The sequence below is a fragment of the Psychrobacter sp. Cmf 22.2 genome (genome assembly GCF_001921745.1).
In the GTDB taxonomy this organism is placed as follows: Bacteria; Pseudomonadota; Gammaproteobacteria; order Pseudomonadales; family Moraxellaceae; genus Psychrobacter.
Map to the genome: position 1 here is coordinate 519,042 of NZ_MRYA01000002.1, position 115,343 is coordinate 634,384.

A 115,343-nucleotide genomic window follows, 5' to 3' on the forward strand; every position below is an offset into this window, starting at 1 on the left:
ATTATAATGCTGCTATTGATGCTAAGTATGAGCAGTGTGTTTTTTGGCGCCAGTGAATTGACGTACGGACAAGTTTGGCAGCATTTACAGCAAGGCTTTAGTGGCGACAAAGATTTTATTGTCTGGCAGCATCGTCTGCCGCGCACGCTACTAGCAATACTGGTGGGCGCAAGCCTTGGCCTATCAGGCTCATTGGTGCAAGGGGTCATCCGTAACCCGCTGGCATCCCCTGACTTGATGGGCATCAGCGCAGGCGCGGGGTTTTGCGCGACGCTTTTACTGGTGATGATTCCTACGGCCCCTACTTGGTGGCTGTCTGTCGCAGCGCTACTCGGCGGATTATTAGCCTTTTGCATTATCATGCTATTGGCACAGATATCACAGCCTACGCCTGCGCGCTTGGCACTGATAGGTGTCGCCATTAGTGCGTTTTTAGCCAGTGGGATTAACTTTTTATTGGTGATTTATCCTGTTGAGATTAATACTGCAATGATTTGGTTAACCGGTAGCTTGTGGGGTCGCAGCTGGCAACATATTCCGATGCTAACGATGATATTTGCCGTATTGATGGTCATCAGTATGTATCTGGCATGGCGTTTGGATGTGTTGGGACTTGGTGAGGAGACAGCCTATCATTTGGGTGTGTCCGTCAAACCACTAGAATTTACCACATTGCTCATCGCGGTAGTGATTGCAAGCCTAGCGGTCTCGGTGGCAGGGACGGTCAGTTTTATCGGATTGCTTGCGCCGCATATCGCACGATTGCTCTTTGGGCATCAGCACCGTATCTTATTGCCAGCGTCCGCGCTGATAGGCGCCATTATATTGGTTTTAGCCGATGTATTGGCACGCAGTTTATTTGCGCCAATTGAGCTACCAGCTGGCGTCTTGACCTCAGTGATCGGTGCGCCTTATTTTATCTTTTTGCTATCGCGCTATAAGGGGTGGTGATGCTATCGGTGAATGAACTCCAGCTTGGCTACCATGATGGTCAACGTATTATTAAAGACTTGTCACTTGAGCTGCCAGAAAATAAAGTCATTGGGCTGATTGGTCCAAATGGCTGCGGAAAATCGACGCTATTAAAAGGCTTGTGCCGCTTGATTCAACCGCAGTCGGGCAGTATTTGTCTTAGACAACAAAACATGGCGCAATTAAACAATCGGCAGATTGCCCGCCAGATATCGGTATTGCCGCAAGTGCAGACCAATCCTGAAGGCCTGAGTGTCAGACAGTTGGTGGAATACGGCAGGACGCCATACGTCTCACATTGGGGCAAGCTGAGTGCGGCGGATAGTCAGATAGTAGATAGTGCCATGCATGAGATGGCGATTGATTCTTTGGCTGATACGCCGCTTGACGCCTTATCAGGCGGTCAACAGCAGCGCGCATGGATTGCGATGATTTTGGCGCAGGATACTGACATTATCATGCTTGATGAGCCTACTACTTATCTAGATATCTCCTATCAAATAGAGCTGATGCGGCTCATTCGAGCACTAAAAGAAAAGGGAAAAAGCATCATCGTTGTGCTGCATGACCTTAACCAAGCAGCGAGATATTGTGATCTATTAGTGGTGTTAAAATCGGGGGAGTTGCAAATGATGGGCACGCCTTGCGAGGTGATGACAGAGGCGATGCTGGCTGAGATATTTGACGTACAAGCCAAAGTGATTACCGATCCTGTTGCAGGCTCGCCGATGTGTGTGTATGTGTAGATATCTACGATAAACAATGCGAATCAGTTAGTAATATAAAGCTTTATTACTAACTTTTAGTTTTCAAGTCTAATTATCAAACTTAAAAAAATACTGCTCAATATCGGAATCAGTTAAAGCTTCCAATTTGCTAGGAACCCACTTCGGAGAACCATCTTTATCAACTAAAACGGCACGAACACCCTCATAAAAGTCATCTGTATCCATGAAATGAATGGCCATGTCTTTTTCCATCTCTAGGCATTCATTGAGCGATTTGTTTTTTCCATTGATGAGCTGCTGTAACGTCACTTTTAATGAGGTAGGCGACTTTGAAAGAATGTTATTTAATTCTTGTGTGGCCCAATCATCACCATTAATTGACTTACTGCGTAAAGACGCTACTATTTCTTCTATCGTATCGTGTTGGAAATGATGGTTTATGTCTTCTTTATGTACCTTTAGTTCTGAAACATCTAATGAACTTGTACCGGTTGCGGTAAGTAATTCACTTAGATCTTTAAGAATTGATGCAGCTGACCAATCCTTAGTTAGTAATTTTTTTTGTATAGTTTCCCACTCACTGCTTTTTATATAGTAATCGGCTGTACCAATATAAATAGCATCATTTGCTTTTATAACCTTTGCGGTCAATGCAAGGTAACGACCTACATATCCCGGTAGTTGATTGAGAAAAAAGCTTGCGCCAACATCTGGGAAAAACCCAATGTTCATTTCAGGCATCGCCCATTTTGTTTTTTCTGTTACGATTCGGTGAGATGCTCCGACGGAAAGTCCGACTCCACCTCCCATAACAATACCATTCATATAGGCTAAAATAGGTTTTGAATAGTTATGTATAAGTGCATCTAGACGGTATTCTGTTGAAAAGAAGTCTTCTGCATAAGCGACGACATCTTCCGATTCCAAATCATAGAATTTGCGCATGTCGCCTCCTGCACAAAATCCTTTTTGTCCTTCACCATACAAGCAAACAAACACTACGTTAGAGTCTTTTTCCCATTTTTCTAAAGCGTTGGTTAAGAGTTCAACTACTTCAGTATTAATAGCGTTCAAGACTTCAGGTCGATTTATTTTTAGCCAGCCAATACCGTTTTTTATTTCTGACGTGACCACCATTTGTATCACCTTACCAGTTGTTTTATTGAAGCTATATAAGAATTAATATTTTCTCGTGTCATTATTAAAAAAGCATGATTACAGTTATATATTAAAATCCGTATAACGATAACCATACTTTAGATTGAATTTACCGACTACTTTAAAAATATTTAATCTTTAAAGTCGGGTTTACGCTTTTCCATAAAGGCGTTGACGCCTTCAACCATATTCTCTGTCTCAAATAGCTGTGCCCATTGCTCCGCTTCTATCTCCAAACCTTTTTCTAAAGTAGTTGCCATGCCTTCATTGACGGCTATAAGCGTGGCTTTGACAGATTCTGCGCTCTTATTGATAGCAATGGATTCAGCCAGTTTTTTGGTCTCATTCATTAATTCAGCAAGAGGTACTGATTTATTAACCAAACCAATTTTTTCAGCCTCTTGACCACCGATAAATTGACCTGTAAGAATCAGCTCTAATGCTTTGGCTTTATTGGTGATACGAGCTAGTCTTTGAGTCCCACCAAATCCAGGTATCAATCCTAGATTTAGCTCTGGCTGACCTAACTTTGCTTCATCAGCTGCAATTCGTAAATGACAGCTCATAGCAAGCTCTAATCCGCCACCCAGACAAGCACCGTTGATGGCCGCGATAACAGGTTTGGTACATGACTCGATGGTGTTCATAACGGCTTGAGCATCTTGTGACAGTTTTTTGCCTTTTTGAGTATCGTTAAATGCTTCGGTAAACTCTTTAATATCTGCACCAGCGACGAACATTTTCCCTTTACCGGTTATCACGATTACTTCAATGCCTTGATTTGCTTGCGCCTGTTTGAAACACTCAGACAGTCCATTTATTGTGGTCGTACTTAATGTATTGGCAGGTGGATTATTGATAGAGATATAGCCCACTTGGTTTTCTATACTGAAATCGATACTTTCAAAAGTTTGATTTTGCATTGTTTCTTTTACTCCGTTTAAGTTATTTACCAGCGTATGAGATATCCTCGCAGGTCTTTTCAATGGTTGCGTACCCAGTTGACTCAGGTAGAAGCAACAATTTCCAGCCTGTAAAAACAGACTAAAAAAATGATTAGTGTTTAGAAACCCTAAGCAGGTGTTCTATGATTAGTTTAGCGTTGCACTTAGTATGTTCATCTAATTTATGTTTCGTCGACCCAATTTATATTACTTACTTTAGCAGTGTTGGTATCATAGAGAATGGCTTTAACCAGAGACACTCCCATTAATACCATTACAAAACTAAAGGGTAAGGCACCAATCACCATAGCTGTCTTGATTGCCCCCAATCCTCCGCTCGTCAGTAGCACACCAACCACCAAGGCCAATATCACACCCCAAAAGATGATGTGCGGACGACCTTTCGGACCTTCGTTACCACCCGAATTAATCGTATTGATAACGAGAATGGCCGAGTCTAAAGTGGTGACTAGATAGGTCAGTAGTAAGACCAAAACCAAGATGGCCATTGTCCATGCGAAACCTGAGGACAACATCACATCCAACATTGCCAATAGTTGAGCTTCTTGACCCACTCCTGAAATAGCATCACCAGCGATACCATTAAGCGTTAAATCAATCGCGGTACCACCTACCACTGAGAACCAGATAAAACACATCAGCGCAGGTAGGACTACGGTACCAAATAGATAAGATCGAATACTACGACCCCGTGAGATACGCGCAAAGAACACCCCAACAAAGGGACCAAAAGCAATCCACCATGCCCAATAAAACACCGACCAATCTTTTTGCCATGTAGCAAGCGTATCACCGACTGGTGTGCCATCTGGCTGCCACACAGTCACTAATAGCTCAGGAAGTGCGGTGACATAATCAAACAAGCCGACGAAAAAAGACTGCAAGCCAAAGAATGTTGAACCAAATATTAAGAAAAATGCGAAAAGTATAAGGCTCAAACCCATGTTTATATTGGATAGCCATTTAATACCTTTGCCAACCCCAGAGAGTGCAGACATTGTGGCTACCCCAACGATCACGACCAGTGCCACAACAATCGCGGCAGTCGACGACTGGCCATTGGCATTCAATAACCAATCGCCCATGCCAACACGGTGCATACTAGACACAAACTGCTCAACCCCGAATCCTAACGTCTGTGCGACGCCTAAAATAGTGGCAATAACGGCGATAATATCGATCATGTTGCCAAGCTTGCCGGATAACCTTTGGCCAAACAATGGTGCCAGTCCCGATCGAATGGTCAGAGGTAACTTACGCCTGAACGAAAAATACGCCATCGACAATCCAACTAAGGAATAGCAAATCCATGCGCTAAACCCCCAGTGTAGAAAGGCCCATTTATAAGCATATCTTACATTGTCGGCGGCATAGCCAGTGGCCATACCTTGAATGACTTCAGGGCTATTGGCAAAGTGATACATGGGCTCTGCAGTCGCAAAGGTCAGCATACCAACACCAATACCGGCTCCAAAGATCATAGAGAACCATGAAAAATTGGAGAACTCAGGCTTGTCTGTTTTGTCCCCTAAAATCAACGAGCCATAGCGGGGAATAACGGCCAAAACCAACGCCAAAATTAAGAAGAAAGCAACGGATAAGATATACCACGTCGAGAAGTGATTGAGTAAGAAGCCATTGATCGAACCCAATATCGCCATAGAGCTTTCAGGAAATATGACGGCCCACACAATGAGCAGCCCCAATAAAATTTTTGCGGTAATGGTGACGTCTTTATTAAACCCTTCATAAAAGCCTTTGGTGGCGACTTTGATGGGCAATCTGGTTAAAGGTTGCTTGCTTTTATGTTCCATATCTAATCCTTTAGATAGTCTTTCACTCGTTTAGATATACATCAAGTGTCACAATCCTTTATTGACCTGCTGCATATCATTTGGGTTAACTCGGTAAAAACTCACTGCTCCAGCTATCACTCAGATCCCCATGAGCAATACTGGCCTCAATCTCTATCTCGCTATAACCAAGCTCCAGCATAATTTGACGCGTAGATTGCCCAAACTTTTCAGGACGAGGTAGTGCATATACAATGCTATGCGAGGGACGAATAGCATAAGGGTCAAGCTGTGTCACTTTATGACCACTTGGATGGTTCTCATAAATCGAAAAAGAATAACTACCACGATCAGTGCCTGGTGTATTATCTGCTAGGCGACTATATTCAGCACGTAAAGCATTGATATCTGCACAGATGACCGCAGCAATATCAGCCGTTTGTAAGCGTTCAACCCAATCGTGAGCAGGTGCTTTTTGAAAAGCATTAGATAAGAATGTCGCACGCTCATGTCTTTCTAACTCGCTAAAACCTTCTAAGCCCTCAACGTTTTCAAAGTTCTTTACATCCATCTCATAAGCGTTTAGCAACAAGTAGTTCCCTGAGGAGGTATAGTAAAAGCGTGTCAACTCATCATGACCATTGGTTTCGCGGCCTGACGGCTCATTGAACAGACCTCGTTTTTCGAAGTCATAACAATATGGAATTTGTAGTAAGGCACTATTCGCGACTAATGAAGTACAACCGCGTCCGATACGACCTGTACGATATTTTTGATATAGCGCGACGCCAATACTCATAGCGCCGCCAAAGCCACACATCACATCAATAGTACCAACATGTGCATGCTCCTCTGGCGTATCCATCGCTCCGCCGCAGCGCAACATAATGCCAGTAGATGCCTGGACCACATCGTCGTAGCCTATAAAGTCACTACACGGACCCTTACGGACGCCACTAAAGCAATCAAGCTTGCAAAATATGGCCTCAGGGTTTAAGGCTTTTAAGCTTTCAGCATCTAAGCCCATTTTTTTGATTTGGGTGTCCGTCGCATTCCAAACGATGACGTCAACGGATTGAACTAACTTCTCAAATACTTCTCGTCCTTTTCCGTGACGAATATCAGCGAGTATGGAGCGTTTACCTGTCATTTGAGACATACCGTAAATAACAGTGTTCCAACTGTCATAAAATGGAGAGGCAGGATCAAGCTTAATGATTTCTGCTCCAAAACGCGCCAAATAAGCTGCCGAATGGGGACCGGCAATCACGTTACAAAGATCAAGTACCTTAACGCCATCTAGCCAACCAATTTTTTCATTAAGATTATTGACTGAGGGCAACTTGGTTTTGATAGCCTTCAGTTCTTTTAACGCGGTATCAAAGTCAGTAGGCTCTGGGGGTTTGGGTTGTAGCATCAGCTCACCACATTCTTCTAGCCAAACAATGGGACCTGGCTGAATCATTTTGCCGTAAGTTGGATCTTCAACTTCAATCATGAGTCCTGCGGTTTCAGCATGATCATCACGGATCCATTCTTGTAGCCAACGCTGCGGCGCTCCAGGTATACCGCGTTTTCCAAATATCTTTTGCCACTCTTTTGAGGTACGCTGTAAAAAAGCCGCTTTCATTTTTTCAGCAATACGATCGGCCCAATGCTTTGGCATAGGATAAACCCCAAGCGATGTATCAGAGCTCCACTGACTAGACGGCAAATAGGTATCTTCTTCTTCGGTCAATCCTTCCTCAACCAATTCATCGTATAACCCTAAGACTTGCAAACAACGCTTAGCATGATCCTTATGACTAGGGCATACCACATAGAACATACGCCCATCTTTACACATATAACTGCGGTAAAAAGGGTCTAGCAATTCTTGCAGTGCTTCGTAGTCCATATTCATTGGAATACCTTCAACGCGGCGGCGTTGAATCTCAACCTCGCGCTGGGTCAAGTACCGTTCAGGTAAATCTTCAATCTCGATGGAGTTGTAGCAAAGCCCTTCCATGACAGCGGCCGCAAGCGGCACTTCAATCGCATCACCAATGCCCGTGTTTTCACGTGCTTGTAGCGCAAAGACGACCGAAGAACCTGCCAGCATTGCGCCATACGCAGAAGGAAGCGGCAAGGGAGAGAACGACGGGTTGATGCCCATAAGTACACGGTTTAAACCCATGTCCGTAAACACGCCTGAGCTCGCTGATACGATGCTTTCATAGGCGCGCAGCTCACGGCGTTGTTCATCGTTGGAGGCAAACCCAGGGATAGACAGCGTAATCAGCTGCGGACGCTCTGCTCGCAGCGCTACCAGATCCAGACCCATCTCTGCCATCTTTCCTGGGCGAAAGCCTTCGATGACGATGTCACTTTCCAAAATCAGTTCTCTGGCTTGTGTCAGTCCTTCCTCAGTCTTTAGATCAAGATTTAGCATCAATTTATTGCGATTTAGGACAGCGTTGGCAGGACTTTGCCATCGTGGACCTGACGGTGGGTCTATATGGACCACGGTTGCGCCTAAATCGCCAAGCATCATACCAACAGCAGGACCTGCAATATATTGACCAAAATCAATGACTTTGACACCTATGAGTGGTAATTCAAATGTTTCTCGCATAGCTATCTATCCTTAGAATTATGTTGTACGACTATGAAAAATCAGAATTTAATGAGAGGAATGACAAGCCAAATCCACTTGCTTAAAGGTAAATTTCTATTTAGAGAGCATCGATGGTTCAATGCTCTTAATAAGAAGTGCTCTTAATAAACAGTGCTTTTAAAAGGTAATGCGATTAAGTCGGCATAGAAAACTGCTTCTCTTCTCGTAGTGCTGCGCTAGGCCAGCGTTGCGTAATCGTTTTACGTCGAGTGAAGAATCTTACGCCGTCTGGTCCGTACATGGCCAAGTCACCAAATAATGAGCGCTTCCAACCACCAAAGCTTTGTGATGCTACGGGTACTGGTAGTGGGATATTGACACCAACCATGCCGACTTCAATATTATCGATAAAGTGACGAGCTGCTTCACCATCTCTGGTATAGATACAAGTACCATTACCATATTCATGATCATTGATGAGCTGTACTGCCTCGGCCATAGTTTGCACACGCATTACTTGTAAAACTGGGCCAAAAATCTCGGCTTTGTAGCTGTCCATTTCTTTAGTGACATGGTCAATCAGGGTTGGACCAACAAAGAATCCGTTTTCATAGCCTTCTGGTTGAACTTCAGAGCCGTCTGCGACTAGGGTTGCGCCTTGATCGGCAGCACTGTTGATATGCTCTACGACTTTAGATTTGTGCGCCTTGGTAATAACAGGACCAAAATCATTATTTTTTTCGGAATGAACGCCAAATTTTAGCGCTTTGATGGCAGGCTTTAGTGCTGCAATCATCTTATCGGCCGTTTCATCACCGACTGCTACTGCAACAGACAACGCCATACAACGCTCACCTGATGAGCCAAAAGCTGCACCTAGCAATGAGGTTACTACATTGTCCAAGTCGGCATCTGGCATGACAATCGCATGATTTTTCGCACCGCCTAGCGCTTGGCAGCGTTTGCCTTGTGCCGCTGCGGTCGTATAGATATATTCAGCGATAGGGGTGGAGCCGACAAAGCTTACGGCCTTGACGTCTGGATGATGCAAAATCGCATCGACGGCTTCTTTGCCACCATTTACCACGTTGATAACGCCTTCTGGAAGCCCTGCTTGTTGCAGTAGCTGTGCAATAAATAATGTCGAGCTTGGATCGCGCTCAGATGGTTTTAGGATAAAGGTGTTACCACAAACGATGGCCATGGGGAACATCCACAGTGGCACCATCGCAGGGAAGTTAAATGGTGTGATACCAGCAACGACGCCTAGCGGATGAAACTCACTCCAAGAGTCTATATCGGTACTCACATTGCGACTATGTTCACCCTTTAATAACTCAGGTGCAGCGCATGCATATTCGACATTTTCAATACCACGTTGCAGCTCGCCCGCCGCATCGTGAACAATTTTGCCGTGCTCTTCACCGATTAAGCGGCAAATCTTATCGGCATTTTGCTCGAGCAATTCTTTGAATTTAAACATGACACGCGCGCGTTTCAATGGTGACGTTTTGCTCCACGCTGGGAAAGCAGCTTTAGCAGCAGCAACTGCTTCACCGATTGTTTTTTCGCCGCCCAAAGCAACCTTCTTACTCACTTCACCAGTTGAGGGGTTGTAAACATCTTGAGTCTGGCTGTCGTTATTGACTAAGCTGCCGTTAATAAAGTGTCCGATCGTTTGCATGGTTTATTTCCTTTAAATATATGTATTACTGATAGATTGAGACTAAATGGAAATGATTGGTGTTCTATGAGTGATCCGTACTACTGTCATCCCACAGCATGGTATAAAGCTGAGTCATCTCTTCAAGACTGGGTATTCGAGGGTTATTGTTGGGCGAACCTGATGCGAATGCTTGCTCGCACATGGTATTGACGAGCTTATCGAAATCCGCTCTTTGTACACCAAATTCAGCTAATGTAGGCACCAGCAATTCTTTATTTAAGTTTTTTAAGTAATTGACCAAACTGACGTTGGCCTGATCATCTGTTTCGCTGTGATCAGCTATTCCCAAGGCGCGTGCGCAGTCAGCGTAACGGACCGGTGCACTAGAGATACCAAACTCGGTAATCGTTGGTAGTAGCATGGCGTTTGATAAACCATGCGGCACATGAAAAAAAGCACCAATTGGGCGACTCATACCATGCACTAGCGCTACTGAAGAGTTACAGAATGCAATACCTGCCAAAGTAGAGCCAAGCATCATCGCTTCACGAGCTGTTTCATCTTTACCGTTGTGATAAGCAGTTTGGATATTGGGTCCAATCAAGCGTAGAGCCGCGAGTGCCTGTTGGTCGCTATAGGCATTACGTTTTGGGCTGATGTACGCTTCGATAGCATGGGTCATCGCATCGATACCTGTATCCGCGGTAGTACGCGGCGGTACGCTGAGCGTGAGGCTATAATCGATAATGGCCGCGATGGGCATAAATCCCATGCCGACACACAATAATTTTTCGTTGTTATCGTCGTCAGTGATGATAGTAAAGCGTGTGACTTCTGATCCTGTACCTGCCGTCGTCGGTATAGCGACAATGGGTAAGCCTGTTTCGTTAACTTGGCGAGGAAACTTATAATCACGCATGACCCCGCCAAACCTGCCCAAGATTGAGATCGCTTTTGCACTATCAATAGGGCTACCTCCGCCTAAGGCAATAAGCCCATCGTAGTTTTGAGCTTTTACTAATGACACACCTGCCCCGATAGAGCTCTCAGTAGGTTCAGGTACTGTATCTGAAAACACATCAGCATTGATTTGTGCCTCTCTCAACACGGCCTGTATATCATCGACATAGCCAAGCTTGACCATCATGTCGTCAGTAATAATCAGCGGTTTTTTTATACCCAAACTTTCTAATATTAGCGGTAGCTTTTGGCAAGCATCGCGTCCAATCTCCATCGTCCTTGGTAGAAGGATACTGTGCGACATAATTACTCATCCTTGTGTTAGTGACTGCAGTTATAAGCTTAATAAATAGCTTATCTATAGTGCGAGCTACTCATATTATCGAATAATGTCAAAATGTTATTTTCACATAACGATAAAATTCTTATCGTTATGTGAAAATTAACAGAATATTTTTATAATAGCAAGACGCAATAGCGTAAATTTTAACGTTATAATAAATAAATTTATTCGCTGAGAGTCAGCTAGAGGTTTAAATTAAATAATGAGTAATACTAAAAAGAAGGGCTCAAGCGTTGAGCGTGTTTTACAGATAGTAGAAGTGCTTGCCCGCTCGCAAAGACCAATGAGTGTCAGCGACCTAGCAGAAACACTAGAAGTGCCGGTGCCGAGTATGTATCGATTATTGGATCAATTACAGGATCTTGAATTCGTTCAGTTAGATTTACCAGGGAAGGTAACTTGCGGAAAACGCACGTATAAGCTTGCCATGAACTTACTACAAAACAGTGATTTCAAAAACGAAAGATTAGCCATACTAAATGAGCTGTCAGCGAAAATAGGAGAGACGGTAGGTATTTCGATTTTACAAGACTTAGACGTGGTTTATATCGATCGCGTTATGTCGGATTGGCCGCTACAAATATTTTTACCGTCGGGCACTCATATTCCTGTTTGGGCCAGTGCCAGTGGTAAACTATTGTTATCACAGCTATCGGATGAAAAATGCGAACGTATCGTTGAGAAAATGTCGTTACATGCACTAACGACCAAAACTCAGACCGATAAAAAGCAATTAATGCAAACGATCACGGCAACGCGTGAGACGGGAGTGGGCGTAGATAATGAGGAATTTATTCCAGGTATGGTAGCGTGTGCAGTCATGATTCCCAATGGGGATCAACAATCATTTGCCACAGTGTTTACACATGGCCCGACAGTGAGAAAAAGTCTAGAAGAGTTGCTCAGCTATGTACCTCTTATGAGGGAAGCTGCTAATGAGCTGTCAGCTATTTTCAATCAAAACTATGAATAAAGTTATTGACGATAGAATAGGGTAATACGTTAAGAAAAATTCTAATCTATTCTTCATTAGCTAAAATAAGTACACTTTATATGGCTTTAGTCAACTGGTCGTCTTATCTTTTTATCATGACTTGGCCTTAAAGGTATGAAAAGGTTTCAACAGTAAAACCTAAAAATTTAACAACCATGCAGTGCTGCTATATAACAAAACCCCCTCGCAGCGCTTGGCATACAAGGGGGTTTTATTATGTATCGTTATATATGATGGTGCGCCCACCAAGACTCGAACTCGGATCGATCGCTTAGGAGGCAACTGCTCTATCCTGTTGAGCTATAGGCGCATTATGGAACGCTATTGTAAAAAAAAGCCTGCATAAAAGCAATCAGCAACGACAAATAAAAATAATGCATCTCTATGCGCCATTACTAAGGGCATCAGCCACCTGTACCGAGCTTTCATCTGCTTGAGGTTTGGCTCGCGATGTTGGATTAAATAAGTCATTCACATCGTTTCTGTAGCCTTCAATATTTTCATAGTCATGCTGTTTTAGGATGTCTTGGCCCACACTTGAGAGTAAGAAGTTACGGAAGCTCGTAGCCGCAGGGTTTTCTGTTAAAATAACGCCGTCTATTGTTTTAGAATCTTTTAGCGCATAGCTAAAAGATGATAGATTTCGCGTTTCTTTATTATCAGTTGACGTTTCAGTATTTTCACGCTTATCGTCATTCTCTAAGTTGGTATCAGCGGTATCAACAGTCTTATTACGCTCAGCCTGCAACGCTTTAAGAGACGTTTGCAAAGGTGCTAAGCGGCCTTTAGTTATCTTATCATTGGCCATAATGATATCAGTATTGACAATAAATCTTGAATTTTCGTCAATCGCGTTATTGTCAGAAGTAGTAGCACTCTTCAAAGCTTTAAGGTCTGGTAAGTCTAGTAATTCATCAGTCTCTACGTAGCGTGCTAACACTTGCAGCTTAGGATAGCGTGATTCAAAGCGGACAATGACATCATCTAACGGAACTTGTAATCTGTCTTCTGCTTGCACATACAAGATTCTAGTAGTAGCTGAGTCGTCCTCATCAGTAGAGGTATCTTCGTTTGTGCTTGCCGTTATCGGAAGAGGGTCTATATTTTTACGATTACTATTCCATAGCCAAGCAAAAATACCAATAAAAATAGCAAGCAGTAATAAAACCAGTCCTGCCAATAGTAGCTTATAGTCTCTCATAGGTTACTGCTCATCTTATATTTTAATATATGGTTCAAATTATTTTAGTGGTTTTTTTCTAATGGGATTAAGAATTCTGTTTAGGGTCGATGATGCAATACCTCATTGGTTAGTTCCGCCAGCATATTGTCAAAAGCATTCTCTTCAGTAGCTGATTTGGCAGACTCAAGTGTCTCCGTTTTTTCGATAGGGTTTACTACATCTATTTTTGTATTGTCTAAAGACTGATTTTTCAAAACAGGTGTTTTTGCACTGGATTGATGAGCGGCTAGCGGCGATTCGCCATTACTAAGTAGCTTCTTTAACCATTCAAAACCATGAACTTCCCACCACGCTTCAAAGCGAGGTAATGTGCTTCCACGTATGGCGGTCGGTAAGTTTAATGTGCGTAGAGTTTGGGATAATATCGGATCGGTAACGATTTGATTGCGACTAAGATAAAGCGACTTTGTGTTACCATCATAAGTCTGCCGGCGTTGCCAAGCCGCATGATCGACTTTCATACGAGGTAATTGCCACAGCTCACCGCGAAAATAAACGACATAAAGTCGCTTTTCAGGATGAACAAAAATAGCATCAATGGGACGCAATGGCATGATAGGCAGTCATCTCGTATTTGAAGTTAAAAGGGTTTAGATATTAGTCAAGCTCACTGTAAATATATACCTTACGCAAGCTGAACGACACTGACTGTCGTAAGCGACTATGTGACTGAGCAATACGCTAGTAAATCTCTAGCATCAGTGGCACACTATGCTACAGCGTATGTATTTTTTATTTATGTTATTAGACGCAAGTATCTACAATCATCAAATGAGGTCATCTTAGCAGAAATATATAATTGGCACGACCGCCAATCTTGAGCTGATAAGTGTTGTCATTGGTGACTTTTATTTTAAGAGCCATCATATCAAGAAAACATCTGTTTAGATATAATGGTTCTATATTATCATGAATGATCTCTATGGATGTTCTATCAAGTCGTCTACAATCGAGAGAATCTCTTTATACCGCCCCATTGCATCACTATTATCGTAGCGTGCACTAGGTATTGTTTATCTTATTTTAATTAGATTATTGTTTATGTTTACAATTATTCAGTCCCATCGTACCGAGCTTTTGGTTGAACAGTTACTAACAGCGTATAAATCCAAAAACCAGCCAATTTTTGAAGAGTTTATTGTCATTGTTCCCTCAATGGTACTTGGTGATTGGCTGGATAAATCTATTGCGAGCCAAGCAGGTATCAGCACGTTAGTCACGACCACGTTTTGGGGTCAGTATCAATGGACATTGATGCAAAAGATCTTGGCTGAGCATAATACTTGGTTAGAGAATAATCAGCGCACGCAAGAGATTATTACCGTACCAGAGGTGGCAGTACTGACTGGCTCGGTGATGCAGTGGCGTCTGTTCGGTTACTTTACCTATTATCAAGCACAGATTATGGCAGATGATAAGCATCCGCTATATCCATTACTGTCAGCGCTAATAGATGATGAAGCGGATCGCAGTCAGCAAGATGTGCGGCTATGGTCATTGGCGACTGATTTTTCGCGAGTATTTGGTCGTTATTTGAATCACCGTGAGGAGTGGCTAACGCTATGGTCTCAGGATAAAGCGGTAGACGTAGAGACGTTGGTTGCTGAAAAGGACAAGCTGACGTTAGAGTTTGATCAGTACGCTGGCATGACACCTGAATGGTTGGTTGCGCATTATGTAGAGCTAGAGGCGGCGCAGCGGCATTTATGGCGGTTATTATTTGCCTCTGTATATGAACATCGCTCTTCCATTGAGCGCCGATTTTGGGAGGTTATGACAAAGAATAGCAGTGAGACAGGCGTCGATATTAAGTCGATCTTGCCGACTCAATTGCATATTTTTACGATTCAGCAGTTGCCGCAAAATGAGCTGGACTTTTTACAGCGTTTGTCAAAGCATCTTGATATTACCTTGTTGCATTACAATCCATCGCAGCTGTTTTGGGCAGATATCGTCGATAAGCAGTGGCTACAGCGCCAACAGGTGATTAATCCTGAAAGTGTGTTTTTGCGTGATTACGGGCATACCTTGTTATCACGTCTTGGCAAACAATCGCGTGAGACCTTTGCAATGCTGGCAGGGCTGTCTGGTAATGAGGATAAAGATGGTTTTATATTGGACTGGCAAGATAAGTTTGATATAGAAGATGAGTATCAGGATTCACAACAAGCTATATCAAATTTTGAGGATGCTGAGCGCCCCATGAGTCTGTTGGCACACCTGCAACAAGATGTGCTGATGCTTGATGAAAGCTCAACCCAGCAAGTAACAGCAGGTCGTTTAAGCGCTGCGCTTGGGGCGCAAATGGCGCTTAACTTAGAAGAGCCAGAAGATTGTTCCACGATTGATAGCCCGAAAGTTAATAGTAGCGTAAATAGCCTAAGCAAAGAATCTAGTAATTCAGATCAACAAAAAAAGCAATGGTACAGCGATGATACGCTAAAAAATAAATATCATGAGCAACCACGCCAATGGAACATTTCTCAATATGACCATAGCCTAAGTATTCACTCTTGTCATAACCTCCAACGTCAACTTGAAGTCCTACGCGGAATGATTGGTCGTTGGCTCAACGAAGCCAATGACGATGGTAGTACACGTCACTTGTCTGATATTGTCGTGCTATTACCAGATGTTGAGCGTCATCATGATTTGATTACCTCGGTATTTGTACAAGGCAGGAGGCAAGATGGCCTGACGCTACCAGCCAAGGTCACGGGGGTGGTTGATAAATCAATTCGCCAACTGTGGGAGGCGATTAGCGGCTTTTATAGTTTGCTTGGTAGTGACACAGCACGTTTTGAAGCGGCGGTGGTCATGGATTGGTTAATGCTGCCGCCATTATATGAGAGTCTTGGCTTAACCCATGAGCAGATGAGCCGTGGCTGTGATTTATTAGAGCAGGCGGGCTTTGTACGCGGTTTTGATGAGGCGCATTTGCAGCGGACGTTAGATACCGCAGACTATGACTACCGTTTTAGCTTTGCTTACGCTTTGGATCAAATCGCTTTAGGTTTAGTGATGCCAGAGGCGGGTATTAGTGATTGTCTGTATCCGGACAATTGGCAAGACGATACCTTGGCGGAAAAGACCGTTCCTATTTCTGCTATTAGTTTAAATGATGCGCCTATCGTAGAAGCCTTGTGTCGTGTCCATGCCGGGCTTAATAAGTGCCGACATGACTATCAAGCAAGCTATAAAGCCGAGGACTGGCTAGACCGAATAGAAAACCATATCATCCATCCATACTTTGGCGCGCTCGATCAAACCCGCCCTATGCGTGCTATTTTCAATGCCATGAACGGTTTTAAAAGTAGCTTACGGGCCAATCGCCATTATCAACGCTATCATGCTCAAATAGATGATCAATTAGATATTGAGACAACTGCTGGTAATGTTTCTGCTGGCACTGACAAGCTAAATGCCGCTCAAGTGGAAGCACAGCTATCGAGAGTGAGCACCTTGCCATTAAAGCTTAGCTTTATGTTAGGTAGTATCGAGGACGAGCTAGAAAGCCAGCAAGTCAGTGCCGAGCCGACAGGGGTTATTACTTTTGGACGTTTCGGTGCACTGCGTAATGTACCGTTCGGACTGGTAGTGATGCTCAATATGGATTTGTCTGAGTTTCCTAATCGCGACCGTGATAATCGTTATGATTTGATGAAAGCGGGATTGGCCAAGCGCGGCGATAGATTTAGTGAAGATGATGACAATGGGGCATTTTTAGATGCCGTGCTATGCGCGCGCAATGCGTGCTGGATCTTTTATAATGGTCAGCGTTTAACCGATACCCATGAGCATCTGCCTGCCAATCCGGTCAGTGAGCTATTGCAGTTTTTGCGTGGTGAGGTGCAATGGCAATGGGATCCTCTTAAAAATGCTCAAAAAGATGCGCAGGCTGATTTAACGGCTCAAGTGCAACGTTATCTACCTGAACTTATCGAGAAGTGGCTTGTCACGCGTCATCCAGCGCTACCCTTTGCAGATGAAGTATTTGTACAGCCCGACTCTTTATCTACCAATTCTAGCTATGAAAATAATGTTGAAAGAAACAATGAGCAGGATGACGGTCAAGAGCTCATACAGTCATTAGCGCGCGCGATGCAAAGCGAAAAGCTCTATCAAAAAAGCACTCATGCGCCTGCAAAAGTCTGGCAAGAGGTATTTGAGCGTCTGCAAGCGCAAATTGATACGGACACACCGCATCATGCTATCAAAGTCGTGCTACCTAATAAGGCTGAATACGCTGCTATTGCTGCTACCATCACTCAGCCTATTGAGCTAACCGCTGAGCACAGTGAGTTGCTCTTTGATGTTCAGCAGGTCGATATGCAGTACTTGTACTATCATGTACGTCATCCGGCAAAGCACTTCTTAAAAGAGCAACAAGTCCATGTTGTGTTGCCAACAGAAGATACCATACATCAGGAGCCGTTGGCGTTATCAGGCCTGGGTGCTTATGCAGTGAATGCGCAGCTATTAACTGACTTGTACGCAAGCTCCTATACTAATAGTGATAATGCAGAAGAACGTCAGCAGACAACGAAGCGTTTAAATGGTTTGCTATATGACCGAGTCATGCCCGCTGGCGTCGCCCGTCAATCGACCTTACAGTATCAACAGCTAAAGATTACCCAACAATGCCAGGACTTTGCCGAGCAGCTAACAGCGTTAGGTATTAATGTTAATACTGGTATGAACAGTGATGTAAATACGGAGCAGTGCCTAAGCTTATTGACCCCATGCGTGGAAAAAATGGTCAGTGTGCAAGCACCTGCTATGAATGTACAAGGTCAATTGCAAATCAAGGGAGTTGTCCCGCTAGAGATTAATACGGCAGATGCAACAACTTCACCTAAGCTTTGGCTAAATATCTTACCTAATAGCGCTCGTACCCAGCATTTATTACGTTTCTGGCTTTCGCATGTCTATTGGCAAGTGTCGCGACGTACTAATGAGGCACAAGTCGCTGACGGTGATGGCAAAAGTATCTGGCGCTTTAGTAAAGGTAGCGACGAATATAAAAAGTTTAAAGGTAAAGCGACCTTTGCGCTTGCGCCGATAGATTATGACACGGCTTTAGTAGAGCTGCTTAAATGGGTTAAGTTTGCACAAATTGCCAGCACTACACCGATGACCGTGCTGCCTGTACACGCGACGACTTATTTGGATAAGGTGAGAGAGGCGGAAAAGAGTGATACAAGCTATCAGCCGAAGCGTAGTGACTTTGACAGCTGGTTATGGGCAGGCTTTAACAGCGATATCATTTATGATACTTGCGCCCAGCATGAGCTTTGGCAATATATATTACAAAACCAAGATGCGTTTAGTGCGCTTACCGATGCTTTGTCGTCTTTAGCTCAGCCATTGTTTGAAATGATGGATAACGCGTTAGAGCCGTTATAGAGCCTGTTTTATTGGTTTTATAAACTTCTTAACAATCTTCTCAAATGTAGACCTCTTACAGTACTAATTTGTGTTTTTGTAGCATTATTTTAAAGCATTGAACAAGTGATTTCTTATGGATCAGTATGATAACGATAGCAGCAGTCTTAATAGCGACTTTAATAGTATGAGTCATGAAACGGATACTTTTGCTAGCACTGCAACCGATAGCGTTAATGATGTTGATAAGGTGGCCGAAAAGTCTGAGCAACCGCCTGCAGTTCGAGTGCCGTTAACTGGTAAGTACTTGATAGAAGCTTCAGCGGGTACAGGTAAGACATGGACGCTGACGGGCATTGTCCTACGCTTACTGATTGAAGCCAAACGCGCTCCTGAACATATCATCGCCACTACCTTTACTCGGGCAGCGGCTGCTGAGATGCGTGAACGTATCCATGCGCGCTTGGTTGATTTTTATCAAGTACTGCAATGGCTCAATAAACTGCAAGCTGATACCAATACTCATTCAATTTTATACCCGCAATTTAATGGTATTAAGACTAACAATACGAATAAAAGCACCAAGAAAGCCGAGTCAAAATCCACTGATAACGCCAAAAAAGCCAAAGAGACGAGTAAAGTAAGTCTTGAGCAGAAGCAAGCACGCTTACAATGGTTAGAGCAGCAAGCCAAGCTGGCAGCAACCGCTGATCTCGTGACAGACCCTATCAACAGCCATCTGATCGAATACCTTTTGGATCATACGGAAGACTATCCACTAGCTGATGCTATCAGGCGCTGTGCATTGGTACTGACGACGTTAGATAAGCTGTTTGTTGGCACACTAGACAGTCTGTCGCAAAAATGGCTGTCTGAGTATAGCGCGGAGACGGGACATCAGCAGGGTATGCAAATTAGCGATGATGAGCAGACGGTGATAGAGAGTATCATTCATGATGCCGTACGTGCGCATCATAGTTATATGTACTATCAGCAGCCTGACATATATCAATTATTACAGCATACCAATCGTCTGACCACGCCTGCCGATCACCTAAACGTGGCGCAGAAGTCCTTGCAGTTTATCTCCACACCTATTGAGCCTGTTGATTTGGGCGAGCCAATAGACTTTAATGCTTACCAGCAAGCATTAGATGATTTTAAAAATTGTGATCTAACAGACGTAAAGCCGTACTTTGATAAAGACTATCGCAAAGCGCAAGGCTTTACTGGTAACGCTGTACTTGGTACAAAGGTTGATAAAATAGTTAATATTCAAACTGCTATACAACAAAATGGCGCTGCGTTCTTTACTCATTTGGATGAGGAAACCCAAAAGTTTTATGATGCACTGCCTTATGCATTTCTTAGTAAAGACGATGGCGGTAAAGGTTTCAATAAGGGCAAAGAGCTTGCGCGCCAAACCTTTATCAATCTTGATAGCATTCAGGCTCTAAAAGCGCTACATGATTACACCCAGCAGATTGAGTTGTATCTAGATGGCCTTATAGAAAACCTAAATCGTGATATCGCGTTAAAGGTAAGACAAAAGCTACCATCGGTCTTAGAAGAGCGACGCGAGACGACTTTTGCTCTACAAATGGTACGGTTAAATCAAGCGCTAACCGGTAAACAAGGGCAGCGGCTGGCACGTTATATTCGTCATCATTATCCCATTGCCCTGATTGATGAGTCGCAAGATATCAATGGTGAGCAGGCGCGTATGATTGAGCGCATCTATCTCTCTAGGAAGACTGATAATAAAGACCCTCGTGTTCAAGACAGAAGTCGCGGTTTCTTGTTATTGGTAGGTGACCCTAAACAGGCGATTTATGGTTTCCGTGGTGGTGATGTGGCCAACTACAACGCCATGAAAGCACGGTTTGATGATAAGCATATTATGAGCTTGAACGTGAATCGACGTTCCAATGAGCGCTTAATCACGGCACTGAATCACTGGTTTGGACGCACAAAACCTGCTACCAATGTGAATGAGTCTACAAGTTCAGGCGCTGTCGATGAGTTAGCCCAGTTAGGTAAGGGTATTTACTACCAGCATATCACGGCGATTAAGACCGAGTCGCGATTATCTTGGCAACAGTCAACTGCTGAACAAACTGTGAGCCTATCTTCTGAAACTGCTTCTATTGCATCAAATAGCCCAGTTAGTGTCATCCATCTGCCTTATGACAAAGACGCCAAGCACAATGCTTGTGAGCTGACGGCCTTACATATTGCCGCACTTCTCGGTAGTCAGCAGACCATGGAGGGACGACCATTAAAACCAAGTGATATCGGTGTATTGGGCCGTACCAAAAAGGATCTAAAGCAAGTCGAAGATATGCTCGCTAAGCTTGGCGTGCCGACACTCGAGACGGCGGAGAACAACGTCTTTGACACGCCTATAGCCGCTGATCTAGCAGCGTTACTAGAAGCCATGCTACGCCCGCATCGCCGTGACATTATCAATCGAGTGTTGACAAGCCATTTTTACCAATTAAGTCTCAACGATGTGCAAGCACTCATGCAAAGTGTGGATAACGACAGCATAGAACAGCTAAGCGCTGAGCAAGCTATTGGAACGTCAGATGCAGACCTTGAACAAGCCGCACTCAAGCAGCGTTATCAAGACTTCCAAAATTATATAAAGATAGCCGCTAGCCAATGGCAGCATAATGGCATCTTATCCGCACTGCATTATTTGTTTGGTCATAACCCAATGGCCTACAGAACAGAGAGTCGTACAGTGCGTCCAACAGAGCATCAAAGCATTTGGGTAGGTCTTGCAGAATTAGAAAATGGGGCACGCTATCTTATGGATTTGCGCCATCTAATGGATATCTTAGCTCAGTACGGGATGCATATTGGTGAGCATGAGATGCTGGCATGGTATAAGAAAAACATGAATAGTAAACGTACACCTGAATGGGCGAAGCAGCAGCCATTGCCGACTGAGTCAGGTGTCCAATTGATGACTATTCATAAGTCTAAAGGGTTAGAGTTTCCAGTGGTATATGTCATTGGTATGGATGGGACTAGCAAAAAAGCCGGTGATAGCAGTAAACATAATTTATTTTTATTCGATCACGAGAGTGCTGATAGCAGTATTAATAACGATAATAATAATGACGTCAACAACATCAATAATAACAAAACCGAGCGTCGTCTATCTGCTTGTAAAGGCAAACCGCATAGTAAATCAGCAAAAGGAGAGACGCCAACAGATTACTATGCTCAGTTTGAAACGACTGAGAATTACGAAGAGCTTAGACGCTTAGCCTATGTGGCTTTTACCCGCGCCAGTGAACAGCTGTATATGGTATTAGCAGACAGCTACAATAAAACGGGTGCTGAACGTAAGCCAAGCCTTAAATGGTTAAGTTGCGAAGATCACAAGTTCACACTGCCAGAGCGCCTATACGATCATATCGGCTGGCTAGAATACAGTACGGTTGCAACCAATGCTGAGACTATAGTTAAAGCTAATGGGAAAGCTGCAAAGATTGATAATAATGAAATTAAAAACGATGCTGATACGTTGCTGCGTATTGATTATCAAGATGCCTACGCACAGATTCGAGTAAATTACTTTAGGGGTTGGGCAAAAACCAGCTTCACCGCACTATCTCGGCAGCTGAGTGAGCAAGGTAAAGCTTTAGCTGTGTTTGATGATGGTATAGAGGATGACTTAGACTTAACGGATAGTGTGGATTTAACAGATGGTATAGATTTAACAGATGGTACGAATTTGTCGGCTGCCTCTACATCTGGAAATATAACTAACGCAGAAGGTAACGAGAGTAATGAGAATAACTCTGCTTTAATGACGGCAGATAATATTCGCTTCCGTTTTGTAAGAGGCGCCAATGCGGGTACATTCTTGCACGAAGTTTTTGAAAAGATAGATTTTAATAATGACAGTAAATGGTCGGCGATTATTGATCAAGGTATTCGCCAATACCAGCTACCAGTTAGCTATACAAGTGCAACCAACCAACAGCGTCTGCTACAAGATATACCCTCAAGCGCAAGTGATAATGAAAGTACCAGTGTAGTACCTATAGAAGAGGACAGTCAATTAGCCGTTGCTCATGATGAGCTAATGACATGGGTATCAGACGTACTAGCAGCGCCACTGTTAGCTTCAGGGCAGCCATTACAAGCCATCTCGCCCAAACAACGTATTGCTGAGCTGAGCTTCAACATGGGACTGGCTGATGACTTTACCCCTGAACGTATTAACGAGGTCTTTAAGCAGCACCTACCTGACGATCCTGATAAGCATATAGAGCTAACAGCGCAGTACTCTGATCATATCTATCGCTATTTGCGCGGTGAGATTGATCTGGTTTATGAGCACGCGGGCAAGTTTTATGTGGTGGACTATAAAAGTAATTATCTAGGAAATAGCCTAAGTAATTATAATTATAAAAGCTTAAGCGCCGCTATGAATAAAGCTGGTTATTGGCTACAAGCAGTCATCTATCAAGTCGCGTTACATCGTTTTTTACGGTTACGCTTACATGATTATGAAGGCAATGAAGAGCAGTATCTGGGTGCGGTAGAATACCTATTCCTACGCGGTATCGATACACAAGATAGTCAGAACGATAATGTTGAACATATCGACAGCAACGTTAATAGCTATGGCCGTATTCAATGGCAAATACCTTTTGCGCTAGTACAAGCGCTTGATGAGATGTTTGGTACTCCTAAAGCGTATAGTTAACACCCTTTAAAATAGGTACAGTGCTGCTGGTATTAATTTCTCTTGCGTGCTGTGCCTACACAGACAGAGGCTGCGCGAAATTAATACCAGCAGCACGTGGGATAGAGTGCGTCAATTTTTTTTAGCATAAACTATAGTACGATTATAAAATAATGATAAAAATGGATGAATAATGAGTAAATCAACAACTGAGTCAACAGATAAATCTACAAACATTACACAGCAAGTAGCGAGCAGTGGCCAAAATCAAGGCGCTATCGTTATTGGCAGTAGTTGGGCGACTACCATTAGCCAGTATTTATTGCAACGAAGAGGGCAGACGCAGGCAGCCTATCAAGCTCAATTGCGACTTGATGAAAGTGATATAAACCCTGCCACACAGGATTGGTTGTTTGAGGCTATCTTTGAGGTGCTTATACAGCGCTTAGAAGAGGGTCATACCGTCGTCATTCTCACAGACGATGACAGCCAAGCAGACTTGAAGTTAGGCTCTGAGAGCTATACTGAGCTTTTAAGTTGGCAACAGCAGCTAATACAACCGCTATTACAACCACTATTGAGTCAAGCTGCAAGCATCTTGGGTCAGGTAGTTGATATTGATTCGCTTATGAGCAATAAGCACGCTTTATGGAATGCAGCGCTACTACAGTCGACACTAACGCAATACGAGCAGCAAATTTTACAGCAACGCTATAGGGCAGCGACTGAACTTTATCAGTATTTGAGAACAATCGCAGCTGCTGACATAGAGGTGTCATCAATAAATAGCCTAAGCAAATTCATACGAACTTTGAAAGAGCATCCATTAATTCAAGATAGTCTGAATGACTTCAGTAAACACAGCAATAATCACAACAATAGCCCGATCGTTTTTCAAGTAAAAGAAAACACGCAGTTTGATAAACAAAAACTAGTACTAACTCTATGGCTACATCGTACATGGCAGGCAGAGTATGCACTCGCACGCCACATCATTCGTATTAAGAATCAGACCGTTGATACCTTACCGATTGCATCAAATCCACTTTTGAACACCGAGCAACAAGATGCCATTCATATGGCCAATCGCTCAGCGTTTAGTATAATTACTGGTGGGCCAGGTACCGGAAAGACGTTTACCGTCGCTCAGCTAGTAATGGCGCTCCATCAAGCACAGTCAGAGGGCGAAATAGAAGACAAAGTAGGGGAGGTATCCACCAATAGCGTAAACCTTGCCCTAGCTGCCCCAACGGGTAAAGCAGCTCAGCGTATGCAGGAATCCTTACAGGACGCATTACAACATGCAGGTGTAGCCATGCAGCTGCCAGAGGCTAAGACCATTCATAGATTGTTAGGTATTGGGCAGGGTGGACAGCCTCGCTATCATAAAGACAATCAATTAAGCGAAGACATTGTCATCGTAGATGAAGCTTCTATGCTTGGAGTGGAGTTAGCCAACTATTTGGTCAGTGCAGTCAAGCCAAAAGCTCGGTTAATTTTATTAGGAGATGCTAATCAGCTAGCGGCAGTAGACGCTGGGGCAGTACTGGCGGACTTATGCCGCATACCAGCGTTACAAGATGTACATCAGCGTTTAGAGGTTAGTCGCCGCTTCACGAAGGAGTCCGGTATCGGTAAGCTTGCAAAGCTAATCAATCAAGATGCCAGCGAGGTAGAGAGTAGTATGACAACCGTTTGGCAGCTAATGCGTGAGGATGAGACTTTAGACTTCTATCATCTGACTCATACACCCTCAACGCAAATAGAAAATGATATAAATAATAAAGATAATACTATAAAAAATAGCCTAAGTAATTGTAATCTTTATTCAAAAATACTCGAACATTATAAATTATATATAAATCAGACCAATAAAACTTTGACAAGGATAAAAATAGCCAAATCTATGCCAACGGCAGAATATATCGCAATTTTCGATGAACTAATTTCACTACTTAATCAATTTAGAGTACTCACTGCTGGACATCATGGACGCTGCGGGGATCATTCTATTAATCGCTACCTAGGTGAGCAGCATCGCAATCAATTAAAACTACCCTTATCCAAATCTCTTTGGTACCACGGTCGACCTGTCATGATATTGCAGAACAATTATGAGCTTGGTTTGTTTAACGGTGATATTGGTATTTGCCTACAAACTGAAGGCGGGCGTTTACAGGTATTTTTTGAGAATAAGACACAAGGTATCTCAGTAAATATGCTCAGTGATGAGATGGTTGCGACGGCTTATGCAATGACGATTCATAAGTCACAAGGTTCTGAGTTTGAGCATGTCGCCATTAGCTTTGACGATCATAATGCCCGTCTGCTTAGCCAAGAGTTGATCTATACAGCGGTAACGAGAGCAAAAAAGCAGGTGTCGATATTCAGCACAGAGAGCGCATTTACACAAGCTTTGGCCACACCAACGGTGCGCCAGACAGGATTAAGCTTGCAGTTTGAAGGGTCGATAGAGTAGGTGATAGCAGCTAATAATATTTATCTATTTAACTTCAAAAAGTGTCGCCAATAAAAAAGCATCCAAATCGGATGCTTTTCTATACGGGATATTTAAAATTCGATATTATAGTTTGTCTTCTTTAATAGCGTAAATTCCTGGCAGATGACGCAAGTAACCATGAAAATCCATACCGCAGCCATAGACATAACGATCAGCGACATTAATACCGACAAAATCTACATCAAAATCGGCGACTTTTCGATCATGTTCTTTATTAAGTAGTACACAAGACTCGATAGAAAGTGGCTTTTCTTTACCTAGCTCTTCTACGATTGCTTTTAGAGTAATACCTTCGTCAAAAATATCATCAATTAGTAATACGTGTTCACCTTCAAGACTCACATCAGGCTTAAATTTCCAATCAAGATCGTTGGTACCTTCATTACTACGATAACGTGAGGCATGAATATAATGCATACGATGATAGAAGGTTAGATGAGTCAGCAACTGGCCAGCTGGAATCAGTCCACCATTCATAACTACCATAACGATCGGATTTAGGCCAGCATAATGAAGATTGAGCTGGGCAGCAAGGCGCTCATAAGCGGCGGCTACTTCGATACTACTAATAAGGCACTCTGAGTTGCGCAGGGTTTTTTCAATTTCTTGGTTACTGATTTGGGTCATGAGTGGCGCCTTCAATGAAAAGTGCTGCTTATTTTAGCAAGTTTTCGCTATTTTTCCCAACGAGTTATCGTTTTAAAATACAATTTTTTATTTTTCCTGCTCGTTATTCGAGGAGACAATCATCTTTATAAGAAAAGGACGGTAAAAACGAGCCAAACGATTTAATCCAGCATCGGGTAGCTGCGGCAATAGTTTATTTAGGGCCATACCCATACCCTTATCAATACCTGCTTTGGCGACCGGTATAGAATTGCGTTTAATCATGCCAAGCTTAAGCGTTTCAGTAAATCTAGTGATAAAGTGAGTCAGCGCTTCTTCATTCATGGTTTCAAGGGCTGTTTTAAATCTGTCTTTATCGACATTGTCAGGCGTAATCGCATCAAACCCGTCTATGATAGTATCTGCAGAAGATTTCGGTAATTCAAAACCAATACGGCGAGCACCTTCATTATCTATAAACATCGTCTGATCTTTTAAAAAGTTAAAACTTGGTAGGACATCCTTGTTTTCGTCTTTACCAAGTAGGACGTTGAGTAGTGTCTCTGTCGCGCGTTCGATAGTATTTACAATTTTGCGCATCGCTACTTGGCGGTCTGGGTTTGGAATGACATCTATCAAGCTAACCAATAAGTTGTCGTTTAGTTCGCGAGCAATTTGCTGCGTGAGATCATTGCGATAGGGATAATAAGCTATTTTTTCGCCTGATATGATGATACGCTCAGCCTCATTAATCATGTTGTTTAATTTATCTGATGGTACAAATCCAAAGTAGTATGTCATTTTATTCCTCTTGAGTGTTTTATCATATCCAGCGTCAGTATAATCAAATATTTATATGAGAACATCTTAAACCAATAAAATAACGCCATAACGTTTGTATGCAACTGTAGCGAAAGTGAAGTATGGCCTGCATTTTAACAACTATCACTGCCTAAACTGTATTAAGACTACGTTTATACTACTGTGTAACAAATATACTAATCGTTACACTTTAGGTCGGACAGGCTTAATTAGGATTAAGAACCATAAGATCAAAAAAGGTAGGGGGATATGCAATTTGCATCCTCCTACCTTATCTAGGGAGAGATAAAATGAATAGTGCTATTGTATTGATATTTGGAATCGCTGCAATGCTTTGCGGCTATGTGTTTTATTCGAAATTTATCGCGACCAAGATCTTGGCGTTAGATAATAGTCGTCCCACGCCAGCCCATACGATGAAAGATGGGATAGATTATGTACCTACCAATAAATATGTACTATGGGGACATCACTTCACCTCTGTCGCAGGTGCAGCACCTATCATCGGTCCTGCCATCGCAGTTATTTGGGGCTGGGTACCAGCTGTGCTTTGGGTCGTGTTTGGGACGATATTTATGGCTGGTGTTCATGATATGTCGGCCATTTGGGCAAGTATGCGTAATCGTGGTCAGTCTATCGGCTCTATCGCTGGTACGGTCATGGGTACACGCGTACGCAGTCTGATGATGGTTGTGATATTTTTACTGTTGCTAATGGTTAATGCCGTATTTGGTGTGGCTATTGCCAATATGCTCATAAAAACACCGTCAGCTGTCTTGCCAGTGTGGGGAGCACTAGTTGTCGCATTTATTATTGGGCAATGTATCTATCGCTATCAGATGAGCTTGGGCTGGGTTTCGGTAATTGGGGTTGTTGCACTATACACCCTTATCTATCTCGGTCCTATGTTCCCAATCGTATTACCTGAGACTGTGTTTGGACTGCCAGACAATGCCGTTTGGATTATCATTTTATTTAGCTATGCTGCCATTGCTTCGTTATTACCCGTATGGATGCTATTACAGCCCCGTGATTATATTAATGGATTGCAATTATTTGTGGGTTTGATTCTATTGTATGCGGCTATCTTTATTTCAACACCTAATATTGTCGCGCCAGCAGTCAATACCGATCTACCGATGGGTACCCCGTCAATCATGCCATTACTCTTTGTGACTATCGCTTGCGGTGCTATTTCAGGATTTCATGGCTTGGTCGCGACAGGTACAACCTCTAAACAAATTGATAAAGAAGAAGACGCACGTTTTGTGGGTTATTTTGGTGCACTTGGCGAAGGTATGCTGGCATTAGGGGCTATTCTTGCTGCTACTGCAGGTTTTGCGACACTTGGTGATTGGCAGGCAGTCTATCAAAAGTTTGGTGATGGCTCGGTTGGCGCATTTATTGATGGCGGTGCTGCGATTCTCAACGCAGGCGTCGGTATTGACTTGGTCTTATCACAAACGATGCTTACAGTGATGGCAGCTTTGTTTGCCGGTACGACAATGGATACAGGTGTCCGACTTCAGCGCTACATTTTCCAAGAATTTGGTGAGTTTTATAATTTGCCGATTTTGAACAAAAGTGTCGTTGCCACTTTATTAGCAGTCGGGTCATGTCTGTTATTGGCGTTTGGTGCAGGTGGTATCGGCGGTGAAGGTGGTATGATTATTTGGCCACTATTTGGTACTACTAACCAGTTGATGGCAGCATTAACCCTTATGATTGTAACCGTTATCTTGTTACGTAATGGCAAGACGGTTTGGTACACTCTTGCGCCACTGTCCTTCTTATTAGTAATGACGGTTTTTGCACTGTTAATCCAGCTCAAAACTTTCTACACAGATGGTAACTGGCTACTTATTGTTATGGACATCGTCATTATGATTGCAACGATCTTGGTTACTTTTGAGAGTTTATCGGTATTGCGCCGTGAATGGTCATCGCATAAAGGCAAAAATGAGACTTAAATAAATCTGAAATACTTGAGCGAAACAAAACGCTAGCAGCCATTGCTGGCGTTTTTTGTATCAAGTAAGCATGATATATTTAGAGTGGCTTTTAATAGCAGAGCATTATATAAAAAGGGCATTATATGAAAAATAAAGAGACTAAAATTCAGCCTTTATGGCAAAGATTCCTAACAGGACTCAATGAGTTCTACCATGCGCCATATCGGCAAACAATGGCGCGGGCTGCCCGTGATGAAGAAGATTTGTTTATGCTAATGATGTTCGCTGAGAGCCTTGGTATTGATAACCCAGCCAGCTTTTATACACTTGAGCTACAACCACTGTTTTTGGAGAACTTTCATGAATGGCATACACGAATGGGTATGGAGAAATGTCCTTTTGACCATGTCGGCTGTTGCTAACTGCTAGTTGAAGCCTAATTGAATTATAAAAATTATAAGAAAAAACACTAACAAAATGAGAAGACATCATGGCTCTACAACCATTAGATACGCTAGCCACACAGTTAGCGACCCAACCGATTATATTTGTTGGTGGTAAAGGCGGTGTGGGTAAGACAACGACAGCCGCCGCACTTGCCAGCCATTACGCGACTCAGCAAAAAAAGACGCTCATTATCTCGACTGATCCAGCGCATAGCTTGGGCGATGTATTAAATGTAGCGCTCAGTAATGAGAAGAAAGCAATTACCCCTTACCTTGATGCGCTTGAGCTCAATCCGGATATTATCATTGATGACCATTTTGCACAGGTCGAACGTACCATCAAAGGTTATGCCAATCCCGACATGATGCCCAAAATTCGTGAGCATCTACATCTGTCAAAGTCTGCACCAGGAGCACAAGAGGCGGCCATGCTCGAGTCAATGTGTCAGCATTTGGTGGCGGCAGCGGATGTTGACGCGGATAAAAGGTACGAGCATATCATTTTTGATACCGCTCCAACGGGCCATACCTTGCGTTTATTAGTATTGCCAGAGATGATGGGAGCGTGGACGGATGGATTATTGGCCCAGCAGCGGCGGCAAGCTAAGTTACGTACGGCCGCGACGAGTTTAGATTTAGATAACAATAATTATAAAGACGATGATAAAAATAACGTCTCAAATCCCTTTGCCAAGCAAAAACCAGATCGCTGGGAGCAGGCAGTAGGCGTACTAGAAAAACGCAAGCAGCTGTTTCGTGAAGCAGGGTTGCTACTACATGATCGTAAGCAAACAGCAATTGTATTGGTAATGACTGCTGATGTACTGCCATTGGCTGAAACGAAGCGTGCCATCCAGCAGTTAGAAGAAACCAAACTCACGCCAGCGGCAATCGTGGTCAATCAGCTAATAACGCCTACGCAAACCGATGAGTTTTGGCGAAAGCGTGCAGACAGGCAGCAAGGATTGATAAAAGAGATAGAAAGCAATTTTACAGACTATCCAATCTATCCCATTTATTTACAGCAGACAGACGTACGTGGTAGTGAAGCATTAAGTGCGCTATTGACCTAGTTCATTTGCAAGTTATCCGCACTGCGCGCTTGCAATTTACTTGAAAGTGACCATGCAGCATCCATACGCAAACTTTGTGCCTGCTCAGACTTGCCACTACTGAGTGATGACCATTGCGGCTTGCCACGGGCTTTTTTTAGCTCACTTGGCAGTTTATGGGTCGGCCAAGGGGTAATCGGATTGCTTTCATCATCGTTAAGTTCAATATTGCCATCATTATTTGTTGTTTGCTCTTTTTCATACAACAGCTGCGTCGCATCAGTAGCAGCATGGCCGCGATGGCGCACAGCGACTAGTAGATCCATAGCACGGGTAGCAAGAAGGGTTAGGGTAGCGGGATCAATATACAAACGCTTCACACCGGATAACTTATCAGCGATACTACCCGTATTGGACAACAGACCGCCTGCAATACCACCTATCGCGGCACCCAATCCTAAAGTCGTACCCAACGCTGCCGCATCAATACCCAATCCCAATAACGCGCCAGCCGCCGCACCAGAAGTCGCACGAATACCATAACTTTTGAGCAATTCAGGATCAAATGGATCTTGTTGATAGGCTTGCAACTCAAGCGGAGTCGCTGCTACAGCATTATCGTAAAATTTATAAAGATTTAATAATTTATTCTGCATGCTACGCTCGCTTTGGCGAACGGCTTCTTGCATCTGCTGCAACACAGGCATCGGGTCATCATCTTCATTAATTTCTTGGACGAAGGCGGCGACATTTAATAAAAAATCCGCAATGATGATATTCGCCTCATCGTACAGACGTGCCCAGTTTTCAGTCCGGCGCTGCATCAATTGCTCAAGCATTTCAGCATGAGTAAGCATAGTGGCCAAATTCTGCCAGAGTCGCATTTCATCGGCAAATTCAAAAGCCACAGAATCAAAACGGGTGGATATATGCAAATTACGGCGCGCCAGCATGGTTTGCCATTCATCAATATTAGCCTCTTGGCTATCAGTAAAGTTAAATACGGGCATAACCGGAATCGCTGTCCACGACAAAACGGTTAACTCATCTTTATATTTACCAAGCACAGGCTCACGCGCATCGACCACATAAATGGCCATATCACTTGCCAGCAGCTGGCGAATAACTTTAGCCTCTTGGCTATAATCCTCACTGCTACCTAACGCATCGTCACTTTGTGCAATGTCTGCTGCCAAAAATTGCTGTAAGCGCTCAATTCCATCGCGGCGACTGGCAGTATTGTCCTCGAGCCAATCCATCAGACCAGACGCATCTTCCAAACCCGGTGTATCGTACAAGGTGACCAGCACATCACCTGTTTGGCTATCCGTTAGTTGAGCGCGCTCTACACGGCGAGTAGTCGCCGCCTCATTTTTTACTTCACCGAAATAGACATCACGCAGTAAGGTACGCAGTATTGAGGTCTTACCTGTATTGGTATGACCAACGACGGCCAATTTTAATGGCTCGTCACTGGCGATTGTGGTTTTACTGGTTGTTTTGGTAGCGTCTTCAGTTGGCGATGTCGATAAAATCGATGAATTGGTTAGACTTTTATCCGCAGTCAGTTGTCCAGTATTACTCGCACTCTGTTCTTTACTGATATCAATAGGTTTGGTAGACGAATTGGACGCATCATAAGCCTTGTCCGCAAAAAGGCTCTTCGGCTGACTGTCAGAATTATTATTGTTATTATTCATGATAGGGTCTTATGTTGAATATTAAATATTATTGGTCGATTGCGGCTTTCAGTTGTCGGATAACAGCACTTAATAACATCTCATCAATCTCAGTTAGCTCATTTAATCCGTAATCATACGTTTTTAAGATCATCGCTTTCTGATCTCGAGTAAGATGCACGGATATATCACCATCTTTTATTATTCCTCGATAATCTTCTAGCGTTACTTTTTTATCATTTTTCATGTCCAACCTCCTCTTAACTGTCGATTTGGCAAATACTGTATAAAAAAACACTCTTTTTCATACAGGTATATCCTCATCTATAAGCCATTGTAACCAAACGCCCTTATATGGTCTATATACGCGATGTTATTGCTAATCAGTCAAATTTAAACGGCACTAGGTGGACGAAACAAGACTTTAAGCTTGTTCTTTAACCCTTTAGCCCGAAAGAAGCGTTGCCACATACGGTAAAAGACACCAAATATTAGGCTGATAATATTATCGTGACTGGTCACGCCTACTGCGCCATATTTCACTGGGTTATTACCCGTATCTTCTTCCACATATGTGCCAAACCAACGATCAAAAAGAATGATAACGCCACCATAGTTTTGGTCGATATAGTCGCTATTGGTACCATGATGCGCACGGTGATTGGAGGGAGTATCAAAAATATATTCAATCCATCTAGGGAATTTACCGACGGTTTCAGTATGAATAAAGAATTGATAAATCAGATCAAGCGCGTAGAAGAAGAAAACCCAAACTGGATGGACGCCAAGTAGCATCAGCGGGACAAAGAACAACCACCAACCTGTAACTGAGTACAATAAACTTTGGCGCATAGCCGTTGATAAGTTCATTTGATCGTCAGAATGATGTACCACATGCGCCGACCAAAACCAATTGACTCGATGTGAGCTACGGTGGAACCAGTAATAACAGAACTCGACCGCAATAAATATAGGGATTGCCGTCAACCATGTGACTTCAATGGTAAACAAGCGATATTGATACAACCACAAGCAAATAGGCAGCACGACAAGTGCTTGAATAATCAGCTCAAAGCCTAAATAAGAGCCGCCTAAGCTAAAGTTGGTCATGGCGCGACGCCAACCAAAGGCAGATCCACGCCCACGCTTAGATTGATAAAACCATTCCGCTAAAAACAGTAAGAAAAACGGTCCACCAGCCAGCGGCAATAGCCACTCTTGCCAGTGTGCAGGTAAGATACTCGCCAGCATGGGCTGCCAAGACTCAGGCGCGATGGCTAAGATACTCTGATTGAGTATCTCTTTATAAGCATCTAAACTCTGTCCGTACTTGCCTAAGCTTATTAGACTGTTGCTACTATTATCTGTCATTGCCATAACATCCTACCGCACATCTACCATTGTGGTCATCCTTGACTCTTTAATATAAGCCTGACGCCTTATAAAATCAGCATTGCTTATGAACGCATGCGTCATATGGCAGTAAATATTAAGTTTTGAACAACGACAAATTAAGGCTGTAAGAAAAAAACTAATGATTACTGACACTGCTATCTACTAAGCCAATATTACGTGCGGCTAATGCCGTCTGCCATTGTTGGTAACGGACATCCTGAGACGATTTTGGATCAGTAGCCGCTACAAGTTTTGATGTCTTATTATTGTTTAATAATTGAACGATAAGGCCGTGTTTTGCATGAGTAGCAATGCGATCAAGCTTACGCAGGGTGCCACGATCGGGCAATGCCTGACTATGAATACCTAGCAATACTTGTACTGAATTTTTATCTAAATAAGTCGTTAGGCGATCCATATCATCACGATCATCAACGATGCCGAAATTCTCAACCTCATTATCTGTGCTATTAAGACCTGCCTGCCACCAGTTATCCTGCTCTGATGGATACTCAAGTAGTGCAACGAGCTTCTTACCAGCACTCACGCTCGCCTTAGGTGCTACTGGTGCTGACGCTTCATTGAAGTCATCGGCATCTACCACCTGACGCTGCCAAAAGTCAATAATCTTTTGATAATAGGGGAGTTTGATATCCAAGCGCATTTTTTTGCGGCGAAACATCAGCGCACAAAATGCCCAAGCGATCGCACGCGGGACGATACCATACATAATGAGGCTACCAATTAACAAGCTTGCCCATTGCCGCGCGACAGATAATGGCATGGCATCTGTTACCAGTCGGCTTTGCACAATAGCAGCGTTATCTGGCACATCGAAACCAACCATACTTGGTAGCCAGCCAAGCACTTGGGTTAAGCTAATTAGCGCCTGATCTGATAACAACGTCGACTCCCAGCTAAAACTATACTGACGCACAATTAATAAAAAAATAATCGCAAACATCATTCCTGTCAACGTTGCCAGCCACAATTGATGACTGAAGCGACCTAGATACCAACGCATACCGCTGTGCTGCAATTGACGCTCGTACAATTCGACTGCCGCCTTAGTGACATCGTCCTTACCACGTATCAGATAGCTGGGACTGACAAAGTTTGCAAACCAACTTGGCGACTGACGACCTTGATTAATCAGTGTCATAACCAGCCAGCCACCCAGCATCAGTGTATGAAAACCCAGCAGGCAAACCAATACATAGAAAAAATTGACCACGTTGGTCTGTAATAAGGTAAATAAACCCAAAAATCCTGATACGCACCAGACAATGCTCATGACCATCATGATGCCTTTGATGCGGCCATCGATTTTCCCTAGCACCCGTGCAAGATTGCCATTGCTGTCGATACGCGAAGCTCGACGATGTAGCTTTTGAATAGGCTTACCGTCTTCTGCCTGTAGTTTTTCGGTCACCAATAAAGGATCAGTTGTGAAGACATGCTGCTCGGTCTCAAGCGTACGTACCAGCTCAGTTAATTGGTCTTGGGGTGATAGCATGATGGGGAGATATCCGTGTCAGTAAAACAAATATTAGGTCTTGCAGATAGAATAATGATTCAAGCGTATTGTAGCGCATTTGGCAAGATTATTATTTAGCATTAACCAGACTTAATCCATGCGTCTTTGATCAAAAATAGATAATATCTGTGCCTTGGAATATATCGAACTTGGCCTGTGCTTAGCTATTAATAAATTTTCTATAATTATCTGCCATGCATTGTGCTATTTTAAAGTCAGCAATAGCGTTCATACTTAATTGACGTTAAAGAAGAATATTGCAATTGCAAAGGAAGATGCTATATGGACAATAAAACCTATCTTATCATTGGCGGGACTGGCGGCATTGGTCAAGCGATGGTTGAGCAGCTGGTACAAGCGACTGCTAGTGAGCAAGGCAACAAAGACGACGATAGCACTCGCATTAAGGTCTTCGCCACTTACCATAAAAGCGTTCCTAACTTTGAAGCGGATAATCTGCACTGGCTACAAATGGATGTCAGCGATGAGAGCAGCATCAAACAAGCCGCTGACAATATTAAGCAGCAGAGCACGCATCTTGATTGGGTGATTAACTGTGTGGGGCTGCTACATACTGAAAAATCACAGCCTGAGAAAGCACTCCGGCAAGTTGAAACGGAATTTTTCTTACAAAATATGCAAATCAACGCGTTAGCAGGGTTACTTATAGCCAAGCATATCAGACCGCTACTTGCTAAATCCAAGCGTAGTACTGATAAACCTGCAATATTCGCGACCATATCAGCGCGTGTGGGCAGTATTAGTGATAATAGGCTTGGCGGTTGGTACAGCTATAGAATGAGTAAGGCTGCGCTAAATATGGGTATGAAAAACCTAAGCATAGAATGGGGACGCTCATTAAAAGACGTCTGTATAGTGGTCATGCAGCCGGGGACAGTTAACACGCAATTGTCGGCACCATTTCAAAGTAATGTCGCAGATGGGCGGTTATTCTCGCCAGCCTATAGTGCAGAATGTCTATTGGAGGTGCTGTCAAACATGACTGCTGCCCAATCTGGGAGTTTTGTCGACTGGGCAGGGGAGTCAATTCCTTGGTAAAGTAGGACTTGAAAAAGTCAATTAATCATCGTCTAATTAATGACAAATAAGTCCATAAACTCATTGACAGGCGTTTGCTCTAATTGAGCTTGGTCATCGCATAGCGCAACAATCTCGTCACACCGACTCTCGATAAAACGGGTAGCCAGACTGGCTCGAAACTTTGCTTCTAACACAGGGATGCCTTCTTCACGGCGGCGTTTGTGACCGATTGGATATTCAACAGCGACTTTATCGGTACTGGTGCCATCTTTAAAAAATATTTGAATAGCATTGGCAATAGAGCGTTTGCTTGGGTCATGATAGTCTGCTGAGTAGCGCGCGTCTTCTTCTACCACCATTTTGCTACGCAGCTCATCGATGGATAGATGTTGCTCATGATAGTCGTCTTCATAGTTTTCTGCCATGAGATCGCCGGTTAGTAAAGGAACGGCAACCATATATTGCAGGCAGTGATCACGATCGGCAGGATTGGCAAGTGCGCCTTCTTTTGAGATAATTCGAATTGCCGAGTCATGCGTGGTCAGGACGATTTTCTCAATATCATCAATTCTATCTTCGATGCGTGGATGCAGAATGACTGCTGCTTCACAGGCGGTTTGTGCATGGAATTCAGCAGGGAAGCTTATCTTAAATAAAATGTTTTCCATCACATAAGTGCCAAAGTCACGCTGGAATCTAAAGCGACGCTCATCTTCAGGCTTGAGCGCGAGATCTTTGTTGGTATGGCTAAATAGCACATCATAAAAACCCCATTGCGGCGCAGTTAACGCACCAGGGATACCCATCTCACCGCGACGCGTGATATCTACCAATCGCACAGCACGACTGGTTGCGTCACCTGCCGCCCATGATTTTCGGCTGCCAGCATTGGGTGCATGACGATAGGTACGTAGCGCTTGACCATCGACAAGGGCTTGGGAGATAGCCGCCATAATACGCTCGCGTGGTAGGTCATATAACTTGGCAACGACAGCGGTTGATGCGAGTTTGACTAAGAATACATGGTCAAGACCCACGCGGTTAAATGAGTTTTCAAGCGCCATGACGCCTTGAATTTCATGCGCCATAATCATGGCTTCAAGCACATCTTTCATGGTGAGCGCCGGGCGACCTTTACTGACGTTCTGCTGACTGATATAGTCGGCAACTGCCAAGATACCGCCTAAGTTGTCTGAGGGGTGGCCCCATTCAGCGGCAAGCCACGTATCATTATAGTCAAGCCAGCGCACCATACAGCCAATATCAAAAGCAGCTTTGATGGGGTCAAGCCTGTGGGAAGTGCCAGGGACGCGCGCGCCATTAGGCGTTATCTGATCGATGCATTCAGGCCCTAGATGCTTGGTACATTCAGGAAAACGTAGTGCGAGCAGGCCACAGCCTAGCGTATCCATTAGACAGTGGCGTGCAGTCGTCCAAGCATCGGCGCTATTTGGAGAGTCGTCGATAGAGTAGTTGAGAACATAATCGGCTATTTTTTGAATCTCGTCATCATATTCTGGACGGACATTGCTTTCTACATTAGACATAGTCGTTACCTCTTCCTTGAGTCAGATGATTTTTTGACTATTAACCGTTTATCAGTATCTTCAGTTTTACGATCATAGTCATGACTCAAAAGTAGCACAATCAATATAGAACAACAGTGAAGTCGTGTAAAAGAACTTTATCGTTTGAGGCTTTATACGTAAGATCTCATGATTGCGTCAATTTTATCACATCAAGTCAGCCGCTTAAGTCATCAAGTAGATTAAGCCTGCGATGAACAAAAGGCTCAATATCAAAAGCAAAAAACTCAACAATTTGGTGACAAACCCTGAACTTTCAGAGCCAGCTGGTTTCTGAGATTTTGCTTTACCCTTTTTTAAAATGGGTAAGACCATGGTGATATGGTCGATATTGTCTTCAAGATACACAGGGCCTTCAGGGACAAACCCCAATGATTCATAAAAGCTAAGCAAATAGGTCTGTGCTGAGATAATAATTGGTTTTTTGCCGTACTTTTTACGGCAATACTTAATGGCATGCGTCATGATTTGTCGTGCCAAGCCATAGCCTCGATGATCGCTTAATACCAATACCCTTCCGATGGCTGGCATTGAGTGTGCTGAGTTTTCTAAAGATTTTTTGGGATTAAATTTAGGTCCAATGATGCGACAATAACCGACCAGCGCTTCATCTTTATGAGCGATCAGATGCAAGCAATCAAAGTCTACCTCATCCATATCTTGGTAAGCACAGTGTTGCTCGACAACGAATACTTGCGAGCGGGCCTTTAAAATATGATAGAGGTCAACTGAGGTCAGCTCATCAAAGGTTTTTATAGAAAATTCACAGGTCATAATTCATGGTTCTTAACGATTTAGACGTTTTTGATTTACTTGTACGGTCTTTGCATAAGGACTAATGCCTTTATCCAAGATTTTAATAGCTTCCTCATCAATATCATTCTCAAAATTATTAAAAGCATTGTGATGTCCCAACATAAAGCTTTGGCAGTTGCTTAGCCACTTATTGAATAATAACGATTGTGAGGACAGAATTTGTAAATTTATATCACTCATAGAATCTACAAAGGCTTTTTGCTTTTCTTCAACCATAGAAAGTATTTCTGTCTGTTGCAGTTTGGGGTTCATAGGAGAGGTGGCAAGCATCCACATTCTAGAGGCCATGATTTGTGGCACAGCGACACACATCATCACGGTTTTTTGTTGAAGCTTTATTGCACTTACTGAATTCGTTAGCATTTTTTTCTCAATATACTTTAAAATAATCTAACATTATATAGACTTAACCCTGTAGTGTTTGACTAATTTTGTCCAAGTTTAAACTATCCGACATGGCACTAAATATCTCGTAATACTTACCACCTTTATCATACAGCGCTTCATGCGTCCCAGTCTCAACCACTTGGCCGTTTTCTATCACCACCAAATCATCGGCGTCAATAATCTGTGCGATATTGTGCGAGACCATAATCACCGTACGGTCTTTTTTGATAAGATCCAAGCTTTTTTTGACCTGTTGACTGGCGATCGCATCCAGGCTGGCGGTTGGTTCATCTAAGAACACAATCGGTGGATCTTTTAGAAACATACGTGCCAGCGCAATACGCTGCTGCTGACCACCCGATAGAGATTTGGCCGTACTCTCATAACCGTCTGCAAGTTTAATGACTTGCTCATGAATTGAGGCTTTTTTGGCTGCGACTATAATGTCATCCATAGTGGCATTCATATTGCCATAACGAATGTTTTCACTAATAGTGCCTGAGAATATATGGTTGCTTTGTAACACCAAACCAATACGCTGGCGCAGCTCATGCGTATCACAGTCTTTTAGGTCATGACCATCTAGCAATATCTTGCCTGAATCTGGCTCATAAAATTTTACCAATAAGCTGATGATAGTACTCTTACCTGCACCAGAGAGACCTACCAGCGCAGTAATGCGATTGGGGCGGATGTCGAAGCTGACATCCTTTAGCGCCTGTGTGCCGTTAGGATAAGTAAAGTCAACGTTTTTAAGCTTTATATGACCTTTTAAGTCTTTGGTGCTCATACCTGTGACATTTTCAACTTGTTTGTCATCCTCTAGTATCTCAAAAAATCCTTCTGCATAAGTGAGCGCGTTATTGATCTGATCATAAATGCGATGCAATTGACGGATAGGGGCAGCGACGTTCTGAAACAGCAGTACATGAAACAAGACCATGCCGATAGTCATCTGACCTTGCAATACAAAATAAGATGTCAGTAAAATAATGACCACTACGCCAATCTGCTCAATAAAAGTCTTAATCGCATCATAGATAAAGCCAATACTGCGAATACGCAGCTGATTATCGGTCATATCTTTTTGAATTTTTAGGTGTTTTTGGGCTTCAATAGGTTCACGGACAAAGGATTTGACCACGCTAATTGAATTGATAAGCGAGATAACCAACCCGCTTTTGGCCTCTCGAAAGCTGCGCATCTGTCTACGAAAACCTTGTAGACGTTTGGCTTGTTTTTGACTGATAAAGAAATAAATGGGGATAATAACCAGCCCAACCAAACCAATCCATACATTGGTCAAAAACATAATAATCAGCGAGACGATGGCACTAGCAAACAGCGGCAACATGTCGATAAAAAAGTTTTGCACCAAGCTTGTCAGGCTGCTCACGCCCCAATCAATACGAGTTTGTAGTTTACCGCTATCGTTTTCACTACTGGTATAAAACGCCATGCGATAAGTCAAAATGCGCTCGATAATCTTTTGTGATAAATCACGCGATAGATTGATGCGAATCTTCTCGCCAAAAAAACGCTGCCCGAATGAGATAAATATTGACAGTATCTCTTTGGTCAGTAGTACCGCACTGATAATGCCAAGCATACGCAGACCTGCCTGCCAAGGCTCAGCGAGGGTCGCAATCTCAGTCAAAGTGTCGACAGCATAACGCAGCACAAAGGCATTGACTTGTGCGGTGAACGAACCAAGTACGGTCAAGATCAGCGTGGCTGCGATAAGTAAGCGATAAGGCCTTGCGAATACCGCCAGTTTTTTGAGAATATCCCATAGTAACGCCCGCCGCTCCCTTTTTTTGATAGGAGGCTTATTATCTAAAGGAACACGGCGTGACTGGGGACGGATTGTCATAAAAACTTAGCTCATTGATTTGAATATTTCACTAAATTATATTTATATTAAATATTAAATATTAAAATTAAGTTTGGTATTATATGGAGATATTCTTTATTATCTTTTGGTGAACGCCGTTTGAAAATACTTCCTTATATCTTGATTAGCCTATTAGGAGGTGCCATTGTTCCGCTCCAGCTGGCTATTGTCAACGCTTTTCGAGAAAGTACGCAAGCCTCTCAAATCCAATCTACCTTTTATTTATACTTAGGAGGTGCATTGGCTTCTTTAGTGCTGTCCTATATGATGAGTGGTGGTATTAAACCGCCAATAATTGAAAATGCGACATGGTGGATGTGGTTACCAGGATTCTTGGGCAGCTTTTATATCTTGTTTATGTTTATTGCCGCGCCAAAGATAGGCGCAGGTAATACATTGCTCTGGGTTTTTCTAGGACAAATGTATTTTGCCTTGATTCTAAGCCAGACTGGGTTGTTTGGCTTAGAGGTCAAAACGATAGATATCTATAAAATTACTGGTTTAGCCTTAGTCACTCTAGGCGGGATGTTAATGATATACGGTGAGAGTAAAATTAGCGGTTAAAAACTATCCGCTGGCACAAATACCGCGCCTTCCATAATTCGGCGAGCAGAACGACTCATGGAGACTTTTTTGGCTTGCCAGCGTCCAGCGACTTGTTCAGTCTTGCCGCCGACCAGCAGTGTTCCTGATGGATGACCAAAACGAACCTCTGACAGCTCGCCACCGCCTGCCGCCTCATTGACTAGTGTGCCTTGCGTGGTCGCTGCTGCCGCAATGGCGACCGCTGCTGTACCCATCATCGCATGATGCAGTTGTCCCATACTCATCGCGCGAACCACAAGATTGATGTCATCTTTATTGACTGCTTTGCCGCTCGAGGCGCTATAGCTTTGTGCTGGTGCTACCCACGCAATCTTAGGAATATGTTGGCTGGTTTGTGCCTCGCTCTCGTCTTTAAAGAGTCCCATTGCCACACCGCCACGCGCACGGATAGCCTCTAACTTGGCTAAGGTCTCACTATCACTATTAATATCGCCTTGTAGCTCCGTACCGCTAAACCCTAAGTCTGTTGCCTGCATAAAGATTGTCGGGATACCTGCACTGATAAAGGTCGCTTTGACGCTATCGATATTTAGACCACAACCAGAGACATCAAAGTCATCGACGAGGTTGTTGGTCGGAAACATATCACTGGATGAATCGACTGGATCGATAAATTCGATTTTGACCTCAGCAGCGGGGAAGGTCACGCCATCGAGTTCAAAGTCGCCTGTTTCTTGCACTTGCACCTGGCCATTCTTATCTTTGTATACAGGTACATGAGCGATAATGGTTTTGCTGATATTCTCTTGCCAAATACGCACTTCGCAGATACCGCTGTCCGCGTCTTTATCAATGCTACTAGAAACCTTGTCCGCGTCAACCAAACCCATATTTATCGCACAAGCACCCACGGCGGCGGTTAAGTTACCGCAATTACCCGCCCAGTCAATCATGGGCTTTGCGATATTAACTTGTCCAAATAAATAATTGACGTCATGATCAGCTTGTTTTGCTTCAGACAATATCACCGTTTTTGACGTACTAGAGCTGCCATTGCCTAAGCCGTCGATTTGCTTGCCATACGGGTCAGGGCTACCGATGACACGCAATAAGAAATTATCCCGCGACTCGCCTGCCACTTGGCAACGCTCAGGTAGATCAGATAATTTAAAGAAGGTGCCCTTTGAGGTGCCGCCACGCATATAGGTGGCGGGAACAGAGAGTTGCGGTGCGAATTTTGGTTGGGTCATGGTTTTCATTCCTTTAAGTCTTATTATAGTGTGAATAGTTAATATTTCTTGTTTGTGGTAAAATACCACAAAGGTTAGTATTATTAAATAAGGAGGACGTTATGTCCACTGCGAGTATACGACTTAATAAGTCCCTGGTTGACAAAGCTCATGCTATTGCAAAAGCACAACACCGGACACCACCGAAGCAGATTGAGCACTGGGCAACTATCGGTCAAATTATGGAAGATAATCCTGATTTATCCTACGAATTTGTTCGTCAGTTATTAATTGCACAAGCCGAGGTTGATGCTGGTATGACTGAGCCTTATGAATTTGGATAGTTTAATCTGGAAAAAATATGACTCAATCTCTACGTGTTATTCAGTCTCATGGGTTCAAAAAAGCGGTTAAAAAGTTACATAAGAATCAAAAATCAGACCTTGATAAGGCTGTGCACGCAATCGTTGATGATCCTCATTTAGGAACACTCAAAGCAGGTGATCTTTCGTCTGTGCGCGTCCACAAATTTAAAATGGCAAAACAGTTAACGTTATTAGCTTATCAGATAGATGATGGTCAGCTCGTTCTTACGCTGCTTATGCTAGGGACACATGAGAACTTTTATCGTGATGTTAAGTTAATGCTTTAAAGCTAAGTTTTTAAGCTCGATACTGTTAAACGCCATCGGCATCATTTGCCAAATCCACATAGTTAGGCAGTACAAATAGTTAGGAAATATAAGCTTAAAAAAGCCGATGCCATATCTTTATATAACATCGGCTTATTTATTACTTATACGCTATGCCTTGACGCTTACGCAATATCTAGCGTGCCTTCAATAAACTCTTTGGCAAAACGCTGTAACATACCGCCAGAGTTGTACATCTTCACTTCATCAGCCGTATCTAGGCGGCAGATAACTGGGGCTTTATCGACTGTGCCGTCTTTGCGATGAATCACTAGCGTCATATCGCCGCCCGCCGATACTTCACCTTCGATATCAAAGATTTCTGTACCATCGATATTTAGCGTCTCACGGTTGGTGCCTTCTTTAAACTGTACGGGAAGTGCACCCATACCGACTAAGTTTTGACGGTGGATACGCTCAAAGTCTTCAGCCACGACGACTTCTACGCCAGCGAGGCGCACGCCCTTTGCAGCCCAGTCACGGCTTGAGCCTTGACCATAGCCGTCACCAGCGATGATGATAAGCGGCTGCTCACGATTCATGTAGGTTTCGATCGCTTCCCACATACGCATGACTTGACCTTCTGGCTCCACACGAGCGAGTGAGCCTTGAATGACGTTACCTTCCTCGTCACGTACCATCTCATTCAATAACTTTGGATTGGCAAAGGTGGCACGCTGCGCGGTTAAATGATCACCGCGGTGCGTGGCGTATGAGTTATAGTCCTCAGCAGGCAGTCCCATGGTATCGAGATACTCACCAGCTGCAGAGTCGCCCATGATCGCATTCGATGGTGACATGTGATCGGTTGTGATGTTATCGCCAAGTACGGCTAGTGGGCGCAGACCTTTTAATTTATTCATCGCGGCCATCTTACCTTCCCAATAAGGAGGGCGACGGATATAAGTACTCATCTCACGCCAGTCGTACTGAGGGTCGATAACCGACGCTTCATTACGACCTGCCTGTGCTTTGGCTTCATCAAACATCGGAATATAGACGGCATTATACTGCTCAGGTTTGACGGCTTTAGCCACGATAGCATCGACTTCACTGTCCTCAAACCAGATGTCTTTTAGATACACATCGTTGCCATCTTGGTCTTTGCCGAGTGAGTCTTTTTCAATATCAAAACGGATATTACCAGCGATAGCATAGGCGACCACCAAAGGCGGTGAAGCAAGGAAAGCTTGCTTAGCATACGGATGGATACGGCCATCAAAATTACGGTTGCCTGATAATACGGCGGTACTAAATAAATCCCGCTCGATGATCTCTTGCTCAATCTCTGGATCGAGCGCACCGCTCATGCCATTACAAGTGGTACAAGCAAAGGCGACGACATCAAAGCCCAGTTTTTGTAGCTCGGGCAATAAGTTGGCTTCTTCTAAATACAGCTTAACGGCTTTTGAGCCTGGCGCGAGTGACGACTTGACCCAAGGTTTGCGAATAAGGCCTTTTTCCACCGCATTACGAGCGACAATACCGGCAGCCACCATGTTGCGCGGGTTTGAGGTGTTGGTACAGCTGGTGATAGCAGCAATAATGACGGCACCATCCGGCATCAGACCATCTTTTGGTTCTGGTAGTTTTTCGTTTTCACCGTGGGCGATGCCTTCTTTGACAAGATCAGTCGTCGATACACGTGCATGGGGACGTGACGGGCCTGCGATGTTACGCACGACTTTCGATAAGTCAAAACGTAATACACGCTCATACTCGGCATCTTTTAGGCCATCTGCCCAAAGACCAACCTGTTTGGCATAGGCTTCAACTGTTTCGATTTGCTGCTCTGAGCGTCCGGTGAGACGTAAATAATCAATGGTTTGCTCATCGATGGAGAACATCGCAGCAGTTGCGCCGTACTCTGGTGTCATATTCGAGATAGAAGCACGGTCGCCAACAGTCAAATTGCGCGCGCCTTCGCCATAAAATTCTAGGTAGGCTGAGACCACGCCTTCTTCACGTAAAAACTCTGTCATCGCCAGTACTAAGTCTGTACCGGTAATGCCTTCTTGCAGCTTGCCTGTTAGCTCAACGCCAACGATGTTTGGCAAGCGCATGTATGAAGGGTTGCCCAACATCACGCTTTCGGCTTCTAGCCCGCCGACACCGATAGAGATAACGCCGAGCGCATCGACCATTGGTGTGTGGCTATCAGTACCGACCAAGGTATCAGGGAAGGTGATGGCATCGCCGTCTTGGTCAGCGACGACTTGTACCACTGGCGACATTTTTTCAAGATTTATTTGGTGCATGATGCCGTTACCAGGCGGTACGACGTTGACGTTATCAAAGGCGTATTGGCACCAGTTAATAAAGTGAAAACGATCTTCGTTACGGCGCTCTTCGATGGCACGGTTTTTTTCAAACGCATCTTCTTCAAAGCCTGCATGCTCGACCGCTAAGGAGTGATCGACGATCAATTGCGTCGGTACGATGGGGTTAACTTTGGATGGATCACCACCTTCTGCGGCGATGGCATCACGTAGACCTGCAAGATCAACAAACGCAGTCTGTCCTAAGATGTCGTGGCAAACGACGCGGGCAGGATACCAAGGAAAATCCACTTCTTGCTTACGGTAGATATGCTGTGACAGTGCCTCGGCCAAATCCTCGGGTGGGCAGCGGCGCACGAGGTTTTCGCATAATACTTTTGAGCTAAAAGGTAGCTTAGCATAAGCACCCGGCTCAATTTCATTGACGGCTTGCTCGACATCAAAGTAATGTAATTCGGTACCGGGCAGGGGCTTTTTATATTGCTCATTCATGGCTTGCGGATTAACTTGCGTTAAAGGCTGCTTGCTGTCGCTCATGGCGTGCTTTCCTTTATAGTGGGTTTTATTAGGTGTCAAAGTATTTATTTAGCAAAATATATTATGAATAATAGGTTTTGCTAAATAAATGTTACGGCAATTTTAGAGAGTTATAGGGTGCGCCATACGCACCCTATAATGAAACAACTAAGTAAATAATGATGATTAATTAACCACGCTCAGCGATAGTAGGTACGTCTCTTGGCTCTTCACCGATGTACTCTGCACTTGGGCGAATAATACGATTATTTGCGCGCTGCTCAAAAACGTGAGCCGCCCAGCCAGTCAGGCGCGAGCAGACAAATATTGGGGTAAATAGCTTGGTTGGGATACCCATAAAGTTATAGGTTGAGGCATGGAAAAAGTCAGCATTACAGAACAGTTTTTTCTCACGCCACATGACTTCTTCACAGCGCACAGATACTGGATATAAAACCGTATCACCAACGTCCTCAGCCAGTTTTTCCGCCCATTCTTTGATGATGACGTTACGCGGATCAGATTCGCTATAAATTGCATGACCAAAGCCCATGATCTTATCTTTACGCTCAAGCATAGCCATCATCTCTTTTTCGGCTTCATCTGGTGAGCTAAAGTCTTCAATCATATCCATCGCCGCCTCATTAGCGCCGCCATGCAAATGACCGCGTAATGAGCCAATCGCACCCGTGATACAAGAATGGATATCTGACAAGGTAGAAGCACAAACGCGCGCAGTAAAGGTAGAGGCATTAAACTCATGCTCTGCATACAAGATAAGTGAAACGTTCATCACGCGCTCGTGTAGCTCATTTGGCTTCTCGCCTTTGAGCAGATGTAAAAAGTGCCCACCGATAGTGTCATCATCGGTTTCAGTCTCGATACGTACATTGTCATGGCTAAAGCGATACCAGTAGTTGATGATTGAGGGGAACACCGCCAGCATACGATCTGTTTTATCATTTTGCTGTTCAAAGTCGGTTTCCATCTCAAGATTACCCAGCATCGAGCAACCAGTACGCAATACATCCATTGGATGAGCTTCCGCTGGAATACGCTCAAGCACATCTTTTAATGCTTGTGGCAGACCACGCATCTTTTTGAGTTTGGCTTGATAAGCATCAAGCTCACTTTGGGTGGGTAAGTTGCCATAAAGCAGTAGATAAGCCACTTCTTCAAAGATACATTGCTCAGCCAAGTCTTTGACATCATAACCACGGTAAGTAAGACCTGAGCCTGATTTGCCGACAGTTGATAATGAGGTCTTGCCAGCGACCTGACCACGTAGTCCTGCGCCTGATAGTTGTTTGCCTGCTGCCATGATTAAATTCCTTTTGTTGGTAGCTTGTTGTTAAGGTGATTGGGTTAAACAGCATTCACTGTTAAAAGTGCTTGAAAAAACAAGTTTATACCTTACTTAGTTTTTTCTTACTTATTATCAGCAAACAGCTTGTCTAGTGTTTGCTCAAACTCGTGATAATTTAAGAAGTCATAAAGCTCCATGCGCGTCTGCATGGTATCAACGACATTTTCTTGGGTGCCGTCATCTAAGATATGTTGATAAACATTTAATGCCGCTTTGTTCATCGCACGGAAGGCTGATAATGGATATAGCACCATATCGACACCTACGCCATGTAGCTGCTCAGTGGTGTACAGGTCAGTTTGACCAAACTCAGTCATGTTGGCCAGTACCGGAATATCTAGTACATCAGTAAATTTACGATACATCTCAATGTCAGTTAAAGCTTCTGCAAAGATCATATCAGCACCGGCTTCTTGAAAAGCAACCGCACGCTCAACCGCCGCATCAAGCCCTTCAACTGATAGTGCGTCAGTACGCGCCATGACCACAAAGTCAGGGTCAGTTTTGGCATCTAAGGCTGCTTTTAAACGGTCTACCATCTCTGAGATACTGACGATTTCTTTATTAGGACGATGACCACAACGCTTTTGGGCGATTTGGTCTTCGATATGTACGGCTGCCACGCCTGCTTTTTCCATTTTTCTTACGGTTTGGCTAATGTTAAATGCACCGCCCCATCCCGTATCGATGTCGACCAATAATGGTGTGTCGACGGCATCAGTGATACGGCGCGCATCTTCAAGCACGTTATCAAGGCTAGTCATACCAAGATCAGGTAGACCAAATGAGGCATTAGCGACACCGCCACCAGACAGATAGATCGCTTGATGTCCCACTTGCGTTGCCATCATTGCCGTGTAGGCATTAATAGTACCGACAATTTGTAGCGGCTGATTATTATCGTTCTTTTGTTTTATGGCGCTGCGAAAGCGAGCACCAGCTGATAATGAGGTCATTTAAGAATCCTTAGGTAGAGGGTTAATCTTATTGTCGCCAGATAAAACCTTGGTCAATATCTTGTCTGGTCAAATTTTTATTAACTTAGAGTATACGCATTTGGTCTTAATTTGGAAGGGATCATTGCTAATATAAATTTAGTAAATATTTATTAAAAATTAAGTTAATTTAACAGTATTCATTTATTGAATAATACTATCTATATAATGAGGTTATCTTCATTCTGTTATGCATATTAATAAAAACAACAATTTTTAAATGGTTTATTCTGAAATATCTAGTTACATTTATACTGATTATAGTCGATTGTCAGAGTGTTATTAAAATGCCTTTCACGTTGTAATTGTTTTATATGTCTGATAATGAAAAAGCCCTTATAGCTAGAAGCTATAAGAGCCTGACATGACACGTTGTCTGTTACAGCTTTGACAAAAATATTAACCAAATAATCCGGCGAGATTGGCTAAGAACAATAAAGCAAAACCACTTAAAAACAGCAAGCCTGCAATCGAATAAGCGTTCATACCAAATGATAGTTTTTTATGATTTTTGACCAAGGTATAATTTAACCAACCAAAAATAGGGGCAGAGACAAAGGCGGATATCATGGCAAACTTAAGCATCGCGCCCAATTGCCCAGTAAAGAAAGTAATAATCACCAGCCCACCGCCGATGGCGTAAGTTGTCCAAAAGGCAATCTGTTTTTTATTGATTTCACCTTCGCCTTTTATCAAACGCCAGCACTCAGCATTGGCACGGCCATAACCATCTGCACAGGTAATTGTCGTTCCAAACATACACATAAAGGCGACGAACGCGACCAGCAGTCTTGACCATTCACCGATAGTGGCTGTATACATATTGATCAGCTGATTGATATAAGCACCGCCAACCAGCTCAATCTCTTGCCCTGAACCATACTGTACGAACACACCGAGCGACAAGAAAAATAAGGCCAAGATAGCAGAAACTAAAAAGCCCACATTGAAATCGAGTAAGCCTTGGCGATAAGTGGTGTTGTCCGCCTTTCTTTTGGCAGAGGTCCACATGGAGGTAATGGCTGCAAACTCCAATGGCGCGGGCATCCAGCCCATTAGTGCCACAATAAACCCTAACGTTGCTAAGTTCCAAGGAGAGGCGGGTATAAAGTCGGCAGTCATCACAGTTGGTTTGCCAGCAGCGATGATTACAGCAGCGACAGTCGCTAGAGTCAAGGCAATCATGATCCATTTGGTCACGCCATCTAATAACTTATAGTGTCCTGCAATCAAAAATACCCAGCAGATTACGACGATGATGAGCGATAGACCAATGGTTGAGATACCAAGGGAGGCGGGCAACATAAAGCCCAATATGACCGCTGCAATCAAGGACACGGCACCAGTACTAATTACCGCAGATAAGATAGAGAGAATGAAGTATACCCATAGGTAAGCTTTTGAGCGTTTGGCATATCCTGCAATCAAGCTTTCGCCCGTATCATAGACGTATTCGGTGCCAAAGCGGAAAAACGGGTATTTAAAGACGTTGGCAAGGATAATCATAATGGCCAGCTGCCAGCCGTATATGGCACCTGCCTGCGTCGATGAAATCAGATGAGAGCCACCAATAGCAGCAGTCGCCATCAAAATCCCTGGCCCAAAGATACGCCAGCTAAAGCCTTCTTGTTGAGCGGTGCTAACCGCATCGGGGTTATCAATTGGTCGTGTGGTCATAAATACCTCAATGTATATTTGATCGGCTCTCACTACCTTGTGATGAGCTCCTTTTTAAACGAAAGAAAAATGACAATAGCGACTTTAGCACACCTATGCTCACGTGCGATAATAATTGTGCTGATAAAAAAAGCCGCTTAGACACTAAATAAACCACTGCCGTCGATAAGTAATACCACGTTGTTCGTACACTGTATAGATTGCATCTAAGAGATTGGGGATCTTAGGATGAATGAAGTCTTTTAGTGTATGTAAGTACACAGGAGAGGTGATATTCTCATGAATCAAGCGCTGATAACTAATTTGTTCGGTACGTACCGTTTTTAGGCTGGCTGGTACTAAAGTAATCCCTTCGCCTGCCGCCACAAGTCCAAGCGCAACTTGTAAGTCGCTCACCTCGGTCGTCATCAGCGGGGTGATGCCGTACCTTGCAAACAGGTGCAACAAAGGCTCGGTGACAGGTTCGCTAACCGATAACGACTTGCTATTTGTCTCACCATTTTTGTTGGGCAATGCTGTGGCTGCAGGAGTAGATACGGGCAAATGAGTTTGATGATATAGAATTAGGCGGTTGTTTGCCAAATCAATCAAGCGTTGGTCTGTGCTATGAGCAAGCGGATGGGCTTTAGGCAATGCCACCAAATAGCGTTCATGATGCAATAGAATTTGCTGTATCCATGCATCTTGATGAGCAAAACGCCCAAAGCCGATGTCAATTTCACCCGATTTTAACGCTTCTACTTGTTGATATGAGCTGATATCTTTAAGATTAACTTCGATATCAGGATTTTGCTGTTTTAAGGACGCAATGATATCTGGCAAGTGCCCATAAAGCACTGATGGTACAAAACCTATGTTAAGTGCCATACTGGGCGCTGATAAACGTTGAGTCATGCTGGTGACGGTATTGAGCTCTGTCAATACTGCACGGACTTTATCATAAAAGAACTGACCGGCTTCGGTTAGTTGTAGAGGCCGATGATAACGATCAACCAGTAACACGTCCATATCAGCCTCAAGCTGTTTTAGCTGGCGACTAAGACTAGGCTGTGATAAGCCTGTTTTTTTGGCAGCAGCACTAAAGCTTTTGAGCTCAGCGATAGCAATAAAGGCATTGATCTGCTTTAAATCCATTGTTTATAGTCCTATCATAGTAGCTTTTTCTTCTTTGATTGAATAAAGAGTGTTATCTGCAAATCAATTAAATGATCAATATCATAGCGCAATTATGATAACGTAATTTTTACAAGCACTTAATATTAACGGTATTACTTGGTTTATTAACATATGAATGAATTGGATAACGGCAGCTTAGAAGACACTGATTTAGATAATAAAGAATCAGACAATAACAACCTGAAAAATAGTGACTTGGACAAAAATACGCCAAATGTAAAAGAAAAGTCGTCTGACAACGTCTACAGAAAAACCAACAAAACGAGTGATATCTACGAGCGTTTTATAAATCGCATGCAGGGTATTGGTGAATCTAATGTTGACAAAAACTCAAGTAATACCAATTTTAAAGAAAAATTATCTCATACAAAAACTGTATCTGAGCCTTTAGATAATATAGAGGGGCAACTCTTTTTAGAGACTGAACAGATCCCACATCATGATCAAAAAATCGATACTCAACAACTAGAGACCTCTAAAGCAAATACTGATAATGGGTTGGAGCTGTCTTTACTATCCTTACATGAAGACCCTACGCCTGACAATGAAAATGATAACGCGCCCGCACCTGTAACGACACCTGCAACACCAACTGATTTAGAAGCAGACTCTGATATCAAACAGACAAGCGTAACAGAAGATAAGCAAATTGGTAGCCTAAAGATCAAGTTATTGATTATTGGTATTGTGTGCGGATTACTGCTTAGTGGTCTTGTGGTTGCCATACTCACTATGACAGGTATATTTGCCAATAGTGAGTCAGCTACAAAAAGCTCAAATACAACAGTGATGAGCGTTGATGAAGCAGAGGCTGCGAGCATAAAGCCATTGAGTAATGAAGAGATGGTAGCGAAATCTGACGATATAAGTGAGGCAAATTTGTTAGATAACACTGTAACTACAGATGAATTACCGGTAGACGATCCAATCGACGAATCTAAGTTAAGCGATGAACAAATAAAAGATACGCTATCAAAGCCTAGCACAACACAACTGGTTACTGAAGTAGCTCCAACGACCGATACAGAAGCTGATCTTATCAAAAATAGCGATAGTGAAGCTATAATTAGCTATGAAGATTTTGCAGAGGAAGCGCAAAGTACCCTATATCGAGAAACGAATAACTAATCGTTGTGACATATAATCAAATTGTAAGTACTTAAAATGAGTTTTATAAAGAATGACCTTAAATTTATAGTAAAAATATTTAAAGATAAAATATAATATTAATAATAATTATTTATAAAACGATAATCAAATATTATAATAAAACAACAAATACAAACAAAACCATTTAAACAAACTTTTGTTATCAAGTTTTATTTTTAATAAACAACTATTTTTATCTAAAAAAGAATTGAGATTAAAAGAAAATTAGTCGTAAATTAGTAATACTTAGAGGTAGGCTACTAATCTAGTAGCGTTAAACACGCTCTATTATTGGATAATTATTATTCAATAGTAGAGCGTGTTTTTTATATGGGTGGTATATTTCCGATAGTTGTAGGAATACCATATACTTTATAAGAGATTAATTTTTTCATTTATTAGAGGGATAGAAAATTGTTCGCTAATATTCTCATCATATTTTCCTGTATAGAGTAGTAATAAATAATTACGCTATATTTACATTTTGTAAGCTTGTAAACATATTCGCTTTGATGAATACTAACTGAAAGTATTTTTTAAAGTGAAGGAGCAAGCAGTGAATAAGATATTCAAAAAAATTTGGAACCAATCATTAGGGCAGGTGGTAGTCACCTCTGAGACGGCAAAAAGTGCAGGCAAAACCAGCGGCGTAACTGGTAGTATTAGCCAAACGATTAGCCTATCTAGTCATTCATCCAACAGTTCATCTAATTATCCAATACTGACTCTAAAAGCTTTGGTTCTTGGTATGACAGCGATTAGCGCTACTGTCTGGGCCGATACTGGGTTTGATAATACAGATCCGAGTTACATTGATTTGAATAAAAACAGTAGTGATGTAGACCTTGATGAAAATCCAATGCCTTCATTCAGTACTGAAGTCGGTTTTGATAATATGGCAGGGGGTATATTTAGTAGTGCAGTCGGTAGTAAAAATCAAGCAATGCACGATAGTAGCAATGCTATAGGTTATAATAATAAGGCATCCGGTCATGAAAGTAGTGCGGTAGGTAGTAACAATAACGCGCAGACTTGGGGGACCGTTGCAATAGGTAATGGCAATGCGGCAGTAGAAGAGTATGGTGTTGCGATGGGTGCTGGTAATAGAGCGTCGGGTTTTTTTAGTAACGCTCTAGGTCGTGGCAATGAAGCATCAGGTATGTATAGTAGTGCATCAGGTAACGAGAGTACGGCATCGGGCGAAAACAGCAGTGCCGTAGGTTATATCAATGATGCATCAGGTGAAAACAGTAGTGCGATGGGTGCTAATAATACAGCATCGGGTATTAATAGTAGTGCGGTAGGGTATAACAATGAAGCAGCAGGTGAGGAAAATAACACCGCGGTGGGTTACAACAATACGGCAAGTGGTATGTTCAATAGCAGTGCGATAGGTTTCAGTAATGAAGCAAAAGAGAGGAATAGCAGTGCATTAGGTAATAGCAATAGTGCGGCGGGTTATTTTAGCAGTGCCATAGGTTATAACAATAATACATCAGATTATAGCAGTGCCGTAGGTTATACCAATAGTGCAACAGGAGCCTTTAGTAATGCTATAGGTGATAGCAATACGGCGACGACTTTTGGGACCAGTGCACTAGGTAGTGGCAATACGGCATCGGGGGAATATAGTAGTGCAATGGGTAATTCTAATAGAGCAGAGGGCTTTTGGAGCAGTGCACTAGGTCATGCTAATCGTACATCGGGTATGTATAGCAGTGCAGTGGGTAACGAGAATAATGCTTCAGGTGAAAACAGCAATGCGCTAGGGCACTCTAATACGGCAACAGGTGCTGTGAGTAATGCAGTAGGTGTTTCCAATGAGGCTTCAGGTGCTGCTAGTAGTGCAATAGGTCGTTCCAATATCGCATCCGGTAATGCAAGTAGTGCGATAGGTTACAAAAATGACGCAGATAGTGAATATAGCAGTGCGCTAGGCTCTTTTAATAAAGCAACGGGTATTAATAGCAGTGCGCTAGGTCGCTCCAATACCGCATCAGGTAATGCTAGCAGTGCAGTAGGTCGCTCCAATATAGCATCAGGTAATGCAAGTAGTGCGGTGGGTTACAAAAATGACGCGGATAGTGAATATAGCAGTGCGCTAGGCTCTTTTAATAAAGCAACGGGCATTAATAGTAGTGCGGTGGGTTATAGAAATATTGCCTCAAGTAGTTTTAGTAGCGTATTTGGAAGTAACAGCCGCGCTACAGCAGCACGTGCCACGGCCATTGGCCATAATTCTCTTGCGGATGAGGTAGATACCATTTCAGTGGGCCGCGTAGGTAGCGAGAAACGTATCACCAACGTTGCTGATCCAAAAAACGATTATGATGCTGCCAATAAACGTTACGTCGATGATCAAATACTAGTGTTACAAAGAAACTTTTTAGTTGCCCCGCAGTCAGCTATGATTCAGCCTGCATCTATTGGACCTGCACCTATTGAGAATGAAATCAGTAGGTTTACGTTTGCAGAGTTTGCAACTGCCGACAATGCAAGTATGAGGTCGGTAGAGGGAGATGCTATAGATAATAATGCTACGAGCGCTAATAACGCAGCCTGGCAAGGTGAAGGCGAGCAATCTATTGCCATTGGTGATGGGGCAGAAGCAAGCGGTGTGCAATCCATTAGTATAGGTACAGGTAATAAGGTCACAGGAGACCATTCTGGAGCGATTGGTGACCCAAGTGTCGTCAGTGGCGACAACAGTTACAGCTTCGGTAACGACAACACGGTGTTGGGCGATAATACTTTTGTAGTAGGTAACAATGTTAATACTTCAGCTGAAAACGCAGTGGTATTAGGCAATAACTCTAGTTCTGTTAGCTCTGATCTTGACCGTGACAACACCGTATCCGTTGGCTCTGCTAGTAACCAACGTCAAATAATAAATGTCGCTGATGGCACTGATGAGCATGATGCGGTAAACGTCAGACAACTACAAGCTGAAAAAACGAACGCTATCGAAACGGCCAATGCCTATACTGATACTGGTATAGCGACTTTGAATAACACATTCCAAAGTTATGAGGTTGAGACTGACAGACGTTTTCGAGAGGTCGATGAGCGTTTTGATCGTCAGGGTGCGATGAGTGCCGCTATGTTAAACATGGCCACGAGTACATCAGGTCTGTCAGGTAAAAACCGTATAGGCATAGGTGCAGGTTTTCAAGGATCTGAGCAAGCGGTTTCAGTCGGCTATCAACGTGTCATCCATCCTAATGCAAGTGTCAGTGTCGGTGGCGCTTTCACCAAAGATGAGACTTCTGGTGGTGTAGGCTTAGGTTATAGCTGGTAGGAATTGATTAAACACAAAAAAGGGATATTAAGTTATCCCTTTTTTTATAAGTATCTAATAGTGTCTAACCATGCGAACCAACAATGCATCTTATAGTTATAAAATAGTTTATTTAACTTATGTTTACCTAGAGTTCAGTTCACTAATAGTGATATAAAAACATGTAATTAAATCAATAACTTAAATATATTTTTTCAAATATAAAAAAAAGTAAGTTCATGAACTAATGGTTTTATATTGTTTTTGAAACTATTTTCACATGAATCTTGAAACATAGTTCATGAACCTGGAAAGTAAGTCTTATATTAAAAGGCACGGTACTTTAATATAAGCATCCGTTTGCCCTATATTAATTTGATATCAACGTAATGCGTCGATTAAAAGTCTAAACAGTAGCGAAGACTCTCGTCGAGCAGGATAATACATATAGTAACCGGAATAACTTATATCCCTATCCTCTAGTATTGTCACAAGCTCACCATTGATCAACTCTGATTCAACCATTGCTTTGGGTAACCAAGTAATACCCAGTCCGTCTAAGGCAGCCTTGACTTTGAGTCTAGCATGACTCACGACCATGACAAATTCAGGTTTGAGACTCACCACCTCATTGTTTTTTTCTAAATTTTTAAATTCCCACGCCATGATCTGTTCGTGGGTAGGTAAACGCATCCCAATACAACGGTGTTGGTGCAACTCTTCAGGAATGTGTGGCGTACCATAAGTTCTTAGATAATCGGGTGATGCCACCGTAATCATTTGCAATTCATCACTGACTTGCACAGCAATCATGTCTTTATCGACATGATGTCCGAGACGAATCCCAATATCATAACGATCTTTGACAATATCTGAAAAAGTATAGTCAGTGGTGAGTTCTAATTGAATATTGGGATGCTCATATGAAAATTTGGCTAACTTTTCCCACAATAAAAAATTGAGACTGAGCTCAGTGCCATTAATTCTCAACCGTCCACGAGGATAATCACGAAATTCATTTAGGTTATAGAGTTTTTGTTCAATCCCTGTAATGAGAGGTTCAATATCATTCAGCAGTTGCTCACCCTCTTGTGTCGGCGAAACACTGCGTGTGGTGCGGTTTAGTAATTTAATCCCAAGACGTTGTTCCAACGTTTTAAGAGTATAGCTAAGGGCTGACTGCGATACGCCTAATTGTCCGGCGGCTTTAGTAAAACTTCCTGTTTGGGCAATCACAACGAAAGCTTTTAAATCGTTTAAGTTTTCAGACATTTCCCACCTCAAAATAAAAATGACATTTTTTTTGTTAATTAAGTGTAATTAATCAAATATTTATATAAATGTAATCGAATTTACCTAACTAATATATTGTTTATTGTTAGGGTATAGTGGATTTTCAGTCAATACTATATACGTGATGAGAGATCGCAATGAAAACAATTCGATTAAATAATGATCTTGAAATGCCAATCGCCGGTTTTGGCGTATTCCAAATAAATGATCCTGTGCAATGTGAACAAGCTGTATTGCATGCAATTGATGCAGGTTACCGATTGATTGATACCGCAGCCTCTTATCAGAATGAAACCCAAGTGGGTAATGCACTTCGCCAAAGCCAGGTTACCCGTGAAGATTTATTTGTGACCACAAAATTATGGTTACAGGATGCTAGTTATGAAGGTGCAAAAGCCCAGTTTGAGCGTTCTATGAACCGTTTGCAACTGGATTATCTTGACCTGTATCTCATTCACCAGCCGATTGGTGATGTACATGGTGCATGGCGAGCAATGGAAGAACTGTATGCAGTAGGGAAAATCCGTGCAATTGGGGTGAGTAATTTTCACCCTGATCGCTTAGCCGATCTGATTGCATTTAATAAAGTCAAACCAGCGGTGAACCAAATTGAAGTGAATCCATTTAATCAACAGCTTCATGCCGTACCATGGATGCAGTCCCATGATATTCAGCCAGAAGCTTGGGCACCATTTGCAGAGGGACGGAATAATTTATTCAGCCAGCCTGTACTTGTTGAGATTGGCAAGAAATACGGTAAATCCGTTGGACAGGTGGTACTACGCTGGTTATTACAACGCAATGTAGTGTCCTTAGCCAAATCAGTACACCAAGAACGCTTGCAGGAAAATATTGATATCTTTGACTTTGAATTATCGATTGAGGACATGATTCAAATCACAGCAATGGATACCGCCACTAGCGCATTCTTCTCGCATCGCGACCCCACCATGATTGAATGGCTAGCTGGTCGAAAAATGGATGTCTAAACGTAAAATTTAGGAGAGATCATGAAAGTTTTACAAACCATTTTAATGTCGGCAATGATCACAACTTCAGGTGCAGCTATTGCAGCAGATAAAAAGGACAATCCTTTTGACTTAGTCTATGGTGGTGCAATTACTGAAAATATCAAAGGTCAGGTCAATATTCATCCAGTCAGTTATAAACTCAATGGTCTGGATATTGTTGCCAATGTCTATACCCCAGCCAACTATGATGCAAATAAGAAATATCCTGCGGTTGTAGTAGCACATCCGAATGGCGGCGTTAAAGAACAAGTTGCAGGGTTATATGCTCAGCGTTTGGCTGAACAAGGTTATATCACCATCACCGCTGATGCAGCTTATCAGGGTGGAAGTGGTGGTCAGCCTCGTAGTGTTGATAAACCTGCAAATCGTATTGAAGACGTACACGGTATGGCAGATTTTATTACCCAATATACAGGGGTAGATAACAACCGTTTGGGCTTACTTGGGATTTGTGGCGGTGGAGGCTATTCATTGGCAGCCGCAGAAACAGATAAACGTTTTAAAGTAGTGGCGACTTTAAGTATGTTCAATTCTGGAAGAGTACGTCGTAACGGCTTTATGGATTCGCAGCTAGATACTATTCAACAGCGTTTAAAACAAGCCACGGATGCTCGTGCTCAAGAAGCTAAAGGAGGCGATGTTCTCTATGCAGGCGATGCAGATATGACCGATGAGCAAATTGCTGCACTACCATTTGAAATGTATCGTCAAGGTTATGAATACTATTGGAGAACGCATGCTCATCCAAATTCAACCTTTAAATACACCATGAGCAGTTTACTTGATTTGATGCGTTGGGATGCCACTGATCAAATTGAATTGATCAATCAGCCATTACTGATGATTGCAGGTAGTAAGGCAGACAGCCTTTATATGACCGAAGATGCTTTTGCCAAAGCCACCGGCACAAAAGATAAAACCTTATTTAAGATTCCAAATGCTACGCATATTGAAACCTATTGGAAGCCTGAGTACGTCAAGCAGGCAATGAATCAATTGACTGCATTTTATGGCAAAACGCTGAAATAGAAAAATTTGTGCTTTGCATAATGAAGGCAGTGATTTGATAAGTTTCCTTGAATCATTGCTTTATTACTTAAACAGGGATGATAGAACATATGATAAGAAATCAAGTGTATGCCTTATTTTTGATGGGTTCCCTTTCAGCTATGGTCTGGGCAGATGATAAAATGGAGCAACAGATCACTCTAGCAGATCAGCTTGATACTCAATCTGCGCCTGCCAGTAATTTTTCAGGACAAGCCAACTTTGCCCGTTTTCCTGTGATACCCTCACAAGGTGATGTTGCACCAGCTGTCGTCAATTTTGCAGCAGGTACGATCACTCATTGGCATAGCCATCCACATGGCCAGTATTTGATTGTGACAGAGGGCGAGGGACGTACGCAAGAATGGGGTAAGCCCATTCAGACTATTAATAAGGGCGATACTATCTGGTGTCCACCCAATGTCAAACATTGGCATGGTGCAAGCGAGTATAGCCCAATGTCGCATATTGCGATTAGTCCTGTTGCCAAAGATGGTGAAAGCGTCACATGGCTGGAAAAAGTGAATTTGCCGGCTCAACTGCAAACGTCAGCACAGCCTAAAGCAAATACCTCTGTGATATTAAGCCAGAAGCAACTCAGTTTGATTCCGATTGCAGCCTTTAATGCGACAGGCAATCTTGAGAAGCTTAAACCAGCATTAGTCAAAGGATTGGAAAACGGTTTAACAGTAAATGAAATCAAGGAAGTTTTTGCCCATCAATATGCTTATGCTGGTTTTCCACGTGCATTAAATGGAATGCTAACTTTTAAAAGCTTATTGGAGGAACGTGAAAAACAGGGTATTAAGGATGTACAAGGTGCAATACCAAGCACTTTGACAAGTGATACCAATTACTATCAATTGGGTATAGAGCGACTCGCTTATTTGAATAAAACATCTATCAAAGACAATACAAAACCGCTATTTGAAAATTTCTCACCAACGATGGATTATGCTTTAAAAGCCCATTTGTTTGGTTATTTATTTAGCCGAGATAATTTATCGCCTTTAGAACGTGAGTTAGTGGTAGTCAGTACTTTATCAGCGCTCGGTGATGTCAATGCTCAACTGCGTTCGCACTTAAGAATCACCCGCAATTTAGGTGTGAATAATACTCAGATGCAAAAAATTGTAGCTACTTTACAGCAATCCATTGGGGTAGATTTGGCAAACAACACCCAAAGTGTTTTACAGCAACTACAATAACGGAGAGCTTGAAAAAATGACCAATACAACATTCATATTCAGAAACACACTGATTTCGATCTGTCTTGCAGGCATTATTTCAGGCTGTTCGATCAGTCCACATCAGTCCACTGCTTTAAGTATAGCTGAGCAAGGAAACTTCGCTGCAGGTGGTAAAGTAATTCAAAGTGCAGGTCAGTTTGACGATAAACAACTCTTTAACCCACAAGGTCAAACTTTGCATGGTGATCATGCTTCAGTGTTTTATCAAATTCCTGAACATGCTCGTTCTTATCCATTGGTGTTTTTACATGGTGCTGGTCAATCGGCAAAAACTTGGGGAACTACTCCTGATGGTCGTGAGGGATTTCAAGAGATTTTCCTACGTCAGAATTTCCCAGTTTACGTCGTTGATCAACCACGTAGAGGACAAGCAGGACAATCTACCGTAGCAGCCGAAGTACCTGCTACTACCCTTGATCAGGCTTTGTTTAATATGTTCCGTATAGGACAATATCCAAACTTCTTTAAGGGTGTACAGTTCTCGCAAGATCCAGCCGCTTTAAACCAATACTTTCGTCAAATGACACCGAATACGGGTGCTTATGACGAACAAGTTATTAGCGATGCAATGGTTGAAGTTTTAAAAAGATCAGGTGATGCAGTGCTGATTACTCACTCACAAGGCGGTGGGCCAGGTTGGTGGACAGCTATCAAATCGGATCAGGTCAAAGGTATCGTTGCCTATGAGCCAGGTAGTGGTTTTGTTTTTCCTGAAAATGAGCTGCCTGAGCCGATGCCGAGCGCCACAGGCACATTAACGGCCACCCCTGTAAAAATGGCAGAGTTTCAGAAGCTGACCAAAACGCCGATCATTATTTATTATGGCGATAATATTCCAACTGAAAAAAATGGCTATGCAGGACAAGAATACGCAGGGCAGGACAACTGGCGTGTACGCCTAAAAATGGCGCAGCTTTGGGTAGATAAAATCAATCAGCATGGCGGTAATGCGCAGTTGGTACATTTGCCTGATATTGGTATTTATGGAAATACTCATTTCCCATTTTCAGATTTAAACAGTCAGCAGATTGCAGAACTACTATCGCAATGGCTCAAGCAAAATAAACTGGATTAATTGAGAGGGAATACTATGTCAATCACGTTGCGGATGATGTGGATATTCCTGTGCACACTCTGCCTAACTGCTTGTCCAACAAGTGCAGAAAATACAGGAATAGCACAAAATATGGAACCATCTCCTAATACCACTATGGATGGTGATAGCAAAGCCCTGATTGTTTATTTGTCCCGAACTAAAAATACCGAAGCACTTGCTAAAATGGTGCAAGAAAAAGTCGGTGGAGAGTTGGTTGCTTTAGAGTTACAAAGACCTTATCCAAAAAATTATCAAGCCATTGTCAGTCAGGTTGATCAGGAAAATGAGGATGGTTATTTGCCACCATTAAAAACTCAAATTACAGATATTGGGCAATACGATATCATTTTTGTTGGTTACCCAACATGGGATATGCAGTTGCCGCCACCGATCAAAAGTTTCTTAAATCAATATAAAGTCGATTTGAATGGCAAAATAATTGTGCCATTCAATAATAATGCAGGCTATGGCATGGGGCAGAGTCTTGCCCAGTTCAGCCAGTATTGTAAAGACTGTCAAATCATGCAAAGTATTGAGCTGCGAGGTGGAATTGAACGAGATGGCGTTTTATTTGTAATGGAAGGGGAAAGAGCCAGTCAAGCCAAAACTGAAATCACTCAATGGCTGCAAAACTTGTCAACAAGCTCCCCAGTGATACAACAGCTATTGCAAAAACAATCGGCGAACTAAGTTGTTTTATTTCTACAATCCATTGAGTCTTTAAAATGTCTGTTTCTTCTTCTCGTTCCCAAAATCTTAATGCCACATTAAAACCCTCAAGCTGGTTTTTTATGGCGATTTTGGGTGCATTAATGGCTTTTACCTCGCTCTCAACCGATATTTATTTGCCTGCAATGCCGCAGATGGCGCATGAATTAAATGGAAATGTTGAGCTGACGGTTACAGGGTTTCTGGCTGGGTTTGCATTGGCACAGTTGATATGGGGGCCGATAAGTGACCGTATCGGAAGAAAGTTTCCTTTATTTATTGGTATGGTTCTTTTTGTGATTGGCTCCATTGGTTGTGCGTTGTCACAAACAATTGAACAGATTGTATTTTGGCGAGTATTTCAAGCCTTTGGTGGAAGATAAAATAATTAATAAGTTTGAAAAAATTGAAAATCATTCTGATCAAAAGCTAATTGGTAATGACTGAATTTATAGCTGAGTATAAACATATACCGATCCTAGTTTTGAACTCTATGATTGCTCATTTGAAATGACCTCGCAGCTCATCTACATAATTTGCCCAATCTTGCATCATCTGCACCCTAGTATCGATTTCATCAAGTCTGTTATAAGCCCCGCCATGTGTGTCTTTGATACGATGACCTAGTTGTAATTCTGTGACGATATCTGAATAGCGTAACTCAGGCTGTTCCATGAGCAAAGTTTTAGCCGATGCTCGAAATCCATGCGCACATTGCACGTCTTTATATCCGAGCCGATGAAAAACCTGTACCAACGTCGCTTTACTGATATAAGCATTACTTGAACCACGCATCGAGGCAAATACATATTCTTTATGCCCAGTAATTGAATAAATATTTCGTAATCGCGCAATTACTTGCTTGGCTAAGGGGACGACTAAGTGCGAGACCATATCATCGCGACCTTCGCCCTTGGTCGGGGAGAACGCCCATACATCATTGTCCCAATCGATGTCATCCCAACGCATTGAGCGCAGATCGATACTACGTACAAATACATACGGCAGTAGGTTCATAGCCTCTAGTGTCATCTTACTTGCGCCTTTAAAGTTGGACATATCCTTTAAGAGAGTTGCGAATTGCTCTGGTTTGGTGATGGCTGGTAAGTGATTGCCTGAGCTGGCAGGTGCAAGCTCACCACGGGTATCAATTGCCACATTTCTATCGCATAACCCTCGAGCAACAGCGAATGAAAACACTTTTTCAGTATATAAACGAGTGCTCGCCCCAACGAAAGTCGCTTGATTATCATTGTTTTGAATCGACTCGCACACACTTAGTATCATCTCGCTAGTGATATCGTCCATTCTTAAACCACCAATTTCTTGGCACATATATCCTAGGCATAAATCCCAAAACTTGAGGGTTGACTCACTATATGATGGTTTTTTAGATTTACCTTGATTGCGACCTGATGTTTTGTGTTCTCGCCATGCTTGGGCAATGTCAGAAAATGGTGCATTTTTTAGGTGAGTATATTTGTTGGTTTGCTCTTTTTGCTGGATAGCTTTAGGGTCAGAGCCTTTGGCGACCATATCAAGGATAGTGTCTGCTTTATACTTAACCTCATGTAGACTGATATCCTCAATCTTACCCAGCATCATCCTAGGGCGTTTGCCATCTATATGCGGATGTGAATACCGCAAGTAGTATTCCTTTTTACCATTTGGATAAATGCGCAGGCTTAAACCAGCCACACCTGAGACACTGACCGAATAATCCTTGTCTCGGCATTCAAGCTTATTGATATCGTTTGCATTATTGATAGTCATGATGTGTATCCTTAATTTATCTAAGATAGATGAGTTATGATTATTGATCTGATATCTATATGCTGAGGTCCAGAGTAATCTTTTAGTAGGTATTCCAAGTTAAGGAAAGCCGCAAGGAGTATTGTTGGACACTGTCATGGACACTAGTATTCGCTAACATTATTAGTAAAACCTTATATAATAATAGTTTTAACACTAAATTATCCCCAAGTGAAGGTTGGGGATAATTATAGTATAGTGGAGAAAGAAGGAGTAAGCTATTTTTTTGTTGATATATATGGCGTTTGAAGGAATAAACTTCACATAGGCTAAAAGTAAGAGTTCTCTTTGCTATTGGCAATAGAGTCCTTCGGCATATTTGCACGAAAAACCGTGCTCCTGTACTCGCACAGAATAGCTTAATCAGGGTGATAGTGCTGTTCTGTGCAAATTTGGAAGGTATCAAACCAATGCTTTAGATTAAGATATTTCAGTAAGAACGAGAGATGTTAGAAAATACCAATGAATGTCTCACTAATCAGGAAGGCTCTTTTGGTGACTCTAAATAAAAACGTATTACAACGTAGTTAGCTATGATAATAGCAGCTATAAGGTGTATATAGACTTGGACTTACTGAGATGCCAAGTAGGAGCATTATCAGAGCTTGTGTACGTTCTTATCAATGATATAGAGTAATAGGCATCCACAAGGGTTATTGCTTTTACTTTGAGCTGATTGTTACTTGGTGGCGAATGCTTCTGTACCTAACGTAGTTCAAGCACATTCGCATTAATGAGGAAGTCGGCTAAGCTACCAACAATCGATTGATGAGTAATTTGATTATTAGATGATGATTAGGAATGACAGATTATTCATAGGGATTATTGTGCCGTATGAAGGTAGTAAACTTAGCAATGATGAATAGAACAAGTTTATCAAACAGGTTAACTAGCGACATAGTTTAATACGTTAAGTTCGATTACAAATACAATAGGATCAGTGATAGCTCTGTACATTGACTCCTTAAGACAGCTTAGCTAGTAATTGTATTAGTGTTGATGAAGATGACTTTATGAATAGTTAGTAGGTATGAGAATTAATCAATCATCAACCAATCTTGATAAGGATTTATCATATAATCATAACTCCATGAACTTATTGTACGGTAGCCTTAGTTTAACATAATATACATTATGCGAAAACAAACCAATAGTCTTAACAGTTGAGAATACTATCTTCAATGACGATTAACTATCATCAATTGACGTTTATTTTGTTTGTGCGAACAACATCTTTATTTTGATAGCCAAACCAAATCTACTAATTTACTATTTATACTTTTACCGTGAAAAATTCAGTTACAGCGTTAAGGATATTTTTATGACTCATTCATCTTTTTTATTCTCACAACTAAGCACGGCCAAATTATTTACTCTCAAATCATCAATCGCTGCTTGTAGTTTTCTTATTGCGCTAGCGTTGCCTGGTTGTCAATCTCAGATGATTACTGACAAACCTACAGCAGGTATTTCAATTGACACTCCAAGGTTTAATACACAAGCTGACAGTAAAACGCTCACGCTGAACTATGCCAAAGATATAAAGACTGCATTGGCTCAGCAAGATTATGAAGCGCTTATTCCATATATCCATCCGACACGCGGTGTGCGCTTCTCAATGTATGCTTACATCCAGCCTGAATCTGATAAAGTCTTTAGCCGTGAGCAATATGTGCAATACCTTAATGAATCCGACATTCGTTTTACTTGGGGACAAAAAGACGGTACTGGCAAGCTGTATATCACGCCTTTACCAGACTATCTTAAAAATTGGATTCAAGCGGATTATTTTGACACTCAGACAGCGACTATCAACCATACCTTAGCCTCAGGAAACAGCATTAACAACATTGATAAAATCTATCAAAATTCAGATTATGTCGAGTTTTATAACCCTGGTGTCGATCCTCAGTTTGGTGGCTTAGACTGGCGAGCGCTGCGTCTGGTATTCGATGACTATCAAGGTAAGCGTTACCTAGTCGCTATTATCAGTGACCAATGGACGATATAAAAGTTACTCTATTTTCGAGATAGTCAACATATATTCGTTTTTGTGCATGTTGAGACCAATTACTTCTGTACAGCTTTTATAAATATAACCTACATAGGTGTCTGGCGAAAAAACTTCACCATAATGTCATAAATATCAGGATAAGCATCGATTAGTTTTTGCGGAGTTTCAAAAAACACTTCGCTAAGCACAGCAAAAAACTCCGCCGGATTGGTCGCGCCATAACGATCAAGACCTGACTTACGATGCTTTTGAAAGTCTTCAAAATCGCGGCTCATAATTTTCGTCCAGCGCGTCGGATCCATATCAGGCTGCATGGGCGGAAAGCCATTGGCGCGGCCATTTAACATATCGATCTTATGCACAAACTCATGAATGACGACATTGTGACCATCGCGCTCGCCTGAGTGCTTAGCGTCTTTCCATGATAAAACGACAGGTCCACGCTGCCACGCCTCCCCGCTTCGATGTTGCTGGCCTTCATGAACGATACCGAACTCGTCTGTAGTGGTATTATCACTCTTATATGAGCCGTTATAGATGATGACTGAAGACCAGCCTTTATACCATTCAAGTCCTAAATTCAATATCGGCAGGCACGCTTGCAAAGCGATAGACAGTCTGACTTTATCAGTTACCTCAAAGCCCTGAGCGCCTATGATAGACTTGTCGTCCAAAAACAACGTTGCCAAATCAAAAAGACGAGTGAGATCTTCTTTACTTAGTCTATCTAGGATCACAATGCGCTTGGCTGCACGCATCCAGTCTTCGGTAGTAAAGTCGCTGTTATCAAGTACGCGCTGCTCACGCCAGTCTTTTATTATCTCAAACATGGTTTTTATCCTTCATTGATTCAATTTATTAAGACAATTAAACCCTATCTATCGCATCTATTCGCTGCATGATGTTATCAATCAAATTGAGGACAGCGTTGATATTCATATAGTGCTTGATATCGTTATGGTCTAACGCGTGCCAACATGTCAGCGCCCTGCTCTGTTTTTCATTTTTACAAATAAAGACTAATACAGGCGCCTTAAAAATATAAGGATCAAGGTAGAGCTGCATGCTTTAATCTAAAATGATTCATTACTTTGAACTTGTTTTTTTTAATAAAACTTAAATTAAAAATTACATTGTAATATATCTCTCTTTTATCAAAGCGTCTATGATTAAAGTAAATGTCCTACAGCTACGCATGAAGCTTTGATAACAATAAACCGTTTTGCTTTAGCTACTACTTATGCTGCTTTAACTTTGCATAACCATCATTTATAAATGGCTTTAATCATATTCATATAGCTTTTTAATGGACATAAATATAAAGATATTGTTAAGGAGCCACTCAATGGTATCAACGATCGATTTGAATTCAGATATGGGAGAAGGGTTTGGCGCTTGGACGATTGGTGACGGGGTCGATCCCGATATCATGCCATTTATTAGCTCAGCCAATATTGCCGCAGGTTTTCACGCCGGCGACCCCTCTATTATGGCTGAGACGTTGCGTCTGGCAGCGCGTCATGAAGTATGCGTTGGTGTCCATCCAGGTTTTCGTGACTTGGTGGGCTTTGGACGTCGCCATATCTTAGCATCTGCTGATGAACTGGTGAATGATGCATTGTACCAATTAGGTGCTCTACGAGAACTTGCTCATCTTAAAGGTCTAACGATGCATCATTTCAAACTGCATGGCGCATTATTTATGCACGCAGCACGAGATGAAGAATTTGCTGAAAAGCTAACTTCTGCCCTAGCAATTGTCGCTCCCAACTTAGCTATTTACTGCTTGGCAGACACCGCAATTGATCATGCAGCAAAAAATGCTGGGTTACATAGAGTGCATGAGTTTTATGCAGATCGTGATTACGACGATGAAGGAAATCTTGTGTTTGTGCGCAAGATCAAGCCACTTGATCCTAAGCGTGTGGCACAAAAAGTATTACGTGCCTGCCAGCATAATGAAGTAGAGTCAATTAATGGCCAGCTATTAACGGTTAAATTCGATTCTGTCTGTATTCACAGTGACACTCCAGGCGCCCTTTCACTGATCAAAGCCGTACGAGCAGCTCTTGATAATGCGGGCATCGAGGTGGCAGCTCCTTAACTTAATTTTCATTAATGATAATTTCAAGGAAGAAGGAAGACAATCATGAAAAATCTCGAAATTGAAGAATTAACTATTACTGATATGCAAGCGCATCTCAAAGATGGATCGCTAACTGTACGGGGTCTGGTTGAAGCGTACCTCGAACGCATTGAAACCATTGACAGATCTGGTCCTACCCTTAACTCTATCATTACTATTAATCCACTCGCGCTGAATGAAGCCGATCGTCTTGATTCACATTTTGCAGAAACCGGCGAATTTGTTGGGGCGTTACATGGCGTACCAGTGCTCGTAAAAGATCAGATAGAAACTAAAGATATGATGACGACCTTTGGTTCTATCGCTCAGGACGGCTACCAACCAGAAGACGACGCAACTGTTGTCAAAAAGATAAAGGCGGCAGGTGCCATTATCCTTGCCAAGACAGTATTGCCAGATTTTGCATCATCATGATTTGGCTTCTGCTCAAAACAGGGTGAAACCAAAAATCCCTATGTTTTGTCACATGATCCAGGTGGCTCTAGTAGTGGTACAGCTGCTGGTATAGCGGCGAATCTAGGGTTGGTCGGAGTTGGCGAAGACACTGGTGGATCTATACGTTTGCCAGCCAGTTTTACCAATCTCGTTGGTGTCCGTGTCACCCCCGGCTTAATAAGTCGTGACGGCACGTCACCTCTGGTGGTGTTTCAAGACACAGCAGGACCGATGGCGCGTACTGTTACGGACGCTGCACTCCTTTTGGATACAATGGTGGGCTATGATCCAAAAGATGAATATACTACCGCAGCAAGTATTGCCAATCATCAAGGCAGCTACACGGATGCGATGGATGTTGACAGTCTCAAAAATGCGCGTCTGGGCGTTGTACGCAATGCTTATGGGCCAAATGATAACACTGAATCGGCAGAAGTTAATCAGATTATTGACTCAGCCCTTGAACAAGCAAAGAGCGCTGGCGCAGAGCTCATCGATGTTGAAATACCAGATATGATGGAACATATTACTGAAACCTCCTTATATGGTTCGCATTCGCGACACGACATCAATGAATTTTTAGCCTCACGTGAAAACATGCCAATCAAAAGCCTTGAGGAAATTAAAGAAAAGGGCTTGTTTCATCCTGTGCTAGACCTTTTGATTGATATATTTGAAGGGCCAGTAAACCCAGAAGATGAGCCTGATTATTTCAAAAAACTTGCCGCTCGTGACAAGTTCCAGCGTTTAGTTGCCGGAATCGTTGCAAAAAACAACTTAGATGCGTTGGTATTTCCCTGTATTCAGATTTTGCCACCATCGAAACAAGACATACGTGATGGCAAGCATCAGGTATTAACATTCCCAACAAATACTTTGATTGCTTCGCAGACTTGGATGCCATCGATTTGTTTGCCCGCTGGATTTAGTAAAAATGGGTTGCCTGTCGGTATGGAGCTGGTTGTTTTGCCCTATCATGAGCCTGATTTATTCCGATTGGGTTATGCGTTTGAACAAGCCAATAATGTACGTCAAGCGCCTAAGTATTTATGATTTTTTAATTTTGAGACTCGCTTTAACGGCTAAAAATATAGCCGTTAAGGCTAATGCCCTACTGCGTTTATTACCATCGAATATCAAACCCTTATTGTGCATTGGCTTATAGACACGGTATAGTGAATATAAGACATTAGCTATATATTGGACATATTGCAATATCAGTCCGCCTATCATAGCCAGTCTACTTATCATAACAATAACTTTACCAAGGATGCGTGAGGTATTTATGAATAAAGAAGCGACTCAGTCCCAAGCCCAAAAACAGTCTCAAAACCAAAACGACGAAAGTGCTGAAAACCAAAATCAGACACAAGCATCAACAGCTAGCAAACCTGCTACCAAGGCCGATTCTGCAAACACTACAAAAAATACAGCAACGAAGTCTAAAGAAAAGCCGCAATGCTTCGATGAACTAAAGATCAGTAAAGACAAGTACCGTCCAGTGGCACAGGCAGTTGGTGACTGGCTAGATGATATCAGTATTGATGGTCTCAATCATTTAAATGAGCAAGCCGAAAATATTTTTTACCGAAAAGGCGTTACTTTCACCGTTTACAGTGATGCCAAAAACATCGAGCGGATGATTCCATTTGATATTATTCCACGCATCATTGCTGCAAGTGAGTGGCAGCAGATTGAAGCTGGTTGCAAGCAGCGTACCACCGCCTTAAATGCTTTTTTGCATGACATTTATCACGATCAAGCCATCATGAAAGAAGGCATTGTCCCTGACGCTTATGTCTATGCTAGCGGTTGTTATGAGCCATGGATGATGGGTATTGAGCTGGATAAACCTATCTACTCACACATTAGTGGTATCGACCTTATTCGTGATGAGGGCGGCCGATTTTGTGTATTGGAGGACAACCTACGCACGCCCTCTGGTGTCTCTTATATGCTTGAGAGCCGTAATATATCAGAGACACTGCTGTCCGATTTGTTTGCGCACACTCCTATTTTGGGCGTTAGCGATTACCCACAACGCCTCAAAGCCTGTCTTGCCAGCTCAACGAGCAAATACGATCCACAAATCGTCATCTTGACGCCTGGACGCTTCAACAGTGCTTATTATGAGCATGCCTTTTTAGCACATGAGATGAATGTGCCTTTAGTACATGGTTATGATTTGGTGGTCGAGGACAGTAAAGTCTATATGCAAGGCATTCGCGGTAAAGTACAAGTTGATATTATTTATCGCCGTATCGATGACCCTTATATTGATCCGTTAGCATTTCGCTCAGACTCTATTTTAGGCGTGTCAGGACTAATGAGTGCCTACCGTGCAGGCAATGTGGTCATCGTTAATGCCCCAGGCACTGGCGTCGCTGATGATAAGAGCTTATATCCGTTCGTACCTGATATGATTGAGTTTTATCTAGGTGAGAAGCCTATCTTACCTAATATTGAAACCTTTCAATGCCGCAAGCCTGATGAATTAGAATATGTGCTGAGCAACTTAGACAAATTGGTCGTCAAAGAAACGCAAGGTTCTGGTGGCTATGGGATGCTTATTGGACCGACCTCCACCAAGCAAGAAATTAGCGACTATCGTAAGCGTCTGCTTGACAACCCGGCAGGATTTATCGCTCAGCCGACTATCTCATTGTCTACCAACCCTACCGCTGTGAGCGACGGTATCGCACCGCGTCATATCGATTTACGCCCCTTTATCCTCAGTCATGGTGACGGTTCTGTGGACATTGTCCCTGGCGGTTTAACCCGCGTGGCAATGGTCGAAGGCTCATTAGTCGTCAACTCGTCTCAAGGCGGCGGTATTAAGGATACATGGGTCATTGACGATAGTGATTTGAAACCGTCAGCCAAGAATGATGTCAATCAAACGATTAAAGGCGATAGCCAAGCTAATGCTTATCATGCCAATTATCATAACCCTGCGCAGCCTCTAGAAGCCGGGTATGAGAGCTTCGATGATGCGCCTATGATATTACTACTATCTACCGCCAATCATCTGATCTGGCTCGGTAGATATAGCGAGCGGCTCTATTGCTACGACAATATCATGAAGCATCTGATCAAAGGCGATCTTAAAAAATCACAACTAAAACATTTAATCAGCTCTTTAGGCTTTGAAGCTGATCTTAACGATTCATCAAAATCTATCACTGCTCAAATGCTACGGGACTTGGCACAAAATAAAATCCCTAACGTGGTTCAGTCCATCGAGACCAATGTACAAGAAGCGAAAGGCGTCATCGGTGAAGATGCCGCTGAGCTGTATAACTTAATTAAACGTTTATCGAGTGCGGGCACGTATCGGGCGGCCGCGCTGCAGCTTCATGCCTGCAACGCAGCCATGGCACAAGAGCATCCAACTGTGACCTGCTTTTGGCAATTGGGACGCTTATTTGAGCGGCTTGAACGAGCAGTATTGTTAGACGAAGATGCGACAGAAATCAGTCTTGAATTTAAATATTGGATTAGTGAGTTACCAGAGAACACACGCTGGCGTGAGCTTACGCGCTTGACCAATCAGATGATCAAATCAAAACAACTGTGTGACTTTAAGCTCATCAGCCGAGAGTTCAGTATCATCCTTCAGCAAGGAGTCTGATACGGCAGGCTTTTGCTTAGTTAACTATCATTTGCTTAATCATTAGCAAATGCGCGTCCATATAATCAAGACAGTAGATAAAACAAAGGATGACGTTATGAAACTTCAAATCAGCCATCAGACCAACTACTACTATGGCGAGCTGGCCCAGCGCAGCGTACAGTATATACGTATGACACCGATGCAACTGCCGCATCAAATCATTCATCAGTGGGATGTTATGCTACCCAAAGTTGCTACCAGTCAAAAGGACGGCTTTGGCAATGACTGGCTCACGCTTAGTCGTAACGAAGCGCACAATAATTTACAGATGCAAGCGTCAGGCATCGTTGAGATTAATACCGATACTGAGCGACTAGAGGATATGGATAACGTCCCCTACCTGCTCTTTACCGTACAAAGCCCCTTGACCAAGTGCTCAGAGGCAATGCGTACATTTGCAGCGCCTTATCTAAAAAACCCGACGCATGACAGTTTAAAAGCGCTGGCGGCTGAGCTATTAACGAAGATGCCTTATATAAAAGATACTACCCATGTCGGTACGACCGCAGCCGAAGCTTTTGCAATAGGCGCTGGGGTGTGCCAAGACCACACCCATGTATTTGTGGGCTGCTGCCGTGATCAACAAATACCAGCGCGTTATGTATCAGGCTACCTGTATGACGATACTGAGAACCACATGGCAAGTCATGCTTGGGCTGAGGTATGGCTCGATGGCTACTGGTATACCTTTGATGTTTCAAACCAGCTATTTCAGCCAAGCGCTCATGTATATGTCGCTATTGGTCGCGATTACTTAGACGCAGCTCCTGTGCGCGGCGTACGCATGGGTGGCGGTTATGAGAATCTATACAGTCAAGTACTAGTCACGCGATTATCGTAGTGGCAGATTTTATGCAATTTATACTTATTAGGAATATCTCATGACTTATTGTGCTGCTATTCGCCTCAAAGAAGGGATGGTTTTTGCCAGTGACACCCGAACCAATGCAGGCGTGGACCACATCTCAACCTTTAGAAAGTTATATCAATATGGCGTTGAGGGTGAGCGTTTTATGGTACTACAAACAGCTGGTAGCCTTGCGACCTCGCAGGCGGTATTTAACAAATTACAGAGCGATATTCATTTGCGCTCTGAACACAGCTTACATACCGTTTCTTCATTATTTGACGGCGCGCAAATGGTTGGCGAATGTATGCGTCATGTCATGACAAATGCACAAAGAGTCGCTAATGATAACAATAGCGGTACTTTCACCAGCTCGTTTTTATTAGGTGGTCAAATAAAAGGGCAACCGCCCGAGCTGTATATGATTTACCCTGAAGGCAACTGTATTAGAGCAACTCAAGACACGCCATTTTTTCAGCTTGGTGAAAGCAAATACGGCAAGCCTATTCTTGATCGTTCAGTGAAATACGATACTGGGGTGAATCATGCTGCTCAGGCATTAATGTTATCGTTTGACTCGACCATTCATTCTAACCTGTCCGTTGGTATGCCAATAGACTTTGTGATTTACCAAAATGATAGTCTCACGCTACCTAAAGGCCGCCGTATCGAGGAAGACGACGAATACTTTAAAACTATTAGTCGTCAGTGGTTAGAAGCACTGCGTCATACGCTAGTTGAATTACCTGCCTGCCCTGATAATTATTGGGAATGAGGGACTTTCTTAATGATGTTGCGCTTGCTCGCATTTAATTTTAAAAATATTACTACACCAATAAAAACGGCGCAGTTTGGCTGGTCTTTGATTTTGCCACATCCTCAGGTGTGCCTTGAGCGACGATAGATCCACCCGCATCCCCTGCGCCTGGGCCAATATCGATAATCCAGTCGCTATTGCTGGCCACTTGCATATCGTGCTCAACCATAATGACGGTATTGCCCGCCTCGACGAGCGCATTCAATTGCGCCATTAGCATCGACACATCGGCAGGATGCAGACCGGTGGTCGGCTCATCCAAGATATAGAGCGTATCACCACGCTGGGTACGTTGTAGCTCGGTGGCAAGCTTGATACGCTGCGCCTCCCCGCCCGACAGTTCAGTCGCTGGCTGTCCCAGACGCAAGTAGCCAAGACCAACTTGCAAGAGAGCATCTAAAGCACGTAATATCGAGGCTTCTCCGTCAAAAAACGCATAAGCGGCTTCTACCGTGAGATCCAGCACTTCAGCGATGTTTTTATCTCGGTAAGTAATCGCCAGCGTGTCATTATCATAGCGCTGACTGTGACAGACTTGACAAGGCGCATAAACGCTGGGCAAAAATAGCAGCTCAACACTGACAAACCCTAGGCCTTCACAGTTAGGGCAGCGACCCTTTGGCGTGTTAAAGGAAAAACGTCCCGCATCATAGCCACAGGCTTTGGCCTCTGCCGTTGCCGCAAATAATTTACGAACATCATCAAACAGCCCCGTATACGTGGCAAGGTTTGAGCGTGGCGTACGGCCAATGGCTTTTTGATTGATATCAATAAGGCGACTGACCTTGTCCATGCCAGCAATGATTTTGCCTTTAGTGACCGTCTCAAACTCCTGCTCTAGCAAATCTGCTTCAACCGCTGGCGCATCTGCACTGGATTTTTTTCCTAATGCCTCATTGACTAATTCAACTAGTGCCTGACTGACCAAACTTGATTTACCTGATCCCGATACGCCAGTCACACAGCTCATAACCCCTAGTGGCAACTCAATACTTAACCCTTGGATATTGTTACGCTCTATATCAGCAAGCTTTAGCCAAGCGTTAGGTTTTCTAAGCGGTTTTTTGTGTGTCGCCTCTTTATCGGTAAAGAGATATTGTGCCGTTGTTGATTCAGTGGCCTGGCGCAAACCCTCTACAGGACCGCTATAGACAATCTCGCCGCCATGCGTACCCGCCTGTGGCCCGACATCGACCACCCAGTCGGCATGACGAATAACACTCACATCATGCTCAACGACAAACATTGAATTGCCAGCGGCGATGAGCTCATCCAATGCACCCAGAAGTGCTTGCGTGTCGGCAGGATGCAAGCCTGCGGATGGTTCATCAAGCACATATACCACCCCAAACAGCTGCGAGCGTATTTGGGTGGCCAGACGCAAACGCTGTAACTCCCCTGGAGATAAGGTCGGTGTGGTGCGCTCAAGCGATAAGTAACCCAAGCCGAGTCTCGTTAATGCCTCAACACGCGTTAAAATGTCGCTAGCGATCCGCTGTGCGACGATGGCTTTTTCGCGGTTGGGGGTGTCATCTTCGATTTTTGTACATACTGTTTTTTCCAGCGTTAACGCCAAATCGGTTAAGGTAAGTTGCGACAGCTCGCCGATATCCAGCCCTACAAACTTTACTGATAGCGATTCTTTTTTGAGCTTTTTGCCATGACATTCTGGGCATACAGATATTTGCATAAACTGCGAGACCCGTTTTTTGACCCGTGGGCTTTGCGTGGTGGTAAAGGCATTTAAAATAAAGTTTTTGGCGCTGATATAGGTACCCATATAATTGGGCTTCTCTCCTTTTTCAATCGCAGCGCGCGTTTGCGTCATATCATATTCAGGATAGACTGGTACCGTTGGCGTCTCATCAGTAAATAAAATCCAGTCGCGAGACTTTCTGGGCAATTTGTGCCACGGCGTATCGATATCATAGCCAAGCGTGGTTAATATCCGGCTCAAGTTTTGACCTTGCCAAGCACCGGGCCACGATGCAATCGCCCGCTCACGAATGGACTTGCTACCATCAGGCACCATCAACTCTTCGGTCACATCAAACACTCGGCCAATACCCGAGCACATCGGGCACGCCCCCTCTGGGGTATTGGGCGAAAACGCATCGGCGTAGAGCATCTCTTGATCTGCTGGGTACTCGCCAGCCCGTGAGTACAACATCCGCAGGCCGTTCGATATGGTCGTGACACTACCAACGGAAGAGCGTACAGAAGGCGTGCCGCGCTGCTGCTGTAAGGCGACTGCAGGTGGCAGACCTTCTATGGCATCGACATCTGGCTCGTCCACTTGATCGATCAGACGCCTTGCATACGGTGACACCGAATCGAGATAACGCCGCTGCGATTCGGCGAACAAAGTCCCAAACGCCAGCGATGACTTCCCTGAGCCTGATATGCCCGTAAACACCACAAGCGCATCACGTGGCAAGTCAACGTCGACGTTTTTTAGATTATGCACACGTGCGCCTCGGACTTGAACGTGGCTATTTGGTGGTTTGTTTCGTTGATGATTGGGAGTGTTATAAGGGTCGTGGAAGTTCATGTTATTATGCTTGGCCATACCGCAGTCTTTCCTTTTAACTCATTATTATTATAAGATTTGATTCACAAGAGGTTAACACACCTTGGTTGTAGGCTATGGCTGGGCTTACGTATTCATAGCATAGAGAGACAAAACGATAACTTTATACTTAAGTGATATAAAAAGAGCGTGGCAAGATATTTTCTTGGCACGCTCTTTTTAATCAAGATTTTACGTTTTTAATGTATTTTTTTAATTGATAATGCGCCGTGTTTAATACTCGTGAGTACCTCGAATTGGATAATCTTTGTCTCTGATAAACGCCAAACCCTCTGCTAGCGTTTTTAGATCAGGTCTCACAAAAGGATTGTTTGAGATATCCACGACTTGAATATCCCCTTTATCATTAACCACGTAGATACCAGGCTCAGCAAACGGATGATCGGTTTCGTTTTCTGAGCGCGGGTCAGAGATATAAAGTCCCAGCGTTTTCATTTGCTTAACACTCAAACCATAAGCGATCGGGAAATCGATGTCTATATCGTCAAAGTGGCTTTCTAGCTGTTCTTTACTGTCGCCAGATACCGCAATGATATCGACACCTGTTTTATAAAAAGACTCCTTTCTAGTCTCAAGTTCATTGAGATATTTGGTGCACATCGGGCAATGCTGACCGCGATAAATAACGACCAGTTTCCAATCATGGCCATGGGCTGGTTTCCCCAATGACTGCATCTCACCGTTATATAACTGTACTTCCATCTCAGGAAACTTGGTGCCAGAAAGCAATTTTTGATTATAAGCTGCTTGCATAATTTTATCCTTATATATTCTCATTATTGTAACTTTGAAGATTCATTTTGACCAATCGTTCAACATCTCACCGACGATGGTATAATTAAAAAGCCAACAGTTAAGTCGGCTTTTTGTTATGAAATGATACCTATTAGCAACCTAGAGAGATATTTCTAATCTCAGCCCACCACCAGCCGCATCATCTGCGTGCTGATATAACCGCCAAAAGTACCGACCGCATAGCCAAGAATTCCCAAAAACACGCCGACAGGTGCCAAGGAAGGATGAAAGGCAGTGGCGACAATCGGTGCTGAGGACGCGCCGCCCGTATTGGCATTGGAGCCTACTGCCAAAAAGAAAAACGGCGCACGAATCATCCGAGCAACAGCAAAAATAATGACGATGTGAATACTCATCCATAGCAGGCCAATGAGCAGCAGTCGCCACTGTGAGACGATACCCGCTAGATTGATTTGCATGCCGATAGCTGCGATCAGTACAAAGATAAATACTGTACCAACTTTTGAGGCACCCACATGATCAAGCCGGCGAATTTTAGTAAAGGAAAAGATTACCCCTATGATGGTAATGATGACCACCATCCAAAAGAAGCTACTGGCAAAACTGTACTGCACCGCCCAACTATAAGGCGCAAAAAATCCTGCGATTTGTCCGCCCAAAAAGTGCGCCACGCCCACCATGGCAAAGCACAGGCCAAACATCACCATGAGGTCATTGAGTGTCGCAGGCCGCGCATGGTGACGCTCATAGCTCTCAACCGCGGTGATGACTTTGTCGATACTGCTGCTATCGGCTCTTAATAATTTATCAATTTTATCGCTGTGTTTGGCCATGATGAGTATCGCGAGTAACCACAGCGAAGCGTTGGTGGTATCGACCAGAATCATCATGCCAAATAAGTCGTCACTGACCCCAAACAGCTCTTTCATCGCCGCCTGATTCGCCGCGCCACCAATCCAGCTGCCTGCCACGGCCGAAAACCCACGCCACAAGGTGTCATCGCTAAACATACTGGGCGACACCCATTTGGCGATGCCTAAGCTGATCGGACCACTGATGATAATGGCAATACTGGCGGCAAAAAACATGGCAATGGCTTTCCAACCTAGACCCAATATCTTGGGCACATCCATCGACAGGGTCATCAGTAGCAAGCTGGCTGGCAACAAATAGGTAGCCGTAAAGCCATAAATCTGTGAGCCAATACCATCAGCAAAAACGCCCAAGCTATTCAGGGTTGCCGGTATAAAGCAGCACAGTACGATACCGGGTAACACCGCATAAAAACGTCGCCAAAACTTACCGGGCAATCCTTGGGTATAGAACACCAAGCCGATAATGGCCATAATAATACCAAACGCTAACGGCAAACTATCAATTGCAAAACTTGAGGTGGCGGGCATCAAAAGGCTCCGGAGTGTACGTTCAATCAAAGTTTGTCAGTATAGACAAGGCAAAAAACAGGTGCAAGCTGCTATTTGGCCAAATTCTAAATTGAATAGACACAAAAAAGCCAGATAACACGTATCTGGCTTTTTACAGCTTTACTATAGGGCCAAATGAGCGGCTTTACTATAAACCGTGATTAGCCATTAAAACTAACGTTATTACGAGTTTCTACCACGGTTGCCGCCAGTTGGACGACCTTGACCGCGGCTGTCAGAGCGATTGGCTGGACGACCTTGACTACCACTTGGACGACCGCGACCAGAAGCGGCACGTTCACCGCGCGGTGCGCTATTACCGTCACCGCGGTTAGGACCACTGCGCTTACCTTGGTATGGTTTGCCGCCTGAGCGCTCATTTGGTTTGCCTTGATAGCCACTGTCGTTGCTGGCGCGTTGACCGGTAGCTGCGCGATCACTTGAACGACCACCAGTAGACTTGCCAGCATAACCACCGCTTGAACGGCCACGGCCTTGACCACCACCGTTAGAACGTCCGCGACCACGGCCACGACCGCGGCCTTTATTTTCACTCGGTACGTAAGTTTTCTTTGGCTCCATGCCTTCGATGACACAGACTTCCATTTTACGATCTAAGTAGCGATTAATAGCGTTTAGCTGTGGACGATCATCCATGCTACATAAGCTAATAGCCACACCTGTACGACCAGCACGGCCACAGCGGCCAATACGGTGGACATAGTCTTCAGTTTGACGCGGTAAGTCATAGTTGATGACGTGAGAGATGGCTGGCACATCGAGACCACGGGCAGCAACGTCAGTCGCCACTAAGATTTTGCATTTACCATTACGCAAGTCTTGCACGATACGATTACGTTTGCTTTGCGGCAAGTCGCCATGTAGGAAGCTTGCTTTATGGCCCTGCTCTTGTAGCGATTTGGCCAGCTTTTCCGTGCTACGTTTGGTTGCGGCAAAGATAATGATTTGCTCCATCTCTGGCTGGCAAACGACTTTATCAAGCAGTCTGTTTTTGTGCTCAAAGTCGTCACAGTAGTATACTTTTTCTTCGATATGTGCTGACTCAACTTTGATAGACACACGCTCAGGGTTTTTAGTAAAGCTAGCGGCGATTTTGCCGACAGGACCATCCCAAGTGGCTGAACACATAATCGTCTGACGATCCGTTGGCGCAGCGCTTAAGATATCACTGATGTCATCAGCAAAACCCATGTCTAGCATACGGTCTGCTTCATCAAGCACAAGTACTTCAAGGTTAGATAAGTCGACACGGCCTGCTTTGATATGGTCAAGTAAACGACCTGGCGTGGCGACAATGACCTGTACGCCTTTTCTTAAGGCTGTGATCTGACCATTGTATGGCGCACCGCCGACCAACGGCACACAGAATAGACCGCGCATGTCTTTTGAGTACGTGCGCACACTGTCATGTACTTGCTGAGCAAGCTCACGAGTTGGCGTTAGGATAAGGGCTTTGGTGAGCTTATCAAAGCTGGTGGCACGGCTTAGGCGATCGAGTACTGGGATGACAAAAGCGGCAGTTTTACCACTACCGGTTTGCGCGGACAATAATAAGTCACGACCTTGTAGAGCAAAAGGAATGGCTTGTGCTTGGATAGGTGTTGGATTGGTATAACCAATACGATCAAGCGCCGTCAAAATTGGCTTGGCAATATTAAGATCGCTAAAGGTTGTTTGGTCTTCTGAGGCCGCGTCTGTTGCTGCTTGAGCAGTGGCGTCCGTGTTAGAGATGTCAGTGTTTGGAGTATCGGTGCTTTCGATGATGCCGTTTTCAGCGGCGATGGTAGATAAGATATCAGTCATGAGGATCCTTGGTAAGTATAAGCTGCTGTACATTCAGCAAGCTTGATGCATACCACTGATAACCGTTCACCACGCAGCCTTTATTGAACATTACCGAAACACAAAAAAGTGTCGATAATTAAAAGCCAAGCTGCTAAAGCTAAGCTTTTACAATAAATGCGTGCATGCTGTCTGACGTATTTTGGTGGTAGTGCCGAGTGTCTTATCCTTGTCTGATATAGGCGCATTATCGATGCTTTATCCAAAGCAGATAAGGGCGAATAACAACCAATCTAGCCCACAATCATAGGGCAATAGATAAGATATGAGTCAAAAATAACTGACGTTTTATAAAACGTTATTTAAGTACACAAAATCATCGGCAACAATTACTAATGGTCAATCCTAGACCCAAAATCGCAGGCGATGTTATCAATCTCATAATTCACGAAAGCTTAAACTTTCGTGGCGACGTAGTATAGCATAATGAAACTGCTATCAGTACCTATTTTTTAATGCATCGATAAAAACATGATGCTTATTAATTAAAAATAGGGTTTCGTAAATCTATAGAGCTGTCTTAACGCAGGGTATTGACCTCAGATACATAGGTTGGCAGCTGCCATGCTCCGCCTGCTTCAATCATACGGCACAGCCCCGTACTACTCTCATGACTTTTTACAAAATTCTTGCCAGTCCATATCCAGTCGGTTTTATTTAAACAATCACCAATACCGCGGCCTTTTTGTACAGAACTGATCTTACCATTTGCATAATCGGTCGCCTCGGTGGTTATCAACACTGGATCATAGGGTTTTTTATCATTCATGACCCACATTCCTGTTCCTGCATTATAAGCACCCATCCAGCAGTTGTGCTGAATTAGCAATTGTGATCCATTCAGACGACTGATACGCCAAGGTGATTTATCCATTAGATTTGGGCAGTCAGTATCTACATTCGCTATCGTGCCTTTTGTCAATGCAGATAACTGTGAGGGCTTCATACTAAACTTCTCTTTACGGCTTGAGGTGGCTCTAATATTAGGCACTATGAGACGTAGTTGAGGAGCAGGTTTGGGTGGTAGTACATTACTGTTAGACTTGCTTGCGCCATTGGTACTGACTAGCGCACTTGGCGTCCCTACTCGTCCTTGTGCTTCATCAGCCTTTATCATAACTGCCATTGCGCCCTTGTCAGACAACTGCCAACGCGAGTTACGCATAACCAGCTCAATCTTACTAGATTTGGTCAACGCCTCAAGTAACGCGGCAACTTGGGTTGCGGTCAGCTCTGCATCACCTGCCACTGTTGAGAAAGGCTTGGTTTCTCCCAAATCCTTACCATCAATAAATAACGACATACGATGACGATTACCCAGCTGCAGAAGCGCTTTGGTAGAGCTTTCTTTGGCACCGCCAAGCTTGACTTTACCCATGACGTTAGCCTCACTACCTGCACGGCGCATGAGTAATATAGAGATAGGAAAATCACTGTTTTCTGCTTGATAACCTGCTAATCGGCAAGTACGCGTATTGTCACAAGCTACTTGCCAGTCTTGATGCGTCAGCTCAACCGCTGCGCTACTTGTCGAACACACTGCTATAGCACTGATGGCTAATAATGTCGACGATACTATTTTTTTAATAGAAAAAATACTTTTTAAAGAGGGACCACTAAGGGCTTTGTCCCGCGAGATACTGTTTGTCCAAGCCAATTTATTCTTATTATTTTTATACTTCATACCATTATTGCCTACAGCCATATTTGACTGTATAGGCTTATAAAATAAACCCTTCATAATTCTCACTCACCAACAGAGGAAATATAAAAAATGAATCTCAATGAACACAGTAACTTGCCACCTCAACTCACTGACGTTTCGGTCTGTTATTACAATGTATCATTCTGTAAAGCCACAAGCAAACAACTTTCAATCAGTTATCAGAATTATTTCAATCATTTTTTATAAAAAGGCCGATCAATATTGTATTAATCAGCCTACACACTATTACTCACTTAAAATACAAATGATTCATAAAAATCACGATTGTAAAAGCAGCTATCGAATAAAATTTAGTTAAACAAAACAACGTAAACCCTTAAAAAATATCTTAGATCAATAGCAAGCAGTTGTTTAAACGATAGGTTTTAAACTTAAGTCTACAGCACGCTTAACTGCTGGACGCTCAGCGATATTTTTTGCCCAGCGTTTGACATGCTCATACTCATCTACTTGTAAAAATTCAGCGGCATCATAGAGCTTCCCAAGCACTAATTGTCCATACCATGCCCAAATGATCATATCAGCGATATTGTAATCAGCATCATCATCACCGCCCATGTATTTATGGTGTTTCAAGTGTTTGTTTAGCACATCAAGCTGGCGTTTGGTCTCCATTGTATAGCGGTTTATGGGATACTCTAAAGGCTCAGGCGCATAAGCATAAAAATGCCCAAAACCGCCACCTAAGAAAGGCGCACTACCCATCTGCCACATAACCCAAGACAGACAATCTGCGCGCGCCTTTCCTAAAGATAGCGGGATAAATTTACCAAACTTTTCGGCCAAATACATCATGATAGCGCCAGACTCAAAAATCGCCACAGGCTTGCCGGCTTCACTATTGGCATGATCGACTAGAGCTGGTATTTTTGAGTTGGGGTTTATGTCCACAAACCCTGAGCCAAACTGGGCGCCTTCAGAGATATCAATTTTATAGGCATCATACTCAGCGCCTTTGACGCCCAGCTCAGCCAGCTCTTCTAAAAGGATATTTACCTTGACGCCATTTGGGGTGTTGAGCGAATACAGCTGCAAAGGCGCATCGCCCACAGGCAGCGCTTGCTCGTAGCGCGCGCCGGCGGTTGGACGATTGATATTAGCAAACTTGCCGCCATTGTCTTTGTCTTGTACCCAAACTTTTGGCGGTGTGTAGGTCTCATTTTGCTCATTAGTATTGTTATTAGACTGGTTATTATCCTGACTCATGACATATCCTTAATATAGGGTTCTTAGTTCATGTTTATAAAGTTATCGATGTTTTATCAGCGAATACGATGCGCTTATTTGTTACTTAAGCGGCAAGACAAGGTTTACTATAGCGAGAACTTACCTGTACATTAAAGTTCTCTCTTGTAATCAGTGTAGTGCTTTCAATACTGCCTTTTATAAAACGCTACCTTGATTCACTGTTATTTCGCGCCACTCTTTCTTATACTACTCACCTTGCATCGGTTATCACCTATCATCAATAAAACCATTAGGGTGTTCGTCCGGCTCATAGTACTATTTGTACCCCTTTGCTCGTCTGAACTGTACCAATCCTATTCTAGTTTGACTATATAAACAGACCGTTTTGCTTGTCTTAATATCAAAAATCCAATGAGAGTCACATGGTAACGCTAACCCCAACGCAAGAGAAATACCTGCCCTACGTGTTAGCGGTAGCCCTTTTTATGCAGATATTAGATGCGACCATCCTAAACACTTCTTTGCCACAGATGGCTCAAGCATTGGGCGAGTCTCCGCTTAAGATGCAATGGGCAGTCATCAGCTACGCGCTAACGTTGGCGATTTTTATCCCTATCAGTGGCTTTTTGGCGGACAAATACGGCACGCGGCGCATCTTTTTGACCGCCATTGTGATATTTTCTGTCGGCTCGCTACTGTGCGCGGCTTCGCCAACACTGGACTTTTTGATAGGCTCGCGGGTGATACAAGGGATTGGCGGGGCTATGATGACGCCTGTTGCGCGCTTGATATTGGTCAAGTCTTATCCGCGCAACAAGCTACTGACCGTGATGAACTTTGCCGTGATACCGGCCTTGGTTGCGCCGCTCGTGGGGCCGGTGTTGGGCGGCTATATCGTCCAGTATGCCAGTTGGCATTGGATATTTTTGATCAATATTCCGATGGGTGTTTTAGGGTTTGTTATGGGCAAAAAACTGGTGCCTGCTTTGTTTGAAGACACCAAGCGCCTTGATTGGTTAGGCTTTGGGCTGTTTGCGGCAGCAGCTTGCGGATTTACTCTCGCCGTAGAGTTTGGCTCGCAGGTGGGCCGCGGTGTGTATGGTCTGCTGCTAGCGGTGGCAGCCAGCGTATTGCTAGGCGCTTATCTGGCACATGCCAAACGCCGTCCCGCGCCTTTATTTCCACTGAGCCTATTTGATATTCGTACCTTTCGTATCGGTATCACGGGCAATTTATTTACCCGTTTGGGCATCAGTGCTGTGCCGTTCTTACTGCCGCTCTTATTACAAGTGGTGTTTGAGTACTCGCCCTCACAGGCAGGCTGGCTGCTTGCGCCTATCGCCATTGGTGCCATCGGTATCAAACCTTGGGTCAGCAAAATCATCCAGCGCTTTAGCTACCGTAAGGTTTTAGTATTAAATACTTTATTAATCGGCCTATTAATTATCGTGTTAGCACAGTTCGACAACCCTGATAATTGGCTATGGTTTATCCCGCTGCTTATTGTGATGGGCGCGTGTAACTCTATGCAGTTTAGCGCAATGAACACCATTACCATTGGCGATTTGGAAGGCGCGCAGACCAGTAGCGGCAATAGCCTAATGGCAGTCAATCAGCAGCTAGCAATTGGCTTTGGCATTGCCTTTGGGGCGGCGGTGCTCAACCTATTACGTGAGCGCTTTGGACTAGATACGCTGGCGGCGTTTCATACGACGTATTGGATACTGGGGATTTTGACCATTTTATCAGGGCTGTATTTTTTACGACTTAAGCCTGAAGATGGTCGCGGTTTATACTAGGTTGTGTTTTATTAGGGCGGGTGACGCGTTCAGTCGATACCTATCTAAAGGGCCTAAAACCACAGGAATTAAATCACCATGAATCAAATAGGCATAAAAATACCAGCTTGTCCTTTTATGTATCCCAAGAGAGATACTCAATAAACAAGCTGGCAAGTATAGCGAAATGATGGCTATTTACGGTGCGTCGTCGTCATGCATTTGCGACTGAATATAGCGCTCTACCCCGATGCTTTGTATCAAGTCTTCTTGGGTCTCAAGCCAGTCTTCATATTCCTCATTACCGTCTTTTAGAGTGACCAACAGCTGGCGTGATACATAATCGCGATGGGTTTCACATAAGGTAATCGCGTCAGTGATAATAGCAAATTTTTGCTTTTCTAAACGCAGGTTACAATCAATCATTTCAGGTACGTCTTCTGCGATAAACATCTTGCCATAATCTTGTAAGTTTGGCAGACCGCCTAATAACAAAATACGTGCAATCAAATCATCCGACCACTTCATCTCAGCGATAGACTGTTTGTAACAATTGTCGTTTAACGCTTCAAGCCCCCAATGACGAGCGATGCGTGCATGCAAAAAGTACTGATTGATCGCAATTAATGACTGTCCGAGTACTTTATTTAAGGCGCGAATGACCTCTTTATCCCCTTTCATATTTTCTCTCCCTAATCTATTCAATCTATTGATACGTGCTCTAATTATTGCAGCTTAGTATGACGATACTAGACAATATCAGGAGACACTTCCGCCATTTGGCTTTGCAGATAGTTAGGTAGTCCGATCATATCGATAAGGCGTAGCTGCTGCTCTAACCAATGCGCATGATCTTCTTCGGTATCTTTAAGCTGCTCGACCAACATCTCACGGGTAACATAATCTTGCTCTTCTTCACACAGAGCAATACCGTCTTTTAGATGCTGCTGTACTTGATACTCTAAATCAAGGTCAAACTGCAGCATTTCAGGAACTGTGCTCCCAATTTTAATCTCATTAACGCTCATCTTTGGCGTACCGCTGAGCATCAAAATACGGCGAATAATGGCCTGCGCATGTAAAGTCTCGTCTTCCATTTCATGATGGATGCGATCGTACAGCTTGCCATAATGCCACTCAGCATACATCTCTGAATGAATAAAATACTGATCGCGTGCAGCAAGCTCACCGCCCAACAAAAAATTCAAATAATCAATGACTTTTTGGCTACCTATCATAACGTGTACTCCTGTTCCTAGATTGGCACAACTTCTTATATATTTTAGAATTGCTCTATTAGCACAAAAAAGACGTCTTCGTAAGTCATTTACTCATCTTTAAATGTATTAGATATGCTACTAGAGTATCTAATAGTACTAAATAAATATAGTAGCACAAAGGCGGGATAAGGCTTGTAACGTTATGAACTAATAATAAGATATCAGTTGAGAACAATAATTAGAATCGTTGCAAGAGCAATTGTTGTAATAAGGTCAAATAGAGGTCAAGTACAGCTTAACATAGCAAATGAGGATGAGTAAAAGGTCACTACATGCTAGTGATGAACAGTCCATTTTTGGAATCTGTCTTATTCTAAATCTATCTTTGTCAATTAACTGTCATGAACCAAAGACTTTCTTTTTATTGGCATAACAATTGCATCTATTAAACCGCATAAGCCAATATATCAAGTTTGGCATGATGCTCATTTAAATAGTCATTGACCATAGGTTCGCAGCAACCACAACAGGTAGCAACATCAAGAGAGTCTTTTAAGCCATCGAGGGTATCGATTCCTGAAGCAATAGCTGCTTGAATTTGCTTCTCTTTTACATCGTTACAGATACATACGTACATAATTTGCTCCTATCGCTATAGCTTGTTAATGTTGTTTATAATAACGATAATTATTACCATTTACAATAATTGTTTTAATATTAACCGGTTTTGAGTATTTAGGTTTAAGGCATTGATATTAATACATTAGATATAAAAAAATTAGTTTACCTCTGTCACAATATAAAAAAATATATTTATATATTCGTAAATATTAATGTATTCCCGATGAACGGTGTTAAAATAGAGATAAGTGGATATATTTATAATATTCTTGTATATCTAAATATATATTTTGTGTTATTATTGTTTTCAGTTGCTTAAATGTTTTTTATTGTTTTAGTTTGTACTTTATATGTATATATAGACGGCCTGTTTGAAATATTCAGTGTTTGAATATTTAATGTTTGTCTGTAGCTAGACGCAGTTTGACTAGCTAAGACTAGACTGATCGTCTCTATCAAACCCATACAATTATGCTTCAATTTTTTTACTGAATGAATGCTTTTTAATGACTCAATTAATTAGATAGTAAGTTATCGGATACTACTGGGTAATGGATTATCTATTTTATTAACCACTTAACTTCTCTCTTATTAGGATGAATAAAATTCATAAGTAAGCGTGACAATCTATTTGGAATATACTCTATGTCTAATAACAACTTTGCTATGCAGCCTCTTGATTTGTTTAAAGTACTGTCTGATCCAACTCGTTTGAAGTTGTTCCAGATTCTATTTAATAAAGAATCGCGCTGCGTATGTGAATTGGTAGATCTACTTGACCAACCGCAGCCTACGGTTTCTCGTCACCTAAATCACCTAAAAAAGCTAGGAATTCTTAGCTGTTCGCGCGAAGGTACATGGATGTGGTATGAAGTAGCGGATGACTTACCAGAATGGTGTCAAGAGATATTAGAAATTACTTATAAGACGCTTCAAAGCCAGCCAGAAGCCAGCTAATAGTAAAACTTTCTCTATGTATTCGGTGAGCATAAAAAAAGACCTATATCGTTTAGGTCTTTTTTTATGCTCCATGACATTTATTAGACTAAGTCTAAAAAGTCACTCACAAAAGTATTGGCTGGATGATGAATCAACTCTTCTGAGGTCCCCACCTGCTCTACATGACCATGATTCATAACCACAATCTCATCTGACACTGCACGAGCCTCTTCTTGATCGTGCGTCACCATAATACTGGTAATACCAAGCTCATGGTGAATATCTTTTAACCAAGTACGTAGCTCTTTACGTACTTTAGCATCAAGCGCACCAAATGGCTCATCAAGCAGTAACAACTTTGGCTTAACCGCTAAAGCGCGTGCCAGTGCAATCCGCTGACGCTGACCCCCAGAGAGCTGATGAGGATAAGCATTCGCCAGTTGTGGCAACTGTACCAAGTCTAATAGCTCCGCCACGCGCTTGTTGATATCAGTCTTACTAGGACGTTCATTCTTTGGTAATAACGTCAGTCCAAATGCTATATTATCAGCGATATTTTTATGTCGAAATAGCGCATAGTGCTGAAACATAAAGCCAATATGGCGTTTTTGTACCGGTGTGTTAGTTACATCAAGCTCATCAAAAAGTATCTGTCCAGAATCTGCATATTCAAGACCAGCAATAATACGTAGCAAAGTGGTTTTACCGCAGCCTGAGGGTCCAAGCAAAGTGGTCAATTTACCAGTAGGAACGGTAATGTTGATGTTATCCAAGGCGGTAAAGTTACCAAAATTTTTATTTACGTTACGAATTTCGATGCTCATAATGGTACCTTTGATTATATTTTTCTTATCGTGACAAATTATTTATCGGCTACAGCGTTAATCGTATTTAAGTCGGTCATTCCTTATTTAGACCATTTTACTTATATATTTCCTGAGCTGTTAGCGGTCTGTGACGCTGTGGTGTCGGTGGCACTGGCACTCACTGGTAGTTCGGGTGCACTAATCAGCCGTTCGGATTTGGCAAACTTGCGTTCTTGTAATTTGGTCATGACTTGCTGTATGAGGAGCGTTACCAAGGCAAGGGCTGCCAATAAGCTTGATAACGCAAATGCGGCAGTAAAGTTATAATCGTTATAAGCGATCTCAACCAATAGTGGCATGGTATTAGTCTCACCGCGAATATGACCCGATACCACGCTGACTGCGCCAAACTCGCCCATCGCCCGCGCATTGGTCAAAATCAAGCCATAAAGTAAGGCCCATTTGATATTTGGCAAGGTGACATGCCAAAAAGTCTGCCAACCACTCGCGCCTAAAGTAAGCGCGGCTTGCTCTTCACTATCGCCTTGCGTCTGCATGAGCGGTATCAGCTCACGCGCGACAAATGGAAAGGTGACAAACAACGTCGCTAATACAATACCAGGAACAGCATAAATTACCTGAAAACCCATGCCCTCAAGCCAGCCGCCAACGGTAGAGTTCAGACCAAATAACAACACAAACATCAAACCTGCTACTACAGGCGATACCGAAAACGGCAAATCAAGCAAGGTGGTGACCAGCTGTTTGCCTTTAAATTGATAACGCGTGACCAGCCAAGCAATCGCAATACCCATGACCATATTGATCGGTAACACGATACCAGCGGTGATCAATGTTAGCTTGATCGCTTGTAAGGCTTCTGGATCCACGAGCGAGGCGATATAGAGCTGCCAGCCATTCTTAAAAGCTTCATAAAACACTGCCAGTAGTGGTATGACTAACATGACGATCATAAATAAAACAGCAACAGCAATAAAGGTGCGCCGTATCCAAGGAGTGTCTTTGGTTGCAGGATTGCTCTGATAATCATAGCTATTAGATATTTGCATGTTAGCGAGCTCCCACACGGCGCGACAGTTTCCACTGAGCAATATTGATGGTTAATAAAATCACAAATGAGATCAGTAGCATAAATAATGCAACGGCTGATGCGCCTTGCACATCAAATTGCTCAAGCTTACTGATAATGATGAGTGGTAAAATCTCAGATTGCATAGGGATATTACCCGCAATAAAAATCACTGAACCATACTCGCCAGTAGCACGCGCAAACATCATGCCAGCACCCATCAGCAGTGCTGGTAGTAGCTCCGGTAAAATAACTTTGCGAAAGGTCGTTAAGCGATTGGCACCCAATACCGCAGCAGCTTCTTCAAACTCAACAGACAGCTCCGCCAATACCGGCTGCACCGCCCGGACAATAAACGGAAAACTCACTACCACTAAAGCCAGCCAAATACCTAATGGGGTAAAAGCGACTTGGATATCGAACTTGGCAAACCACTGGCCAATTAAACCATTAGGTGCATAAAGTGTGGCAAGTGAGATACCAGTGACTGCGGTCGGCAGCGCAAATGGCAAATCAACCAAGGCGTTAATCATTGACTTGCCCCAAAATTCATAACGAACAAGTACCCACGCAACTAGCGTACCAAACACCATGTTGGTAAGCATGGCCAAAAACGACATCCATAAACTTAGCTTGATAGCAGCTGTCACTTGTGGTTGACTAATGGTCTCCCAAAACCCTGTCCAGCCCATCTGTGTCGTGGTGTAGGCCATCATCGCAAACGGTAGGACTACCAATAACGACAAGCTAAAGACCGTGATGCCCATGCTCAGACCAAACCCTGGCAACACGTTGCGCTGACGTAAACGGGTCAACCAACCTTTTTTATGAAGGGATTTATTGGCAGAAGATGTTTTTGCATTCATAGTGATGTCCTATTGCCTAACGTCAGTACTAGTTCAGAGCTTGGTTTGATACTTAATTCGGTACTTAGCAATGATATTTAGAGTGCCGACCACGTTGTATCGACTGTATTATTAGCTTGCTTACGGTACAAAGGACATAGCGCAGGTGGCCATGTCCTTTATATGGTTGGACGCTACTTGTCAAATTACCTTATGAGAAGCTATCGTACTTTTTAAGCAGCTCTATTACATTCGTACCAGCTATTTACTGTGGGGCATTAATAGCTAATTGATCGAATACACCGCCATCACTGAAGTAAGTACCCATAATCTCATCCCAAGTGCCAAAAGCATCATTTGGGCGGAAAGTTTCAACTGGTGGTAGTTTGTCACCGTTTTTATCAAGGACACTTTTGACGCTAGGACGTAAGTAAAGGTCAGCGGCCAATTGCTGAGCTGGCTCACTCCATAGGTAATCAAGATACGCTTTTGCCGCGTCCGTAGTACCTTTTTTATCCGTCACTGCCTTAACAATAGCAACAGGACTTTCTGATTTAATAGAGTATTTAGGGTAAACGATATCTACTTGACCAGCGCCAAAATCAGTCGCGGCCAAGTTGGCTTCGTTTTCAAAGGTGACCAAGACATCGCCAATACCGCGTTGAACAAAGGTCGTCGTTGCAGCACGTCCACCGTTTTCATAGACTTTGACATTTTTTAGCATGTCTTTAACATAGTTTTTGGCCTTGTCTTCTTGGTTATCAAAAGCATGTAAACCATAACCGTAAGCACCTAAAAATGCATAGCGACCATTACCTGTGACTTTTGGGTTGGCCATGACGATCTCAATGCCATCTTTGGTTAAGTCTTCCCAATCGCTGATACCTTTTGGATTGTCTTTACGTACCAAAAATACAATGGTACTGGTAAAAGGCACGGCGTTATCAGGAAACTGAGATTCCCAGTCTGCTTCAACCAAGCCTTTTTTCTCTAGTAGCTCGATATCTGAGCCTTGGTTCATGGTAGCGACATCTGCTTGCAGACCGTTGGCCACAGACAATGCTTGTTTACTTGAGCCACCATGTGACTGTTTGATTAGAATATTACTGTCTGGATGCTCGCTTTTATAGTGCTCAACGAATAGTGGGTTGTAGTCTTTATAATAGTCACGTGCCACATCATAAGAGACGTTTAGCAGCTCGATGTTCTGCCCTTCTGATGTCGCCGCTGTACCCTCTGTAGTCGCCGTACTATCTGCCTGCTCATTATTACTACAGCCAGCGATTCCAAGTGTGAGCGCAACGCCTGCAATACTTAATACGCTAAGTGCTTTACTTTTTTGTTGATAGCCTGCCGCGTAAGATGTCATAAATGCCTCAAAAATGTTTGTTATGTAATGCAAGTATGCTAACAGTGCTAGCTTATTATGTTTAATGACTAATATGCGTATGTTATTGCCAAAATGGAATAATAAAGAAAGAACATTAAACTTATTAAGCATTTGGTAAAATTCTGTTGAGGACATTCTAAGTAGAGAGTCAAAGACAGTCATTTTTGGTAGAAACTCTTAACTGATTTTTGCCTAAAAACTGGCAAGCAAATGCGTTAGCAAGTTGCGCGCGACTTAAAACATCATTGCTCTGCCTGTGCCAACTGATCAAAAATTCCACCATCGACAAAGAAATTATCCATAATTTGCTCCCATGACCCAAAGACAGTTATTGGCTCAAAAGTATTGATATCAGGTAGCGTACCTTTATGCGCGGAAAGAACGGCTTTATCACTGGGGCGTAGATACATCTGCGCCATTAACTCCTGTGCAGGCTTATCCCATAAACCTTTTAGGTAAGTATTTGCTGCATCTGCATTACCATTTTTTTCAGTAACAGTATCGACCACGGCGACTGGATTATTAATGGTAATAGAGTAGCTTGGATAAATGAGCTCAGTCTGACCTTTAGCGTATTTTTTGGTGACTAAATGTGCCTCATTTTCAGTCGTGATGAGTACGTCCCCTAGCCCGCGCTGGGTAAAACTGGTCGTTGCGGCACGGGCGCCATTGTCATAAGTGACGACGTTTGCTAGTAACTTTTTAATAAAGTCATCGGTTTTGGCAGAGCTTTGTACGCTTTCTTTAAAATGATTAAGTCCATACCCATACGCCCCTAAAAAGGCATAACGCGCGGTGCCACTCGTTTTAGGGTTTGGCATAACTACATCAACATCATTACGCGCCAGATCCTGCCAATCTTGAATATTTTTTGGATTGCCATCGCGCACCAATAACACCATGGTACTGGTATAAGGTATGGCATTGTTTGGTAATGCTTGCTGCCAATTGGCGCCCACCAAGCCTTTTTCCACCAGTAGGTTCATATCAGTTGCTTGGTTTAGAGTCACTACATCCGCTTGTAAGCCATTAGCGACAGACAGTGCTTGTTTGCTAGAGCCACCGTGCGATTGGTTAATACTCACTTTGCTGCTTGGATGCTCAACTTGATAAGCGCTACTAAATAGTGTGTTGTATTCTTTATAAAAATCGCGTGATACATCATAAGAGACATTCAAAAGACTAATGTTTTTCGCATCGCCCGCTGCTTGTTCTGCATCGTTTTGAGTGGCCTGTGTCGGGCTACAGCCTGTCATTAGTATCAGCGCTGTAAATGCGCTACCTATCATTAAAGTACGCGGTAACATATTTTTCTGGGCGTGTCTTACATTGTGCTTGCTACGAGGCGATGAGGCGTTAGATAAGGCGTTAATAGTTTCGGTAATCAGTTGCATGATAGTTCTCTGCAGAATTGGAGTATTGGATAAAGGTTTATTTTTATTAAAGTATTAAGTGCAGCAGATATTGAGATGAATTATGTGAGGATCGAAGCTATGCTAGCAGCTTGTTTGTTGAGCGCTTAGTGACAATTAGGCTTATCGAGTGATGAACTTGGCATAAGTACCTATCCATTACTCTATAGCTGGCAAGTTTACGTAACGTTTATCCTATAAGGCGATAAGAGAGTTCTGTCCTAGACTGTGGCATACTCTAAACATTTAGCGGATAGTCATGGCTTACCATACATTCTGCCTACCATTCATTAGCGTCAAAGGAGGCTCTTTTATGATTAAATATCAACACCGCCACGCATCCCCTTCTATTGCGATAATACTTTTCGCGACCACTGCCCTCACTACCTTGACAGGTTGTAGCTATAATAATGATTTGATCGTTGATAGTACGGCAAAGAGTGCTACTGTTATTCAAACGCCTGCTATACAAAAGGTCGTTGGTGATTATGCGTCCTCAGGTTATGACAAACGGGCGCAAGGTAGTGATTGGGTGGGAGTCATGGTACGGACAGATGATGCAGATAACAGCGACCAGATTAATATAAAAGTACGTGCTCGTAGCGATGTAAAAAAACCGACCTGCCATTTTGATGGTCAGGCGACCTTGATGGGTCAAGATAAAGCGCACGGCGTTATTTTTCAAACGACCGTTAACGACAGTATGGCTTTTTTTCAATTCAAAGATGGCAAGCTAACTATTGATAGTCAAGATAAGTACGCACTCAATCAGTTTTGTTCTGGCGGCGGTACGCTAGTTGGCGACTATCAGAAGCTTCAAAGCAATTTAGAGCTAACCTAAACTCATTATTAACTCATTATTTTTGACTGCTAAACTTGAATTATTAATAAAAAAAGGTGTCAGACGTTAAATCTGGCACCTTTTTTATCTAGCAATTTTATAAACTATAAAACACCCTATACGGCAGATGCACCAGTTAACTTCACCTCAGCACGGTCATCGATAGCGATACCGGCATAATAATTACGTAAAATCTGCAATACTTCAGGACGGCTAAAGTTGTCTGGTACCTCAAGGTCTTCTGATAGCGCTTTACGCAACTTAGTACCTGATACTTTCACATGCTCAGACGCTTCATGCGGGCAGGTTTTATCAGAAGCCATGGCATTACAAGCATTACACCAAAACGTCCAACCGATCTTTAGCGGCTGAGTAATTAGGTCGTCTTTACCAACATATTCAAAGATAGTCTGTGCGTCAAAGGCGCCATAATAATCACCGACACCCGCATGATCACGACCAACAATCAGATGGCTACAGCCGTAGTTTTGACGGAATACCGCATGTAGTAGTGCCTCGCGCGGCCCAGCATAGCGCATATCTAGCGGATAACCTGCCTGAATAACGGTATCTTGCTTAAAGTAATTATCAATTAAGGTTTTGATGGCCTCTTGGCGAACGTCAGCTGGGATATCACCTGGCTTTAATGCCCCTAGCAATGAATGAATCAAGACTCCATCGCAGATTTCAATGGCAATCTTGGCAAGATACTCGTGCGAGCGGTGCATTGGATTACGCGTTTGGAAGGCGGCGACTGTCTTCCACCCTTTGGCATCCAAAATAGCGCGAGTCTCGCTAGGGGTTTTATAAATCTCTGGATATAAGGTTGGGAACTCGCCTTCGCTTAGCACTTCGACGCTACCTGCAATGTTTACTTCACCTTGGTTAAGTACTTGCTGCACGCCCGGATGCTCAGAATCCGTGGTGGTAAAGACTTGCTGACACTCATGTTCTTTATCGATGGTATAGGTCTCTTCTACCGTTAAGATACCCATAATTTCGCCATCTTGTGCCACTAACGCGACCTTATCACCTTGATTTAGGCTGTCGGCAGTTTCTTTTGGCGCTGATAAAGTGATGGGAATCGGCCAAAACAAGCCAGCGTTGTCGCCACTTTGCAGACGCATATCATCAACCACCCCTTGCCAATTCGCTTGATTCATAAAACCATTTAGCGGCGTAAATCCGCCAATACCCAGCATAATCAAATCGCCACGCTCACGTGAGCTTAGGGTAATCGTCGGCAAGCTGCTGGCAAGTTGCAACGCTTGCTTGCGGGCATCATCCTTTAATAGTAACGGTTTAAGATCCTTGCTGCCATGTGGTGGCACGAGCTTTGATAGTTGTTGATTAGCAGTAGTAGATGTCATTTTTTAAAACCTTTATAGGTGGTGATAAATTGAATAAACATAGGCTACCTAACTTTCTTTATGAAAATTTATGCTGACTTTGGATATGGATATGTCTTAAAGGAATTTATGTTTATAGACGCAAACTTATATGATGGTGCAATTACGGTGTATACACTGCGACTAGCCATAATATTTAGCGCACGCGAATCATTTCCGTTGCGGCTTTAAAGACTAAAAACAACATTGAGATTACGTCATGTATCAATATAATTACGCTGACCAGACCTTGGTAGAGGAACGAGTCGCCCAATTTCGCGACCAAACCGAGCGGTTTTTGGCAGGTGAACTCCCAGAAGAGCAATTTTTGCCGCTGCGTTTGCAGAACGGCCTCTATATTCAACGTTATGCGCCAATGTTGCGTATTGCCATTCCTTATGGGTTACTTGCCAGCTATCAATTGCGTAAATTGGCTGAAATTACCCGTAAATATGACAAAGGCTACGGGCATTTCACGACCCGTACCAATATTCAGCTGAATTGGCCAAAGCTAGAAGATGTGCCAGATATTTTGGCGGAGCTGGCCTCGGTACAGATGCACTCAATACAAACTTCTGGTAACTGTATTCGTAATACCACGACTGATCCTTATGCCGGTATTCATCAAAATGAAATTGCCGATCCACGTCCCTACTGCGAAATCATTCGCCAGTGGTCGACCTTTCATCCTGAGTTTGCTTTTTTACCGCGTAAATTTAAGATTGCTGTGATTGGTACCGATGAGGACCGTGCAGCGACGCAAGTACACGATGTTGGTCTGCACCTTAAGAAAAACGAAGACGGCGAGCTTGGCTTTGAAGTCCTAGTTGGCGGCGGTCTTGGACGTATTCCTGTGCTTGGCAAAGTCATCAATAAGTTTTTGCCACGTCAGCATCTGCTTAGCTATTTAGACGCTATATTGCGTGTCTATAACCTGCATGGTCGGCGTGATAAAGGTAGCAAGTACAAATCACGAATTAAAATCTTGGTCGATACCTTAGGCGGCCCTGCGTTTGCTAAATTGGTCGATGCCGAATGGGAAGCGCATACCAAAGACGGGCCGCTGACGCTGACTGATGCAAACTTTGAGACTGCTACCAGCTTCTTTAGTGAGCCTGATTATGTAGCCTTTGATGCGCTACAAGCACAATCCGATCTACAGCAGCAATTAAGCGCTGATAAAGACTTTGCCAATTGGTATAACCAAAATACCGTGGCACATAAAGTTGCCGGTTATCGGGCGGTGGTAATTTCTCTCAAAGCAGGCTTGGTCGATGGCAAGTATGTACCATCTGGTGATGTCACCCATACCCAAATGGACGCACTCGCTGATCTTGCAGACCAATACAGCTTTGGCGAACTGCGCGGCACCTATCAGCAAAATCTTGTCTTCGCTGACGTGCAAACCAATCAGTTATACGAGCTATGGCAAAAATTGGTCGACCTACATCTGGCCCGTCCGAATATCAACACTTTAACGGACATGATTGTCTGCCCTGGTTGGGATTATTGCTCGCTTGCCAATGCCACCACGCATAATATTGCTGAGCAAATCGAGAAGCAGTTTACTGATTTAGATTATCTATACGATCTTGGCGATATCCGCCTCAATATGTCGGGCTGTATCAATGCCTGTGCACACCATCATACTGGCGATATCGGTATCTTGGGTGTCGATAAAAAAGGCGAAAACTGGTACCAGATCAGCCTTGGCGGCAATTCAAGCAACGATGCCAAGCTTGGCAAAATACTCGGCCGTTCCGTCCCTACTGAAGCGGTCGCTGACACCATTCAAAAGATCGTTGACGTCTATGTCGATCTGCGTGCCACCACCGATAATGACGTTGAAAGCTTTGGCGAATTGGTCGAGCGCGTCGGTATTGATCCCTTTAAGGAGAAGGTCTATGGCTAATCACCACATTTTGGATAGTCACGGCGTCGATATTAGCCATAAAGATAGCTGGCATGCGTTAACCACTGACACATTGCCAGATGGTATCGCCTCGATAGACCTCACTTTACTTGAGCTGCTACAAAGACAAGAAAAACCTGACGTCCTAGTACCACTCGCTGATTTATTGAACGGTTCAGGGGCGCTGGCAAGTGGTTTGGTCAAAGAGGTGTATGAGCTGATAGTCCAGCATAGCAGCCGTATTGGATTATGGGTGACTGCTGATACGGATGCGAATGCACTGACAGAGCTAAGTGAGCTGCTAATAAAGAAGGCGCTCATCGTCATTCATGTTCCTAAATTCGCTGATGGACGCAACTTTAGCTTCGCTCAAACGCTACGTCAAATGGGCTATCAAGGTGAGATTCGTGTCGCTGGCGAGTTTGGCCGTGATCAAATTGCGTATCTATTACGCGTAGGTGTTGACAGCTTTGTGCTCAGTGAGCATGACATGCAACCAGACTCTAAATTTAGTATTTACCAAGCGTTTACTGCCCTTGCTAGCAGTTATGATGGTCGCAATGCCGCCGACTTACCGATGTTTTCGGGCAATTAATTTCTGTTATCTCTCTTTTGAATAGCTAACTTTCTTTTGTAGGCTGTAGCTTTAGCCTAGCTTAAACCTTTGCGAAAGCAAAATGCTGGCTAAAGCTACGGCCTACGACACTCATGTATTAAGCTTTTTCTAACTCACTTGTTAAACTAATCCCATTTAAGGAACGTATTATGAGCCAGTTACACCCAAATATAGATATCGACCAAGCTAACCAAGACCTGCAAGGCAAATCACCAGAAGAAATCGTGGCATGGGCACTAACACAAGCTAAAAACCCAATTATCACCACTAACTTCCGTCCTTATGAATCAGCGATCTTGCATTTGGTCGCCAAGCAGCGCCCCGATATCACCGTATTGTGGGTGGACTCAGGCTACAACACGGACGCGACGTATCAGTTTGCCAATAAAGTTATTCGTGATTTAAACTTAAACGTCATCACTTATATTCCTAAGCAAACGGCCGCCTATCGTGACGCGACCATGAATGGCATCCCAGGCATTGATAACCCACAGCATGATGAATTCACCGATCAAGTAAAACTTGAGCCATTCCGCCGTGCACTAGACGAACTAAAGCCTGACGTGTGGTTTAATGCCATCCGTAAAGATCAAACCGAATTCCGCCAAGGTCTTGATGTGCTTAGCTTATCAAAAGATGGCGTGCTAAAAGTTGCACCTTTATTTGAAAAAACAGACGCTGATTTAGACGTGTATCTTGAAGAGCATAATTTGCCAAATGAGTTTGATTACTTTGATCCGACTAAGGTAGAAGAAAGCCGTGAGTGTGGTTTGCATACGCAGCTGTAGTCACGCGTTGCAGTAACCCATGATTTTAAAATCCCTCTTACCCTTACGTAAGAGGGATTTTTTATGATACATATTTTCCTAATTACTCTCGTATCTATTCCCTTTCCTATCAAAACACACCTTTATCATGACAAAAACGAATATGCTAATGCCAATTCACTACGTGAGCGCATGCCTGTGATACCTCATAATGGTGGCATATTTTATATTGATTGAATAATTGGTGATGCTATGAACACCTTTCCATTGTTTTTTAAATTAGAAGACCGCAAAGTACTGATCGTTGGCGGCGGCGATGTGGCGCTACGTAAAGCCGACTTACTCAGCCGCGCTGGAGCTTGCATTACAATCCTTGCGCCCAATATTAGCGCTGAAATACAAGCCTTGTTATCAGACGATAAGCATGAGCTTATCTATAAAAATTATAATAAAACGTATATGTCAGGTGCACGAGTCATCATCGCGGCAACAGATGACGAGACGCTCAATCATCAAGTTCACGCTGATGCTAGCAATCTTAATATTCCGGTAAATGTGGTTGATACCCCGCATTTATGCGATTTTATATTTCCTGCCATTGTCGATCGCAATCCCATTGTGATTGGTATCTCCTCTAATGGTAAAGCGCCCGTGCTGGCACGTCTACTGCGTGCACGTCTTGAAACTCTAATTCCGCAAGGTTATGGCAAACTGGCCAAGCTTGCTGGTGAGTTTCGAGCAGAGGTAAAAACCAAAATACCAACCCTGACAGGACGTCGACAGTTTTGGGAGCGCGCCTTTGAAGGTCAGGTCAGTCAGCTGATGTTTGCCGGTAATGAGCGTGAGGCCACTGCCCAGCTAAAAGCAGATTTAGAAAGCACGGCAGCTGCTATTGAAAGCAGCGCTAATCGTAGCGTTGACCCTGATGCCCATAACCCGGCTAATAGTCCTGCCACGACGACTAGCCAGCATTCACAGAGCCACAGCACAGAATCACTATCGGCCACTGCGCCTGTAGCAACAGATGAATTAACGGTTACTCAATCAAAACCCGCGCGAGCAGCTGTCGGTGAAGTCTATATCGTCGGTGCAGGCCCTGGTGATCCAGAGCTTTTGACGTTTAAGGCGCTGCGTCTGATGCAACAAGCGGACATCGTCTACTATGATGCCCTAGTTTCTCCGCAAGTATTAGACTTATGCCGCCGTGATGCCGATAAGGTGTTTGTCGGCAAAAAACGCAGCAACCATGCGGTCGCACAACTGGGTATCAATGAGCTGCTCATCAATAGCGCCAAACAAGGCCGCCGTGTGGTACGTCTAAAAGGTGGCGATCCCTTTATTTTTGGGCGTGGTGGCGAAGAGATTGAAAGCTTGCGGGCGCATGGGTTACCTTATCAAGTCGTACCAGGTATCACCGCTGCTAACGCTGCCGCAAGCTATGCTGGTATTCCACTCACGCACCGTGATCACTCGCAGTCGGTGCGCTTTGTCACTGGGTTTTTAAAGGCGGGTGCGCCCAATGAGAAGTTTGAAAACTTACTTGATACCAATGAGACCGTGGTGTTTTATATGGGCCTGCATTCGTTGGCACGTTTGACGACCGGCTTGATTAACGCTGGCCGCTCGTCTGAGACGCCGATTGCGATCGTCTCCAATGCCAGTATGCCCAATCAGCAAGTATTAACTGGTACGCTTGAGAGTATCGTGGAGCTGCAAGAACAAAACCAGCTGCCCACGCCCGCCTTACTTATCATGGGTGATGTGGTAGCGCTGCATAATGATTTGGCGTGGTACAACAAGCATAATAAAGATACCAGCGATACAGAAGATAATTGGTTACGCGCAGGAACAGCCATCACGGACCAAGATGCAAAAAAGCCGATAGACCAGCAAGCCCATGCGCTCTCTATGATTGCTAATTTGGCAGCGCAGCAAGATGAAAGCTTAGAGCAGTTGGTGATTAGTTAATGCTTGCTTTGCGTTACTGACGTCGCGTTTTTAAAATCTAATATAGCCCTACCGATAAGATATTGGCAGGGCTTTTTTATGCGCGTGTAACAGAGCAAAGCTTAGTAATTCTTGCTAGAATGAATGCTTTCTACTCATTGCCTTTAAGCTCAACTATGTCCACACCTACTGATACCAAATCCATGCCTACTAAACCTCTAAATATCTTACATACCTCAGATTGGCATTTAGGGCGCAGGCTGTATGGCCGTATGCGCTATGATGAGTTTGCAGCGTTTTTGGGCTGGCTTGAAACCACTATTAGCGAGCAACACGTAGATGTGCTGATTGTCGCTGGTGATATCTTTGACACCATGACACCAAGTAACCGAGCACAAGCCTTGTATTATGAGTTTTTGGGCCGAGTCTCACGCTCCTGCTGCCAGCATATCGTCATCGTCGCAGGCAATCATGACTCTCCGACTTTTTTGGATGCACCAAGTCATGTGCTTAAGTTCTTAAACGTCCATGTCATCGGCACCGCTTGCGAGGACTTAAACGATGAGGTCTTGGTATTAGATGACACAGACGGCGCGCCGCACTGCATCATCGCCGCTGTGCCTTATCTGCGTGATCGTGATGTCCGTAGCAGTAGCGCTGGTGAGTCGATGGATAGCAAAGATGCTAACGTTATCAAAGGTATTCGCGCTCATTATGATGAAGTCGCTAGCATTGCTAAGGCTCAGCAGGCTAAATTAGCCAAAGCAAACCAGCGTCACATTCCTATCATTGCCACAGGGCATCTATTCGCAGCAGGTGGTACGACTACTGAAGATGATGGTGTGCGTGAGCTTTATGTCGGCTCACTTGGCAAGATCTCCGCTGATATGTTTGATGAAAGCTTTGACTATGTGGCACTTGGGCATTTGCATGTCCCGCAGCGTGTTGGTGGTCGTGAGAGCATTCGCTATTCAGGCTCGCCTATCGCCATGGGTTTTGGTGAGGCTAAGCAACAAAAACAAGTATTGCTGGTACAGTTTGGTGCAGTAGAAAATGAGTTTAGTAATAAAAAACCAACGTCAAATAGTACCGCTGGAAGCAGTATGCCTCAGCTCACCAATACAGTGACCAAGATTGAGAAATCGGTAGAAAAAGCTGCTAAAAAAGTAGCAGGTCAGGCAACTGATTTTATGGATGACTTGTTTGGCTTTGATGACTCAGTAGAAAGTGATGTAAAGGAAGAAAGCACGGTTGAAGAAGGGTTAGCTCAGACAGGTGCTACGCAGAGTATTATTGATAATAATTCAACTGATATCAACTTAAAAGTAACCTCCCCTTTAACCTCTCAACTACTACATCATGATAATTTATGTCAAATGCAGGTCATCTCCCTACTTATTCCAAAATTTCAAAAATTGGCGCAAATTTCAGGTGATTTGGAGTCTATTAATAAGACTATTGATAAAACCATCCAAGCTCTTGATGCAGAAGAAGCCGTTTGGCTTGAAATTATTTATACGGGTGATGACGTGGTCAGCGAGTTGCGTGAACATATTCAGATGATGGTAGATGGCTTGCCGTGTGAGGTATTAAAAATAAAAAACACACGTACTTATAATAAAGTTTTGAACCAACAGCAAATCTCTGAGACCCTACAAGATTTAAATGAGGAAGAAGTATTTGAGCGCTGCTTAATTGCTCACAATATTCCTGATGAGCAAAAATCATCCTTACGTGACGCGTATGATCAAATCGTTTATAACTTGCGTCATGAAGACACTGAGGCTGAATAATAGCAGCGCATTTTGGATGCCAGCCAACAACTTCTTCACTTTTCATCACTATTCTCTTTATCACTGCTCTATATAAAAATAAGATCTGCCCATGCGACTGATAGAACTACGACTCAAAAACTTGAACTCCCTAAAAGGCGAATGGCACATTGATTTTAGTGATTCCGCTTTTTTAAATGAAGGCATTTTTGCCATTACTGGGCAGACGGGTGCTGGCAAGACCACCATATTGGATGCGATTTGCTTAGCACTTTATAGTCAAACGCCAAGATTGGGTGATATTACCGGCTCAACGAACGAAATAATGACCCAAGGTACGGGTGAATGCTCGGCAGAAGTTATTATCGAAATAGATTCCAAGCGTTATCAGTGCTACTGGTACCAGCATCGCGCCCACAAAAAAGCCAAGGGCAACCTATTACCGATTAAGCATGAGATTAGTGAGGTCAAAACCGGCAAGATTTTAGAAGAGAAAAAGTCTAAGACATCCGCCTATATTCAAGACCTTATCGGCATGGATTTCAATCAATTTACCCGCTCTATCATGCTAGCACAGGGCAGTTTTGCCGCGTTTTTAAAGTCTGATATTGGCGATAGAGCAGCGATTTTAGAGAAAATAACGGGCACTGCTATCTATGCAAAAATATCGTTGAACGTACATGAAAAGAAACGCTTTGAAGAAGAAGTGCTTGGTAAGCTACAAGCGGGCGTTAATAGCTTATCATTATTAAGTCTTGAAGATGAAAAGCTACTGGCAGCAGAATTAGAGACCCTTAATCAACAGCAAAGTATACAGCGACAAACATTCAAAACCCTGAGTGAGCAACTGCAGTGGCTGGATAGTGTTGGGCAGCTACAAAAAAATCTGTCGAACTATCAGACCGAGTTTGCAGCAGCACAGCAGATACAGACAGACTTTAACCCAGAAGCACAGCGCCTAGATATTGCTAATAAAGCCTTGGAGATTAACAGCCACTTCCGAGAGTTAAGTTATAGCCGTGATATGGTCAAGCGGCTGGGTACTGAACAACAGGATTTGCTCAGTAAGACTCCAATTCAACAAGCAGCGCTTGCACAAGCCACGACCCATCTAAATAGCGTTAATGGGCTTGAAAAGCAAGCTACAGACAATCTGCAAGCCACTCTGCCTATCATTGCCAAAACGCGCGAGTTGGATGCTGAGATAAAACAGCAATCTCATTCTTTAGCCGATGATGATCGACGTAAAAATGTATTAGTCAATAATACGCAACGATTACGTCAAGAAATAGACAGCCACAAGCAAACAGAACAAGAGATCAGAGATCAATTTAGTAGTATAGAGAAGTATTTTAGCGATTATCAAGAGCTAAATGATCTTGATACAGATATGGCGACCTTTGATAGCAGCTGTCGCCGATTAAAGGCGCTGCTAGAAGATAATGTCAGCTTAGCGGCGGATAAACTCACGCATGACAATCAATCCAGCCAGCTACAAGCTCATTTCGATAAACTATCTAAGCAACAAGACGCAGATGTGTTGTTAATTAAGCAAAAACGCGAGCAATTGGTCAGCGTACAACAGCAGCAAGACGCACTTACCCAAAAACAATCGCTTGCTAGTATGCGCGGCGAGCAAGAGCAAGTGGATCAGATCAACACTCAGATTGCGCAAGCCAGCTTTAAGCTACAGCAGCTATCCGATCTTGCTCGCCAAATCAAAAAGACCAACCTCTCGCTACCAACGCTAACCGAGGAACTAACGACCTTAGCAGGATTGATTGCTGATCATCAATCAGATATTCAAGACACTAAGCTCAAGAGGCAAGAAAAGCAAGAGCATCTGAGTTTACTACAGAAGGTCGCTGGGCTTGAGGACTACATAGCAGAACTAGAAGATGGCTTGCCCTGCCCGCTATGCGGTGCGCTGGAACATCCTTACGGTAAACATCATCCATTATTAGACAGTAATAATATCGATGACAATGTCGAGCAAAACCAGTCGTCCACAATAAAACAGACTAAGACGCAACAAACTCAGCAGCAAATAGCGGAACTAGAGACCGTTATTGATAACCTTGAGCAGGCTCTATCAACATACAATATCGAATATGCCACAAAAAAAGAGACGCTGAACAACCAAGAGCGACAACTAGCGCCCCTACAGCAGCAATCCACAACCTTATTTAGAGATATTCAGGACAACATAGCCGTACTATTTGAGCCTAAAAATAACTATTCTGAAGCAATCGCAGTAATTATCAATCCTCTTAATAAGATAGGTGATGATATCAATGCGACCATCACAAATATAGATCATAGCTTATCTTTATTAGACACTGCCAAACACAACCTGACTGAACATAAACAGTCTCTGAAAACCATAGTGGTCGAATATGACAACCTAACTGAAAGTGCGGCAAAGCTCAGTACTGCTATCGAAGCTGATGAAAAACAGCAACGTGCAGTCAGTCACGATATTAATAATTTAACAACTGACATCAAGCTTAACTCACAAAAAGTTGATGGAATAAAAGATAAGATCGCCGCTAATTTCTCAGAGCTAGCGCCCATTATGACTACCGTTTCATCTCTAACGCATAAATACCCAGCGGATAAATATCAAGAGCACTTAAACTCAACTATAGCGCTCAATGCGGCAGACTTATCTGATGCCCTTAAGCAACTAGATAATAGTTTTAATAAGCAAACGGTAATGGACAGCGCAGATTATAATTGTCACATTGAAAAATTACGTCAACAGCGCAGCACTTTAAACCAGTTAAAACGACAATTTAATGAGCAGAAAAATAGCCAACAGCAGCTAACCAATACCTTAAGCAGTTTGAGCGCGCAGATTGAAACCAAGCAAGCACAGCTGAGCAATGATGACACAGCGCTCAAAGAGCTAGAGCGCTTAATCGCTCATAAAGCAAACGCTATCGAACAATTAAAGCAAAATAGAACAGAGGTTTTTGCAGATAAAGATACAGACAATGAAGAGACTCAATTACGTAGTACGGTTGATGCAGCTAAAACCAAGCAAGTAGTAGCACAAAGGCAACTAGATTCCGTACAGCAGGCTCTAGAGCAATTAAAGATTAGAGAGGAGCAACTAGCAGCAGAGTTACAGTCGGCGACTACCACACTGAATACGCAGCAAAGCACCTTTACGGATTTACTCGCAGAGTCACAGTTCGTCGATGAAGCTGCTTTTGTGAGTGCCCGTCTGCCGAAAGAAGAACGCGAAGCACTACACGCACGTAAATTGGCGATTGACAATGCATTGCATCAAGCTAAGTTGCAGTTGGACAGCACTCAGCAAGCGTTAGAGCAAAAACTTGCAACGCCTATGACTGATGAAGACCGAGAAACGCTTGCAAGTCAGCATCAGCAAATACAAACAGATATTGACGAGTTAAGTCAAAAAATCGGTGCGATTGACCAAAAGCTCAAGGATAATGACGACCGTAAAGGTGAACAAGCGGCACAGCTCATTGCGATTGATGAGCAAAAACAAAAACTACAAGTTTGGCAACAGCTACATACGCTCATTGGGTCAGCTGATGGTAAAAAATATCGTACCTTTGCCCAAGGTCTTACCTTTGACATTATGATCAAGCATGCCAACGCGCAACTACAAAAAATGAGCAATCGTTATCTACTCATTCGCGATGAAAACAGCCCTCTTGAGCTGAATGTCATTGACAACTATCAAGGCGGCGATATTCGCAGTACCAAAAACCTCTCTGGTGGCGAAGGCTTTATTATCAGCCTAGCACTCGCGCTTGGACTGTCACAGATGGCCAGTCATAATATCCGCGTTGACTCGTTATTTTTGGATGAAGGCTTTGGCACGCTCGATGAGGACTCACTTGATATTGCGCTCGATACTTTGACTAGTCTGCAACAAGAAGGCAAGCTAATTGGGGTTATCTCCCACGTACAAGCCCTAAAAGAGCGCATTCTAACCCAGATCAAGGTCGACAAACTCTCTGGCGGCTTTAGTCAAATCAGCGGACAAGGCTGTCGCCGAATTACCAATTCTACCGATGAAAAAGCCTCGTAAATTCAGACAGTCGTTAAAGGTATGATAATGAGGAAATAGCGATGACTAACAAATTAGCGCTCTTAACATGGATATCTATTTTGTCTGCCGGCTCTATCATTACACTCACCCCTGCCCACGCTACCATCAGCTGTGCCGGTTACTTACCCAATAGCTATTTTGAGCGTATCGAAAATAATGATAAATTCGCTGGCAAGCTAGTCAAACAAGACAATGATACGCAGCAGCTACAAGACCTAAATGGTAATGTCATCCTAGACAATTTGACCGATGCTTATATATTGATGGACTCTTATTTGCTTGCCAAACAGCACGGAAAATATGGCGTATCAAATGCCGCTGGCAAGATTATCGTGCCTTTTAAGTATGACGAGATTCAAACAGAGCCTGGTATTGCGACCAGCTTTATTGTCAGTGTTAACATCTCAGACAATGCCAGCAATGCCACTAAACAAGGCATCATCAATCGTCATGGTGACTGGGTTTATCCGTTAGCTAGTGTTCGTATCCAGCACGCACACTACGATTCTGATTATGACCAAAATTTCTTTACAGTTACTAAGGACAAAGGGCTGACTGGACTGCTCGATGACAGAGGTTATTGGGCTGTAATGCCGCAGTATGATGCAATTCATCCGCTGAACGCTTGTACGGGCGAGCCTTTGTATTTACAAGTCAGCCTGCAAAACAAGACCGCGCTTATTGACCAGAATGACGATGTCATCATTCCACTAGCAGCCAACCAACATATTGAGTCTTTTAATAGTAGTGTAAACCCCCTGCTTTTTCTGCGCAGTACTTTAATCACTGGTAGCACAGCTACTGGCATGAGCGAAGATATTCAAGACGATATCAAGAGCGCCCAAATTATTGATGCCAATGGCAAACTGATTCTCTCTTCGGACGCGCCCATTAGAAAGCTGTTATATCACCAACTTTATACTTATAAGCAAGCTGGCAAGATTGGTTTGATTAACGATAAAGCCAATGTCGTATTAGAGCCACAGTTTGATAACTATCGTGATGACGCGGATAAAGTCTGGCTTGAAAAAAATGGCGAAATGATGCGTCTAAATACATTGCTTAAATTGGACTAAGCGTTTACTTTATCAGCTTTACTGTTTTTTGATTTTAATAAGTATATGCCCTACACAATAAAAAACCCCACCGCTAATCCATAACGGTGGGGTTTTATTTTAAAAACTTTTGCTGATTCAAGCGATTCTATTAAGCAGCCTACACTTTGTAGTCTGCATTTAGAGCGCTACTTAGTAGCCAAGCCGCTAAGCTCACTCATCAGTACTGACAATGTTGATAAACCAACCTGTCCATCTTCATCTCCACTATAGAGCTCATCGAGCTTGTGCATTTCCGTCTCGACAGACCCTAGCTGATCGAGATGACGTGAACGCCACTCGCTAAAGGCTTGCTTGGCATCTGGTTTTGATAATAAGGCATCCATTAGTAGACGCAAGCTACGTGATAGCTCATTTACTAAGGCGTGGCGTGCACGGCGATCCCAGTAGTCGTGCTGCGGTAAAGTGGCAATATTATCCATCATCCAATCTAACTGCAAGACGTGATACGCCTCGAAGTATAGTGTTGCAATTTCATCGACAGGACGTTCATATTGCTCAGCCAGTAACGCCGCATCAAGGGCATCAACGTGATAAGGCAACATAGCAAACATCGTCGCATCACTTTCGGTCAGATCCTCTTGCATTAAGCTTGTGGCATCTTCTTGCAAGTACTCTGCAAATTGCTGCTCAATGAACCCGCCTGACTTGGTTAATTTCTCGACACTATCTCTAAAGCGGCTAATCATGTCAGCGACTTGCAAGTCTTGCCCAAAGGCATTGATAAACCAAACAACACCTTGCTCAAGCGCATCGCGTAGACGTAGCTCAAGGTTTAACAACAGTGTTGCATCGATCTGATTATCTAGCGCTTCAAGCGCTTTCCATGCTATTGATACATTGAAGACATCACGGCTAATCGCATAGCCACGAATGATGGTTGCCAACGATTGGTCTGTTTCCTCATAAAGACGGAATAGAGCCTCGATACCTAAGCGGTTAACCACACTATTGGTCAGATAAGTACTGACAATCTCGCGATGCAAGCGGTGCTCAGTCATCTCATCAAAGAAGCGTGAAGCCAGCTCATCAGGGAAGTACTTACGTAACTCATTGACGAAGTACGGATCATCTGGCAAATCAGACAACAACAAGTTGTCATACACCCACATTTTGCCATAAGCCATGACGACTGCTAGCTCCGGATTGGTCAGGCCAGTAGTTGCTTTTTGACGTTTGGCAATCTCTTCATCTGATGGTAAATACTCAATCGCGCGATCCAGACGCCCTTCACCTTCTAACATTTGAATGAAGCGCTGATGATCACTTAAATTGGCTGCCGCACGAATGTGGCTAAGCTCAATCGCTTGTGGTTGTAAATAGTTTTGGCGCAGTACCAGCTCTGCTACGGTATCGGTCATAGACTCTAACAGCTCATTACGCTGCTTTAAGGTCATATCGCCCTGCTCGACTACTTTACCAAGTAAGATTTTGATATTAACTTCGTGATCTGAGCAGTTTACACCACCTGAGTTGTCGATAGCATCAGTATAAATGCGGCCACCTGTTTGCGCGTATTCGATACGGCCTTGCTGAGTAAAGCCTAAGTTACCACCTTCCCCGACGACTGCCGTACGTAGCTCGTTACCATTGATACGTACGGCATCGTTAGCACGGTCACCCACATCGGCATGACTCTCGTCCTCACTTTTCACATACGTACCGATACCACCGTTCCAGATGAGATCAACAGGTGACTTCATCAATGCTGTGATAAGCTCGTTTGGTGCAAGGTTGTCTTCACTGATATCGAACAGCGCTTTCATCTCAGCACTGATGGCAATGCTCTTATCTTGACGCGAGAATACACCACCGCCTTGACTGATAAGCGATTTGTCATAATCATCCCACGTCGAGCGTGGCATTTCAAACAAGCGTTCACGCTCGACATAAGAAGTAGCAGTATCTGGATTAGGATCGATAAAGATATGTAGATGGTTAAAGGCAGCGACCAGCTTGGTATGGGTGGATCTCAGCATACCATTACCAAATACATCACCGCTCATGTCACCGATACCGACTACAGTAAAGTCATCACGGTTTTGGATGTCCATGCCGCGCATACGGAAGTGACGCTTGACCGACTCCCAACCACCACGCGCTGTGATACCCATGGCTTTGTGGTCATAACCAACTGAGCCTCCTGAAGCAAAGGCATCATCAAGCCAAAAGTTATACTCGCTTGATAAAGCATTAGCAATATCAGAAAAACTTGCCGTGCCTTTATCGGCAGCTACTACCAAGTATGGATCATCTTCATCATGACGCACAGTGTTGGCTGGCGGGACAATTTTTCCATCAACGATATTATCGGTTACATCAAGCATACCGCGTAGGAACGTCTGATAACAGGCGATACCTTCGGCTTGAAAGGCCTCACGACCATCTGCCATGGTTTTGGTTTTGACTATAAAGCCGCCTTTGGAACCAACAGGGACAATAACAGCGTTTTTGACCATTTGCGCTTTGACCAGACCGAGCACTTCGGTCCGAAAATCTTCCATACGATCTGACCAACGCAGACCGCCACGTGCCACTTTACCACCACGTAGATGCACCGCTTCTACGCGCGGCGAATAGACGAAGATTTCAAACATAGGCTTAGGCTTGGGCAGATTAGGAATGTCTGCTGCCAAGAACTTAAACGATAAACGGTCTTTACGTTGGCCATCGCTATCAGTTTGATAAAAGTTGGTACGTACCATGGCTTTGATAAGGTCCAAGTACCAACGTAAGATACGATCTTCATCTAGGCTATCTACATCTGCCAATGCTGCTGTAACTTGCTGCTCAATCTGCGCTGTTTTCTTATTGCGTTCCTCTTCGCTGTATTTAGGATTCATACGTGCATCGAATAGACTGCCTAATGCCACACTGATTGCATTATTTTTGACGACCGTTTGTTGGATGTAGGCACTAGAGAATGGCGCTCTTGCTTGTATCATATAACGAGACAATGCGCGTAATACGACGACATCATAAGTGTCTAGTTTGGTAATCAATACCAGCTCGTTAAAAGAGTCACTCTCAACGCGCCCAGCCCAAATTTGTTTTAAGCTGTCCTCAAACTGACCACGTACCACTTGCATGTTGACAGTATTGACGTTTTCTAGGATTAGCTCATACTCTTGCATCCAGATCGGCTGATCTGGCAAGTCAAACTCATATGTCTGTGCTGAGATAACTGACACACCGAAGTTTTCTAGAATCGGTAGTACTTTAGATAAAATCACTGGTTGATTGCGGCCGTACAGTTTTAGATGCAACTGATTACCTGCATCTCCTGTTGATTGGTATAAATGCCAAATCATGGGCTGCTCATCGTTCAAGCTTGCCAGACGCTTGGTATCCTCAACCGCAGTACGCGCATCAAAACGCTCTTCGTAAGCTGCAGGAATATAATTTAAGAAGCGACGCTTTAGAGCATTGGCTTGCTGCTCACCGACATTATCAAGCAGCATTTTTTGATAATGATCGCTCCATGATTGCATGAGTGCTGATAGCTCGGACTCAAGTGCCGCTGTATCTACCTCATTAACTTGGCCTGGTACCGTACGTACGTGCACATGTACGCGGGCGTGTTCAGATTCATTGAATTCGGTAGTAAAACCAGATGAGGTGCCACCATAAGCATCTTTTAATACTTGCTGTACTTCAATGCGCAGTTCGGTATTGAATTTATCGCGCGGAATATAAACCAAGCACGACACAAAACGTTGATAATGGTCGATACGGCTAAATAAGCGTAGACTCTTTTTATCTTGTAATTGGCTAATACCAGAGACGATAGGATATAACTCTTCAACGCTGGCTTGAAACAAATCATCGCGTGGTAACGTGTTGATGACGTGCATCATTTTATAATAAGCATGGCCTGCACGTGGTAAGTCAGCCATTGCCATGATTTTGTTGGCTTTTTCACGTAATAGTGGGATTTGTTGTACCGTAAGCTGATAGGCTTGTGAGGTCAATAAACCAATAAAGCGATACTCGCCGACTAGTCTGCCATTATCGTCAAACTTATGAATCCCCAAAAAATCCATATAGACTGGGCGATGGATAGGTGATACACGGCTTGACTTAGACAACATAAGTACACGTGGTTCAGTCAAAAGTTGCTTGAGCTCGCTTGGTAGTCTATCAAAGCTTTCAGATAGCTTATCTTCTGCAGCACCTCGTAGTAGACCAAGACCACTATTACCGATCGCAAACAAATCTAGGTCCGCGTCTTTATTGGTACCACCCTGTTTACTCTCGGCAGACGTATTAGTAACGTCAATATAGTTGCCACCTTCAAGGCGATATTCTCGATAGCCTAAAAAGATAAAATGATCATCTAAAATCCAATCTAAAAATGCCTGGATTTCTTGCTGAGAATAAAAGACCTCTGGCAACGGTTTTTGTGACAACTCAACTTTGATATCGGCCAAACGCGAGCGCATCTCTTTCCAGTCGCCAACCACGGTATCAAGCGTATCAACTTTGTCTAAAAGTATCTGATGTAGCGCATCTAGTTCGCCATCATCTTGATAGGCAATCTCGCAGTGAATGAGCGACATATGAGAAGTGGCACTTTCATGTGCATTATCGACTTGGGTCAGATGGCCGTCTTCGTCACGCTTTACACTAATAATTGTATTATAAGTACGGTGAACATCGATTCCTTGAGCTTCAAGGCTCATAAGCATCGTATCTACCAAAAATGGACGATCGTATGCCACCATTTGGATAACAGTATGCGAGCTATGAAAATGCTGCTCTTCAGCGATAGGATTAAAAACCGCTAACTGCGGCTTACTACCTTCATAGGCTTTTAGTAGCGTAAAGTGATGCAATGCCATACCTGCTAAATCAGCATCACTTATGACGTCCGCAGTTTCATGATGCAGCGGTCGATAATAGCTGTTGATAAAGTGATCAAGTAGTGATTTGTCTTTTTGCACATAACTGGTTGCAATATCACTTATCTGGCCAATACGCTCTTTTGTGATACCAAGAGAATTGGGCATAGCATTTGTCCTTTTTATAAGTTTGATTTTTTTGATTAATTGTCGATTACGTTTTTGTTTGACACACTAAGGCGTGACCTTATTTCTGTCCTATCCAAAGTTTATTGTTCAGATTGAAGAATTACCCTAGTGCATAAACATCCTTGACTTGTACACCACGCTAGTCTATTGAATTGTAACGCACCTATCAGCATAGCTAAAGTGTAAAAAATTATTTCATGTATACGTATTGTCTTGATAACCTTTATTCATAAGATAATTGTTCATTATATCGTTAATTTGATGGTAATAAATTTTAAATATTCTTTTATATAGATATTCTACGCTGTTGTTAAAATAATATTGAACAAATTTTGACTGAATAGAATTCAAAGCCAAGGTTTATGTGTCGATTTCTTATTAGAATGCTGCATGGAGTAAGGTTAACAGATGGATACGAATGGCAATGAGTGAGACTTTTTTGTTAGAATACGGCAGTATGTTTAACAGTACTTCATTGATTCGCTATTAACGCTTAATTAAGGGTAAGATGTATGATGAATATTTTGGTGATCGGCTCAGGTGGTCGCGAACACGCATTGGCTTGGCAGTGTGCCAAAGATGATAATGTGCAGCGTGTCTATGTCGCACCTGGTAACGCTGGCTCTGCTTTGGAACCCAAATGCCAAAATGTTGTCCTAGAATCTACCAATAATGACGCTAGTGAGCATAGTGCTGTCATCGAATTTTGCCAAAACAATGCCATTGATATGGTCATCGTTGGTCCTGAAGCTCCATTGGTTACAGGTATTATCGATGCTTGCCGTGACGCTGGTATCAAAGCATGGGGGCCGACTGCTTATTGCGCCCAGTTAGAAGGCTCAAAGACCTTTGCCAAAGAATTTATGGCTCAGAACAACATCCCAACCGCAGCTTATCAAGGCTTTACCGATGCTACTGCTGCCAAAACCTACGTCGATGAGCAAGGCGCACCGATCGTCATCAAAGCAGACGGTTTAGCCGCTGGTAAAGGCGTCATCGTGGCTGAGACTATTGAGCAGGCCCATGAAGCTATCGATGATATGCTGGCGGACAATAAGTTCGGTGATGCTGGCAGTCGCGTGGTGATTGAGCAGTTTTTGCAAGGCGAGGAAGCCAGCTTTATCTGTATGATCGATGGTGACAATATCTTACCGATGGCGACCAGCCAAGATCACAAGCGTGCTTATGAAGGCGATACTGGCCCTAATACAGGTGGCATGGGCGCGTACTCTCCAGCACCAGTGGTCACCCAAGACGTGCATAATAAAGTGATGGCGCAAGTGATTCAGCCAGTGGTTGATGCTATGAAAGCCGCAGGTCATCCTTATACTGGCTTTTTGTATGCAGGTCTGATGATTGATAAGTCAGGCGACCCTTATGTTATTGAATTTAACTGCCGTTTTGGTGATCCAGAAACGCAGCCTATTTTAATGCGTTTGCAGTCATCGATGATAGACTTAATCGCTCAAGGGCTGGCAGGTCATCTGCCTCATGAAGCTAAATGGGACACGCGCCCTGCTCTTGGTATCGTCCTTGCCTCTAAAGGCTATCCTGAAAGCTCATCGAAAGGTGATGTGATTGCTGGCTTGCCAGAGTTGGATGCCGATAATACCAGCTTGGTCAAAGTCTTTCATGCTGGTACCGCATTTTCTCAAGATGGCACTACCATTGATTCACAAAAAGTAAGTCATAACAACGATAACAATGCAAAAGAAGTGATTACAAACGGTGGCCGTGTATTATGCGTGACGGCTTTAGCGGATAGCATTTTAGACGCACAGCAAGCAGCACTAGCCGTGACAGCTGCTATTAGTTTTGATGGTGCGCATTATCGCCGTGATATAGGTCATCATGCTATTGCACGTGAGCAGTCTTAGGTTCACTTATATTCAAGACAGTATA

General features: G+C 43.3%; 81 protein-coding genes, 1 tRNA gene and 2 pseudogenes (1 of these 84 only partly in view). 40 read left to right on the forward strand and 44 right to left on the reverse strand.

Annotated elements, in window-relative coordinates; all coding sequences use genetic code 11:
• Positions 1-951 carry the 3' portion of an iron ABC transporter permease gene (locus BTV98_RS06350; RefSeq protein ID WP_256713850.1) on the forward strand. 81 nt of this gene lie to the left of the window's left edge, so only the last 951 of its 1,032 coding nucleotides appear in the window; the start codon falls outside the window, past its left edge; it ends in the stop codon at positions 949-951.
• Entirely contained in the window at positions 951-1,718 is a 768-nt protein-coding gene (gene fecE, locus BTV98_RS06355) for a Fe(3+) dicitrate ABC transporter ATP-binding protein FecE (protein WP_058368746.1), read from the forward strand. Before BTV98_RS06350 ends, fecE begins: the two co-directional genes overlap by 1 nt.
• Positions 1,719-1,787: 69 nt before the next feature.
• On the opposite strand, the gene BTV98_RS06360 is transcribed toward fecE, so the two are convergent.
• The 6 genes from BTV98_RS06360 to BTV98_RS06385 all read right to left on the reverse strand — a co-directional run bounded on the left by BTV98_RS06360 (position 1,788) and on the right by BTV98_RS06385 (position 11,142).
• Positions 1,788-2,837, reverse strand: coding sequence for an enoyl-CoA hydratase/isomerase family protein (locus BTV98_RS06360; RefSeq protein WP_083606119.1), 1,050 nt, complete (start codon positions 2,835-2,837; stop codon positions 1,788-1,790).
• Between the two features lie 152 nt (positions 2,838-2,989).
• Positions 2,990-3,781 (reverse strand): enoyl-CoA hydratase-related protein, encoded by a 792-nt coding sequence (locus tag BTV98_RS06365; RefSeq protein ID WP_058368748.1) that lies wholly within the window; start codon positions 3,779-3,781, stop codon positions 2,990-2,992.
• A gap of 203 nt (positions 3,782-3,984) precedes the next feature.
• Positions 3,985-5,637: a BCCT family transporter gene (locus tag BTV98_RS06370; protein WP_075103195.1), complete on the reverse strand. Its 1,653-nt coding sequence runs from the start codon at positions 5,635-5,637 to the stop codon at positions 3,985-3,987.
• Between the two features lie 85 nt (positions 5,638-5,722).
• A complete protein-coding gene (locus BTV98_RS06375; RefSeq protein WP_075103196.1) occupies positions 5,723-8,230 on the reverse strand; it encodes a CoA transferase in 2,508 nt (835 codons plus the stop codon).
• A 175-nt stretch (positions 8,231-8,405) separates the two neighbouring features.
• The gene (locus BTV98_RS06380) at positions 8,406-9,896 is read right to left on the reverse strand and encodes a CoA-acylating methylmalonate-semialdehyde dehydrogenase (RefSeq protein ID WP_075103197.1); all 1,491 of its coding nucleotides are present in this window, start codon (positions 9,894-9,896) and stop codon (positions 8,406-8,408) included.
• Positions 9,897-9,960: 64 nt separating this feature from the next.
• Positions 9,961-11,142, reverse strand: coding sequence for an iron-containing alcohol dehydrogenase (locus BTV98_RS06385; RefSeq protein ID WP_075103198.1), 1,182 nt, complete (start codon positions 11,140-11,142; stop codon positions 9,961-9,963).
• A 241-nt stretch (positions 11,143-11,383) separates the two neighbouring features.
• Here BTV98_RS06385 and BTV98_RS06390 point away from each other — a divergent pair, with 241 nt between their 5' ends.
• Positions 11,384-12,154 (forward strand): IclR family transcriptional regulator, encoded by a 771-nt coding sequence (locus BTV98_RS06390; RefSeq protein WP_075103199.1) that lies wholly within the window; start codon positions 11,384-11,386, stop codon positions 12,152-12,154.
• A gap of 255 nt (positions 12,155-12,409) precedes the next feature.
• On the opposite strand, the gene BTV98_RS06395 is transcribed toward BTV98_RS06390, so the two are convergent.
• The 3 genes from BTV98_RS06395 to BTV98_RS06405 form a co-directional block, all read right to left on the reverse strand.
• Positions 12,410-12,485, reverse strand: a tRNA-Arg gene (locus tag BTV98_RS06395).
• Between the two features lie 72 nt (positions 12,486-12,557).
• Positions 12,558-13,376, reverse strand: coding sequence for a hypothetical protein (locus tag BTV98_RS06400; protein ID WP_075103200.1), 819 nt, complete (start codon positions 13,374-13,376; stop codon positions 12,558-12,560).
• A gap of 80 nt (positions 13,377-13,456) precedes the next feature.
• Positions 13,457-13,972, reverse strand: a complete 516-nt coding sequence (locus BTV98_RS06405; protein ID WP_058369903.1) for a hypothetical protein — start codon at positions 13,970-13,972, stop codon at positions 13,457-13,459.
• Positions 13,973-14,459: 487 nt separating this feature from the next.
• Between BTV98_RS06405 and BTV98_RS06410 the strand changes: the two genes are divergently transcribed.
• The 3 genes from BTV98_RS06410 to recD all read left to right on the forward strand — a co-directional run bounded on the left by BTV98_RS06410 (position 14,460) and on the right by recD (position 25,990).
• Complete coding sequence (locus tag BTV98_RS06410; protein ID WP_075103201.1) at positions 14,460-18,824, forward strand: exodeoxyribonuclease V subunit gamma; 4,365 nt, start codon at positions 14,460-14,462, stop codon at positions 18,822-18,824.
• Between the two features lie 115 nt (positions 18,825-18,939).
• The gene (locus BTV98_RS06415; protein ID WP_075103202.1) at positions 18,940-23,532 is read left to right on the forward strand and encodes a UvrD-helicase domain-containing protein; all 4,593 of its coding nucleotides are present in this window, start codon (positions 18,940-18,942) and stop codon (positions 23,530-23,532) included.
• Between the two features lie 172 nt (positions 23,533-23,704).
• Positions 23,705-25,990, forward strand: a complete 2,286-nt coding sequence (recD, locus tag BTV98_RS06420) for an exodeoxyribonuclease V subunit alpha (protein ID WP_075103203.1) — start codon at positions 23,705-23,707, stop codon at positions 25,988-25,990.
• A 105-nt stretch (positions 25,991-26,095) separates the two neighbouring features.
• Here recD and BTV98_RS06425 read toward each other — a convergent pair whose 3' ends face one another.
• Entirely contained in the window at positions 26,096-26,659 is a 564-nt protein-coding gene (locus BTV98_RS06425) for a hypoxanthine-guanine phosphoribosyltransferase (RefSeq protein ID WP_058368765.1), read from the reverse strand.
• A gap of 87 nt (positions 26,660-26,746) precedes the next feature.
• The gene (locus tag BTV98_RS06430; RefSeq protein ID WP_075103204.1) at positions 26,747-27,439 is read right to left on the reverse strand and encodes a hypothetical protein; all 693 of its coding nucleotides are present in this window, start codon (positions 27,437-27,439) and stop codon (positions 26,747-26,749) included.
• A gap of 311 nt (positions 27,440-27,750) precedes the next feature.
• Here BTV98_RS06430 and BTV98_RS06435 point away from each other — a divergent pair, with 311 nt between their 5' ends.
• The 3 genes from BTV98_RS06435 (at position 27,751) to BTV98_RS06445 (ending at position 30,931) form a co-directional block, all read left to right on the forward strand.
• On the forward strand, positions 27,751-29,430 hold the full coding sequence (locus tag BTV98_RS06435; protein ID WP_075103205.1) for a carbon starvation protein A: 1,680 nt from the start codon (positions 27,751-27,753) through the stop codon (positions 29,428-29,430).
• Positions 29,431-29,555: 125 nt separating this feature from the next.
• On the forward strand, positions 29,556-29,834 hold the full coding sequence (locus BTV98_RS06440) for a cory-CC-star protein (protein ID WP_075103206.1): 279 nt from the start codon (positions 29,556-29,558) through the stop codon (positions 29,832-29,834).
• Between the two features lie 68 nt (positions 29,835-29,902).
• On the forward strand, positions 29,903-30,931 hold the full coding sequence (locus BTV98_RS06445; RefSeq protein ID WP_075103207.1) for an ArsA family ATPase: 1,029 nt from the start codon (positions 29,903-29,905) through the stop codon (positions 30,929-30,931).
• On the opposite strand, the gene BTV98_RS06450 is transcribed toward BTV98_RS06445, so the two are convergent.
• From BTV98_RS06450 to BTV98_RS06465, 4 genes are all read right to left on the reverse strand, one after another.
• The gene (locus BTV98_RS06450; protein ID WP_075103208.1) at positions 30,928-32,610 is read right to left on the reverse strand and encodes a DUF3482 domain-containing protein; all 1,683 of its coding nucleotides are present in this window, start codon (positions 32,608-32,610) and stop codon (positions 30,928-30,930) included. The genes BTV98_RS06445 and BTV98_RS06450 overlap by 4 nt on opposite strands.
• Before the next feature lie 28 nt (positions 32,611-32,638).
• Complete coding sequence (locus BTV98_RS06455) at positions 32,639-32,836, reverse strand: hypothetical protein (RefSeq protein ID WP_058368770.1); 198 nt, start codon at positions 32,834-32,836, stop codon at positions 32,639-32,641.
• A 146-nt stretch (positions 32,837-32,982) separates the two neighbouring features.
• Positions 32,983-33,966 carry a sterol desaturase family protein gene (locus tag BTV98_RS06460; RefSeq protein WP_083606120.1) on the reverse strand — a complete coding sequence of 328 codons (984 nt, stop codon included), beginning with the start codon at positions 33,964-33,966 and terminating at the stop codon, positions 32,983-32,985.
• A gap of 154 nt (positions 33,967-34,120) precedes the next feature.
• The gene (locus tag BTV98_RS06465; protein WP_075103209.1) at positions 34,121-35,500 is read right to left on the reverse strand and encodes a DUF2868 domain-containing protein; all 1,380 of its coding nucleotides are present in this window, start codon (positions 35,498-35,500) and stop codon (positions 34,121-34,123) included.
• Positions 35,501-35,803: 303 nt separating this feature from the next.
• Between BTV98_RS06465 and BTV98_RS06470 the strand changes: the two genes are divergently transcribed.
• Positions 35,804-36,580: an SDR family oxidoreductase gene (locus tag BTV98_RS06470; protein WP_075103210.1), complete on the forward strand. Its 777-nt coding sequence runs from the start codon at positions 35,804-35,806 to the stop codon at positions 36,578-36,580.
• A gap of 32 nt (positions 36,581-36,612) precedes the next feature.
• On the opposite strand, the gene BTV98_RS06475 is transcribed toward BTV98_RS06470, so the two are convergent.
• The 4 genes from BTV98_RS06475 to BTV98_RS06490 all read right to left on the reverse strand — a co-directional run bounded on the left by BTV98_RS06475 (position 36,613) and on the right by BTV98_RS06490 (position 41,224).
• Positions 36,613-38,109, reverse strand: coding sequence for a bifunctional 2-methylcitrate dehydratase/aconitate hydratase (locus BTV98_RS06475; RefSeq protein ID WP_075103211.1), 1,497 nt, complete (start codon positions 38,107-38,109; stop codon positions 36,613-36,615).
• 204 nt (positions 38,110-38,313) lie between these two features.
• Positions 38,314-38,922 (reverse strand): GNAT family N-acetyltransferase, encoded by a 609-nt coding sequence (locus BTV98_RS06480; protein ID WP_075103212.1) that lies wholly within the window; start codon positions 38,920-38,922, stop codon positions 38,314-38,316.
• 12 nt (positions 38,923-38,934) lie between these two features.
• On the reverse strand, positions 38,935-39,327 hold the full coding sequence (locus BTV98_RS06485; protein ID WP_075103213.1) for a hypothetical protein: 393 nt from the start codon (positions 39,325-39,327) through the stop codon (positions 38,935-38,937).
• Between the two features lie 43 nt (positions 39,328-39,370).
• Positions 39,371-41,224 carry an ABC transporter ATP-binding protein gene (locus tag BTV98_RS06490; RefSeq protein ID WP_075103214.1) on the reverse strand — a complete coding sequence of 618 codons (1,854 nt, stop codon included), beginning with the start codon at positions 41,222-41,224 and terminating at the stop codon, positions 39,371-39,373.
• Positions 41,225-41,344: 120 nt separating this feature from the next.
• Between BTV98_RS06490 and BTV98_RS06495 the strand changes: the two genes are divergently transcribed.
• Complete coding sequence (locus tag BTV98_RS06495; RefSeq protein ID WP_058368811.1) at positions 41,345-41,809, forward strand: DMT family transporter; 465 nt, start codon at positions 41,345-41,347, stop codon at positions 41,807-41,809.
• Here the strand turns inward: BTV98_RS06495 and prpF are convergent.
• Positions 41,806-43,041: a 2-methylaconitate cis-trans isomerase PrpF gene (gene prpF / locus BTV98_RS06500; protein ID WP_058368812.1), complete on the reverse strand. Its 1,236-nt coding sequence runs from the start codon at positions 43,039-43,041 to the stop codon at positions 41,806-41,808. The genes BTV98_RS06495 and prpF overlap by 4 nt on opposite strands.
• A 101-nt stretch (positions 43,042-43,142) precedes the next feature.
• Here prpF and BTV98_RS06505 point away from each other — a divergent pair, with 101 nt between their 5' ends.
• Together BTV98_RS06505 and BTV98_RS06510 are read left to right on the forward strand one after the other, a co-directional pair.
• Positions 43,143-43,364, forward strand: a complete 222-nt coding sequence (locus tag BTV98_RS06505) for a hypothetical protein (RefSeq protein ID WP_058368813.1) — start codon at positions 43,143-43,145, stop codon at positions 43,362-43,364.
• A gap of 17 nt (positions 43,365-43,381) precedes the next feature.
• Positions 43,382-43,672: a type II toxin-antitoxin system RelE/ParE family toxin gene (locus BTV98_RS06510; RefSeq protein WP_058368814.1), complete on the forward strand. Its 291-nt coding sequence runs from the start codon at positions 43,382-43,384 to the stop codon at positions 43,670-43,672.
• Between the two features lie 164 nt (positions 43,673-43,836).
• Here the strand turns inward: BTV98_RS06510 and acnD are convergent, their stop codons facing one another.
• The 5 genes from acnD to BTV98_RS06535 form a co-directional block, all read right to left on the reverse strand.
• Positions 43,837-46,482 carry a Fe/S-dependent 2-methylisocitrate dehydratase AcnD gene (acnD, locus tag BTV98_RS06515; protein WP_082638018.1) on the reverse strand — a complete coding sequence of 882 codons (2,646 nt, stop codon included), beginning with the start codon at positions 46,480-46,482 and terminating at the stop codon, positions 43,837-43,839.
• A 214-nt stretch (positions 46,483-46,696) separates the two neighbouring features.
• On the reverse strand, positions 46,697-47,827 hold the full coding sequence (gene prpC / locus BTV98_RS06520; RefSeq protein ID WP_058368816.1) for a 2-methylcitrate synthase: 1,131 nt from the start codon (positions 47,825-47,827) through the stop codon (positions 46,697-46,699).
• 107 nt (positions 47,828-47,934) lie between these two features.
• Positions 47,935-48,828, reverse strand: coding sequence for a methylisocitrate lyase (gene prpB / locus BTV98_RS06525; RefSeq protein WP_058368817.1), 894 nt, complete (start codon positions 48,826-48,828; stop codon positions 47,935-47,937).
• A gap of 438 nt (positions 48,829-49,266) precedes the next feature.
• Complete coding sequence (locus BTV98_RS06530) at positions 49,267-50,544, reverse strand: NRAMP family divalent metal transporter (protein WP_058368818.1); 1,278 nt, start codon at positions 50,542-50,544, stop codon at positions 49,267-49,269.
• A gap of 144 nt (positions 50,545-50,688) precedes the next feature.
• A complete protein-coding gene (locus tag BTV98_RS06535) occupies positions 50,689-51,678 on the reverse strand; it encodes a LysR family transcriptional regulator (protein WP_058368819.1) in 990 nt (329 codons plus the stop codon).
• Between the two features lie 153 nt (positions 51,679-51,831).
• Between BTV98_RS06535 and BTV98_RS06540 the strand changes: the two genes are divergently transcribed.
• On the forward strand, positions 51,832-52,848 hold the full coding sequence (locus tag BTV98_RS06540; RefSeq protein ID WP_058368820.1) for a hypothetical protein: 1,017 nt from the start codon (positions 51,832-51,834) through the stop codon (positions 52,846-52,848).
• A gap of 577 nt (positions 52,849-53,425) precedes the next feature.
• Positions 53,426-56,167 (forward strand): ESPR-type extended signal peptide-containing protein, encoded by a 2,742-nt coding sequence (locus BTV98_RS06545; RefSeq protein ID WP_083606123.1) that lies wholly within the window; start codon positions 53,426-53,428, stop codon positions 56,165-56,167.
• A 360-nt stretch (positions 56,168-56,527) separates the two neighbouring features.
• Here the strand turns inward: BTV98_RS06545 and BTV98_RS06550 are convergent, their stop codons facing one another.
• Positions 56,528-57,418, reverse strand: coding sequence for a LysR family transcriptional regulator (locus BTV98_RS06550; protein ID WP_058368822.1), 891 nt, complete (start codon positions 57,416-57,418; stop codon positions 56,528-56,530).
• Between the two features lie 158 nt (positions 57,419-57,576).
• Here BTV98_RS06550 and BTV98_RS06555 point away from each other — a divergent pair, with 158 nt between their 5' ends.
• From BTV98_RS06555 to BTV98_RS06580, 6 genes are all read left to right on the forward strand, one after another.
• Positions 57,577-58,428, forward strand: a complete 852-nt coding sequence (locus tag BTV98_RS06555; RefSeq protein WP_058368823.1) for an aldo/keto reductase — start codon at positions 57,577-57,579, stop codon at positions 58,426-58,428.
• A gap of 21 nt (positions 58,429-58,449) precedes the next feature.
• Positions 58,450-59,499: an alpha/beta hydrolase gene (locus tag BTV98_RS06560; RefSeq protein WP_075103216.1), complete on the forward strand. Its 1,050-nt coding sequence runs from the start codon at positions 58,450-58,452 to the stop codon at positions 59,497-59,499.
• Positions 59,500-59,588: 89 nt separating this feature from the next.
• A complete protein-coding gene (locus BTV98_RS06565) occupies positions 59,589-60,725 on the forward strand; it encodes a carboxymuconolactone decarboxylase family protein (RefSeq protein WP_227511747.1) in 1,137 nt (378 codons plus the stop codon).
• A 16-nt stretch (positions 60,726-60,741) separates the two neighbouring features.
• Positions 60,742-61,842 (forward strand): alpha/beta fold hydrolase, encoded by a 1,101-nt coding sequence (locus tag BTV98_RS06570; RefSeq protein ID WP_075103217.1) that lies wholly within the window; start codon positions 60,742-60,744, stop codon positions 61,840-61,842.
• A gap of 111 nt (positions 61,843-61,953) precedes the next feature.
• Entirely contained in the window at positions 61,954-62,553 is a 600-nt protein-coding gene (locus BTV98_RS06575) for a flavodoxin (protein ID WP_256713852.1), read from the forward strand.
• A 35-nt stretch (positions 62,554-62,588) separates the two neighbouring features.
• Positions 62,589-62,954 carry an MFS transporter gene (locus BTV98_RS06580; protein WP_256713853.1) on the forward strand — a complete coding sequence of 122 codons (366 nt, stop codon included), beginning with the start codon at positions 62,589-62,591 and terminating at the stop codon, positions 62,952-62,954.
• A 118-nt stretch (positions 62,955-63,072) separates the two neighbouring features.
• Here the strand turns inward: BTV98_RS06580 and BTV98_RS06585 are convergent, their stop codons facing one another.
• Positions 63,073-64,344, reverse strand: coding sequence for an integrase arm-type DNA-binding domain-containing protein (locus tag BTV98_RS06585; RefSeq protein WP_075103219.1), 1,272 nt, complete (start codon positions 64,342-64,344; stop codon positions 63,073-63,075).
• Positions 64,345-65,704: 1,360 nt separating this feature from the next.
• Between BTV98_RS06585 and BTV98_RS06590 the strand changes: the two genes are divergently transcribed.
• Positions 65,705-66,394, forward strand: coding sequence for a hypothetical protein (locus tag BTV98_RS06590; RefSeq protein WP_058368826.1), 690 nt, complete (start codon positions 65,705-65,707; stop codon positions 66,392-66,394).
• Positions 66,395-66,483: 89 nt separating this feature from the next.
• Here the strand turns inward: BTV98_RS06590 and BTV98_RS06595 are convergent, their stop codons facing one another.
• On the reverse strand, positions 66,484-67,227 hold the full coding sequence (locus BTV98_RS06595) for a zinc-dependent peptidase (protein ID WP_058368827.1): 744 nt from the start codon (positions 67,225-67,227) through the stop codon (positions 66,484-66,486).
• A 515-nt stretch (positions 67,228-67,742) separates the two neighbouring features.
• Between BTV98_RS06595 and BTV98_RS06605 the strand changes: the two genes are divergently transcribed.
• From BTV98_RS06605 to BTV98_RS06630, 6 genes and pseudogenes are all read left to right on the forward strand, one after another.
• Entirely contained in the window at positions 67,743-68,501 is a 759-nt protein-coding gene (locus tag BTV98_RS06605; RefSeq protein WP_058368829.1) for a 5-oxoprolinase subunit PxpA, read from the forward strand.
• Positions 68,502-68,585: 84 nt separating this feature from the next.
• A pseudogene (locus BTV98_RS06610) lies at positions 68,586-70,031 on the forward strand (amidase).
• Between the two features lie 484 nt (positions 70,032-70,515).
• A pseudogene (locus BTV98_RS13845) lies at positions 70,516-71,835 on the forward strand (circularly permuted type 2 ATP-grasp protein); the annotation flags it as partial.
• A gap of 141 nt (positions 71,836-71,976) precedes the next feature.
• Positions 71,977-72,609 (forward strand): alpha-E domain-containing protein, encoded by a 633-nt coding sequence (locus tag BTV98_RS13850; RefSeq protein WP_264752920.1) that lies wholly within the window; start codon positions 71,977-71,979, stop codon positions 72,607-72,609.
• Positions 72,610-72,706: 97 nt separating this feature from the next.
• A complete protein-coding gene (locus BTV98_RS06625) occupies positions 72,707-73,492 on the forward strand; it encodes a transglutaminase family protein (protein WP_058368831.1) in 786 nt (261 codons plus the stop codon).
• 40 nt (positions 73,493-73,532) lie between these two features.
• On the forward strand, positions 73,533-74,273 hold the full coding sequence (locus BTV98_RS06630; RefSeq protein ID WP_058368832.1) for a peptidase: 741 nt from the start codon (positions 73,533-73,535) through the stop codon (positions 74,271-74,273).
• Positions 74,274-74,325: 52 nt separating this feature from the next.
• On the opposite strand, the gene uvrA is transcribed toward BTV98_RS06630, so the two are convergent.
• The 6 genes from uvrA to yghU all read right to left on the reverse strand — a co-directional run bounded on the left by uvrA (position 74,326) and on the right by yghU (position 83,880).
• Complete coding sequence (gene uvrA, locus BTV98_RS06635) at positions 74,326-76,866, reverse strand: excinuclease ABC subunit UvrA (RefSeq protein WP_058368846.1); 2,541 nt, start codon at positions 76,864-76,866, stop codon at positions 74,326-74,328.
• A gap of 252 nt (positions 76,867-77,118) precedes the next feature.
• A complete protein-coding gene (locus tag BTV98_RS06640; protein ID WP_075103221.1) occupies positions 77,119-77,658 on the reverse strand; it encodes a redoxin domain-containing protein in 540 nt (179 codons plus the stop codon).
• 161 nt (positions 77,659-77,819) lie between these two features.
• Positions 77,820-79,064, reverse strand: a complete 1,245-nt coding sequence (locus BTV98_RS06645) for a DUF819 domain-containing protein (protein WP_058368834.1) — start codon at positions 79,062-79,064, stop codon at positions 77,820-77,822.
• A 204-nt stretch (positions 79,065-79,268) separates the two neighbouring features.
• Positions 79,269-80,909 (reverse strand): DEAD/DEAH box helicase, encoded by a 1,641-nt coding sequence (locus BTV98_RS06650; protein ID WP_075103222.1) that lies wholly within the window; start codon positions 80,907-80,909, stop codon positions 79,269-79,271.
• 559 nt (positions 80,910-81,468) lie between these two features.
• Positions 81,469-82,632, reverse strand: a complete 1,164-nt coding sequence (locus BTV98_RS06655) for a DUF1176 domain-containing protein (RefSeq protein ID WP_256713854.1) — start codon at positions 82,630-82,632, stop codon at positions 81,469-81,471.
• Positions 82,633-83,025: 393 nt separating this feature from the next.
• A complete protein-coding gene (gene yghU, locus BTV98_RS06660; protein ID WP_058368838.1) occupies positions 83,026-83,880 on the reverse strand; it encodes a glutathione-dependent disulfide-bond oxidoreductase in 855 nt (284 codons plus the stop codon).
• A gap of 404 nt (positions 83,881-84,284) precedes the next feature.
• Between yghU and BTV98_RS06665 the strand changes: the two genes are divergently transcribed.
• Positions 84,285-85,661, forward strand: coding sequence for a DHA2 family efflux MFS transporter permease subunit (locus tag BTV98_RS06665; protein WP_075103223.1), 1,377 nt, complete (start codon positions 84,285-84,287; stop codon positions 85,659-85,661).
• A gap of 177 nt (positions 85,662-85,838) precedes the next feature.
• Here BTV98_RS06665 and bfr (BTV98_RS06670) read toward each other — a convergent pair whose 3' ends face one another.
• The 3 genes from bfr (BTV98_RS06670) to BTV98_RS06680 all read right to left on the reverse strand — a co-directional run bounded on the left by bfr (BTV98_RS06670) (position 85,839) and on the right by BTV98_RS06680 (position 87,497).
• Positions 85,839-86,321 carry a bacterioferritin gene (gene bfr, locus BTV98_RS06670; RefSeq protein WP_058368840.1) on the reverse strand — a complete coding sequence of 161 codons (483 nt, stop codon included), beginning with the start codon at positions 86,319-86,321 and terminating at the stop codon, positions 85,839-85,841.
• A 68-nt stretch (positions 86,322-86,389) separates the two neighbouring features.
• On the reverse strand, positions 86,390-86,878 hold the full coding sequence (gene bfr, locus BTV98_RS06675) for a bacterioferritin (protein WP_075103224.1): 489 nt from the start codon (positions 86,876-86,878) through the stop codon (positions 86,390-86,392).
• A 427-nt stretch (positions 86,879-87,305) separates the two neighbouring features.
• Entirely contained in the window at positions 87,306-87,497 is a 192-nt protein-coding gene (locus tag BTV98_RS06680; RefSeq protein ID WP_058368842.1) for a bacterioferritin-associated ferredoxin, read from the reverse strand.
• A 629-nt stretch (positions 87,498-88,126) separates the two neighbouring features.
• Between BTV98_RS06680 and BTV98_RS06685 the strand changes: the two genes are divergently transcribed.
• The gene (locus tag BTV98_RS06685) at positions 88,127-88,438 is read left to right on the forward strand and encodes a helix-turn-helix transcriptional regulator (protein WP_058368843.1); all 312 of its coding nucleotides are present in this window, start codon (positions 88,127-88,129) and stop codon (positions 88,436-88,438) included.
• 83 nt (positions 88,439-88,521) lie between these two features.
• On the opposite strand, the gene BTV98_RS06690 is transcribed toward BTV98_RS06685, so the two are convergent.
• The 5 genes from BTV98_RS06690 to BTV98_RS06710 form a co-directional block, all read right to left on the reverse strand.
• Positions 88,522-89,244 carry a sulfate/molybdate ABC transporter ATP-binding protein gene (locus tag BTV98_RS06690; RefSeq protein WP_075103225.1) on the reverse strand — a complete coding sequence of 241 codons (723 nt, stop codon included), beginning with the start codon at positions 89,242-89,244 and terminating at the stop codon, positions 88,522-88,524.
• A 101-nt stretch (positions 89,245-89,345) separates the two neighbouring features.
• Positions 89,346-90,296: a sulfate ABC transporter permease subunit CysW gene (gene cysW / locus BTV98_RS06695; RefSeq protein ID WP_058368847.1), complete on the reverse strand. Its 951-nt coding sequence runs from the start codon at positions 90,294-90,296 to the stop codon at positions 89,346-89,348.
• 1 nt (position 90,297) lies between these two features.
• Entirely contained in the window at positions 90,298-91,182 is an 885-nt protein-coding gene (gene cysT / locus BTV98_RS06700; RefSeq protein WP_058368848.1) for a sulfate ABC transporter permease subunit CysT, read from the reverse strand.
• Between the two features lie 244 nt (positions 91,183-91,426).
• The gene (locus BTV98_RS06705; RefSeq protein WP_058368850.1) at positions 91,427-92,530 is read right to left on the reverse strand and encodes a sulfate ABC transporter substrate-binding protein; all 1,104 of its coding nucleotides are present in this window, start codon (positions 92,528-92,530) and stop codon (positions 91,427-91,429) included.
• Between the two features lie 263 nt (positions 92,531-92,793).
• Entirely contained in the window at positions 92,794-93,945 is a 1,152-nt protein-coding gene (locus tag BTV98_RS06710) for a sulfate ABC transporter substrate-binding protein (protein WP_218612955.1), read from the reverse strand.
• 331 nt (positions 93,946-94,276) lie between these two features.
• Here BTV98_RS06710 and BTV98_RS06715 point away from each other — a divergent pair, with 331 nt between their 5' ends.
• The gene (locus BTV98_RS06715) at positions 94,277-94,804 is read left to right on the forward strand and encodes a hypothetical protein (protein ID WP_075103226.1); all 528 of its coding nucleotides are present in this window, start codon (positions 94,277-94,279) and stop codon (positions 94,802-94,804) included.
• 116 nt (positions 94,805-94,920) lie between these two features.
• On the opposite strand, the gene sat is transcribed toward BTV98_RS06715, so the two are convergent.
• Positions 94,921-96,174: a sulfate adenylyltransferase gene (gene sat, locus BTV98_RS06720; protein WP_075103227.1), complete on the reverse strand. Its 1,254-nt coding sequence runs from the start codon at positions 96,172-96,174 to the stop codon at positions 94,921-94,923.
• Positions 96,175-96,412: 238 nt separating this feature from the next.
• Here sat and BTV98_RS06725 point away from each other — a divergent pair, with 238 nt between their 5' ends.
• The 8 genes from BTV98_RS06725 to BTV98_RS06755 all read left to right on the forward strand — a co-directional run bounded on the left by BTV98_RS06725 (position 96,413) and on the right by BTV98_RS06755 (position 108,372).
• Positions 96,413-98,104: a nitrite/sulfite reductase gene (locus BTV98_RS06725; protein ID WP_058368853.1), complete on the forward strand. Its 1,692-nt coding sequence runs from the start codon at positions 96,413-96,415 to the stop codon at positions 98,102-98,104.
• Positions 98,097-98,699 carry a DUF934 domain-containing protein gene (locus BTV98_RS06730; RefSeq protein WP_075103228.1) on the forward strand — a complete coding sequence of 201 codons (603 nt, stop codon included), beginning with the start codon at positions 98,097-98,099 and terminating at the stop codon, positions 98,697-98,699. Before BTV98_RS06725 ends, BTV98_RS06730 begins: the two co-directional genes overlap by 8 nt.
• Positions 98,700-98,869: 170 nt before the next feature.
• Positions 98,870-99,508 carry a phosphoadenosine phosphosulfate reductase family protein gene (locus BTV98_RS06735; RefSeq protein ID WP_058368855.1) on the forward strand — a complete coding sequence of 213 codons (639 nt, stop codon included), beginning with the start codon at positions 98,870-98,872 and terminating at the stop codon, positions 99,506-99,508.
• Positions 99,509-99,571: 63 nt separating this feature from the next.
• Positions 99,572-99,724 (forward strand): hypothetical protein, encoded by a 153-nt coding sequence (locus BTV98_RS13630; RefSeq protein WP_156410081.1) that lies wholly within the window; start codon positions 99,572-99,574, stop codon positions 99,722-99,724.
• A 15-nt stretch (positions 99,725-99,739) separates the two neighbouring features.
• Entirely contained in the window at positions 99,740-101,455 is a 1,716-nt protein-coding gene (cobA, locus tag BTV98_RS06740; protein ID WP_058368856.1) for a uroporphyrinogen-III C-methyltransferase, read from the forward strand.
• Between the two features lie 155 nt (positions 101,456-101,610).
• Positions 101,611-103,227, forward strand: a complete 1,617-nt coding sequence (locus BTV98_RS06745; RefSeq protein WP_256713855.1) for an exonuclease SbcCD subunit D C-terminal domain-containing protein — start codon at positions 101,611-101,613, stop codon at positions 103,225-103,227.
• Positions 103,228-103,318: 91 nt separating this feature from the next.
• A complete protein-coding gene (locus BTV98_RS06750; RefSeq protein ID WP_058368857.1) occupies positions 103,319-107,275 on the forward strand; it encodes an AAA family ATPase in 3,957 nt (1,318 codons plus the stop codon).
• A gap of 41 nt (positions 107,276-107,316) precedes the next feature.
• Positions 107,317-108,372, forward strand: a complete 1,056-nt coding sequence (locus BTV98_RS06755; RefSeq protein ID WP_058368858.1) for a WG repeat-containing protein — start codon at positions 107,317-107,319, stop codon at positions 108,370-108,372.
• A gap of 167 nt (positions 108,373-108,539) precedes the next feature.
• On the opposite strand, the gene BTV98_RS06760 is transcribed toward BTV98_RS06755, so the two are convergent.
• Positions 108,540-113,420, reverse strand: a complete 4,881-nt coding sequence (locus BTV98_RS06760) for an NAD-glutamate dehydrogenase (protein WP_058368859.1) — start codon at positions 113,418-113,420, stop codon at positions 108,540-108,542.
• A 536-nt stretch (positions 113,421-113,956) separates the two neighbouring features.
• Here BTV98_RS06760 and purD point away from each other — a divergent pair.
• Positions 113,957-115,318 (forward strand): phosphoribosylamine--glycine ligase, encoded by a 1,362-nt coding sequence (gene purD / locus BTV98_RS06765; protein ID WP_058368860.1) that lies wholly within the window; start codon positions 113,957-113,959, stop codon positions 115,316-115,318.
• The last annotated feature ends 25 nt before the right edge of the window (positions 115,319-115,343 follow it).

Coding starts and splice junctions, on each gene's coding strand:
- BTV98_RS06470 (WP_075103210.1), top strand. CDS start 35,804: ATGGACAATAAAACCTATCTTATCATTGGCGGGACTGGCGGCATTGGT.
- BTV98_RS06390 (WP_075103199.1), top strand. CDS start 11,384: ATGAGTAATACTAAAAAGAAGGGCTCAAGCGTTGAGCGTGTTTTACAG.
- BTV98_RS06650 (WP_075103222.1), bottom strand. CDS start 80,909: ATGACTGATATCTTATCTACCATCGCCGCTGAAAACGGCATCATCGAA.
- prpB (WP_058368817.1), bottom strand. CDS start 48,828: ATGACCTCATTATCAGCTGGTGCTCGCTTTCGCAGCGCCATAAAACAA.
- BTV98_RS06565 (WP_227511747.1), top strand. CDS start 59,589: ATGATAAGAAATCAAGTGTATGCCTTATTTTTGATGGGTTCCCTTTCA.
- cysW (WP_058368847.1), bottom strand. CDS start 90,296: ATGCAAATATCTAATAGCTATGATTATCAGAGCAATCCTGCAACCAAA.
- BTV98_RS06605 (WP_058368829.1), top strand. CDS start 67,743: ATGGTATCAACGATCGATTTGAATTCAGATATGGGAGAAGGGTTTGGC.
- BTV98_RS06625 (WP_058368831.1), top strand. CDS start 72,707: ATGAAACTTCAAATCAGCCATCAGACCAACTACTACTATGGCGAGCTG.
- BTV98_RS06550 (WP_058368822.1), bottom strand. CDS start 57,418: ATGTCTGAAAACTTAAACGATTTAAAAGCTTTCGTTGTGATTGCCCAA.
- BTV98_RS06640 (WP_075103221.1), bottom strand. CDS start 77,658: ATGCAAGCAGCTTATAATCAAAAATTGCTTTCTGGCACCAAGTTTCCT.
- BTV98_RS06690 (WP_075103225.1), bottom strand. CDS start 89,244: ATGAGCATCGAAATTCGTAACGTAAATAAAAATTTTGGTAACTTTACC.
- cobA (WP_058368856.1), top strand. CDS start 99,740: ATGAACACCTTTCCATTGTTTTTTAAATTAGAAGACCGCAAAGTACTG.
- BTV98_RS06480 (WP_075103212.1), bottom strand. CDS start 38,922: ATGACCTGTGAATTTTCTATAAAAACCTTTGATGAGCTGACCTCAGTT.
- BTV98_RS06360 (WP_083606119.1), bottom strand. CDS start 2,837: ATGGTGGTCACGTCAGAAATAAAAAACGGTATTGGCTGGCTAAAAATA.
- BTV98_RS06410 (WP_075103201.1), top strand. CDS start 14,460: ATGTTTACAATTATTCAGTCCCATCGTACCGAGCTTTTGGTTGAACAG.
- sat (WP_075103227.1), bottom strand. CDS start 96,174: ATGACATCTACTACTGCTAATCAACAACTATCAAAGCTCGTGCCACCA.
- BTV98_RS06535 (WP_058368819.1), bottom strand. CDS start 51,678: ATGGATTTAAAGCAGATCAATGCCTTTATTGCTATCGCTGAGCTCAAA.
- BTV98_RS06365 (WP_058368748.1), bottom strand. CDS start 3,781: ATGCAAAATCAAACTTTTGAAAGTATCGATTTCAGTATAGAAAACCAA.
- BTV98_RS06725 (WP_058368853.1), top strand. CDS start 96,413: ATGTATCAATATAATTACGCTGACCAGACCTTGGTAGAGGAACGAGTC.
- BTV98_RS06435 (WP_075103205.1), top strand. CDS start 27,751: ATGAATAGTGCTATTGTATTGATATTTGGAATCGCTGCAATGCTTTGC.
- BTV98_RS06730 (WP_075103228.1), top strand. CDS start 98,097: ATGGCTAATCACCACATTTTGGATAGTCACGGCGTCGATATTAGCCAT.
- BTV98_RS06555 (WP_058368823.1), top strand. CDS start 57,577: ATGAAAACAATTCGATTAAATAATGATCTTGAAATGCCAATCGCCGGT.
- BTV98_RS06445 (WP_075103207.1), top strand. CDS start 29,903: ATGGCTCTACAACCATTAGATACGCTAGCCACACAGTTAGCGACCCAA.
- recD (WP_075103203.1), top strand. CDS start 23,705: ATGAGTAAATCAACAACTGAGTCAACAGATAAATCTACAAACATTACA.
- BTV98_RS06370 (WP_075103195.1), bottom strand. CDS start 5,637: ATGGAACATAAAAGCAAGCAACCTTTAACCAGATTGCCCATCAAAGTC.
- BTV98_RS06680 (WP_058368842.1), bottom strand. CDS start 87,497: ATGTACGTATGTATCTGTAACGATGTAAAAGAGAAGCAAATTCAAGCA.
- BTV98_RS06415 (WP_075103202.1), top strand. CDS start 18,940: ATGGATCAGTATGATAACGATAGCAGCAGTCTTAATAGCGACTTTAAT.
- BTV98_RS06440 (WP_075103206.1), top strand. CDS start 29,556: ATGAAAAATAAAGAGACTAAAATTCAGCCTTTATGGCAAAGATTCCTA.
- BTV98_RS06530 (WP_058368818.1), bottom strand. CDS start 50,544: ATGACCACACGACCAATTGATAACCCCGATGCGGTTAGCACCGCTCAA.
- BTV98_RS13630 (WP_156410081.1), top strand. CDS start 99,572: ATGATACATATTTTCCTAATTACTCTCGTATCTATTCCCTTTCCTATC.
- BTV98_RS06505 (WP_058368813.1), top strand. CDS start 43,143: ATGTCCACTGCGAGTATACGACTTAATAAGTCCCTGGTTGACAAAGCT.
- BTV98_RS06590 (WP_058368826.1), top strand. CDS start 65,705: ATGACTCATTCATCTTTTTTATTCTCACAACTAAGCACGGCCAAATTA.
- BTV98_RS06455 (WP_058368770.1), bottom strand. CDS start 32,836: ATGAAAAATGATAAAAAAGTAACGCTAGAAGATTATCGAGGAATAATA.
- BTV98_RS06705 (WP_058368850.1), bottom strand. CDS start 92,530: ATGACATCTTACGCGGCAGGCTATCAACAAAAAAGTAAAGCACTTAGC.
- BTV98_RS06475 (WP_075103211.1), bottom strand. CDS start 38,109: ATGTCTAATGTAGAAAGCAATGTCCGTCCAGAATATGATGACGAGATT.
- BTV98_RS06745 (WP_256713855.1), top strand. CDS start 101,611: ATGTCCACACCTACTGATACCAAATCCATGCCTACTAAACCTCTAAAT.
- BTV98_RS06570 (WP_075103217.1), top strand. CDS start 60,742: ATGACCAATACAACATTCATATTCAGAAACACACTGATTTCGATCTGT.
- BTV98_RS06405 (WP_058369903.1), bottom strand. CDS start 13,972: ATGCCATTGCGTCCCATTGATGCTATTTTTGTTCATCCTGAAAAGCGA.
- BTV98_RS06645 (WP_058368834.1), bottom strand. CDS start 79,064: ATGCCCGCCACCTCAAGTTTTGCAATTGATAGTTTGCCGTTAGCGTTT.
- BTV98_RS06425 (WP_058368765.1), bottom strand. CDS start 26,659: ATGACCCAAATCAGTAACCAAGAAATTGAAAAAACCCTGCGCAACTCA.
- uvrA (WP_058368846.1), bottom strand. CDS start 76,866: ATGAACTTCCACGACCCTTATAACACTCCCAATCATCAACGAAACAAA.
- BTV98_RS06580 (WP_256713853.1), top strand. CDS start 62,589: ATGTCTGTTTCTTCTTCTCGTTCCCAAAATCTTAATGCCACATTAAAA.
- BTV98_RS06685 (WP_058368843.1), top strand. CDS start 88,127: ATGTCTAATAACAACTTTGCTATGCAGCCTCTTGATTTGTTTAAAGTA.
- bfr (WP_075103224.1), bottom strand. CDS start 86,878: ATGATAGGTAGCCAAAAAGTCATTGATTATTTGAATTTTTTGTTGGGC.
- bfr (WP_058368840.1), bottom strand. CDS start 86,321: ATGAAAGGGGATAAAGAGGTCATTCGCGCCTTAAATAAAGTACTCGGA.
- BTV98_RS06715 (WP_075103226.1), top strand. CDS start 94,277: ATGATTAAATATCAACACCGCCACGCATCCCCTTCTATTGCGATAATA.
- BTV98_RS13850 (WP_264752920.1), top strand. CDS start 71,977: ATGATATTACTACTATCTACCGCCAATCATCTGATCTGGCTCGGTAGA.
- BTV98_RS06560 (WP_075103216.1), top strand. CDS start 58,450: ATGAAAGTTTTACAAACCATTTTAATGTCGGCAATGATCACAACTTCA.
- fecE (WP_058368746.1), top strand. CDS start 951: ATGCTATCGGTGAATGAACTCCAGCTTGGCTACCATGATGGTCAACGT.
- BTV98_RS06450 (WP_075103208.1), bottom strand. CDS start 32,610: ATGAATAATAACAATAATAATTCTGACAGTCAGCCGAAGAGCCTTTTT.
- acnD (WP_082638018.1), bottom strand. CDS start 46,482: ATGAATGAGCAATATAAAAAGCCCCTGCCCGGTACCGAATTACATTAC.
- BTV98_RS06465 (WP_075103209.1), bottom strand. CDS start 35,500: ATGCTATCACCCCAAGACCAATTAACTGAGCTGGTACGTACGCTTGAG.
- BTV98_RS06485 (WP_075103213.1), bottom strand. CDS start 39,327: ATGCTAACGAATTCAGTAAGTGCAATAAAGCTTCAACAAAAAACCGTG.
- BTV98_RS06710 (WP_218612955.1), bottom strand. CDS start 93,945: ATGCAACTGATTACCGAAACTATTAACGCCTTATCTAACGCCTCATCG.
- BTV98_RS06585 (WP_075103219.1), bottom strand. CDS start 64,344: ATGACTATCAATAATGCAAACGATATCAATAAGCTTGAATGCCGAGAC.
- BTV98_RS06595 (WP_058368827.1), bottom strand. CDS start 67,227: ATGTTTGAGATAATAAAAGACTGGCGTGAGCAGCGCGTACTTGATAAC.
- BTV98_RS06380 (WP_075103197.1), bottom strand. CDS start 9,896: ATGCAAACGATCGGACACTTTATTAACGGCAGCTTAGTCAATAACGAC.
- BTV98_RS06750 (WP_058368857.1), top strand. CDS start 103,319: ATGCGACTGATAGAACTACGACTCAAAAACTTGAACTCCCTAAAAGGC.
- BTV98_RS06755 (WP_058368858.1), top strand. CDS start 107,317: ATGACTAACAAATTAGCGCTCTTAACATGGATATCTATTTTGTCTGCC.
- prpF (WP_058368812.1), bottom strand. CDS start 43,041: ATGACCCAACCAAAATTCGCACCGCAACTCTCTGTTCCCGCCACCTAT.
- BTV98_RS06760 (WP_058368859.1), bottom strand. CDS start 113,420: ATGCCCAATTCTCTTGGTATCACAAAAGAGCGTATTGGCCAGATAAGT.
- BTV98_RS06630 (WP_058368832.1), top strand. CDS start 73,533: ATGACTTATTGTGCTGCTATTCGCCTCAAAGAAGGGATGGTTTTTGCC.
- BTV98_RS06430 (WP_075103204.1), bottom strand. CDS start 27,439: ATGACATACTACTTTGGATTTGTACCATCAGATAAATTAAACAACATG.
- cysT (WP_058368848.1), bottom strand. CDS start 91,182: ATGAATGCAAAAACATCTTCTGCCAATAAATCCCTTCATAAAAAAGGT.
- BTV98_RS06510 (WP_058368814.1), top strand. CDS start 43,382: ATGACTCAATCTCTACGTGTTATTCAGTCTCATGGGTTCAAAAAAGCG.
- BTV98_RS06385 (WP_075103198.1), bottom strand. CDS start 11,142: ATGTCGCACAGTATCCTTCTACCAAGGACGATGGAGATTGGACGCGAT.
- BTV98_RS06375 (WP_075103196.1), bottom strand. CDS start 8,230: ATGCGAGAAACATTTGAATTACCACTCATAGGTGTCAAAGTCATTGAT.
- BTV98_RS06735 (WP_058368855.1), top strand. CDS start 98,870: ATGAGCCAGTTACACCCAAATATAGATATCGACCAAGCTAACCAAGAC.
- prpC (WP_058368816.1), bottom strand. CDS start 47,827: ATGGCAGCAGGCAAACAACTATCAGGCGCAGGACTACGTGGTCAGGTC.
- BTV98_RS06665 (WP_075103223.1), top strand. CDS start 84,285: ATGGTAACGCTAACCCCAACGCAAGAGAAATACCTGCCCTACGTGTTA.
- BTV98_RS06460 (WP_083606120.1), bottom strand. CDS start 33,966: ATGGCAATGACAGATAATAGTAGCAACAGTCTAATAAGCTTAGGCAAG.
- BTV98_RS06490 (WP_075103214.1), bottom strand. CDS start 41,224: ATGACAATCCGTCCCCAGTCACGCCGTGTTCCTTTAGATAATAAGCCT.
- yghU (WP_058368838.1), bottom strand. CDS start 83,880: ATGAGTCAGGATAATAACCAGTCTAATAACAATACTAATGAGCAAAAT.
- purD (WP_058368860.1), top strand. CDS start 113,957: ATGAATATTTTGGTGATCGGCTCAGGTGGTCGCGAACACGCATTGGCT.
- BTV98_RS06655 (WP_256713854.1), bottom strand. CDS start 82,632: ATGAAGTATAAAAATAATAAGAATAAATTGGCTTGGACAAACAGTATC.
- BTV98_RS06540 (WP_058368820.1), top strand. CDS start 51,832: ATGAATGAATTGGATAACGGCAGCTTAGAAGACACTGATTTAGATAAT.
- BTV98_RS06400 (WP_075103200.1), bottom strand. CDS start 13,376: ATGAGAGACTATAAGCTACTATTGGCAGGACTGGTTTTATTACTGCTT.
- BTV98_RS06575 (WP_256713852.1), top strand. CDS start 61,954: ATGGAACCATCTCCTAATACCACTATGGATGGTGATAGCAAAGCCCTG.